This is a genomic window from Paracoccaceae bacterium (assembly GCA_012103375.1).
Classification (GTDB): Bacteria; Pseudomonadota; Alphaproteobacteria; order Rhodobacterales; family Rhodobacteraceae; genus WLWX01.
The window spans coordinates 2,502,186-2,617,528 of sequence record WLWX01000001.1 but is presented as its reverse complement, the minus strand read 5'-3'; the positions used below and the strand labels follow the sequence as shown (position 1 = coordinate 2,617,528).

The window sequence follows — 115,343 nt, the reverse complement described above, 5'->3', positions numbered from 1 at the left end:
AATACTGGTGATCAAACGCGGTCGTGCAGCCATGTTTGATCAACTCGGCCATGGCCACAACCGAGCTGTGGTAAAAGCAATCCTCGGTCAGCCGTGCAAAGATCAGATAAATCCGGTCAAGCCATTCGATAACCGAAAATCGGGTCCAATCAAGCTCGGCCCGGTTGCGCACGAAGCATTGAAAAAAGTGATGATGCGTGTTGACGAGGCCGGGATAGATGAACATCCCATCCCCATCGATAACCTCGACCCCCGCAGGCGCGGTCCTGCGCAGGTCCGGGCCAACGGCCGTTATCGCGCCGTCTTCGGCCAGGATATCCTGGCCCCAAAGAACCGGATCATGGGCGGACGTCACGATCGCCGTGCAGTTTTCAAACAAAACAGCGGTCAAGTGGCAAACTCAAGCTCGTGCAGGCGGTGGATGCCCGGCATTTCAATAAATCCCGGCAATGACCGGATCGCCCGCATCCACAGCCGGATTGAGGGGTATGTGTCAAGGCTGACCCCACCGTCAGGTGCAAGCGCTGTGTTCGGGAAACAGGCGATATCCGCAATTGTCGGGCGATCACCTGTCAGGAAAATGTGACCATCAAAGCGCTGATCGGTCAGATGCGCCTCTAGCACGCGCAATTGTTTGATGCCTGCGGCACGCGCGGCGTCGATATCTACGTCGTATTGCAAAATATCATGCAGGCGCGCCATACCAAGACTGTTGTTCAGGTCTGCGGCAAGCGCAAGCCAGCGATCATCATCCCCCCGCCATGAAGGGTGATCCGCTGTCAGATGCCGCAGCATATCAACACTCTCGGTCAGAATGTCGTCCCCGTCTTGCAGCACTGGCAGCGTGCCATTTGGGTTGAGCTTCAGCATGTCCGGCGATTTGTGTTCACGTGCGGGGTGAAAATTCACCGCCCTCGGCGTCAAAGGCTGACCAAGAAGTGCCGCCATCAGGCGCACTTTATAGCAGCTCGCGCTCAGCACGTAATCATACAGGATCATGCCGCCACCAATTGCGCGCCGTAGAAGTATCCGATTTTCTTAAGCCACCTGCGATACACAACCGACGTCAAATCCGCCTGGGTCGGTGCCTCCATCCCCGGATCCAAGGGCAGTTTCGCTGGGATCTGATTTTCAAGGATTGAGCGGTCCTGCATAAAGATCAACTGCTGGAAACTCACCATCTCAGCCATTGTAGAATCATCGTCGTAGAGTGCCATCCACGGCCAAACCTCGCACCATTCCTCGTTCAGAGGTTGCACGAACAGCGTGATGACATCCCATTCACCCGGACGCGGCGGGCATGTTTTATAAAGCACCGCACAGGTTGGTGAGGCCACGCGGTACATGTATTCTGTCGTGATCCCGCCTTCCGCAGATTTCGCGGCTTGCGGCTGGAAAAACTTCACTTTCGTTGCCCAAACCTCGTTCGCGTCTTCGCGGATATTGACATTGTAGCGTTCGACTTCGGTATGCGGCTCTGCCCCCAGGATATCCGTGTGCACAAAGGGGAAATGCGCAATATCAAGAAAGTTTTCCACCGCCCGCAAAGGCGAGCATTTGACGCGCACAGAGCCGACATCAACCAGCTGCCGGCCTGGGTTACCGGCCTCGGGGATTGTAAACAGATCCCCGTTTGGCGTGCCCGGGCATGTCCACAGATGGCCGAACCGTTCAATCGTCGGTAGTGCGTTGTCAGCGGCGTCTTTGATCCAAAACGACCCGCCCTTGCGGCCGACCGTAATATCTGCGCCCAGCAACAGGGTTTGGTGCGGCGCATCGATGGCAGACAAAAGCCCGACAGGATACCAGTAATCCTTGATGGATTGGCTCATGCCGCAGCCTCCAGTTCGTTGCGCATATGCTCCAAAGCGTGCGACACCGTTTTGCGGTCCTGGTCCGGGGCCGCAAACGCGTGCAGCAGGCAATCGGCATCGGTACTGGGCTGCAGTGCAAGTGATAAATCATGCACCCCACCCAGTGCGATCACAGGCGCGAACGGCTGATTGAGTTTCGCAGCTACGGTTTGAGCGGGCAGTGCGACATCTATGGACCGGATCGCACGACGCGCACCAAGGTCAGGGACGGGGGCTTGGGTTGGTTGCAATGCAACCCAAATCAACTCGTCCGCGACCTGACAGTCATATTGGGCCGCACAGATGCTTTTCGGTGGCACCAGATCGGGGTGTGCGGGGATCGATACGCAGGCCCCGTCGCCGTCATAGGTCCATCCGTGATAGATACATGACAAGGTTTCGCCACGTACAAACCCATGTGACAACCGCATCCCGCGGTGCGGACAGCGATCCCCCCATGCGTGGAAAACACCAGCCGTGCTGCACCAGATCGCAAGATCAGTGTTCAGAACACGTCGGGGCACAACCGTGCGCGCGGGCACATCGGCGCACAATCCAACAGCAATCCAGTCCATGACCCCCCGCAGCCAGTTCCGACGCCCATTAAAAACTGTCGCGCCCATATTTCAAGCGATATCCCGGAGCCTGACCGGGATTCGCTTCTGGAATGTGCAAGACGAAGCGAAATGCGCGAAAATTCATCGTCTTACAAATTCTCGCCACCATCAAGAATCCGTAGATGGTCGACACGAACGCTTTTGGGCCGATTGTGTTGAAAAACTCCGTTTTAGGGCCTGAACGATGATTTTTCTTTCCATGCAGCCCGATCCTAAATTTTTGGCGCGGGGGTCGGCCCAAATCGCCTACATGCGCTCACGCGCAGCCATGCGCTGTCTCGTGGTCAAAGCTTTCCGACTATTTCGCTTCATAGGTTTTCGCAAGAAATCCGCGACGCTCTGATTTCGGAGTTTTTCAACACAATCGGCCCCTTGCGACATTAGCCAAGAGTGGTTGATCTTACCATGTTATCCTATTCGGCTGCCGGACAAAGCACCCGCTTTGCCGACGCCTGCGAAGCCGCGTGTCATCCATGCGCAAACTCTCGATAACGGTTAGAAATATAGTAATATTAAAAATGCTGACAGCCGCCAATATTGCGGCCATCTTTTTAGTCGTGCAAAAATAAGAGCGAAAATTCTGAAGGCAATGTTTCCAGCGAATTGGGCGCTGTTGCCGAAGTGTTGCAAACGCCGCTCGGCGCGTTATTGCAGCAACTAAAACAAATGAATTCTGCAACCCACAAATCAAGCCGGGCTGCGTATTCTGTTGCCGGTGCGAAAATATCTTACGAGCGTCTTTCAACCACATTCGCAGTCTCACAACGCCATTCGGTCAATGTGCATGAGCCGCCGGGTTTTCGCGGTGAACCGATCAGATACCGGGGCGAAGAGTTCCTGTCGGGCACATCGGCCGGTTCTGGGGCCTATTCCGTTAAGTCGCACAACCCGCAAGAAGAGACGGTGATGTCGAAATGGGGCGACTATTTCCTTGGTGTCGCAGACAGCGCGCCAGATACTGTACGCCTGCGCTATGGCCTTGAAGCCGCCACCGTGCGCACGCTGATCGCGCAGGGAGAGCATGATATTGCAAGCCAGTGGTTGCCGCCCGAGGTGATCAAGGCCTTGGCCGAAGACGGCGCGCAGCTGCTGACCGAAAGCGGATCTGGTGGCTTCTACCTCAAGATGAACACAACCAAAGCGCCGCTTGATGATGTGAATTGCCGGTTGGCGATGCGCCATGCATTCGACTATGGAACAGCGATTCAAATGATCGCTGTGACGGATGACGTGCCCACAGGCAGCCCGGCAACCGGTGCGATTCCGGTCGGCATGTTCGGTTCAAACGGGCTTGACAGCGCGCTGGTGCAGGACATGGACAAAGCCAAGCAATATCTGGCTGATTGCAAATATGATGCGGCAGATATGAATATCGAAGTCAGCTGGATCGCCGAGGTGCCGATCGAAGAACGCTTTGCGCTGTTGTTCCAATCCAATCTTTCGCAGTTGGGCGTGAAGTCCGAGATCAAGAAGCTTCCCTGGGCGCTGTTCGCCGATCAGGTCAACAAGCCGGAAAACACGCCGCACATCAGCCAGTTGTTCGTGAACGCGGTGACAGGTGATCCTGATACGCTGCTTTATGGCATGTATCATTCCTCGACGCCCGGCACATGGCAGTCGCCGGACTATCTGAGCGATGCAAAAGTGGACGAATATCTGGACGCGGGGCGTTCTGCCAGCACCGAGGCTGAAAGTGAGGCCGCGTATTCAGCACTGAACGCCCGCTTGATGGAGATTGCGCCAACAGTATACGGCTATGGCTGCCAGTCTGTTTTCGCGGCATCAAACCGGGTCAAGGTGCCGGCCCTCAGCGACCCTGCAAAGGCCTTTGGTCTGGATGGTATGGGCTTTACCTTCCGTCTGATGGAAATGACCGAATAATCGGCATCCGCTGATATTGGGGGCCGGATGATCCTGGCCCCCGGTTTTCTCCTCCATTTGAAAGCGGTGTGATGACGGCCATCTTTCGCCTTCTGTTGCGGCGGCTCACCATCATCGGGCTGGATTTTGCAGCGATGCTCGGCAATGCGTTTCTGGTCGAGGCGGTGTTTGCGTGGCCCGGCCTCAGCCGTTATGGCGGCGCTGTGATCCTGCGCAAGGACTTGAGCGCGATCATGGGTGCGGTCGTGATCATCGCGATCACCTTTTTGATAGTGAACATCATCGTTGATTTGCTGATTGTGCTGCTTAACCCGCGCATCCGCTATTCAACGCGGGGCAGCGGCGCATGATCCGGGCTTTGCGCATTCTGGCGGGCGATCCGCTGTTGCTGCTGGGCCTGATCCTTGTGGTATTGATCGACTTCGCGGCGATCTTTGCGCGCGGATCAGCGGTGAGGTGATTTTCGACGCGCGCGACATAGGTGCCATGAAGCGCAAGGACCGTGCGGCACCGATATGTCGATGATTTACAAAACCCCACATCCTCGCTGAACCCGGTCTTCACCATCGCCCGTCAGGTCACCGAAGTCCTGCGCCGCCGAGATCCTAAGCTGCCCCGCGCTGAGGCAGAGGCCCGCGCCGCACAACTGCTTGCAGATATTGCCATCCCTGATCCTGCGCGGGTGCTTGCCTCTTACGCCTTCCGGCTATCGGGCGGGATGAACCAGCGCGTGATGATCGCGATGGCGCTGGAGCGGTTGGTGAATGACACTGTGGGCGTGACCCTGTTCACGCTGATGGAGATTGATCACGACAAGGGCGTGGCGCGGCGCAATTTCACGAATATGCCTGAGGCCTACCCTGTAAGCGGCGAAAAACCGATGCAGCATGACCGTTGGACCGATCACGTTCAGGGCGCGCATCAGACCATTGTGGCAAATTCCATCGAAGAGATTGCGGAAGTGTTTCCCGACTATCCGCTGATCCAGTCGCTGGGGTGCGAAAGCTGCATGAATGTGCCGATTGTCGTGGCGGGGAAGGTGATGGGCACGCTCAACTGCCTCAACGTGGCGGGGCATTTCACGCCGGAGCGGGTCGCGGCAGCCGAAACTCTGAAACAGGCGGGCGCGATCGCGTTCCTGCTGAATGAAAATCTCAAAAGGAGAGGCTGATCATGGGCAATACGACGCGCATCGCCACCGACGTGGGCGGCACGTTCACCGATCTGGTCGCTATTGAAAGCGGCCCTGACGGGCTGAAGATCACCACAGCAAAAGCCGACACCACGCCGCCGGATTTTGAAAATGGTGTTCTGAACGTGATGAACAAGGGCGGGATTGAACCGGCTGCCGTGGATTTCATGGTGCATGGGACAACCGTGGTCATCAACGCGCTGACCGAACGCAAAGGCGTCAACGTCGGCCTGATCACCACCAAGGGTTTCCGCGACACGCTTGAGATTGCGCGCGGCAACCGCCCTGATTTCTTTAACCTGCATTATGAAAAGCCCGCGCCGTTTGTGCCGCGCTATCTGCGGGCCGAAGTGCCGGGGCGAATGACCTATCAAGGTGCCGAGCGTGAGCCGTTGGACCTGTCCGGCTTGCCTGCGGTGCTGGATGGCTTCAAGTTCGTGGGCGTTCAGGCGGTGGCGATCTGCTTGCTGCATTCTTATGCAAATACCGCCCATGAAGAGGCTGTTCTGGCTGAAATCAATCGCCTGTGGCCCGAGGTTTCGACCGTTGCCAGCCACCAGATCACCCGCGAATGGCGCGAATACGAGCGCACCAATACGGCCGTTCTGAACGCTTATGTGCAGCCAGTTGCGGCACGATATTTGGGCAAGCTGGACGAGGGATTGAAAAATCAGGGCCTTAAGCAAAGCCCCTATATCATGCAAAGCAACTGCGGTGTGGACAGCCTGGCGGCGACATCTGCGGTGCCGATCACGATGGTGGAAAGTGGTGCGCAGGATCAGCCGGGCGGATTGAGCGTGTCTTTGCAGCGGCCGAAGCCAACGCCCGTGCCACGTTTGAAGGCGAAGGTGTCGATACCGGCAGCATCGGTTTCCTGCGCTACGGCAAGTTCCGCTATCAGAATCAGGAGCACACAACCGAAGTGCTGTTGGAAGGCGGCGTAACTGAGGCGGGGCTGACCAAGATCATCGAGGATTTCCACAACGCGTATGAGCAGGAATATACCTACCGCCTGGACGCCCTGGTTGAGATGGTCGGTAACCATCTGGTCGCGCGTGTTGAAGTTGGCAAACTGGAAATGGTGCCTGCTGCTTTGGGTGATGCAGATGCCGGCGCGGCCAAAAAGGGCATGCGACAGGCCGATTACGCTTTGGAAGGCAAACACGACGCCACAATCTATGATGGTGAAAAGCTGATGCCTGGCATGACATTCGACGGGCCTGCGGTTGTCGAAGATCCCGGCACCACCATCGTGATCCATCCGGGCAATCGTGTCACGCTCGATGCATATCGCAACATTTATATTGAATTGGAGGCCAGCAAATGAGCGACGATCCCATCACGCTGGAGATCATCCAGAATTTATTGCAAGCCGCCGCGGATGAGATGTTTGCCGCGATGCGCAACACTGCGATGTCCTCGATCATCTACGAGGTGCTCGAAATGGGCACCTGCATCACGGATTCAGAACGACGCATTGCGTCCTCAGGTGCGGGTATCCCCGCTTTTGTTGGCGTGCTCGAAAAAAGTGCGCAGTTCATCCTTGGGAAATTCGGTGCGGACGTAAAGCCTGGCGACATCTTTATCACCAATGATCCGTGGCACGGTGGGGTGACACATCTGAACGATCTGGTGCTGGCGATGCCTGTGATTGGGTCGGCGCCAAGCGGCTGGAAGGTATGGCCGTCAAATATGGTGTGCCAACCTTCAAGCGCACCATGGTCAGCTTCATGGAGTTTGGCGAAAGAACAGCGCTGGCCGAGCTGGGAAAGCTGTCCAAAGGCACGTTTGAACTGTCCGAGCCGCAGGACGACGGGCGCACCTACAATGTCAAAGTGACGATCACGGATGACGAATTCCTGGTCGATTTGCGCGACAATCCTGATCAGGATGATGGCCCGACCAATATCTGCCGCAACGGCACCATCGTTTGTGCGCAGATGGTGTTCAAATCGCTCACCGATCCTGACACGCCTGCCAATGATGGCTCGTTCCGCCCGCTGAAGGTTTTGACGCGCGAAGGCTTGGTGTTTCATGCCCAAAAACGCGGGGCCATCGGGTTCTATTTCGAAACGGATCAGGGGTTTCTGACAGCGGGCTATACACGATCCCTGGTCAAACCCTGGTCGCTTGAAGGGCGCGCGGATGGTTCTGGTAACTTTGTCGAGATCGACATGGCGGATGGAGAGACACAGCGCACCGCATTCGTATCAGGATTTGACGTCACATCCGATGATGTGATCCGCGTGATCACCTCATGCGGGGCGTGCTATGGTGATCCGAAAAACCGCGCGCCAGAGGCGATGCAGATGGATATCAAAAACGGCTATGTGACGCCGGAACGTGTAGCAAAGGTATATGGCATATGACCCGACTGGAGAGATTGCGAGGGGCGATGCGCGCCCAGGACGTGGATCTGGTGGCCCTTGGCGCTGGCGCGCATCTGGCGTGGCTGACCGGCTTGCGCCCGCATGCGGATGAACGCCCGTTGCTTATGTGTGTCACGCAAGACTACGCGGGCCTTTTGATGCCATCGCTAGAGGCGGAAAGTGCGCGTCAGCATACCGACCTGCCATTCCACCCATGGGCTGATGATCAGGGGCCGGACGCAGCCTTTGCAGCGCTCTTGAAGGAAGCGGATGCGGCGCGTGCCAAAAGCATCGTGCTGGATGAAACCATGCGCGCGGATTTTGCGGCCTTGGTGCAGGACGCTTTGCCGGATGCGAAACGCCAGTTCACCGCCAGCACGATCGGCGCGCTGCGGATGCGCAAGGACACGGATGAATATGACAAGCTCAAGCGCAATGCCCTGATCGCAGATACCGCCATGAAGGCGGCGTGGGCTGCGATGCGCGTTGGTATGAGCGAGAGTGAGGTCGCGGAAGTGGTGCGCGAAACGTTCAAAGATCAGGGTGCGGCACCCTTGTTCTGTATTGTCGGCGCCGGTGGCAACGGCGCGTTCCCGCACCATCAAACGGGCGAAACTATCCTGAAAGCAGGCGATGCCGTCGTGATGGATATCGGCGGCGGGATGCAGGGCTATTCCAGCGATATTACCCGCATGGCGGTGATGGGGGCTGCACCGGACGGCTACAGCGAGGTGCATGAGATTGTGGAGCGCGCCGTGCAGGCAGCGATGGCGGCGGCGAAACCGGGCGTGCGCGCGCATGTCGTCGACGACGCGGCGCGCGGCGTGATTACAGACGCGGGATATGGTGAATACTTCATGCACCGCACCGGTCATGGCATGGGCATCGAAGTGCATGAAACGCCCTATATCACAGCGGCTTCGCAGACGGTGTTGGAGGAAGGTATGGTGTTTTCAATCGAACCCGGCATCTACCTGCCGGGCCGCTTTGGTATCCGGCTGGAAGACATTGTGATCTTGCGCGCGGACGGCCCTGAAATCCTGTCCGGTCTTCCACGCGATCTTAGTACGATCCATGACTGACCAGTTCACTCTCGATGTCATGGCCGAGCCTGTGTTCTTTGAAGGGAATATCGTCGCCTGGGTCGCCTCGATCGCGCATTGGGGCGATATTGGCGGGCACACGCCGGGGTCGATGTCGACCGAGATCATTGCCGAAGGGCTGCGCCTGCCCATCGTGCGCCTGTTTGATGGTGGCGCGCGAAACGAGGCTGTGTTTGACATCATCCGCACCAATTCGCGCCTGCCCGACTTTGTGCAGGGCGACCTTTGGGCGCAAGTCTCTGCCGGGCGGCGTGCGGCATCGATTATTCGCGGTTTGTGTCAGCGCTATGGGTCTGGCGCGCTTGCAGCCGCGATAGCCTCGGCCCGCGAAACCGGAGAGCGGCGCGCCCGAGCAGGGCTAAAAAGCTTGCCGAAAGGCACCTTCTCTATTGAGGAACCACAGGACGATGGCTGCGCCTGGGAGGCATTCATCACCATAACCGATGACCGATCCTGAACGGTTCACCAATGCGGGGTCTTTTGCCCCGTTGGAGGTCCTGACCACACCCGGCACGGTTTTCCATGCAGACCCACTGCGGCCCACGCCTATTACTTTGAGACGCGGATGAAGCTGATCGATATGCTGTGGCACTGTATGGCGCAGGCGATGCCCGGCAAATTGCCCGCCGGGCATTTCGCCAGCATTTTTGGCACCGTCATTGCAGGCAACCACCCGGATACGGGGCGCCGTTATGCGATGGTTGAACCCCAGATGGGCGGTTGGGGTGCGACGTCTGAGCGTGCCGGACAAAGCGCGATGTTTTCGACCAACCATGGCGATACCTTACCGGGCGCCTCAAGACATCAGAGGATATCAAGGGAAACCTTGACGCGGTCCATCACGATTGAAGAGGTGAACTTGCTTACGTTGGATTCGTCGAAGAAATATTCCTGGGTGAAGGCCTCATAGGCTTTGATGTTCTCTACAATCACAACCAATATGAAATCCGCCTCGCCAGTCGTGTAATAGCATTGCTGTACACCGGGCGCGATCTTCATGCGGCGTTTGAAACTGTCCAGATGCAGGCGGCTTTCCCGTTCCAGCATGACTTGCACGATCACAGTCATTTCGCGGCCCACCTTGGCCGGGCAAAGCACCGCAATTTCGCTTTCGATCACACCGGTTTCGCGCAGTCTTTTCAGGCGTTTTTGAACAGCAGGCGGCGACAGGCCAATCTCGTGTCCGATGGCATCTGCGGTCAATCGAGAGTTTGACTGCACAAGGCGAAGTATTTCTTGATCTTTGTCATCCATGACGCGAGTGATAACCGTGTTTCCGCGCATGGCAACGTATTTCGTCAGGATTTCTGGAATAATGACGAAAAAAATCACAATTGCCCGATAGGATGGTTTTCACACTGAGGGGATCGAACCATCAGAATTTGGCGTGTGTATGCAACGCCACACCCCTCCCTCGGCGCTGTGCAGAATTGTGCAGGGAAAATCGGAAAACGACACGGAGGACACCATGCCAACAAAATTCACTAAGACGCTGATTGCTGCGGGTTTCGCACTGGCGACAACGGCAGTATCGGCCACTGCCGGCCCGCTACAGGATCGCATCGACGCGGGAGAGACGATCCGCATCGGATTTGCGAACATTCCGCTTTGGGGTTACCCGGATGAAGACGGCAACGCAGATGGGTTTACCAACGACATTGCCATCGAAACTCTGGCCAAAATGGGTCTGACGAACATTGAACCGGTCGTCACCGACTGGGGCGGGTTGATCCCGGGATTGAAAGCAGAGCGTTTCGACCTGATCACCGGCGGCATGTATGTTCTTGGCTCGCGCTGCGAGAATGTATCCTTCTCGGAACCTGTTGCCAGATCCGGCGATGGCATTCTGGTTGCAACGGGCAACCCGAAGGGCATCAACAGCTACACCGACGTGCTGGACGGTGGCCATACCATGGTGACCGGCGCTGGTTACAACACTGTTGAGGCGGCAAAGAAACTGGGAATTGCAGACGATAACATCATGCAGGTGCCTGGTCCGACCGAAATGGTTGCGGCAATGAAGGCCGGCCGTGCAGATGCAGCAATCCTGACTGATTTCGAAGCCCAGCATCTTGCGGCGGACCATGAAGAAATCGAACTTGGCGATGCGTCGCAGATGGAAGAGTGGAGCAAGAACTTTGCGGCCATCGGCTTCCGTCATGAAGACAAGGACTTCCTTGTGGCCTTCAACGCAGCGCTCAAGGACTACGTCGGCTCGGAAGAGATGATGGCCAAGGTTGAGGATCACGAATACTCAAGCGTTCACCTCCCCGGTGATGTCACAACCGAATGGGCCTGCGCCAACCGCTAGGGCAACATACGACCAAGGACTTGTGGCAGGCCGATTGGCCTGCCACGCTCTTTGAGTATCAGCGAACTGGGGCGGGGACATGAGCTTTCTTGAATTCATTGACGTCTACTGGCCTCGGCTGTTGTCGGGCACCGGCATCACGGTAGCTCAGTTCTTCCTCTCTGCGATCTTCGCCGTCATTTTTGCGTTGGCCTTCGGGTTGATGAAAATGTCACCCAACCGATTGGTGAAAGGCGTCGCCGTCACCTATATCGAGATTTTTCGCGGCACGTCGTTGCTTGTCCAGCTCTACTGGATTTTCTTCGTACTGCCACTGTTCGGCGTTACGCTGGAAAAATTCACCGCAGGCTATGTGGCCATTGCTTTGAACACGGGCGCATATGGCGCTGAACTGGTTCGGGGCGGCATTCTGGCGGTGCCCAAAGGCCAATGGGAAGCGGCGACCGCCATCAACATGAGCCCGGCAAAACGCATGTGGCGGATTATCCTGCCGCAAGCGCTGGTCAATATGCTGCCACCCTGGGGCAATCTGATGATCGAGGTTCTGAAGGGGACTGCGCTGGTATCGCTTATCTCGGTCACGGACCTGATGTTCGAGGCCAAGCAAATCAACGCCAGCACCTATCTTTCGGCCCAGATATTCGGCACCGCACTGCTTATCTATTACATCCTCGCCCGCTTCCTGCTGACACCGTTCATGCGCTGGCTTGAAGCCTTCATGGCGCGCAAACTGGGGAGGGCCTGATCCATGTTTGACTGGCTCTTCGCGGAAAAGTGGTTTCCGAAATTCGACTGGCGATGGGATTTTACCTGGGAAATCCTGCCCCGACTTGTCGAGGCGACGCTCAACACGCTGATCGCCGCTGCTGCGGGTTACGCAATTGCGCTGGTGGTGGGCCTGGTCCTGGCCCTTGCACAGCGCAGTGGCAATCGTTTGTTGACCTTCGTGGTGCGCGAGTTCGTGGAATTCGTGCGTTCGACTCCGCTTCTGTTGCAGATCTTCTTCATCTTCTATGTCGGCCCTCAATTCGGCATCACGCTTAGCCCCTGGGTGTCGGGCATGATCGCGATTGGGTTGCACTATTCCTGCTATCTTTCCGAAGTCTATCGTGGTGGCATCGAAAGTGTGCCCAAAGGACAATGGGAAGCGGCGACCGCACTGAACATGACAACGATGCAGACTTACCGGCGGCTGATCATCCCCCAGGCCGTTCCGCCCGCTATTCCGGGCATGGGCAACTATCTGGTGGGCATCTTCAAGGACACGCCGATGTTGTCCGTGATCGGCGTCGCCGAATTGATCCACACCGCCAACGCAATCGGATCGGAAACATGGCGGTATCTGGAAGCATATACACTGGTGGGCATCATCTTCCTGGCGCTGTCCCTGCCCGCCGCTGGTCTTATCCGCGCCTTCGAAGGTTTCGTCCGCCGCAAACTGGGAATGAATTGAATGGAAGACATGTCCGCCTATCCGCAGGAACTTACCGGCACCGACGTGCCCATGGTCAGCTTCAGGAAGGTCAAGAAGGCCTACGGCGATCTGGTTGTGCTGGACAACCTCGACCTTGACGTTGCTGCGGGCGAGATGGTCACGGTCATCGGGCCATCCGGTTCGGGCAAGACAACCGTGCTCAGGATGCTGATGACGCTGGAACAGATCAACGGTGGCGTCATCTACGTTGACGGCAATCCGCTGACCCATATGCCCAAAGGCAGCACGCTGGTCGAGGCGAACCAACGCCATCTGCGCAAACGGCGCGTGGACATCGGAATGTGTTTCCAGCATTTCAACCTGTTTCCGCATATGACCGCGTTGCAGAATTGCATGGAAGGACCGGTGCAGGTGCTGGGCCTGTCCAAGGCCGAAGCGCGCGACCGCTCGGAAGAGTTGCTGGAACTGGTCGGGATGATCGACAAGAAGGACCAACACCCGTCGCGCCTGTCGGGTGGGCAGCAACAGCGCGTCGCCATCGCCCGCGCTTTGGCCATGCGCCCCAAAGTCATGCTGTTTGACGAAGTCACCTCGGCCCTCGACCCTGAGGTTATTGGCGAGGTTACCAACGTCATCCGTAAGCTGGTGGCCGAGCATAATCTGACCATGCTGATGGTCACCCACCAGATGGGTTTTGCGCGCGATATTTCGGACCGGGTGTGTTTCTTCTACGATGGCAAGATCGAAGAACAGGGCGCGCCCGCAGACCTCTTTGGCAACCCACAGAAAGAGCGCACACAACAATTCCTGAGCGCGGTCAAAGAGGCGGTTTAAGAGGCTTGGCTTGAAAATTCGGATGACGGGATTGAGATCAAAGCAACGCCTAATTCTGCGATGCAACCAATGTCCGCAGCCATCAAAAGAACCAATCAAATGTCAGGCCTATGCCGGCTTCTAGTTGACTAGAGTTTCCGTAAAACGTTTGGTGCCATGGGTATATTCATTACTGGATTGGACAGTCAAATGGCATTGAAAGTTATTGGAACCGGGTTTGGAAGAACTGGCACAGAATCAATGCGCAATGCTCTGAATATTTTGGGTGTTGGGCCAACGCACCACATGTTCGAACTTGGCGAAGACTCCCCGCTGCGCCCTCTTTGGCTCGATCTGGCAAAAGGTGGTAAGCCCGATTGGGAAAAACTGTTCGAAGGTTACAGCGCATGTGTTGATTGGCCCTCCGCGTTCTATTGGCGCACATTGATCAATGTTTATCCCGAGGCAAAGGTCATCCTGACCATGCGCTCAGCGGAGAGTTGGTGGAAGAGTTTTGAAGCAACCCTTTTGAAGTATCTTCAAAGTGGCGACGACCCGCAGGGCCTGTCCCACTTGCTCGTAGCTCAGCAAGTCTTTGATGGGCGGTACGCAGATCGCGAGCATGCGATTGAGGTTTATAATAAAAACGTCGCTGATGTGATTGCGACCGTCTCGCCTGAACGGCTTTTGGTGCATAATCTTGGCGATGGCTGGGGTCCATTGTGTGATTGGTTGGGTTTGCCCTTGCCGGATGTCGATTACCCAAGTGGTAATACTACGTCAGATATGCGTGCACGCTTCGTGGTTCAGGGAATCGATCTGGCGTAAACTTTACCCACGAAAAGAGCTGATGGTGAAGTCGCGCACCCTCCGAAAACGTCGTCCAAAGCTGACATTCAAATAAATTCAGCAATATCCGCAAAGTCCCAGACACCAGTTAATACCCGTCTGCCTTGTGGCCGAAGAAGACTTTGGTCACATCCTCGGATACGTCCCAGGTGACCCGGCTGCCGTCCTGCACGAATAGCGTGTCGCCCGGGCCAAGATCGCGGATCGCGCCGTCATCGTGGCGGATGATACGGCAGCGCCCGGAAAGGACAGTCATCAATTCGTCGCCCTGTTCGGTGCAGTCAACCGCGCCTTCGGTGCAGCGCCAGATGCCAAAGCGGGTGGTGTGCCCCGGCCCGCCCTGATCAATCCGGCCATAGGTCTTGGGCGCGCCCCGCGTCACACGATAGTCGCTGGCGGGGTTGTCGAATGGCCAGAACTCTAACTTGCCGACGTCGTCTCCGGGTTGGTACTTGTGCATGTCACCTCCTCAGATAATCGGTAGTTCGGGCGCGGCGCGCACGGTCAGCAGGCGACCGCCCTGGGGTGTTACGACGATGTCTTCCTCGTGCACCATCATCAGCCCGTCGCCGTAAGATAACGAAGGCTCAAGCGTCAGGACCATATTGTCCTTCAACTCGGTCGTATCGAAAGCAGCATGGGACGGCTGCTCGGTCAGTTGCATGCCCAGCCCGTGACCCAAGCGCCCGATATCGCCGCCGCTGTCGTCCATTTCGGCGATAACGGTGGACATGGCGCGGAACAGATCGCGGCAGGTATTGCCGGGGCGTGCAGCGGCGATACCCGCCTCGGTCGCCCGCCAAAGCACATCATAGGCCCGCCGCGCCAGATCGTCGCCCGCGCCAATCGCCCAGTTGCGGTCGAAGTCGCAGAAATAACCATCCCATGTGCAGCCGGTGTCGATCATCAGAACGTCGCCCCTGACCAACTTTCGACCTGAGGGGGGAGAGATCACATCAGAGTAACCGCCCGGCGCCGCCCCGCCCACAACATAGGGCGCATCGTCAGCACCTTGCGCCAAAGCCTCGCGGCGGAACTGGCGGAATGCCTCGTCCAGCGCCATGCCTTCGGTGACAATCCTGGGCACCCGCGCAAAAGCCGCCGATCCGATGGCGCAGATATGGGACAGTTTTGCGATCTCGGCTTCGGATTTGACCATCCGGAGGCCCTGAACCAGCCCCGTGGCATCGCCAATTTGCAATCCCGGCAGCGCCGTCATCAACCGCTCCCAATCGCCCAGTGGCATGCGCAAGGCGCTTTCGTGCCCTTTCATCAGACCGATGGTGTCGCCCCGCGCGGCGAAGGGCGACAGAAGATCGGTCAACAGGCTGATTCCATCGTCCTGCGGGGCGGGTGCGCTCCAGGTGCGGATGTCGTCCAGCCATGTCTGGCGCATCAGCTCGGCCCCGATTTCGGGGATCACGGCGATGGGCTTGCCGCTGGCCGGGACGAACAGAAACCAGGGCCGAGTCGGGCTTTGCCAGAAAAGCGTATGAAACCCGCTGAAATACCGCACATCCGGTTCGTTCATCAGCAACAGCCCGGCCAATCCGCCTTGCGCCATCAAGGTTTGCGCCTTTGCTGTGCGCGCTTCGAATTCGGCGTTCGAAAATCCACGTTCCAAGTCAGGCATCCTTTCTTTCAGTGTCGGACCACATCAGGGCATCGCGTTGACGATTGCGCGTGCGGAAAATTCGGCCAACTCGCCACGCCACATCTGGCGGCCGACGCAGAACGGATCGCCGTTCACATCGCGGACCACCTGCTCAAGCTCGATGCCCGCGTGGTTCTGCGGCAGGCCAAGTCTTTCCGCCTCTGCCGCATTCATGCCGCGCATACGGATCGTGATGTCACCGTCGCGGGCACGGGTTTGATAGTGCTGCTCTAACAGCTTCGTTGTCGACTGCCGCAGATCGTGCTGCAACAGATCGGGGCAGCGGCTGGCGATCACATATTCGGTTTCGATGAGGATCGCATGCCCGCCGGTTCGGAACAGCCGCGTGTATTCAAAGAGCTCTTCGCCCTCGGGGATGCCGAGCAATTGCGCCAGCCGTTCGGTCGCCTGGCAGGTGCCTGAGGCGATCACCTCGATCTCTAGGTCCACCCCGGATGATTGGGCATCGGCGGCAAAGCTGACCATGCGGCTGATGTCATAGGTCAGGCGTGGCGGCGAAACGAACCGCCCGCGACGCTGCTCGTTATAGGCAAGCCCTTCAAGTTCCAGGGTTTCCAGCGCCCGCCGAGCCGTCATCCGGCTGACGTCGTGCTGTTCGGCAACAACCCGTTCCGAAGGCAGCGGCGCGTGCTGCGGCAAGCTGCCGCCGACGATGTCCTGACGCAATGCGTCGACGATCTGCCTGAAACGGGGCGTGCTGGATTTCGTCAGGGACAATTTTCGCGGCTCTTCGATAAGTTTTGCTTTGTGTATCACGCTTGCTGGTATAGACCAGAAAAAACGTTGGTATATACCAACCCGAAAAGACGAGGGGGACGGCCATGGCGCAACTGACAAAAGATCAGAACGATCAGTTCTGGCGCGATGGTGTTCTTGTGGTTGAAGACGCGGTAACAGCCGATCAGCTTGGCGCGCTGCGTCAGGTGTTCGCCAGTTGGGTCGAAGAAAGCCGCGCCCATGCTGCCGATTATGGCGAAACCCTCGACGGTCGCCCCCGGTTCGACCTGCAACCGGGCCACAGTGCCGAGGTTCCGGGCCTCCGCCGTGTGCAGTCACCCGAAGAAGTGTCCGAGGTCTATGCCGATGCGATGCGCAACGCCCGCACCGTCGATCTGTGTGCCGAGCTGATCGGGCCGGGGCTTCGGTTTCATCACGGCAAGGTCAACTCCAAACTTCCCGGCACCGCGACCAAGGTCAAATGGCATCAGGACTTCCCGTTTGAGCCGATGACAAACGACGACATGATCACCTGCCTTTTGTTCATCGATGACGTCACGCTTGAAAACGGCCCGTTAGAGGTCATCCCCGGTTCTCATAAAGGCCCAATCCATTCCCACTGGCATGGCGGCGTCTTCACCGGTGCGGTGGCCGACGAGGTGATGGAAGGGCGCGAAGATGAGGTCGTCAAATGCACCGGCAAGGCCGGATCGGTCTGCCTGATGCATGCGAACCTGCTGCACGGATCTGCCCCCAACCTTTCGGAGAGCCCGCGCACATTGTACATCACGACCTATTACGCAGAAGATGCGATTGAGCTTAGCCCGAACCATCTGCCCAGCCGCTTCACCCACGAACTGGTGCGCGGCCAAGCGTCGGGGCGGGTGCGGTGTTCGACGTACCAGATGCAATTGCCCGAAGTGCCCAAGGGCACATCGTTTTTTGCACAACAAGAGGCTGGCTGACCGATGCGGGGAGAGAACGAAATGGACGGTGCCCGGATCGAGCGATTGACGTTTTCGGTTGATGATGGCGCCGGCGCGCGGGCCAAGATCGGGCTTCTGGTGCTGGAATCCGATCACACGATGGAATGGGAATTCCGCGCGTTGACCGATCTGCCGGGCGTCGCAGTCTATCACGCGCGACTGGCCAATGATGTGACCGTCACGCCCGACACTCTGGCCAGGATGGCTGATGAGATTCCCATCGCCGCCGGCCTGTTGCCCGACTATCTGGGACTGAATGCCATCGGTTACGGGTGCACCTCGGCCTCGACGATCATTGGCGAAAACCGCGTCGCCGAGATCATAGCCGGTGTGCATCCTGGCATCCCCTCGACTAACCCGCTGACCGCGGCCAAGGCCGCACTGGCCGCGCTGGGCGTGAAACGATTGGGGCTTCTCACGCCCTACACGCCCGAGGTGACGACCGCGATGCAGGCGAAATTCATTGCGGCGGGGTTTCCGGTCACGCTGGTTGGCTCGTTCTATGAAAACAGCGACGCGGTCGTCGGGCGGATCGATCAGGCGTCGATTCTTGAGGCAACAAAGGCGGTTGGCCGTTCCGATGATGTGGACGGTGTCTTCGTTTCCTGCACCAGCCTGCGCGCATCGGGCATCATTGCCGAGGCCGAACAGGCCCTTGGCAAACCGGTAACGGCCAGCAACCACGCGCTGGCCTGGCATCTGTTGCGCCTTGCGGGGATCGAGGATGAGATCGCCAGCGCAGGACGGCTGTTTCAGAAAAAACTGGCGCCCGGCGCTGCCTGAACTCAAAGGAACGACAATGGCAAAGGCTCTTCCTGCCAAGGCGCAGGTCGTCATCATTGGCGGCGGCATCCACGGGTGTTCCGTGGCCTATCACCTTGCGCGCGAAGGCTGGTCGGATGTGGTTTTGTTGGAACGCAAGCAGCTGACCTCGGGCACCACATGGCACGCCGCCGGGCTGGTCGGCCAGTTGCAGGGCAGCCATTCTACCACCGCTTTCGCGAAATACGGCGTGGAGTTGTTGCACGATATCGAGGCCGAAACCGGCCAGAACCCCGGTTTTCGGCAATCCGGATCGATCTCCATCGCGGTGAACGAAGAACGGCTGGCAGAACTGCGGCGCAAGGCCGATTTCGCCGCACTCTTCGATGTTGAGGCGCATTATCTTTCCACGCCCGAGATTGCCGAACGCTGGCCCCTGATGAATGCCGAGGGCGTTCTGGGTGGCATCCACATGCCGTCCGACGGGTCCGCCAATCCGATTGACCTGACCCAGGCGCTTGCGAAGGGCGCGCGGATGCACGGGGCCACAATCCGCGAAAACGTGATTGTCGAGCAGGTACTTACCGAGGGTGGCCGCGTCACCGGCGTGTGCACCGATCAGGGCACCATCACCGCCGATTTTGTCGTAAACTGCGGTGGCATGTGGGCGCGAGAGCTGGGTCAGCGAAACGGCGTCGGCGTGCCCTTGCACGCCTGCGAGCATTACTATCTGGTCACCGAACCGATCCCGGATCTTCCCAGCGATCTGCCCGTCCTGCGGTCCTATTGCGACGGCACCTATTGGAAGGAAGACGCCGGAAAACTGCTGTTCGGATTTGCGCATTTTCAGGCGAAGCCCTGGGCCACGGGCGGCATCCCCGAAGCTTTCGAATTCGACAGCCTGCCCTTTGTCGAGGACGACGTGATGGAGGTGCTGGAACTGGCGATGAACCGCGTACCGCTTGACTGCGGTATTCGCACCTTCTTCAACGGGCCGGAAAGCTATTCCTACGACGGGCGTTTCACCCTTGGGGAAGCTCCTGATCTGAAAGGATATTTCGTTCTGGCCGGGGTGAACTCCACGGGCATTCAATCAGGGTCGGGCGCAGGCAAGGCGCTTGCCGATTGGATCATGAAGGGCCATCCGCCGATGGATCTGTCAGAAATGGACCCGGCCCGCTGCGAAGAGTTTCAGGCCCGCGACCCATACCTGCGTGAACGCTGCCCCGAAACGCTGGTGCTGACCTATGCGATGCACTGGCCAAACCGCCAGCGACATACTGCCCGCAACCTGAGGAAATCACCGTTCTACCACGCGATGAAGGCCCACGGGGCCTGCTTTGGTGAGGTTCAGGGCTGGGAGCGTCCGCTGTTCTTCGCCACCGATGGACTGGAGCCGAAGATCGAATACAGCTTTGGTCGCCAGAACTGGTTCGACGCCGCACTGGCCGAACAGAAAGCCGTGCGCGAAGCCGTCGGCATGATCGACTACACCATGCTGGGCAAGCTGATCGTCGAAGGCGCGGATGCCGAAGCTTTCCTGCAGCGCCTGTGTACCAACGATATGGCGCTGGCGCCGGGCCGCGTCGCCTATACGTTGATGCTGAACGAACGGGGCGGCATCGAAAGCGATGTGACCATCGCGCGCCATGGTGCGGACAGTTTCATGGTGATGAGCTCGATCTCGCACACCCGCCGCGACCGCGACTATCTGCGGGGCCATATCCGGCCAGGCGAGGATGTGCGCCTGCGCGACGTCACAGCGTATTACGGCGTTCTGGCCATTGCTGGCCCGAAGTCGCGCGATCTTCTGGCGGCTGTCACCGATATCGACATGTCCAATTCCGCCTTCCCGTTCAATAGCCTGCAACATTTCCACATCGGACACGCGCCTGTCTTTGCGCAACGGCTGTCCTATACCGGCGAACTTGGTTGGGAGGTTTTCGTCACCCCTGATTTTGCCGAGCATGTCTTTGATACCCTTTGCGACGCGGGCCGCAGGTTCGGCCTGAAGCTGGTCGGCGGCGAGGCGTTGAACGCGCTTCGCATCGAAAAAGGTTTTGTCCACTGGGGCCACGAAATGGCCTATTCCGAGGCGCCGCATCAGATGGGTCTGAATTTCACCTGCAAGCCGAATAAGGCCACGCCCTTCATTGGGCGCGACGCCTATCTGGAGCGAAAGGCCGATGGGCGCGGTCCATTCCTGGCCTCGGTCAGACTTCGTGATCCCGGCCCTTTGCTTCACCATAACGAGCCGGTCATGCTAGGCGGCAAGATCGTGGGCTATGTGACCAGCGGTGCTTATTCGGCGACGGCGGGGTGCGCCATCGGCCTCTGCCTGATATCACCGCCGACCGACGCATCGGGCCGTGAAACAGCGCATTCGGGAACCTGGGCCATCCGGATCGAGGGCAAGGACATCGGCGCCGAAGTCGGCCTTACCCCTTTTTATGACCCCAAGAACGCCGCCATGCTCGGGTGATGTAAAAATTCGGGAAACTACGGAACTTGCGATCTTTTTCATCGCATAGCGACCAGTCTTTGCGATCCGGCCTCTTCAAAAGCCACTATTCTTAGCGCAGAAGTGCACGGCTTAACTGAGGGGGGAGCGCCATGACGCCCGGATTGGAAACCGAGATCGTCGATCAGGACGCCTATGACCGCAATGTAGAGCGGTTGCATACGGCAGGCGTCATTCTGCCCCGCATTGCCGAGCTTTCCGACCCGGTGGCCCGCATCACAGGCAAGATGGACGACGTGGGCAGCGCGGACCCGGATGCCGCCGATCCGCGGAACCTGTTCCGCGTCCACTGGCACAACGCCCAGGACCGGAAGGGCCTTGCAGAGGTGCCCGAACACATCGTGCTGGGCGAAAATATTACCGGGGTGAAGGCAAAGATTGTCGTGGCCCTTGGCGATCGCTTCCCGATGATCGACTGCCACAAGGTACTGGCCGCCTATGGCTGTCTTATCCCGCGCCTGATGTCGGGCGTTTTCGATACCACACGTCACCGGGCCGTCTGGCCTTCGACTGGCAACTATTGCCGGGGCGGCGTGGCAATCTCGAACCTTTTGGGCTGCCGGTCGGTCGCTGTTCTGCCCGAGGGTATGAGCCGTGAACGCTTTGATTGGCTAAACCGCTGGCTGTCGGATCCGAACGACATTTATCGGACGCCGGGGACTGAAAGCAACGTCAAGGAAATCTATGATGCCTGTCACACGCTGGCCAAAAGCCCGGAAAACCTGATCCTCAACCAGTTCGCCGAATACGGCAACTATATCATCCACCGCGCGGTGACCGGCCCGGCGATGGAGCGTATTTTCAACCATATGAATGCAGGCGGTAATCTGACGCCCCGCGTCTTCGTTTCGGCCACCGGTTCGGCCGGCACCATCGCGGCGGGGGATCATCTGAAGGCGACGCTGGGCACCCAAATCGGCGCAATAGAAGCGCTTGAATGCCCGACGCTTCTGTACAATGGCTATGGCGAGCACAACATCCAGGGCATCGGCGACAAGCACGTGCCGCTGATCCATAACGTCATGAACACCGACTTCGTGATCGGTGTGTCGGACCGGGCCTCGGACGGGCTGAACATGGTGGCGAACACGACCGCGGGCCGCGACTACCTTGCGAACTATCGCGGGGTGACACAGGAAGAAATCGCGGGCCTTGCGCATTTTGGCCTGTCGTCGCTTACCAATATCACCGGCGCGATCAAATACGCCAAATACATGAACCTTGGGCCGGACGACGTGGTTATGACCGTCGCAACCGATGGCGCCGCCATGTACGAAACGGAATTGCAGATTGCCGAGAAGAAACTCGGTAGCAATGGCCTCGACACGGTGAAGGCCGCCGAAATCTTCGGCCGTTCGGTCCTTGGTGCTTCGACTGATCACATGATCGAACTTACCCGTCGCGACCGCGACCGCATCTTCAACCTTGGTTACTACACCTGGGTCGAACAACAAGGCACGGCACTGGAAGACTTTGATCCCCGCCGGGATCAGTCGTTCTGGGACGGGCTTTTGGACCACGTGCCCGTGTGGGACGGAATGATCGAACGCTTCAACGCCGCCTGACCTAGGTGCCCGATCGCACCCATCTGCCGCTGACGGCGACCCATTGGGGTGTCTACAGGGCCGAAGTGCAAAACGGCCAGTTGACGGCACTACACCCGTTTGAACGTGATCCTGCGCCTTCACCCATCGGGCGGGGCTATCTGGACGCGTTGGATGGCCCGTTGCGGATCAAAACACCGATGGTGCGCAAAGCCTGGCTGGAAAGCGAACGCGGCGAAGGGCAGCAGCGCAGCGGTCAAGACACATTTGTCAGCGTGACATGGGACGACGCCTCGAAACTGGTGGCTGGAGAGTTGGACAGGGTGCGCCGTGACCACGGCAATCAGGCGATCTATGGCGGTTCTTACGGTTGGGCTTCGGCGGGCCGCTTCCACCATGCGCAAAGCCAGCTTCACCGGTTCCTCAACTGCATCGGCGGCTACACCCGGTCGGTCAATTCCTATTCCCTTGCCGCGGGCGAGGTGATCCTGTCCCATGTCCTTGGCGATGCCGCTGCGTTCATCCATGCGCCGCAATCCTGGCAGTGGATTGTGGAACATACCGAACTCTTGGTGGCTTTCGGCGGCATTCCGACACGCAATAGCCAGATCAGCGCCGGCGGCACGGGATACCACAGGACCGAAGAAGGGCTGAGGCAGGCCAAAGAGGCTGGCGTGTCGTTCGTCAACGTCTCTCCCAACCGAAGCGACATGCCGCCTGCGCTGGGCGCTGCGTGGCTGCCCCTCCGCCCCGGAAGCGATGTGGCGTTGATGCTGGGATTGGCGCACGAGATTCACCGCAACGGCTGGCACGATGTTGATTTCCTGAAGCGTTTTACCAGCGGATTTGACCAGTTTGTTGGCTATCTGACGGGCAAGTCGGATGGCATCGCCAAATCAGCGGCCTGGGCCGCAACCCTTTCGGCGGTCCCCGAAGCGGAGATCCAGGCGCTCGCCAAACGAATGGCCCATGGGCGCACGATGATATCTACCAGTTGGTCCCTGACCCGGCAGGAAAACGGCGAGCAGCCGTTTTGGATGGCAACAACGCTCGCCGCCATGCTGGGCCAGATCGGCCTGCCCGGTGGCGGCGTCGCCTTTGGCTATGGCGCGGCAAATTCCATGGGCAGTGAACGCAAGCGCGCCCGATATGCCGCCCTGCCGCAACTGAAAAACCCGATCGACGAATTCATCCCGGTCGCCCGGATTTCTGACATGTTGCTAAACCCGGGCGCCACGTACCGCTTCAATGGCGAAACCCGTCGATACCCCGATATCCGCCTGGTCTATTGGGCCGGAGGCAATCCCTTTCATCACCACCAGGATCTGACCCGCCTGTCGGATGCCTGGCAAAGGCCGGAAACGGTGATCGTTCAGGATTACTGCTGGAATGCGCTGGCCAAACGGGCCGACATTGTTCTTCCCTGCACGACGCCCCTTGAGCGCGACGATATCATGATCACGCCCCGCGATCGCTTTGTCGTCGCGATGAAGGCGGCGATCCCTCCCATCGGAGAGGCCCGTAACGATCACGACATTCTGCGCGCCGTCGCCGCGCAAATGGGCGTTGAAGACAAGTTCACAGGCAAAAAAACCAGTGCCGAGTGGTTGCGATGGCTCTTTGAGGAAAGCCGCGCCCTGGCCAGCGACGCTGGAATTGATTTGCCGGAATATGATCATTTTCTTGAGGCTGGATGGCACGAGACAGAGCTGCCGACCGAGCCAATGGATGCGTTCACCGACTTTCGAAATGATCCGGTCGCGCGCCCGCTCAGGACGCCAAGTGGCAAGATCGAAATCACGTCGACAGTGATTGCCGCCTTTGGCGAAGCAACTGTTTTGCCGCACCCGGCCTGGTACGAACCGACCGAATGGCTAGGGAAAAAGGGGGCAAAACATCCGTTTCATCTGATCTCTTCCCAGCCGGCCGACAAACTTCATTCGCAACTGGATCACGGGCGAACCAGTCGGTCCGCAAAGGCGAATAATCGTGCACCCTTGATGGTAAACCCGGAAGATGCCCGGCGCATGGGCATATCAGATTGGTCCTGTGTCAGGGTATTCAATTCCAGAGGTGCCTGCCTTGCAACCGCAAGATTGTGCCCCGATTTGATGATGGGCGTTGTGCAAATGAGCACCGGCGCCTGGTTGGATTCCATTCTCCAAAGCGATGGCACGCTATTTTGCCGCCACGGGAACCCAAACCTTGTTACGCGTGACGGTGGCACTTCCTCATTGGCGCAGGGGCCGATCGCGCATAGCTGCCTGGTCGCCATTGAGCGATTTGAAGCAAATGACCAAATCGCCGCGTTCGTGCCGCCAGACATCCAATACGGTGATGGCTGAGTGGCACGGGAATCTGAAGACTGAAGCGGGGTAGCATAGATGGACCCGCGGGACACTTATGCTGTTACTGTAGCTTGTCTCTGAGAGCTTCGTAAGGGGTCTGGCCGTTGTGTGCGCCGTGCGGTCTGGCGAAGTTGTAGAACCGTTCCCATTCGTCGAGTTTGACCTCTAAATCGACGTCGCCTTTGTAACTGAGCAGCTGGTAGAACTCCTGCTGATCGGATCGGTGTGAGCGTTCCACTTTTCCATTGAGTTGGGGCGTGCCGCGCTTGATATGGGCGTGCCTGATCCCAAGATCTTCAACATGCCAATGGAATTTGGCCTGGAACTCGTGACCATTATCTGTACGCACTTCCCGAATGCGGAATGGAAACCTTTCAATGATGTGGTCAATGAAGCTGATCGCGTTTGCCTGCGTGTGTTTCTCATAGACCTTGAGGGCTCGAACTCTGGTCGCGTCGTCGATCGCCGTATATTGAAACCGGCGGATCTTTTCGCCGCCTTTTCCTTTGAATGTCAGAAACTTAACATCCACTTGGATATGATGGCCCGGAACCTGTTTCTGATAGCGTTTGGTGTGCAATTTCCGCATCCGCGTGCCTCTGGGAAGTCGGTTGAGACCGTTGCGTTTGAGAATGCGATAAACCCCAGCATCCGAGATTTTGATGCCGTGATAGCGCGCCAAATACCAAACGATCCTAATTGGCCCGAGGTGATACTTGCGGCGTAGATACAGAACTTTCTCGACGATCTCAGCAGGCGTTTGATTGGCGGGGTTTTTCGGAATTGACTTGGCGTTCTTCAAACCGGCCTCACCATGCTTTTGATAGGCAACCCTACATCTATAAAAGCTAGACCTGCCGATCCCAAAATACCGACAGGCTTTACGGGCATGGCCGATCTTCTCGGCGTGTTGGAGCACTCTAAGCTTACGCTGAATGTCGCGTTCTTCGTTCGTCATGAATACTTCCTCCATCCCAAATCAGGGAATTTACAGGAAGTGTCCCGAGAGTCCGTTCATATCTACATCCGAACCGCGAAAATCACATCGCCGATTCCACCGGCGCCAGCCGGAATTTGTTAGTGCATCGTCGGCCTGTGGTCCACTGGAACGATGCTTTCCGGCGCGGGTGGCCGATATGTCCAGTGTCAGAGTTTCCGGAGATCCGAGGTACATATCATCGGCGGCTCTGGATCAAATTCTATCAAAAATAGGCGGTGTCTGGCGTCAGCGTTTGTGGGACCAATAAGTGCAGGAATCGCCGTCTGGATCAGCCGGCTGTATTACGGAACCTCGGCCACGCAACTGACCAGAGGGTTCGCGCGCTTCGCCACCCGAATGGGCGATTGCCCAAAAACGCGGTTGGCGCCATTGTCATCACACTCGTCAGCGGCCCGTACCGAAATAGAGGACACGTCATGAACAAGACCGCAATCTACAAACTATCCGAGCTGGAGGACCGCAAACCTCAATACGCCATTGTTGGTGAGGTCGACCTGGTGGTCGTGCACTTTGATGAAGACATTTCGGTCTTCTATGGGCGTTGCCTGCACCGTGGTGCCTTGATGGCCGATGGATTTGTGCGCGGTCGCAACCTGATCTGTGGCGTCCATTTCTGGGACTATCGCCTCGACAGCGGTGTGTCGGCCTATGCCAATGATGAGGCGTTGCCGAAGTTCAAATCCTGGGTCGACGGAGATGATATTTGCGTGGATGCGGATGAGATCAACGCCTGGGGGCATGACAACCCGCAACCCTATAGCCGCAATGCCTATTTGGGGCTTTATGCTGATCCCAGCCACGGCGCGACCGAAGAACCCTACAATGATCTGATACAGCGCTATGCCAAAAGCGGGCTCAGCAAAACCGGCCATCACGGGGCGGTCGACTCGATGGGCGTGCCGCGCGCTGAGTTGCCCGATTGGGACGACATCCAGCTTTTGACGGCCCAGTTGGCGACGCCGCCGCTGTTGGACGATGATGACGTCGGGACCGACGTTGTAATTGGCCCCAATGCACAGAAACCCTTGCGCCTGAAGATCCCGCTGTTCGTATCCGACATGAGTTTCGGGGCCTTGTCCGAATCCGCCAAAGTCGCGCTGGCCCGGGGGGCTGAATTGGCCGATTGTGTTGAAAAACTCCGAAATCAGAGCGTCGCGGATTTCTTGCGAAAACCTATGAAGCGAAATAGTCGGAAAGCTTTGACCACGAGACAGCGCATGGCTGCGCGTGAGCGCATGTAGGCGATTTGGGCCGACCCCCGCGCCAAAAATTTAGGATCGGGCTGCATGGAAAGAAAAATCATCGTTCAGGCCCTAAAACGGAGTTTTTCAACACAATCGGCCGGAACCGGCATTTGTTCTGGCGAGGGAGGCATGTTGCCCGAAGAGCAGGCCGAGAATAGCCGCTATTTCTACGAACTGGCCTCGGGCCGGTTTGGGTTTAGCTGGGACAAGATGGACAAAGTTCAGGCGTTCCATTTCAAAGGCGGGCAAGGCGCGAAAACCGGAACCGGCGGCCATCTGCCGGGTGCCAAGGTGCAAGGCAAAATCGCCGCCGTTCGTGGATTGGAGCCCGGAACGGCGGCTGTGTCGCCTCCGCGTTTTCCGGACTGGACCGAGGTCAGCCAGATCAAGGAATTCGCCGATGAAGTGCGTGACCGTACTGGTGGTATCCCCGTCGGGTACAAGCTTTCGGCCCAACATATCGAGAAGGACATCGACGCGGCGCTTGCGGTTGGCGTCGACTATATCATCCTTGATGGCCGGGGCGGTGGCACGGGGGCCGCGCCGATCATTTTCCGCGACAATATCTCGGTCCCGACTATTCCAGCATTGGCCCGCGCGCGGCGCCATCTGGACAAGTTGGGGCGCAGAGACGTGACACTCGTCATCACTGGCGGTCTGCGCAAACCGGCGGATTTCATCAAGGCGCTGGCCCTCGGTGCGGATGCAATCGCAGTCTCTAACGCGGCTATGCAGGCGATTGGCTGCCTGGCGATGCGCGCGTGCCACACCAACAATTGCCCGGTTGGAATTGCCACCCAGAAGCCCCATTTGGTAAGCCGTCTGGTTGCAGATAAATCTGCGAAACAGCTTGCCAATTTCTTCGAGGCCTCTGTTGGCTTGATGCAGGTCATGGCGCGGGCGTGCGGGCACGACCACCTGTCAAAGTTCAATCCGGATGATCTGACGACCTGGAAAAAGGATATGTCATCCCTTTCAGGCGTGGCATATGGCGGCTTGTAACCTGATGACGATCACAGATGCAGCAGTTCCGACCCTGAGGTCCCGCGCTGCAGCTGTTGAATCTGCTATCCCTTCACAGCGCCAGCGGTGAGGCCACTTACGATCTGTTTTTGGAAGAACATCACCAGCACAAAAAAGTGGGGCCGTGATTGAGACCGCTGCGGCGACAGCGACGACCTGATCGGTGGTCGTTGTCTCGCGGTTGAACATATTTGCGATGGCCGGAACCATGGGCTGGTTCTGCGAGTCCAGCAAAAGCGACGTGACCAGAAAGTCATTGTATCCCGGTGGTCGCGCCAAGTGCGCTTGAGCAATGGAATCAGCAGCACGACGATCCCCATCATGGTGAGCATGGCACTGGCCGAGGCGCGCCTGATGGAGCGGTTTCCGGCGTCATCTGGCTGCAGGAAATCATAGGTCAGCCATTGCAGTGAAATCACATGCGCCTGGCTGGAAAATCCGACGATCTCTTCGAAGACGCGGTGGGTATCCATCAGGTTTATCAGTGACACAAAAATGATCAGTGGCATCAGGTGCGGAATGACGATGAACTGCACGCGCTGACGGCGGCTGGCGCCGCCAATCAGGGCGGCGGACAGACGGTCCAGTTCCAGAACATTGCGATTGGATTGCAGCCCGACATATTCGGTCCGCGTTACGGGTGAGCCATTGGCGCTGCGCAAAGGTTGGGTTTTCGTTTCCGTGGTGCATTGCTTGGCCCCGAACGGGGCCGGCGTGCAGCTTCCGACCTTGACCGACTCATAGACGGTTTGGGTGACGTGAAATCTTTGCTCGATTACCGAGATCAGCGGAAAGGCGATGAATATCAGCATCATGAAGATCGAAGGCGCTACGAAGGCCGCAAATAGCTTGAACTTCATGGCTTTCTATCCCTTTTGATGTGCCCGGAAGTTACGCATGCGGGCAGTCAGAACCGGTTAGTTTACCAGTCCCTTTTTCTTGGCCGAAACCAGATAGGCAGCCTCGATATCGGCAAGTGCCTCTTCGGCCGTTTTCTCGCCTTTAAGGAAGGCGGGAATGCCGTTGCCAAGTTCCGAGTGCATGATGCCCATGGCCTGGCTGGCCGGATAGAAGACGGCACCACCCTCCATAGTCTCGACCACGCCCTGGGCCGCGTCGCCAGGCACATAGCCATCGACAAGGCAGACTGCCATGTCGTTGTTGGCCTGCACCATCTCGGTGTCGGTCCCTTCCATGGCGATCTTGAACGCGGCCTCGGCGGCTTCGTCGCTGATGTTCTTGGCGATGGCCCAGCCACCCCACCAGTTGGAAGACGCGGGAATGCCGCCATCGACAGGCACCGACGCGCCCGCCATCCCGACCTTGCCGACGACCTGGCTTTCAGCGTCGTCATCCATTGCCGCAGCCCGCGTCGCACAGAGGTTCGCCATAGCGATCTTGCCCTGCTGGAACTGTTGCTGAACATAGGTGGAGTCCGAGATCAGGTATTCGGGATCCACATACGCCGCCAGCGCCTTCATGGTCTCCAACGCTGCCACACCGGTTTCATTGTTGATCGTCGGCATATAGGCGTCGTCGATGAAGTCACCTTTGAAGCCAAGGTACATATTCACGAATTCCTCGGCAACGTTCCAACCCGACTTGAAGGTGCCACCCAAGGGATAGTCGACCACGCCAGCAGCCTTGATCTTTTCAGCCGCGGCCAGAACCTCGTCATAGGGCTTGGGTACGTCAATGCCCAGATCGGCCAGAATGTCTTTTCTGTACATCAAGTGCTGGTTGTTCACCCGCGTGGCGATCGCCATGATCTGGCCGTCATTGGCGACGAACTGATTGCCCCCCAGGGATCCGCCGAATTATTCGACCAGATCGTTCAAGGGGCGCAGCGTGCCGTCGTTCAACAGCGAAACGATGCCGCCATTGGTGACCATCACGATCTGATAAAACGCCGGATCTGCCTTCAGGGCTTCGTTGATCTTGTCTTGGAAGTCCGAATTCAGTTCAGCGGTCACATTGCCGCATTCCTCCATCGCCGCTGCTTCGGCTTTGACGGCGGCAAATGAGTTGCCCAGATAGGACGTCGGGATCGTGTTTTCGAAGGCGCAGCCTGCATGGGCTGCTCCTGCACTCAGCAAAAATGCGGTAAGTGTTCCAGTGATGTGTTTCATGTCTTTCTCCCTTATTGATCAAGCTCCGAACGCGCGGGTCAGTCTTTCCGCGCGCCGGGGCGGCATGTTGTCATCCAGTGTTTTCAGCAAACGGTCGCGCACCAACAGGTAGACGTCGTTGTCCCAGAGGTTGCGCATTTGCAAAGGGTCATCGGCATAGCTGTAAAGCTCACCGGTGCCATCGGGGTATTTGTTGGTGATGTCGCAGCAGGTGCAAATGAAGTCCCTGGTCACGATCGAGGTCAGCGCAATGGTCTTGCCGTTATGTTCTTGTTCCCATTCGCAAATAATGAACTCTCACGCTTCACTTTCGCGAACCGGCAAAACGTTGCCGATGGCTTCATCGACGATCTCGTTCATCACATGGACCATGGCGTTGATCTCGCGCACCTGGTCATTGGTCATGTCCTTTGGGGGCGAAATTATTCGGCATCTCGCTGTTGGGATAAGACGTGCCCTCTCAATCCTCGGACCAATGGGCAGGCTTCGTGTCCCTTGGGGAGTTTTTCAATACCTCGTTTGCCTCTAAGCCCCATGTCGCCTAAATGCTGAATTCTGCTGGCATGAACGCGACCAATCTTTCGCTAAAGCGTTTCGACATTAACCTGAGACATATCCGGCGGCCTTAAAGTAGTTCCAGCATTCTACTGGGTCGTAGAGATCGCAGATTGCTCCGATTGCTTCGAAGACCTGGGTAAAGGACCTGGCCCCGATCCGTCGCAAATGGGCTTTCAGTTTAGAGAAGGCCTGCTCGATGGGATTCAGGTCGGGCGAGTACGGTGGCAGGTAAAGGAACCAGCAGCCGTGATTGCGTAAAGCCTGCGTCGCCTCCTTATTCCGGTGGGTTGCCAGGTTGTCGAGAATGACGACAGTGCCGGGGTTGATCTCGGGGACCAGCACTTCGCGGATGTAGGCCGCGAAGGCGGGGCCATCTATCGCTCCCTTGATGACCCAAGGTGCGATCAGCGCGCCTTGGGTCAGGCCCGCGATCAAGGTTTGGGTTCCCCAGCTTCCGAAGAGCGCATCCATCGTCAGGCGCTTACCGCGCTTGGCTCTGCCGCGTAGGCGCGTGAGGTTTGTCTTCACTGCGGTTTCGTCAATAAAGACAACGCGCTCAGGAAAGGTCGCAATGGCTGGCGAGCGGTATCTGAACCAGTCGGCCCGTTGCTGCCTTACCTTGGCGCGGCGGCGCTCGGTTGCGACCAGCGACTTTTTTTGTACGTGAAGCCGAGCCGGGACAGAAGGTTGGCGATGGAGGAGTGATGCACCCGCACACCCTCTGCATCGGCCAGCGCATTACGCAACTCAAAGAGCGTGATGTCAGGGTCTTGTGCGATCAACTCCTCAAAGAATTCCCGATGCGGAGCCAGCTTTCCCTTGCCGCGCGGCGGTCCCTGCCGGGCAGGTTCCGCATGACCCTTCATCCTCACCTGACGCGCCCACCGCGCGCCTGTGGCAGGCGACAGCTTCAACCGCAACGCCGCCGCGCGCCCGCTCAACCCTTCTTCAATGTATCTCTGAAACCGTATCCGAAGCGCAGATGGCAAAGGTGCTGACATGATCCATCCTCCCAAACAGGATGAATCACAGATCAGGTCTCAAGGGAATCCCTCGCGATTCAGGTTCAAGCCGAAACGCTTTAGGCATCCGGAAAGCAGCCGCGCGGACAGACAAAGACCTGTGGCGCGCCGCTGGAACGCCTGCGATGTTTTCGCATCCACCGGCTGCGAAAACGAATTTGCCGCGGCGGGATAGGCGCAAGCTTTGATACGACGCGTCTGCCCGCTTCTACTTGGTATACTCATCATCCGCCGCGCGACTTTCCCAGTTGCCATGTGGAAAAAACCGTGCAACCATGAAATTCGACGCAAGAATTTCACGAACCGCCTGACATGCACCACGACCCAGCAACCACACGTACCCTTGGCGCAGATATCCGCGCCTTGCGCCGCGCACGTGGTTTGACGCTGACGGATGTGGCCGCCCGGCTTGGCCGTTCGGTTGGTTGGGCCAGTCAGGTTGAACGCGACCTTTCGGCCCCCGGTATCGACGACTTGCGCCAGATTGCAGCGCTGTTCGACGTTCCGCTGTCGACGCTGTTCGGGCAGCCCGAAGCCCCGGCGCATGAGGATGGCTTTATCGTTCGCGCCGGTGCGCGCCGGGCCATCGGCTCGGGCGAGGCGGGTCTGGTCGAAGAGCTGCTTTCCCCCGACCTGACAGATGATTTTGAGGTGGTGCATTCCACCTTCGCACCCGGATCCGCGATCGGCCAACCGGTCGTCCGCGCCACGCAGGAGGTCGGCTATGTCGTCAGCGGCAAGCTGGACCTGACCATCGCCGGGACGTGTCACAATCTTGGCGCCGGAGACAGTTTCCGCATCCGGGGAGAGGCGCATGCCTGGGCAAACCCCTATGACGATCCGGCCGTGGTGATCTGGGTCATCGCCCCGCCGGTGTATTAGCGCGATGTCCTTACAAGCCTGGCTGATATTCGCCGCCTTCTGGGCACTGTTTGTCACCACGCCGGGGCCGAATGCGGTGAACTGCATTGCCAACGGGATGACCTATGGGTTTCGCCGCTCGCTTTGGGGGGTGTAGGGTATTCTGACCCAGGCGCTGCTGTTCCTGGGCTGTTTTTCTGGGTGAAACTGGCCGGGGCCGGGTTTCTGATCTGGCTGGGCATTCGCGGCTGGATGAACGCACGTCGCCCAGTGAACCCGTCGCCGGTGGGCGGGGGCAGGATCTACATGCGGGCGTTTCTGATCGCGGTGTTCAACGCCAAGACCGTTGCCGGTTACCTGGCCGCATTTTCGCAATTCGTGCAGCCGGGTGTGCCGATCTGGACCCAGATGCAGGTGATCGTGCCAACCGCGCTGACCCTGACCGGGCTGAGTTACGTGACCTATACGGCGCTGGGTGCCGGGCTTGGGCGCAGCGCCCTTGGGGTGGTGTTCAACGTCTGGCTGCGCCGGTGCATGGCCGTGTGCTTCATTCTTTACGGTCTGGCGCTGGGCCTGTCGCAACCGAATATGGAGGCTCGCTGATGTTGACCGGGTCATGTTTGTGCGGGGCGACGACTTTTGCCGCTTCTGGCGCGCCCAAAGGGGCGTCGGTCTGCCATTGCACGCAATGCCGCAAGCAATCCGGACATATCTGGGCTTCGGCCCAGGTGGATGCGCAGGCGCTGACGATCGAGGGGCCGGTGAAATGGTTCGCCGCCAGTGCCGAGGCGGTGCGTGGGTTCTGCCCGAATTGCGGGTCATTCCTGTTCTGGAAGGCCCACAGCGAAAGCACCATAAGTTTCGCGCTTGGGGCGATTGACGGGCCAACCGGGTTGCAGTTGGAGCGCCATATCTTCGTTGCCGACAAGGGCGATTACTATGACATCGCTGACGGGCTACCCCAGGTGAGGCGTTCCTGATGCTGTGGGAGGTTCTGACCGGATTCGACCCTGCCGTACTGGCGGCGTTTGTCGTCGCGGGGCTGTTGCTGAACTTCACCCCCGGTGCGGATTTCGTCTTTATCACCGCCAGCGGCATTGCCGGTGGCCCCCGCATTGGCATGGCGGCGGGGATTGGCGTGCTGTGTGGTGTCGTCGTTCATGTCGTTGCCGCCGCCGTCGGGGTGTCGGCCTTTCTGCTTGCGGCGCCTGCGGCCTATGACGTGATCCGCTTCGCAGGCGCTGCCTATCTGCTGTGGCTGGCGGTCCAGATGTGGCGCGCCAGCGGTGATCTGGCCGAAGGGCGCGCTGCGCCCGGCGTGCGCGCGGCGATCCGGCGGGGCTTCATCACCAACGTCCTGAACCCGAAAACCGCCCTGTTCATCTTTGCCTTCATCCCGCAATTCACCGATCCGGCCATCGGCCCGGTCTGGGTACAGATCCTGATCCTTGGCGCGATCTTCACGTTCAACGGCTTCATCTTCGCGATGTGCCTGGGCGCGGCGGCGGGCCTGTTCGCCGACCTTCTGCGAAGCCGCGTGCGCATCCTCAACAAACTCACAGCAATCCTTTTCGGCGGCCTTGCGGCGCGCCTGATCCTTGACTGACGGAGCATTCAAATGGCTGACTTCCCAACAACGGCCCGCGTGGTCATCATCGGTGGCGGCGCGGTTGGGGCCTCGTGCCTCTATCATCTGGCCAAGGCGGGCTGGACTGATTGCGTTCTGCTGGAAAAGAACGAGCTGACGGCCGGATCCACCTGGCACGCCGCCGGGAACTGCCCGTCATTCTCGACCAGCTGGGCGGTGATGAACATGCAGCGTTACTCACTGGAGCTGTATCGCGGCCTGGCCGAAGAGGTCGACTATCCGATGAACTACCACGTTACCGGGTCGGTCCGGCTGGCGCATTCGAAACAGCGCATGCAGGAGTTTGAGCGTGCCCGCGGCATGGGCCGGTATCAGGGCCTTGATCTGGAAATGATGGCTGTCGATGACATCAAGGCGCGCTATCCGTTCATCGAAACCCATGATCTGGCAGGCGCGCTTTATGATCCCGATGACGGCGACATTGACCCGGCGCAGCTGACCCAGGCGCTGGCCAAGGGCGCACGGCAAATGGGTGCGCGGATCGAAAGGTTCTGCCCGGCGACCGGAGTGTCGCGCGAGGGCGACGAATGGATCGTCAACACCGACAAAGGCGATATCCGGTGTGAGAAAGTGGTGAACGCCGCCGGATACTACGCGCAGCGTGTCGGCGAATGGTTCAAGCCCTACGGCGGGCGCACCGTGCCGATGGCGGTGATGAGCCACCAGTATTTCCTGACCGATGAAATTCCAGAGCTGAAGCAATGGTCGGATGAGAACGACGCCAAGCTGCCGCTGCTGCGTGACGTGGACTCGTCCTATTACCTGCGGCAGGAAAAATACGGCCTGAACCTTGGCCCGTATGAGCGGAACTGTAAGGCGCATTGGATCACGCCCGACGATCAGATGCCTGAGGATTTTTCCTTTCAGCTCTACCCCGACGATCTGGAGCGGTTGGAGTGGTACATGGAAGACGCCATGGCACGTGTGCCGATCCTTGGCACCGCCGGAGTTGGCAAGGTCATCAATGGCCCGATCCCCTATGCGCCCGATGGTCTGCCTCTGATCGGGCCGATGCCGGGGGTGAAAAACGCCTATGAGGCTTGCGTGTTCACGTTTGGGATCACCCAGGGCGGCGGGGCTGGCAAGGTGCTGGCCGAATGGGTCACCGAAGGCCAGACGGAATGGGACATGTGGGCGGTCGATCCGCAGCGTTATACCGATTACACTGACCAGCAGTATTGCATCGACAAGGCGGTCGAGGTCTACGGCCACGAATACGCCATGCATTTCCCGCACCACGAATGGCCCGCCGGGCGCGACCGCAAGCTGTCGCCGCTGCACAGCCGCCTGAAGGATGCCGGTGCCGTGTTCGGTGCCTACAACGGCTGGGAGCGGGCAAACTGGTTCGCCAAACCGGGTGACGACACCGGGCATGAAGCGACCCAGACATGGGACCGCGTTGGCCCGTGGGAGGCGCGGATCCGCGAAGAATGCGAAGCTGTGCGCGACCATTGCGGTGTGCTGGCGATCACCGGGTTCACCCGGCTGAAGGTCGAAGGGCCGGGCGCGCGGGATTTCGTTGACGGGCTCAGCGCGTCGCGCCTTCCCGGCGAGGGCCGGATCGGCCTCGTCTATTTCGCAGATGACCGGGGCCGGATCGTGACCGAAATGTCTTGCATGGTGCATGGCCCCGACGAGGTCGGGTTGATCACCGCCGCCACGGCGCAATGGCACGACGCCGAGCATCTGTGGCGCAACGCACCCGAAGGGATCACCGTCACCGATCACACCAGGGACGCGGAATGCCTGCTGGTCACCGGCCCCAAGGCGCGCGACATCCTGGCGCCGCTGACCGATGGCGATCTGTCCAAAGGCTGGCTGACGACGCAGCTTGATACCAAGGTCGCCGGGAAGGACTGCGCGTTGCTGCGGGTGTCGTTTGCAGGCGAACTGGGGTGGGAACTCCATTGCGGCATCGATGATGCGCCGGCGATCTGGGACGCAGTGTCCGGCGCGGGGGCCACGCCGTTCGGGATGTACGCGCTGAACAGTCTTCGGATCGAAAAGGGCTATCGCGCGTGGAAGGGTGATCTGTCCACCGACTACACGTTGCTGCAAGGCGGGTTGGACCGGTTCGTCAAGCTCGACAAGCCGCAGGATTTCCCCGGCAAGGCCGCCACATTGGCTGAAAAACAGCAGGGCGTGACGAAGCGCTTCGCCACGCTGATCGTCGAGGCAGGCGATCAGGACGCGCCCTATATGGCGACGATCTGGCACGATGGGCAGGTTGTGGGCGAGACGACATCGGGCGCTTATGGCCACCGGGTCGGTGCCTCCATCGCGCTGGGCATGATCCGGGCTGATCTGGCGGTTGAAGGCACCGAGGTTGAGGTTGATATCTTCGGCCAGCGGTGCCGCGCCGTCGTGCAGGCCGATCAGCCGTTGTGGGATCCGGCGAACGAACGGATACGGGCGTGACAGCTGCGCGCAATCTGAACCGGTCGCCTGGCTTGGCGGGCTCTGCCGGGGCCGGGGTGGGTGCCGATTTGGGACCGATATTATCGCGCGGAGGTCAGCGTGGTCCCCGTGCGTGTCTTGAACAGAGCTCAAAGGGGCCGACATGATCCCTGAAAGCACGAAAACCCTGATCGCCAATTTCCCGCTTGGGATCGTGGCCACCGTCACGCCAGAGGGTGCGCCGGCAGCCTCACCCAAGGGGACGTTTCTGGTGATTGATGACAGGACAATCGGGTTCGGCGACATCCGCTCGCCCGGCACACTGGCCAACTTGGCCGCGAACCCGGCGGTCGAGGTTAATTTCGTCGATCCGTTCACCCGCAAGGGCGCGCGGCTGGCTGGCAGCGCGCGTATCCTGGCGCGCGACAGCACCGAATTCGATGCCCTCTGGCCGCGTTGGCACACCACCTGGGGCGGCCTTGCCGACCGGATCAAGGCGCTTGTTCAAATCGACGTGACCCGCTGTCTGCCCCTGTCCACGCCGCCCTATGACGACGGCGCGACCGAGGCTGAAATGATCGCCATTTACCAACAGAAATATACTGGGATCTATCCATGACTCTGCCCACCCACGCCCGCGTCGTCATCATCGGCGGCGGTATCATCGGCTGTTCCACCGCCTATCATCTGGCCAAACAGGGCTGGAAAGATATCGTCCTGCTGGAACGCAAACGCCTGACCAGCGGCACCACCTGGCACGCCGCCGGGCTGATCGCGCAGCTGCGCCCCTCGTCCAACATGACCCGGCTCGCGAAATACTCGCAGGAGCTTTACTACGGGCTTGAGGCGGAAACCGGGGTGGCGACGGGGATGCGCCGCAACGGGTCGATGACCGTCGCCCTGACCGAGGCGCGCCATGAAGAGCTGCGCCGGCAGGCGGCAATGGCCAGCGCGTTTGACGTTGAGGTTGAAGAAATCAGCCCGGACGAGATCAAGGCCAAATACGACCACCTGAATACCGAGGATGTTCTGGGTGGGGTCTACCTTGCCAAGGACGGGCAAGGTGATCCGGCGAACATCGCGCTGGCGCTGGCCAAGGGCGCGCGGATGAATGGCGCGACGATCCGTGAAGGCGTGGCGGTGACCGGCATCGCGCGGGACGGGCGGCGCGTCACCGGGGTGGATTGGCAGGCCGAGGATGGCGCAACCGGCCATATCGCCGCCGACCATGTGGTCAACTGCGGTGGCATGTGGGCGCGTGATATTGGCCGGATGGCGGGTGTCACTGTGCCGCTGCACGCCTGCGAACACTTCTATATCGTGACCGAGGCGATCCCCGATCTGACCGCCCTGCCGGTGCTGCGCGTGCCCGATGAATGCGCCTATTACAAGGAAGATGCCGGGAAAATCCTGCTGGGTGCGTTCGAACCGAACTCGAAACCCTGGGCCATGGATGGCATTCCGGCGGATTTTGAATTCGACCAGCTTCCGGCCGATTTCGACCATTTCGAACCGATTCTGGAACGCGCCATTGAACGCATGCCGATGCTGGCCGAGGCGGGGATTCACACATTCTTCAACGGCCCTGAAAGCTTCACGCCTGACAACGCCTATTACCTCGGGCCCCAGCCGGAGTGCGATAACCTGTGGGTCGCCGCCGGGTTCAACTCCATCGGCATTCAATCGGCGGGTGGTGCCGGGATGGCGCTGGCGCAGTGGATGAAAGAGGGGCTGATGCCCTTCGATCTGGGCGATGTCGACATCGCGCGGGTCGAGCCGTTTCAGCGCAATCGCCACTATCTGCAAACCCGCGTGTCTGAAAGTCTTGGCCTACTTTATGCAGACCACTTTCCGTTCCGCCAGAAGGCGACCGCGCGCGGTGTACGCCGCAGCCCGGTGCATCACGTGCTGGAAGCGCATGGCGCGGTCTTTGGCGAAGCGGGCGGGTGGGAACGGGCGAACTGGTTCGCGGAGACGGGGGCCAGCCGCGACTATCCCGTTGGCTGGCCGCGCCAGCCTTGGTTCGACAATGTCGCACGCGAACATACCGCCATGCGCACCGGGGTGGGCATGTACGACATGTCCAGCTTCGGGAAAATTCGCGTCGAAGGCCCGGATGCCTGCGCCTTCCTGAACCGGGTCGCGGCCAACCAGATCGACGTACCTCCGGGGCGGATCATCTATACGCAGTTCCTGAACGCGCGCGGCGGGATCGAGGCGGACGTGACCGTGATCCGTCATTCGGAAACCGCATTCCTGGTGACCACCGGCGGCGCGGCCCGCGTCATGGTCGAAGCGCATCTGCGCCGTCATCTGGGCGATGACCGCGCGGTGATCACCGATGTCACCGCCGGAGAGGCGATCCTGGCCGTGATGGGACCTAAGGCGCGCGATCTGATGCAGGCAGTCTCACCCGATGATTTCTCGAACGCGGCGATGCCCTTCGGGTCGGCGCGTGAGGTTGAGGTTGGCATGGGCCTGGCCTGGGTTCACCGCATTTCCTATGTCGGCGAATTGGGGTGGGAGGTTTGCATCCCCTCGGACATGGCCGCCCATGTGGCCGAAGTTCTGATCGAGGCGGGGGCGGATCACGGATTGCAGCTTTGCGGGCTGCATGCGATGGATACGTGCCGGACCGAAAAGGCCTTCCGCCATTTCGGCCATGACATCACGCCCGAGGATCACGTGATTGAGGCCGGGCTGGGTTTCGCGGCTCCGAAGGACAAGACGGGATATATCGGTGCTGACGCCGTGGCCGCCAAACGCGCATCGGGGATGGAGCAACGTTTGGTGCAGTTCCTGCTGAACGACCCCGAACCGCTGCTTTATCATAACGAACCGATTCTGCGGGACGGACAGACGGTCGGGTATCTTTGCACCGGCAGCTACGGCCATACGTTGGGTGCGGCGGTCGGCCTGGGCTGGGTGCCGTGCAAGGGCGAGGACGCGGCGGCGATTCTGGCGTCGCGCTATGAGATCGACGTGGCCGGAACGCGGGTCGCGGCGACAGCGTCGTTGAAGCCGATGTATGATCCGAAAAGTGAGCGGGTGAAGGTCTGACCCAATCCGCCTATGATCCCCCAGACGACCCGCTGGACATCCTGCATGATGACCACGAGTTGCTGTTCGTGGCCAAACCCGCAGGACTGCTGAGTGTTCCCGGCAAGACCCCGGATCTGGCTGATTGTCTGATCGCGCGGGTGCAGGCGGTATTTCCGCAGGCGCTGCTGGTGCATCGCCTGGACCGCGACACTTCGGGCGTGATAGTCTTCGGGCTGACGCCCCATGCGCAGCGGCACTTGGGGCTTCAGTTCGAGAAGCGGCAGACCAAGAAAACATATGTCGCACGGGTGGCGGGGCGGTTGGAACCGGCCAGCGGGACAGTTGATCTGCCGCTGGCCGTCGATTGGCCGAACAGGCCCCGCCAGCATGTCGATGCTGAGAATGGGCGCGAGGCGTTGACCGATTGGCGGGTATTGCGCGCGTCGGAGGTGGAAAGCCGCGTGCGTTTGATGCCGAAAACCGGGCGCAGCCATCAGCTTCGCGTGCATATGCTGGAATTGGGCCATCCGATCCTTGGCGATCCGCTTTACGCGCCCGAGACCTGTGCCACGCATTCCCGGATGATGCTGCACGCGCAGAACCTGCGGGTGCGGCACCCCGATGGCGGGCAGGGGGTGTCAATTACCGCGCCATGTCCGTTCTGAACGTGTTATGTTGGACAGGTCGCGCCACCCGCGTCGGTTCTGGCCGGGAGTGGAAGTTGGCGGCCTTCCTTGCGCCCGATGCGCGCCGCAAGGCGCAGGGCGCGCGCCAGACCGGTCCGGCCGGTCAGGCGCTGGTCAGAGCCACGCGCCTTCAACCGAGTTGACGGCCAAACCTGAAGAATAAATCATGCCAATGCACTGGTGCAGCGCCAGCCCACCGGTCCGGCGCGCGCCCTGCTTGGGTTAGGAGCGCAAACGTCCTCGTCAGACCAACTACGGGTTGAAAAAAAACTGCATGCGCTAGCCGATTGGCTCCAACGTCGCCTCTAACCGGTCGCGCAGATGCGCGTGCTGCTTGGGCAGCTTCAGGGCCTCGCCCAGATGGGCGGTATCCTCATCCACGTCGAATCCCGGCTCATTCGTGGCAACTTCGAACAACACACCACCCGGAGTGCGGAAATAGATGGCCCAGAAATAATCGCGGTTGATCACCGGGGTAACCTGATGGCCGGTCTCTAGCAATGTCTTGCGAACTTCCAGTTGCGCCTCTCGGTTTTCGACCGCGAAGGCAATATGGTGGACCGAGCCAGCCCCTTGCGTGGCGGCATCTGCACCGGGGATCGTTTCGACATCAATCGCGTCGGCCCCATTGCCGCCGGGCAAGATGAAACGCTGGGTGTCGCCATCGCGGTCAGACGCCTCATAGCCCATGAAGCGCAGCACCTCGGCCGTTGCGCCACCGTCGGCCAGGCGCATCGCTGCGGAATGGAATCCCCGCACGGCCATGCCTTCGTCGACATCACCATCGGCCCAGGGCGCGCGCGTGTCCTCACCCTCGATCAGGGCGAATTCATCGCCGTCCGGCCCCGCAAAACGCAGCCGTGGCGCCCCGAAATAGCTGTCTTTGGCAAGCTGCGTTGCTGCACGTGCGTCCAGTCGTGCCGCCCAGTGATCAAGGCTACCTTGGGGCACCGCAAAGGCGGTGCGCGACACCTCGCCCACACCACGCTTGCCGCGTGCCGCGTTGGGAAACGGGAAATAGGTCATCACCGACCCCGGCGTGCCCGCACCGTCGCCATAATACAGGTGATACACATCCGGCGCATCGAAGTTCACGGTCTTCTTGACCCGCCGCAGCCCCATCGCGCCGGTGAAGAATGCATTGTTCGCCTGCGCACTGCTCGCAAGCGAGGTGACGTGGTGCAGGCCTTTGATCTGGGTCAACATGGGTGTCTCCGTTTTTGTACACGAGTGTTACCTAGACCTGTTGATCCACAGGGTAATCCCGCAAAAACGCACAGATGGCATAGAAATTTGCGAAACCGCACCAATCGGACAGCACCTGGCCTGGATCAACAGAACCTAAAGCCACCTCTTCCTGTCTGACGACATCCGCTTATACTGGCGCTTCGCAGGAAAATGGAGATACCGCATGTCCCTACGCATTAATGACACAGCCCCTGATTTCACCGCTGACACGACCGATGGCCCGATCAGCTTCCACGATTGGGTTGGCGATGGCTATGCCGTTTTGTTCAGCCACCCCAAGGATTTCACGCCGGTCTGCACGACCGAACTGGGGATGATGGCCGGGATGGCCGACGAATTCGCCGCGCGCGATGCCAAGATCATCGGCATCTCGGTTGATCCGGTCGAAGATCACCATCGCTGGAAGGATGACATCAAGGCCTATACGGGCAACGCCGTCGGCTATCCGATGATTGGCGATCCCGAGATGAAAGTCGCCAAGCTTTACGGAATGATGCCCGCAGAAGAGACCCGTACCGAAGGCCGCACGCCGGCGGACAATCAGACCGTGCGCACGGTCTTCATTGTCGGGCCCGACAAGAAGGTGAAGCTGAACCTGACCTATCCAATGACCACGGGTCGGAATTTTGATGAAATTCTGCGCGCGCTGGACTCGATCCGGCTGACCGCGCAGCATCAGGTTGCGACCCCGGCGGGCTGGCAACAGGGCGAGGATGTGATCGTCACCGCCGCCGTCAGCGATGAAGACGCCAAGGCGCGCTTTGGCGGGTTTGACAAGAAGCTGCCCTACCTCAGAACGACGAAGCAGCCGGGATAAACCGGCGGCGAAACCGCAGCTGACCTTCGATCCGCCAGCGCCTGAATTCGGGCGCTGGCAGCCGAGTATTGTAACGATTTGAACAGGGGCAACCCGTGCCGGAAAAAATCCTGATCAGCGGTGCCGCCGGCTTTATCGCGATGCATACGATCAAGCGTCTGCTGGCCGCCGGTCACATTGTTGTCGGCACGGTGCGCGACCCCGACGATGCGGCCAAGACCGCCCCCTTGCGGGCAATGCCAGGGGCCGGGGCGCGATTGTCGCTGGTCGCGGCGGACCTTGACGCGCCCGACCCGTTCACTACGCATGCGGATGTCGACGTCATTTTCCACATGGCCACTCCGTTTGCCGTAGATGTAGATGACCCGCAGCGCGATCTGGTTGATCCGGCGGTTGACGGCACCCTTGCCATGATGCGCGCTGCTGCTGGCAACCCGCGTGTGCGCAGGGTTGTGCTGACATCCTCCATGGCGGCGATCATGGACGAACCCGGCGATCAGGTGATCTCGGAAGATACCTGGAACACCAGTTCGTCGCTGACCCGAAATCCGTATTACTATGCGAAAACGCTTGCTGAGCGGGCAGCATGGGACTTCATGTCAGCCGGGGCGCGGAACTTCGATCTGGTGGTGTTGAATCCGTTCATCGTGATCGGACCATCGCATACGGCGACGCTCAACCCGTCGAACGCCATTCTGGCGCGGATCGTGAATGGTGGTTTTCCCGGCATACTGGATCTGGCCTGGGGGTTCGTCGATGTGCGCAGTGTTGCCGACGCCCATGTCGAGGCGATGCGGCGTCCCGAGGCCGAGGGCCGCCACATCCTCGCCGCCCAACCGATCCCGATGTCCGAAGTATGCGAGATCATTGCGGACCTTGGGTACGGCGCAAACATGCGCCGCCTGAACCTGTCAGGCGGGCTGGCCACGTCGTTGATCAAACTGGTCAGCCATACCCAGCCCAAGGGGTCGGGCAGTTATCTGCGCACGCATCTGGGGCGGATGCCGAAGCTGGACAACACGAAAAGTCAGCGCGCGCTTGGTATCGACTATGGCGATCCGCGTGTCATGATCCGGGATGCGATTGCGGATATGGCGCGCTGGGGCCATATCGACCCGGCGAAAGCATCATCCATTTAGTCTGCAACGGCGCCCGAAAACAAGCGCCCGCCTTTAGCGGGGCGCGCGCCGGACCGGCGGGCTGGCGCAGCAACGGTTGAGGGGCATGATTTATGGTGAGGTGTTAGCCGTCACCTATCCCGGATGTGCCCACCTCAAACCGATGCCAGACCGGTGGGGCCGGTCCGGCGTGCGCCCTGCGCCTGCGGCGCGCACCGGGCGCAGGTAACTCCGATGCGGTTCAGATAATTGGGACGGCGCAATGGGTGACACGTCACCCGGTCGCGCGACGATTCTGCCGGGCCGCCAGCCAGTAATTCACAAATCTGCGCCGGGTCGAGATGACGTGGAACCGGCTGATTTTGCTGCGCCGCCCTTTGCGCGCGCGTGGATCGCCATCGTTGATCAGGCTGCCCTGATTCAAGGGCCGCACCAGCGCCTTGTCAAAGCCGATCCCGCCGCCGACCCGGCAGATATGCGATTTCAGCGTGTTGTCCACCGGCATGATGATGCAGGAGCGTTTGTCCAGAAACCGCTGTGCGCCCTGACGTGACCAGACAATCGCATGGGTGGTCACCGGCAGATAGCTTGCGCGAAGCGGTGCGGGAAACCCCTCGGGCAACCCGGTGATCTGCAACGGTGTGAAAAACTTCGTCGTCGGGCGGCCAATCTGCATGACATCCCAGTTTTCCAGCCCGATCTGCCCCGCCAGTCGTTGCAGGGTTTCGATCATACCTGCAAAGCCATCGGGGACGTTCACGTCGTCTTCCAGCACCAGCCCGATGTCGTGCGAACCGTCAAGAAACGCCCGCGCCGCGTTGAGGTGGCTTTGAAAGCAGCCAACCTCGCCCGTCAGCAATTCGCGGCCGAATAACTTGCGTGAGCGTTCGGGATCATAGTCGCCCAGTGCCTCGGGCGGGCGGTCTTTTCCGTCGACCGCAGGCAAGCGGCTGAAGGCGATGCCCTGTTGCCCCAGGGCGGTCGTCATCCAGTCCAGCCGGTCCGGGCTGCGATCCAGGTTGATAACCTGCAAGATTACGCTTGGGTCTGTCACGGTGTCAGCAGTCTGTTAGGCGATGAAATCGCAGGCGCGCCGGTGTCGAGTGTAACCAGAGCGGCGCGTGATGAAAACCAAGCCGAGGCCGAAATATGAAAGGCCCCGGCGTTTCCACCGGGGCCCATGGTTGGTGATCGATCAGAAGCGCTTATTCAGCGGCTTCTTCTTTCTTGAGCTCTTCACCGGTGGCCTGATCGACCATCTTCATGGCCAGGCGCACCTTGCCGCGATCGTCAAAGCCAAGCAGCTTGACCCAAACCTCCTGACCTTCCTTCAGAACGTCCGAAGGATGGTTCAGGCGGCGGTTTTCGATCTGGCTGACATGGACCAGACCGTCGCGCTTGCCAAAGAAGTTCACGAAGGCGCCGAAGTCGACGATCTTCACGACCGTGCCTTTATAGATCACGCCCTCTTCCGGCTCGGCGACGATCGAGTGGATCATCTCGTAAGCCTTCTTGATCGCGTCACCGTTGGGGCTGGCGATCTTGATGATGCCGTCGTCATTGATGTCGACCTTGGCGCCCGAGACTTCCACGATCTCGCGGATGACCTTGCCGCCGGTGCCGATGACTTCGCGGATTTTATCGGTCGGCACCTGCATCGTTTCGATGCGCGGCGCGTGGACCGAGAATTCGGAGGTCGAGGACAGCGCCTTGTTCATCTCACCCAGGATGTGCAGACGACCCTCTTTGGCTTGCGCCAGTGCTTTCTCCATGATCTCGGGCGTGATGCCGGCGATCTTGATGTCCATCTGCAACGACGTGATGCCGTTTTCGGTGCCAGCGACCTTGAAGTCCATGTCGCCCAGGTGGTCTTCGTCACCCAGAATGTCCGACAGGATGGCGTAATCGCCGCTGTCTTCCAGGATCAGACCCATGGCCACACCGGCCACCGGGGCCTTCAGCGGAACGCCCGCGTCCATCATCGACAAGGAACCACCACAGACCGACGCCATCGAGGATGAGCCGTTGGATTCAGTGATCTCGGACACAACCCGAACCGTGTAGGGGAAGTCCGTCGCCGCAGGCAGAACCGCCTGAAGCGCGCGCCATGCCAGTTTGCCGTGGCCGATTTCACGGCGTCCGGTGAAGCCAAAGCGGCCAACTTCGCCGACCGAATAGGGCGGGAAGTTGTAGTGCAGCATAAAGTTGGATTTGTAGGTGCCGTGCAGCGCGTCGACCATCTGTTCGTCGTCGCCGGTGCCCAGCGTGGTCACGACCAGACCCTGCGTCTCACCGCGTGTAAACAGCGCCGAACCGTGGGTCCGTGGCAGCAGACCGGTTTCTGCAACAATCGGGCGGATGGTGTCGGTTGCGCGACCGTCGATCCGCTTGCCGGTCTTGACCACATCGCCGCGCAGAATGCTGGCTTCCAGCTTCTTCATGGCGGACCCAAGGTTCGCATCCTCAAGCTGCTCATCGCTGAGCGCGGCCTTCACCGTTTCACGCGCGGCGGCAACGGCGCCGGTGCGTTCCTGCTTGTCAGTGATCGCGAAGGCTTTGCGCATGTCCTTCTCACCAGCCTTTTTCACAGCTTTATAAAGGTCGCTGTAATCCGGTGCGGCAAAGTCGAACGGCTCCTTGGCGCAGTCTTCGGCCAGGTCGATGATCATGTCGATGACGGGCTGAATCTGCTCGTGCGCGAAGTTCACGGCGCCCAGCATTTCGGCCTCGGACAGCTCATAAGCTTCCGATTCAACCATCATCACGGCGTCTTTTGTGCCCGCGACCACCAGGTCAAGCCGCTGTTCGGGCTTGTTTTTCAAGTCGTGCATGTCGTCGAGTTCGGGGTTCAGCACATAATCGCCGCCCTCGAATCCGACACGGCAGGCCGCGATCGGCCCCATGAACGGCGCGCCGGAAATGGTCAGCGCGGCAGAGGCTGCGATCAGTGCGACGATGTCGGGGTCGTTGACCAGATCGTGGGACAGCACGGTGCAGATCACCAGAACTTCGTTCTTGAATCCCTCGACGAACAGCGGGCGGATCGGACGGTCGATCAGGCGGCTGGTCAGGGTTTCTTTTTCGGTCGGGCGCGCCTCGCGCTTGAAGAAGCCGCCGGGAACCTTGCCCGCGGCATAGTATTTTTCATTGTAGTGAACCGTCAGCGGGAAGAAGTCCTGCCCCGGTTTCTGGCTTTTCGCGAAGGTCACGTTGGCCATGACGCTGGTTTCGCCGTAGGTGGCGATAACGCTGCCGTCAGCCTGACGGGCGACTTTGCCGGTTTCCAGAGTCAGGGTTTCTTCACCCCACTGGATGGATTTTTTCGTTTCTTTGAACATGTATCGTTTCCTATGTGGAAGCTCTCCCGGGCGAACCCCGGGTCTTCCGTTGATTGCGGCCCCATTGCCGCCAACCCCTGTCCTTATCCGGGCGCCGGGGTCAGGGCGCCACGTCTCAGATTTGCCGCGTTTAGAGGGTTTTGCGGCGTTTGGGAAGGGGGGTCGTGGAGCGTGCGAATCGCGCAAAACCCATGCCATCAGGGCTTTGGGCGGCGCGGCCAGGATGCTGTGAATTGATTCCGATCAATTTTGCGATTGCAAGCCTCCCCCACACTGATGCCAAAGGGCCGGTTTCGTGAAGGCGCGGACAATTTCGCGTGCTTCAAGCTGGGTGCCAGATTGCGGAGTGAGTATGAAAGTTCTGATCCTATACGCGACGATCGAAGGCCAGACCGGGAAGGTTGCCGCGTTCCTTCGTGATCAGGCGACGGCGGCGGGCCATGAACCCGAACTTGTTGACGTCGGAAACAAGATGGCAATTGTGGATTTCGATGGCTTTGAAAAGATCGTGCTGGCCGCGCCGGTGCATGAACGGCGCCACCCCGAACCGTTTGAGGTGTTCCTTACCGGCCACCGGGACATTCTTGGCGACCGTCAGACGCTGCTGCTGTCGATCAGCCTGAGTGCCGCATTCGCGGACGGGCTTGAAGAAGCGCGCGATTACCTGACCGAGATGGAAATGCGCACGGGATTCACGCCAACCGGCGACGCGCTGGTCGCTGGTGCGGTCAAGACCGGCAGCTATGACTATTTTGCCTCTCAGGTGGTGCGCCATGTGGTGTTGGGGGACCGCGACTATGACCCGACCAAAGGTGATCATGAATTCACCGACTGGGGCGCGCTTGCGATGACCCTGACTGATTTCCTGACCGCCCCGACCGATTGACCGCCCTGTGGCAATCCGCCCGCCTAATGCCAAAACCACCGGGTGAAATCCGCCGTCTGCGCCTTGGCGGCGCGCGCGCCGTGGCATAGCCTGCGCCTTGTGTCGGAACCGGATCATAACCTTGCGCAATCTCCGCTGCTGGCGGGGGCGTCGCCGCGCCTGCTGGCATTGCTTGGCGATGTGTTCACCCCGCTCAAACTGGCCCGTGGTCAGGCGCTGTTCGATCAGGGGGATGAGGATGATCGCCTCTATGTCCTTGATCAGGGTCTGCTTGAAGTCAGCGTTCTGGCCGCGCAGGGGCGCAAATTGTCGCTGAACCTGCTGCGCCCCGGCGATATTTTCGGAGAGATCGCGCTGTTTGATCCCGGCCCGCGTACCGCGCGGGTTGAGGCGTTGGAGCATTGCCAGCTGCGCTCGATCCGGTGTCCGGCTTTGATGGGCGCGATCAACGCGGCACCCGACCTGGCGTTTGAATTGGTGCAGATCGCCGGGCGGCGTCTGCGCTGGATGAGCCTGCAACTGGAACAGCAGGTGTTTCTGTCACAACCCACGAGGCTGGCCGCGCGGCTTCTCTATCTGGTCGGCGACAGCAACGAGGTCCGCATGTCGCAGGCGCAGCTTGCCGATTATGTCGGTGTCACCCGCGAAGCCGTGTCCAAGACGCTGTCGGATTGGCGCAATGCCGGAATTGTGGAACTTGGGCGCGGTCGGATCACGGTCAAAGACCGTGTCGCACTGCGCGATCTGACGAATTCGGACATTATCTGACGCCTGTGTGACCAAGTTCACAGACCGGCGCGGCACCCGGTGGCATTCCTGTGTTCAAGGCTGACGTCGGATCGGCCGCCAACACCGGGAAGGATACCACCATGACAGCCGCAGTAATCTCAATCAGCACCCAAGTCTTCAAGAACGCATTCACCGCGCCGTTTCGACTGGGCGAATATTTCAGAGCCTATGAGCGGTTCCGCAAGTTCAAGCAACTCGACCCCTATCTGATGCAGGATGTCGGTGTTACGCAGGCCGAAATCGACAACGTCGAATTCGAAGATTTCTTGAATTAAGGTTCCGGCCCCGGACCCAATGCCCGACGATTATGTCGTTGCCTGCGGACTTGTCGCGTCAATCGGTGCGTCCGCGCCGAGGGATCGTGACGAATGGGCCGGGCAAGAAAAAACGCCCACCGGGTGGCGGGCGTTTCGAATTCTCTCTTTGGCGGAGCGCAGGTTAGCGGCGCAGACCCAGCCGCTTGATCAGGTCCTGATAGCGGGCCTCGTCCTTGGCGCGGGTGTAATCCAGCAGCTTGCGGCGCAGGGCGACCATTTTCAGCAGGCCACGGCGACCGTGATTGTCTTTTTTGTGGGTCTTGAAGTGCTCGGTCAGCGTGGCAATCCGGCTGGACAGGATCGCAACCTGCACTTCGGGCGAACCGGTGTCGCCGTCTTTGGTGCCGAAATCTTTGATAATCTGGGCTTTCGCCTCGGGTGTGATCGACATCGGGGTCTCCTTGGTTAAGGGTTATGGCGCAGGCCGGGATGTCGTCCAGCAAGGCCCTTGGAGGGTATCCGCGAGATGCGGATGCGGGCGTATAGGGGATATGTTCGGGCTTGGGAAGGGCCAATCTCCTGACTCGTCTTTTCGCAGAAAATACTCCCGCCGGAGGCATCAACCTATTCCGCCCACTCCACCGGCTGCATGGAATAACTTATATAGAGCGGGTGTTTCGGGTGCCCAGCCTTGCTCAGCCCCAGGTGCCACAGCGGCTTGTCAGTCGCGTGCAGCAGCGATGCAACTGCCGGGCCGCGATCCAGATGCGCCCCGTGGGTGCCCCAGGCACAGATGATGCGGTCGGCCCAGTCGCACCCCTCAAGGATCGCGGCATCATTGCCGGGCCCGACGGGATCTTCGGCGGCCCGCATTGCCCGCGGATCCGTGTCGCGCCAGGCGAAAATGTTGCAGACCCGGAACGCCCCAAAGCCCAGCGCGCGGGCGCGGCGCTCGCAGCGCTCCACGGTCGGGTCGTTCTGCACCTCGGTCGCGGTTGAGGGGTTGAGCATGATGAACAGTGCCCGCTGGCCGCCCGCGTCCCAGATCCGCGTCAGGGCATAGCGGTAGCGCTCGCACTCAGAATAAAGCGCCACGCTGGCGGCATCGCCTTTTTGGTGGCTGCGTTCGATCATCGCTCAGTCCCCCACAAAGACCCGGTTCGGGTGCAGCTCTCCGCCGCGATAGATCCCCACCGCCACGGCGCGCCCCTGATCCGAGGCCCAGACCGTATCGCCATAGCCGACACCCGCAGGCGCGAAGACCGATCCGGGGTTGCCATTGCGCAGCCGCGACGCACTTTCGGCAACAACGCGGACCTCTGGCAGATCGTCGAGGCCGATCTCAAGCGGCAAAAGATGAGAGTCCAGCGCCTCGGTCCGCGCCAGGTCTTCGACCTGTTCCAGCGTGATCGCGCCCTCGGCTTCAAAGGGGCCGGACCTGGTGCGACGCAGCCATGTAACGTGCCCGAAACACCCCAGGGCCGCGCCCAGATCGCGGGCGATCGCGCGGACATAGCCGCCTTTGCCGCAGACCATTTCCAGCACCGCATGATCCGCATCCGTGCGCGCGACCAGGTCGAGGCTGTCAACCCACAATGGCCGCGCCGCCAGGTCAAGGTCTTCGCCCGCACGGGCCAGGGCATAGGCGCGCTCGCCGTCGACTTTCACGGCCGAAAACTGGGGTGGGACCTGTTCGATCTGGCCTTTGAATGCGGTTAGCGCCTCGGTAATCTGATCATCCGTTGGGCGCGTTTCCGAGGTGTCGATCACCGCGCCTTCCGCGTCATCCGTGTTCGTTGCCTGCCCGAACCGCACCTGAAATCGATAGCATTTCAGCGCCTCGGTGATGAACGGAACGGTTTTCGTCGCCTCACCCAGGGCCACCGCAAGAACGCCGGTTGCGGCAGGGTCCAGCGTGCCCGCATGACCCGCTTTCTTGGCGTCCAGCGCCCAGCGCACCTTGTTGACAACAGCGGTCGAGGTTGGGCCGGCGGGTTTGTCTACCACCAGCCAGCCGGAAATATCCCGCCCCTTTTTGCGTCTTGCCATGATTTGTCCGCCTGTTTTCGCGGCCCGGCCCTAGCCCGCGACCCGGCAGAGGTCAATCGGCCGATGACACCGTCGCGATGATTGGCCCAAGGCGCGATCCGAAGTCCGACCGCCCAGTGGCCCGGTCGAACAGCCGCGATACGCTGCCATCCAGGAACAACGCATCAGGCGTGTTCATCCGGTCGCGAAAGAACCGCGCGAAGGAATGGAAGTTGATCGTTCGATCCGAGATTGCGAAAACCACGATCCCATCGGCGCGGACCCCGACGCCATTGCGAATTTTCTGCGACTGCGAATCCGCCAAAAATTTCGGATGCAACGCGCCGTCGATAACCAGCATTGGCCCGGATTGAGTGGCGAAACGGCACTCCGGGCGGTTCGCCGCAAATGCGCGGCTTTCGGTGATCGAAGCCTGCCCGTCTGCCAGGCAAAAAACGCCGTTCGGAAGAAGCCCGAAATTGCCCGGCCCTTCCGACGTGATGACCGGCACAACCTCGACCCGGTCTTCGACATAGTGGCCCACCGGCGCGCGGTCGGCGTGAAACATGCCGCCATTCATCGCGATATCCAGTTGCAGCCCCTGCGCGTCAAGCGCGTCATTCAGCGCATCGAAGCTGCCGAAGGGGGTGCCACCTGCATCGTTCAGAAACAGGCGCAGATCGTCGGCGACGGGGTCAACGATGCAGGCGGTGATTGGCGTGCCTTCGAAGTCATGGCTTTCGCATCCAGCATCGGCGGCCCCGGCGCTCAGGGCCAAGGCAACGCCAGCCAGGATGCCGTTACGCATCCTCGTCGCCCGTCAGATCGCGTTTGACGTTGTCCTGGCCGAACAGGCGCCGGGTGGCGTCCATGCGGTCGAATGTCTCGTCAATCTCGAATCGGACCTCGGGTGCGAATTTCAGGTTCAGCCCTTTGCTGACAGCGCGACGGATCTCGACCCGGTTGCGGCGCAGGATGCTGAGCGCTTCGTCCCTGTTGTCGCCGCCAAGCGGCAGGACATGCGCGGTGGCGACCTTCAGGTCAGGCGTGGTGCGCACCTCGCCCACGGTGATCGGGATCGCGTTCAGCTCGGGATCATGCACCTCACCCCGGCTGAGCACTTCGGCGAGGCGACGGCGCACCAGCTCTCCCACGCGCAGCTGGCGCTGGGTCGGGCCGGATTGGTCGGAGTATCGGTTCTTTGCCATCCTCGCGATCTAAGCCCGCGCGCGCGCCACTGCAACCTTTGCCATTCGCGTAAGCCAAGGGTAGGGGAAGGACAGCGGAGGATGTGAAGATGAGTGATTTGCCAGGCATCGTGATAACAGGCGTCAGTGGCCGGATGGGCCAGATGCTGGTCCAGACTGTTTTGGCCAGCGACAGGGCGCGTCTGGTCGGCGCGCTGGAACGGCCCGGTCACGACTGGATCGGGCGCGATCTTGGGGCCGCGATGGGTGGGGCCGAAAACGGGATCATCGTCAGTGACGACCCGGTCGAGGCTTTCGCGAAGGCCCAGGCCGTCATCGACTTCACCGCACCTGCGGCCAGTGTTGAATTTGCCGCACTCGCCGCTCAGGCCCGCGCGGTTCATGTGATCGGCACAACCGGGTTGCAGCCCGAAGATATTGCCAAGCTAAAGCCCGCCGCGCGTCACGCGGTGATCATTCGTGCCGGCAACATGAGCCTTGGCGTCAACCTGCTGGTCGGCTTGACCCGCCGGGTTGCGGCCGCGCTGGACACCGATTTCGATATCGAGGTTGTCGAGGCGCATCATCGCCACAAGGTCGACGCGCCGTCCGGCACCGCGCTGATGCTGGGCGAAGCCGCTGCAGAAGGCCGCGGTGTGGCGCTGGAAAACGTCGCCGACCGGGGCCGTGATGGGATTACCGGCCCACGCCGCGATGGTGCCATCGGGTTCACCGCGATCCGGGGCGGCGATGTGGTGGGCGAGCATGACGTGATATTTGCCGCCGACGGAGAGCGCATCGTTCTGCGCCATCTGGCAACCGACCGCGCCATCTTTGCGCGCGGCGCGTTGAAGGCCGCGCTGTGGGGGCAGGACCAGAAGCCCGGCGAGTACGACATGATGGACGTGCTTGCGCTTGGCTGAGCGGGGCCTCCGGATATAAAATCCGTCGGATCGTGGCCGCGGGCGGTGGCTGGGGGGCCTGCCCCCCAGACCCCCCGGGATATTTGTGGGTCAATGATGGTGTCTTGAGTCGCGATCAGAAATCGACAGCGATGCCTTTCTTTTCCCAATCGCCATAGCGCGTGGGTTCGGGGACGTTGCGGCCGCCGAATTCGGGGGCGGTTTCGGGTGCGGCGGCTGATTTGCGGCGCGCGTCCGCCTCGGCCAGGGCGCGTTTGGCGGCTTCTGGCAGGTCGGATGAAGGATCGTGTTGCGGGTCGGGTTGCTTGTCTTGGGTCATGGCCTTGATATAGGCGGCTGCGACGCCACTGACAATTGACGGGAAGTGCCATGCCCTCTGCCGGTTTGCCTGCGCGCGCTGCGGCGCTGAGCCTGATTTCGGGTGTGACCGATCATGGGCGCCTGTTGCCCGAGATGCTGCCCAAGGCGGTGGAGCATCTGCCCGATGCGGATCGCGCCCGCGCCCAGCGGCTGGCGAGCGACACTTTGCGCTGGATGGACCGCGCGGATCGTGCGTTGGGACCTTACCTGCGCAGCCGCCCGACGGATCGGGCGCTGAACATCCTGCGCCTTGGAGCGGTGGAACTTGCCCATGATCCGGGCGGGGCGCACGGCATCGTCTCGGACGCGGTCGATCTGGCCAATGCTTCGGCCGAGACAAAGCGGCAATCCGGGCTTGTGAACGCGGTTCTGCGCAAGATCGCCCAGGCCGGGCCGGCGGGCTGGGCCGGGCTTCCGGTGCCGCGCCTGCCCAAGTGGCTGAGGAAACCTTTGCTGGCCGATTATGGCCGCGCCGTGGTTGAGGGGTTCGAGGCAGCGCATGCGGCGGGCGCCCCGCTGGATCTGACGCCGAAAGATGGGGATGCGGCAGGCCTGGCGGCGCGGCTGGACGGCGCGGCGCTTCCAGGTGGGTCGGTGCGGGTGTCGGCGCGGTCGCAGGTGTCGGCGCTGGTTGGTTACGACGCGGGCGAATGGTGGGTTCAGGATGCGGCAGCGGCGTTTCCGGCGCGGGTGCTGGCGGCGCAACCGGGCGAGGCGGTGCTGGACCTCTGCGCCGCCCCGGGTGGCAAGACGATGCAATTGGCCGCGACGAGCGCGGCGGTGACGGCGGTTGATTCGTCAGAAAAACGCTTGGCGCGGGTGCGTGAGAACCTGGCGCGCACCGGGCTGGTGGCCGATATGGTCGTCGCAGACGCGCTGGATTGGCAGACCGAGGCGCGGTTTGATGCAATCCTGCTGGACGCGCCCTGTTCGGCAACCGGCACCATCCGCCGCCACCCCGATCTGCCCTGTGCCAAGACGGGCGAGGACTTTCCTGAGTTGTTCAAGCTGCAACTGGCGTTGATCGACCGGGCGCTGGCTTGGCTGAAGCCCGGTGGGCGGCTGGTTTATTGCACCTGCTCGCTGCTATTCGACGAAGGCGAGGAACAGCTGAAAGACGCATTGGAGCGGCATCCTGATCTGCGGGTCGACCGCGCGGCACTGGCGATCCCGGGGCTGGACCCGGCGTGGATCGACGCCGCTGGTGGTGCGCGTCTGCGCCCTGATTTCATGGCAGAGTCCGGCGGTATGGACGGGTTTTACATGGTCTGCCTCAGGCGTGGCGCTGCCGAGTGATGCGGTGCAGGATCACGGGCACCTGACAGGCGCGCCAAACTGGATTATTCCTTGGCTGACAATGTGATCGCCTGGCGGTCACGCAAAGAAGGCACATCGGCGTGGACGGACCGGCAACCTGGCGCGCGCGCAAGGCGCATTATCTGAACCGGCTGCATGCCCGGACCAGCGGGCTGTCGCGTGCAGCAACCGGATTCACGACCACGCCCGAGCCCCGGACCATCGGACGGGTCGCGCGGGGCCGTCAGATCGTTGCCGGGAATTTCCAGTTCGCCGGGCATCTGGTCGAAGCGCCCGGCCTTGACCTGTGGGACCTGCCGGCCCCGGATGCGGCATTTACCGGAGAGCTTCATGGCTTCGGTTGGATCGACGATCTGGCCGCACTGGGCGATTATTCGGCCTTCGAACGCGCGCGCAGCTGGACGTTTGAGTGGATCGAGCGTTTCGGGCGCGGCACCGGGCAGGGCTGGACACCGGACCTGACGGGGCGGCGTGTGTTGCGCTGGATCAGCAACTCGGTCGCGCTTCTGAACGCGCAGGACGCGACGCAGCAGGCGGCTTTCTTCGCCTCACTGTCACGTCAGACCGCGTTTCTGGCACGCCGCTGGTCCGCCGCCGATCCCGGTCTGCCACGGTTCGAAGCGCTGGTCGGGTTGTTGTGCGCGACCCTGTCTATCGAGGGGATGGAGCGCCGCATCGCCCCCGCCGCCCGTGCGTTGGGGCGCGAATGCGCGCAGCGGATCGGCGGCGAAGGCGGTATCCCGTCGCGAAACCCGGAAGAGCTGCTTGAGGTGTTCACCTTGCTGACCTGGGCCTCGGAAACCCTGCGTGAGCATGGGCACGAGATTGCGCCCGATCACCGCAAGGCGCTGGCCCGGATTGCGCCGACACTCCGCGCGTTGCGCCATGCAGACGGCGCTCTGGCGCGGTTTCACGGCGGCGGGCGCGGGCAGGCGGGACGGCTGGACGCGGCTTTGGCCGTCGCCGGGGTGCGCAAGATGCCCGACGCCAGCCTGGCCATGGGGTTTGCGCGGATGTCGCATGGGCGCACCTCGATCCTGATCGACGCCGCGCCACCACCTGCGACCGAGTTGTCCGGGCGCGCCCATGCCTCGACCCTGGCGTTCGAAGTCACATCGGGGCGCCGCCCGATGATCGTCAACTGTGGGTCTGGTGCCAGCTTTGGTGAGAAATGGCGTCGGGCCGGTCGCGCGACCCCCAGTCATTCGACCCTGGGGATCGAGGGGTTTTCCTCGGCCAGGTTGGGCGTTGTCGGCATGATCGGCGGGCGCAAGAACGAGTTGCTGGTCGATGCGCCCCGCGATGTCAGGGTTCAGCGGCGCAGTGATGAGGATTTTGACACGCTGATCGCGGGTCATGACGGGTACACGAAAACCCACGGTTTGACCCATGTGCGCACCCTAAAGCTGGGCGTAGATGGTCGCACGATCAAAGGCGAAGATACGCTGGCCGCGTTGTCGGACGCGGGCGAGGCGCAGTTCAACCACGTTTTTGATCATTCGCGCATGCAGGGTGTGCCATTTTCGATCCGCTTCCACCTGCACCCGGATGTCGAGGCCGAGTTGAACATGGGTGGCAAAGCCGTCTCACTCGCGCTGCGCAGTGGCGAAATCTGGGTGTTCCGCGCGGCCGGGCGCGCGTCGATTTCGCTGGAACCCAGCGTCTATCTTGAAAAGGGCCGTCTGGCGCCGCGTGGTACGCGGCAGATCGTGCTCAAGGATTGTGCCGTCGATTTTGCCACCCGGATCGACTGGACCTTGGCGAAGCCACAGGATACCCCCAGCGGCATTCGCGATCTTGTCATGGATGAGGTCGTGTCAGACGACTGAAACCAGCCGGGGATCCACCAGATGAGCCAGACAATCAAGGTGCGGCGCGCATTGCTGAGCGTTTCGGACAAGACCGGAATTGTGGACTTTGCAACCGCGTTGGCGGGGCTTGGGGTCGATCTGGTCTCGACCGGCGGCACCGCCAGCACACTTCGCGACGCTGGGCTGACAGTCACGGATGTGGCCGATCTGACTGGATACCCTGAAATGATGGACGGGCGGGTCAAGACCCTGCACCCGGCGGTGCACGGCGGCCTGCTGGCGCTGCGCGATGACGCCGATCATCTGGCCGCAATGGAGGCGCATGAGATCGCGCCAATCGACCTGCTGGTGGTCAACCTCTACCCGTTCGAGGCGACCGTGGCGCGCGGCGCAGGTTATGACGAGGCGGTGGAGAACATCGATATCGGCGGTCCGGCGATGATCCGAGCGGCGGCCAAGAACCACGCACATGTGGCGGTGGTCGTGGACCCCGAGGATTACGCCCCGGTGCTGGACGCGCTGGTCAAAGACGGGCTGCCATACGGCTTGCGCCAGTCGCTGGCGGCAACGGCCTATGCGCGCACGGCGGCCTATGACGCGGCGGTGTCCGGCTGGATGGCCGGGCAAATTGGCGATGTGACACCGCGCCGCAAAACCGTGGCGGGCAAGCTGGCGCAGAATTTGCGCTACGGTGAAAACCCGCATCAGCGCGCGGCGTTCTATCTGGATGGCTCAGCCCGGCCCGGCGTGGCCACGGCGACCCAGCATCAGGGCAAGGAGCTGAGCTATAACAACATCAACGACACGGATGCGGCATTTGAATTGATGGCCGAATTCGCACCCGAGGATGGACCCGCCTGCGTTATCGTCAAACACGCCAACCCCTGCGGGGTTGCCACGGGGGACACCCTGGCCGAGGCCTACGCCCGCGCCTTCGATTGTGACCGCACCAGCGCGTTTGGCGGCATCATCGCCCTGAATCAGCCATTGGATGAGGCGACGGCGCGCGCCATCCTCGAAATTTTCACCGAGGTTGTAATCGCCCCTGGCGCCAGCAAGGCCGCCAAGGCCGTTTTTGCCGAAAAGAAGAATCTGCGGCTGCTGACGACAGACGGTCTGCCGGATGCGCGCACGCCTGTAACGGCTTACAAACAGGTCGCGGGCGGGATGCTTGTGCAGGACAAGGACGTCGGCATGATCGCCCGCGATGATCTGAAGATTGTCACCAAACGCGCGCCAACAGATGCCGAGCTTTCCGACATGCTGTTCGCCTGGCGCGTTGCCAAACACGTCAAATCCAACGCCATCGTTTTTGCGCGCGACGGCGCGACCGTCGGCGTCGGCGCGGGTCAGATGAGTCGCGTGGATTCGACCCGCATCGCGGCGCGCAAATCCGCCGACATGGCCGAGGTTATGGGCCTGCCCGCCCCGCTGACGCAGGGGGCCGCTGTTGCCTCGGACGCGTTCTTCCCCTTCGCTGACGGGGTTGAAGCGCTGGCCGAAGCTGGCGCAAAAGCGGTGATCCAGCCCGGAGGGTCGATGCGTGACGACACGGTCATTGCGGCGGCAGATGCACTTGGGCTGGCGATGGTGTTTACCGGCCAGCGGCATTTCCGGCACTGATCATGCGCACAACGTTCCTTACCGCCGTTGCGGCCTTTCTGGCCGATCAGCTGACCAAGTTTTACGTGGTGGTCTGGCTGGATCTGATGACGGTGCGCGCAATCGACGTGCTGCCGCCCTATCTGAATTTCCGCATGGCCTGGAACCGGGGCGTCAATTTCGGCCTGTTTGCCAATGATGCCGCCGTGATGCGCTGGGTGCTGATTGCCGTGGCCCTGGCCGTCAGTGGCTGGGTATTGCGCTGGATGGCGCGGGACAAACCGGGGCGGAACCTGCAGATCGCCGCCGGATTGCTCGTCGGCGGCGCGCTGGGCAATGTGATTGACCGGCTGGTTTACGGCGCGGTTGCCGATTTCCTCAACATGTCCTGCTGCGGCATCAGCAACCCTTATGCCTTTAACGTCGCCGATATCGCGATCTTTGCCGGGGCGATCGGGCTGCTGCTTTTGCCGCATGGAAAGCCCGAGGGGCGAAAGACCCCGTGACGTGCCCGCGCGAACGCGATATATGAAATCCGCACGTTTGCTGGAGCTGTTGATGTCTTATCGGATGACCTGTTGCGCGTTGGCCGCTGTTGTGGCGCTTGGGGCTTGTTCTTCAGGCACTCCGGACCTGTTGACCAGTGGCAAAGCCGGCAGCGGACCGGACGAATTCGGGGTTTTGCCCAATCGGCCGCTGGTTCAGCCCGAAAGCTATGCGGGCCTGCCGGAGCCGACTCCGGGTGGATCGAACCTGACCGATCAGAACCCGCGCGCGCAGGCGATCATTGCGCTCGGCGGAAATCCGCAGGCAGGCGTGAACGATCCGTCGTTGACCGCCTATGTCACCCGGCTGGGTGTCGATCCCAGCATTCGCCCGACGCTGGCGCGCGACGACTTGGCCTGGCGCAAGCGGAATGGCGGGCGCTTGCTGGAAAAAGCCTTCGACGTGAATGTCTATTTCAAGGCCTATCGCAAGATGGAACTGGACCAGCACCGCGAATTGGAGCGTTTCCGCCGCGCCGGTGTCGCAACCCCGGCGGCCCCGCCCGAACAGTTCAACTAGGGCCCAGCCCCATCAATCCGACACCGCCGGTTTGACAGATTTTCTTTCTGGCAAGGATTCGGGCTGTAGGAACAGTGGTGCAAAAGCGCCATCTGGAACATCTGAAACGCTTTCGGACTTCCCTGCGCCCGGTGTGCGCCAAAGGCGCAGGGCGCACGCCGGACCGGCCCCACCGGTCTGGCGTCGGTTCGAGGTGGCACTCCGGATCGAGTTGACGGCTAACACGGCACCATAAATCATGCCCATCAGCGTTGCCACGCCAGCCCGCCGGTCCGGCGCGCGCCCTGCTTGGTAAGGGCGTTCGTCTTCAGGCATCATCGCTGATCAGGTAAATGACGTTTTGGTTCAGCGACCGCTTGCGATTACAGGCAAGATCCGTCTCATCCGAAGTGCGCCAGAAATACCTGGTTAATCGACCATGCCCCCAAGACCACCTGTCAGAGCAGCGCCGCCCGGCCTGACAAGCGCCGATAAACCGCAGCATACCACCACACGCCCCGCTCACATCTGCGAGGGCGTCCTTGAAGCGCGCCGCGAACAGCGTAGGTTCCCCCCAAGGTTTTTCGTGTTCCGCAAAAAGGTTTGCCCATGCTGCGCCCCCTTGCTTTTGTTCTGCCCCTGGCAACAGCCGTTCCCGCATTCGCGGCTGAGATCACTGATTTCACGCTCGACAACGGGCTTCAGGTCGTCGTGCTGGAAGATCACCGCGCCCCGGTCGTGGTGCAGACACTTTGGTATAAGGTCGGATCAGCCGATGAACCGCGCGGCAAGTCAGGCATCGCGCATTACCTGGAACATCTGATGTTCAAGGGCACCGCGAAATACGGGCCGGGGGAGTTTTCCGACGTGGTGGCGGCCAATGGCGGCACCGACAACGCCTTCACCAGCCAGGATTACACTGGTTATATCCAGCGGGTCGCCTCGGACCGTCTGGATCTGATCATGGAGATGGAGGCCGACCGGATGACCGGCCTGATCCTGACCGAGGAACTGGCCGCGCCGGAACTGGACGTGGTGCTGGAGGAACGCAATCAACGCACCGAAAACAACCCCGGCGCGCTGTTCGGTGAACAACGCACGGCGGCACAGTACCTGAACCACCCCTATTCAATCCCGATCATCGGCTGGAAGCACGAAGTTTCCGCGCTGACGCTGGAAGACGCGCTTGATTTCTATCCGCTGCATTATGCACCCAATAACGCGGTGCTGGTAATCTCTGGCGATGTGGACCCGGAGGAGGTGCGCGCGCTGGCCGAGGAACATTACGCCCCAATCCCGGCCAATCCGCAGGTCGGGGAACGCGACCGCGTGGATGAACCACCCCAGACTGCCGCGCGTCGGCTGACCTTCGAAGACCCGCGCGTCGCGCAGCCCTATGTGGTGCGCACCTACCTGGCACCGGAACGCGATGCCGGCGCGCAGGAAAATGCCGCCGCCCTGACGATGCTGGCCGAAGTGCTGGGTGGATCGGCTGCAACATCGGTTTTAGGTCAGAAGCTGCAGTTTGAAACGCAAACTGCTGTCTATGCCTCGGCGTTTTATTCCGGCCAATCGCTGGACGACACGACATTCGGCCTGATCATCGTGCCGTCCGAAGGCGTGTCACTTGCCGAAGCCGAAGACGCGCTGGATGCCACCGTCGCCGCGTTCATTGAGGACGGCGTTGACCCCGAACAGCTGGATCGCATCAAGTTCCAGCTGCGTGCCAGCCAGATCTATGGCGAAGACAACATCGACGGGCTGGCGCGGCGCTATGGCGCGGGCCTGACGCAGGGCCTGACCATCGCGGATATCGAGGCCTGGCCCGACATCTTGCAGGCGGTCACCGGCGACCAGATCATCGAAGCCGCACGAGAGGTGTTCGACCTCAAGCAATCCGTCACCGGCTGGCTGAAGGCGCCCGATGCGACACCGGCCAGCGCAACCGGGGAGGTTTCCCAATGATCCGCTTTGCCCTGACACTCGCCGTTCTGCTGGCGGCCTCGGTCCCGGCGCGCGCTGCCGTGGATATTGTCGAGGTGACCTCTCCCGGGGGGCTCAAGGCCTGGCTGGTCGAGGAACATTCGATCCCCTTCACCGCGCTGGAGCTGCGCTTCAAAGGTGGGGCCTCGCTTGAAGCACCCGGAAAACGTGGTGCGATCAACCTGATGACCGGCCTGCTGGAAGAAGGCGCTGCCAACATGGACGCGCAGGCCTTCGCCAAAGCGCGCGAATCGCTGGCCGCCAGTTACGGTTTCGACGTTTATGATGACTCGATGGCAATCTCGGCCCGTTTCCTGACCGAGAATCGCGATGAGGCTATCGCCCTGCTGCGTGCGGCTTTGGTCGCGCCAAGATTTGACCCCGATGCCATCGAACGGGTGCGTGCCCAGGTGCTGTCGGGCATTGCATCTGACAGCACTGATCCCGGTCACATTGCGTCCAGCACGTTCGACGCGCTGGCCTTTGGCGATCACCCCTATGGTGCGGATCGTTCCGGCACTGCCGAGTCGGTCGCCGCGTTGACCCGCGATGATCTGACCGAAGCCCACGCGCGCCTTTTGACGCGCGATCGTCTGGTGATCGGCGCGGTCGGGGACATCACGCCCGAGGCCCTTGGCAGCCTGCTTGATGACCTGCTGGGCGATCTGCCCGCGACCAGCGACGCCGCAGTTCCCGAAGCGAATTTCGCCCTATCCGAAGGTGTCACCGTCATCGACTTCGACACCCCCCAATCCATCGCCTATTTCGGCCACAGCGGCATCAAACGCGACGACCCCGACTTCTTCGCCGCTTTCGTTGCGAACGAGATTTTCGGCGGCTCGGGCTTTGGATCGCGCCTGACCGAGGAGGTCCGCGAGAAACGCGGCCTGACCTATGGCATCGGCAGCTTCATGGTCGGCCTCGACCAAGCGCAGATGGTGCTGGGCCAGGCGGCCACCGCGAATGAGCGGATGGCCGAGACAATCGAGGTTGTGCGCGACGAATGGCGGCGGATTTCCGAGGCTGGCGTGACGCAGGAAGAGCTTGACGCCGCCGTGAAATTCCTGACCGGTGCCTACCCGCTGCGCTTTGACGGCAATGCCACCATCGCGCGCATTCTGGCGGGCATGCAGATGGACGATCTGGGCATCGACTATATCGCGACCCGCAATGACAAGGTCAGCGCCGTAACGCTGGAAGATATCGCGCGGGTGGTAAAGCGGATTTACCGCCCCGAGGATCTGCATTTCGTTGTGGTAGGTAAGCCGGTCGGTCTGGATGAGGTGAACTAGGAAAGCGCTCCGATTCGTTATCGGAACTGCCTGCGCGGGGCGCGCGTCCCGGCTAAGCGTGGGTGTTCGTCTGTGCGCATCGTTGCAGATTTGACGGATAATGTTCTTAGCCGCTGGATCGGTCGCAGAACGGGTGAAACCCCATTACGAATCACCCTGAACCCATGCTACCTGTTGTGGCATGGCCCTTGCAGACCCCAACATAAGCGCTGATCCGCGCCCGGCGATCCGGCAACTGGACGAAGCCGCCGTCAACCGCATCGCGGCGGGCGAGGTTGTGGAGCGTCCCGCCTCGGCGGTGAAAGAGCTGGTGGAAAACGCGCTGGATGCAGGCGCAGGTCGCATTGATGTGACCATCGCCGACGGCGGCAAGACGCTGATCCGGGTCGCCGATGACGGTTGCGGCATAACGGCGGAAGAGCTGCCGCTGGCGCTGGCGCGGCATGCGACATCGAAGATCGACGGCAGCGATCTGCTGAACATCCACACCTTCGGTTTCCGGGGTGAGGCGCTGCCCAGCCTTGGCGCGGTTGGCCGCCTGACCATAACCTCGCGCACCCCGACAGAAGCGGCGCACCAGATCAGCGTTGAAGGCGGCCGCATGGGCGCGGTTCGCCCCGCCGCCCTGGGGCAGGGCACCATCGTCAACCTGCGCGATCTGTTTTACGCTACCCCCGCGCGCCTGAAGTTCCTGCGCACCGACCGGGCCGAAGCGCAGGCCGTCGCGGACGTTGTCAAACGCCTTGCCATGGCCGACCCCTTCGTTGCCTTCACCCTGCGCGACGCCAGTGATCCGACCAAACACGGTGGCGAGGGGCGGTTGATCTTCCGCGCCGATGCGCAATCCGGCGATCCGGTTGCGGCGCTGAAGGGGCGTTTGTCACAGGTCATGGGCCGCGAATTTGCTGACAATGCCATCGCGCTCGACACGGTCAGGGACGGGCTGCATCTGACGGGTTTCGCGGCACTTCCGACCTTCTCCAAAGGATCGGCCACGGCGCAATACCTGTTCGTCAATGGCCGTCCGGTGCGTGACCGCCTGCTGCTGGGTGCGCTGCGTGCCGGTTACATGGACGTCCTTGCGCGGGATCGTCATCCCGTCGCCGCCCTGTTCATCGACTGCGATCCCACGCTGGTGGACGTCAACGTCCATCCCGCGAAATCCGAGGTCCGGTTTCGCGACCCCGGCATTGCGCGCGGCCTGATCGTTTCGGGCCTGCGTCACGCACTAGCTGAGGCGGGTCATCGCAGCGCCACCACAGTATCCGGCGACGCCCTTGGCGCCTTCCGCGCCGAACCGGACAGCCCGCGCATCTATCAGATGGATCGCCCGGCCCGCGCGCCGATGCCCGCGCAATCTGGTTTCGCCGAAGCCGCCCAGCCCACCGCGCGCGTCGAAGCGGCTGCACCGGTTCCCGAGGCCGCCGCGCAAGGACCATTGGGCGCGGCCCGTGCGCAGCTGCACGAAAACTGGATCGTCGCGCAAACGTCCGACGGGATTGTCATCGTTGACCAGCACGCCGCCCATGAGCGGTTGGTCTATGAACGCCTGAAAGCCCAGGCCGCCCGCAACGGTATTGCCGCACAGGCGCTTCTGATCCCCGATGTTGTCGAGGTGGGAGAGGCCGAGGCCGCGCAGCTGCTTGACGTGGCCGAAGACCTCGCCTCCCTGGGTGTTGAGATTGACCCCTTCGGCCCGGGCGCAATCGCGGTGCGTGCGTCACCGGCAATCCTGGGGCTGGTCGATTCGAAGGCGTTGATCGCAGATATCCTCGACGAATTGGCCGAGGCCGAAACAACCGACACGCTGAAATCCCGCATCGACGCCGTGTTGTCCCGCATGGCCTGCCATGGGTCGATCCGGTCGGGCCGTCGCATGACGGGTGAAGAAATGAACGCCCTTCTGCGCGAGATGGAGGTCACGCCTCGTTCCGGCCAGTGCAACCACGGGCGCCCCACCTACGTCGAATTGAAGCTGGCAGACATTGAACGGCTGTTCGGGCGGCGATGATCCGGATTGGCGACCAGGACTACGGGTTGAGCGATCCGGGCGTTATCGCCGCACTGATCGGCGCCATTGTTGTGTTGCTGGTTCTGGTGCTGTTGATCACCGCCGTGCGCCGGGCCGGGCGTTCGGCCGAAATGGTGCAACAGGTCGCCAGTCAGGTCGGAATGCTGGGGCAAAGCGTTCAAACCCTGGGTCAGGGGCAGGAACAGTTGTTCGGCGGGCTGCGCTCAGTCTCGGACGCTCAGACCACCGGTCAGACCCAGGTGATGCAGCAGATGGAAACCCGCCTGGCCGAGATGCGCCAACAGGTCAGCGACCGCCTGGCCGACAATGCGGTGAAGGCCGCGCGCGCGCTGTCGGATATGCAGGTGGGGATGAAGGAAACGCTGCACGGGTCGTCCGAGAAGACCACCAAATCCCTGACCGAGTTGCAGGAACGGCTGGCCACCATTGATCGGGCGCAGACCAATATTGAGAAGCTGTCGGGCGATGTCCTCAGCCTTCAGGACATTCTGTCGAACAAACAGACACGCGGCGCGTTCGGGGAAATCCAGCTGAATGACATCGTTTCCAAGGCGCTGCCTTCGGACAGCTATTCTTTCCAGACGACGCTATCGAACGGCACCCGCGCCGACTGTCTGATTGATCTGCCGAACCCGCCGGGGCCAATTGTCATTGACGCGAAATTCCCGCTGGAATCCTATGAGTTGCTTGTGAAATCTGAAACCCGAGAGGATCAGGCCCGCGCCTTGAAGGCGCTTGGCGCCGCGGTACGGGTGCACATCAAGAAGATCTCGGAAAGTTACTTGATTGAAGGTGAAACCGCCGACGGCGCCCTGATGTTCCTGCCCTCTGAAGCGGTCTATGCAGAACTCCATGCGCGCCTGCCCGAGGTTGTGCACGACGGCTTTGCCGCGCGGGTCTGGATCGTCTCGCCCACCACCTGCATGGCGACGCTGAACACCATGCGCGCGATCCTGAAAGATGCCCGGATGCGCGAACAGGCGGGCGCAATTCGAAAGGCGCTGAAGCAGCTGCACCGCGATGTTGAGATTATCGGAGAGCGTGCCGGAAAACTGGAAACCCACCTGCGCCAGGCTGGCGACGACGTGTCCGGCGTGTTGACAGCGGCGACCCGCGCCGGAAAACGCGCTGACCGTTTGGACAACTTCGATTTCGAAGAATTAGCCCCGGACGACGAAGCGCCACTGCCATTGGGCCGGTCTGACCCGGATTAGACCGTGGTGCGCGCATGCGCCCGATCTGGCGCGTTCAGATGCGGTATCTCGTTGAATCCCAACAGAATATTCCCACCAGGCCGGACCATCACCCGATGCACCGAGGTGTTCCGTATCGGCAGCAGCACGGCCGAGAACCCGTCGGTATCCAACCTTAGCAGTAACCGGATTGCCATCGCGATCACCCCGCCCGAGGTGACGCACAGCACCCGCTTTCCTTCTTGCGAGACGGCGTTCAGGATCGCCCCGATCCGCGCTTCGAATTCGGCGAAATGTTCGTTGCCACGAATCTCGGCCCGGTGCCAGGCGGCCATCACTTGAGGCAGATGCGCTGCGAAATCTTCCGAAGTTTCCGGCATGGGGACGGCGTGGTCATCTTCTAACGCGCGGGCAAGATTGAAGTAATCCAGCTCGTTCAGGCGCGCGTCAACGTCGGCGTCGACGCCAAGATCGCCCATCCCGGCCAGTGTTTCGCGGTGCCGGTTCAGACTGCCGCACAGGACACTGTCAAACACCTCGCCATGGTCGCGGAAATGCTGGCCCAGCCAAACGGCCTGCTGATGGCCAAGCGTGCTGAGTTGGTCGTAGGAGGCTTCATCCCGCGCCTCGGTATTCGCCTGGCCGTGCCGGATAAGGATCAGTTCGCCCATCTCAGCCTTTCAGAAATATCTACACGTCAGCGACGTTGGTGCCGGTGGCCCCGGTGATCAGCAGATCATCGGCTCGCGCCAGTGCGGCGTTGCTGTCATTGTTGGCCAACAGACCGGCGGCGGCGGGGCCGATCCGCGCGGCGGTTCCGGGATCAACCAGGCCGCCCGCCGCCTGGGTCGGGCCATCGCGTCCGTCGGTGCCGCCGGACAGAAACGCCCAGGGCGACGCGCAACGCCAGTTCCTGATTGCGCCCGCCCGCGCCGGTTCCGGTCAGCGAAACGGTCGTCTCGCCTCCAAAAATCAGGGCGCAGGGGGCGGGGTTTTGCGATACAGTGGTCAGGATTTTCTGCGCGGCGTCGGCCACATCGCCGGTCAGGTGGTCATCGACAATCCGCGCGGGCAGCGCGCTGGCGGCAAGGGCGGCATCTAGGCTTTGCCGGTTCGAGGCGATCAACCTGTTGGTTGCGTTAACGCCGTCTGCGCCACCGCGTTCAGGCGCGCCTAGAATACGGCGGACCGACGCTGGCATCTGCGCCAGCAGTCCGCGCGCTTTAAGGAGTGCGCGTACCTCGGCCCTGGGCATGATCGGACCGACCGTTGGTCCAGAGGCGATGGCGCGCAGGTCATCGCCAATGACGTCCGACAGAATATAGGCGCTGACCGGTGCGGGATGCGCCAGCTGCGCAAAGCCGCCGCCTTTCAGGTGCGACAGATGCTGGCGCACCGCATTCATCTGCACGATGTCGACGCCAGCGCCCAGCAGGATCCGACTGACCTCGGCCTTTTCAGCAAGCGTGACGCCATCGGTTGGGGCAGGCAGCAGCGCCGGCCCGCCGCCCGAAATCAGCGCAATGACCCGGTCGTCCGCTGTCGCCGCGCTGAGCATTGCGATGACGGCCTTCCCAGCTGCCGCGCCATTGTCGTCCGGCACCGGGTGACCGGCCGCCATAACGGTGCAGCCGGGAATGTCCTGCGCGTTTTCATAATTGGTAACGACAAGCGCTGAGTGCGCAGCACCGGGCGGCAGATGGCTCAGCGCCTCGGCCATCATTGCGCCTGCGGCTTTGCCCACGGCGACCAGCAGATAGCGCCCGCTGGCAAGCGGCGGCAGCGGATCCGCGATCAGATGGCGCCGCAAAGCCGGTGCCGGATCGGCAGCATTCACCGCCGCTTCGAACATCGTCCGGGCCGTGGCGCGCAGGGAATGAATCGCGTCCGTCATGCAGCGCATCTGGGGCCGTGCGGCCCTAGATGTCCAGCGTGTTCGCTTTTTCCCAATCGCTGAAATGCGCGGTGAAGTCATTCCACTCGGCATGCTTCAGCTTCAGGTAGGCAGCCGAGAACTCGTCCCCCATCGCCGTCATCAGCCCCTTGTCCTTCTCATAAAGGCGCAGGGCGTCCAGCATGTTGAGCGGCAGGCGCGGGGCGCCCTTCACCTTGTGGCCTTCGGCATACATGTCGATGTCGTGCCGTTTGCCCGGATCGGCCTTGGTCCGTACCCCGTCCAGGCCCGCCGCGATGATCACGGCCTGCAACAGATAGGGGTTCACCGCCCCGTCCGGCAGGCGCAATTCAAACCGCCCCGGCCCGGGTACGCGCACCATATGCGTGCGGTTGTTGCCGGTCCATGTCACCGTATTGGGCGCCCATGTCGCGCCCGAGGTCGTCCTTGGTGCGTTGATCCGCTTGTAGGAGTTCACCGTCGGGTTGGTGATCGCCGCCAGCGCGCTGGCGTGTTTCATGATGCCGCCAAGGAAGTTTGCGCCTTTTTCGGACAGACCCAGCTCTCCGGTTTGGCCTTTGCCCTTCTTCGTGGCAAAGACGTTTTTCTTGCCCGTCTTGTCCCAGACCGAGATATGGGCATGGCAACCATTGCCCGTCAGGCCTTCGACCGGTTTGGGCATGAAGGTCGCGCGCAGCCCGTGCTTTTCGGCAATCGACTTGGTCATGAACTTGAAGAATGAATGCTTGTCGGCGGTCGCCAGCGCGTCGTCGAATTCGAAGTTCATCTCGAACTGGCCATTCGCGTCTTCATGGTCGTTCTGGTACGGGCCCCAGCCCAGGGCGAGCATATGGTCGCAGATCTCGGCGATCACGTCATAGCGGCGCATCACCGCCTGCTGGTCATAGCAGGGCTTGGCGGCGGTATCGTATTCATCCGAAATCGCGCTGCCATCCGGGGTCAGAAGGAAGAATTCCGCCTCGATCCCGGTCTTGACGCGCATGCCCTCGGCGGCGGCCTCGTCGATCAGGCGACGCAGAACGTTGCGGGGGGCCTGGGCGACATCTTCGCCTTCCATCACGCAATTGGCGGCAACCCAGGCAACATCGGGTTTCCATGGCAGTTGGATTACCGAGTCCGGGTCGGGCACGGCCAGCATATCGGGGTGCGCAGGTGTCATATCCAGCCATGTGGCGAAACCTGCAAAGCCTGCGCCGTCTTCCTGCATGTCCTTGATGGCTTGCGTTGGCACCAGCTTGGCGCGCTGCCCACCGAACAGATCGGTGAAAGACATCATGAAGTATTTAACCCCGTTCTTCTTGCCCCATGCGGCCAGGTCTTTTGGCATCAGTCTCTCTCCCTCATTATCGTTCAGAACCCACCTTGGCCGGGCACCCAGTTGGTGCCGGTCAAAGGTACGCCCGTCATCGCCGACGCCTCCAGCGTCAGCGCACACAGGTCTTCGGGTTCCAGGTTATGCAAATGGTTCTTGCCACAGGCGCGTGCGATTGTCTGCGCTTCCAATGTCATCACCTTCAGGTAATTCGCCAGCCGCCGTCCGCCCGCGATGGGATCAAAGCGAGCGGCAAGCTCCGGGTCTTGCGTGGTGATGCCCGCCGGGTCGCGCCCTTCGTGCCAGTCGTCATAGGCCCCGGTTGTGGTGCCAAGCTTTTGGTACTCATCTTCCCACCGGGGATCATTGTCGCCAAGGGCCACCAGTGCGGCGGTGCCGATGGCCACAGCATCCGCGCCCAATGCCAGCGCCTTGGCCACATCGGCCCCGTGGCGGATCCCGCCCGAGACGACCAGTTGTACCTGCCGGTGCATGCCCAGATCTTGCAGCGCCTGTACGGCGGGGCGGATACAGGCGAGGGTTGGCTGACCGACATGTTCGATGAAGACATCCTGTGTCGCCGCCGTGCCGCCCTGCATCCCGTCCAGCACCACAACATCAGCCCCGGCCTTGATCGCCAGCGTGGTATCGAAATAGGGCCGCGCACCGCCGATCTTGATATAGATCGGCTTTTCCCAATTTGTGATCTCTCGCAGTTCCAGGATCTTGATTTCCAGATCGTCCGGCCCGGTCCAGTCCGGGTGACGACAGGCCGAGCGTTGGTCGATACCCTTGGGGAGGTTGCGCATTTCGGCAACCCGGTCGGATATCTTCTGACCCAGCAGCATGCCGCCGCCGCCGGGCTTTGCACCCTGGCCGACGACGATTTCAATCGCATCGGCGCGGCGCAGATCGTCCGGGTTCATGCCATAGCGGCTGGGCAGATACTGATAGACCAGGATCTTGGAATGGCCGCGTTCTTCTTCCGTCATGCCACCGTCGCCCGTGGTGGTCGAAGTTCCCGACAGCGTCGCGCCGCGCCCCAGCGCCTCTTTCGCGGGGCCGGACAGGGCGCCAAAGCTCATCCCCGCGATGGTCACCGGAATATCCAGCTTGATCGGCTTGCTGGCGAAGCGCGTGCCCAACGTGACGCTGGTGTCGCAGGTCTCGCGATACCCCTCTAGCGGATAGCGGCTGATCGAGGCGCCGAGGAACAGCAGATCGTCGAAATGCGGTACTCGGCGTTTTGCGCCGCCGCCGCGAATGTCATAGATGCCGGTCGCCGCCGCGCGGCGGATCTCGGAATTGATCTCGTTTGTGAAGGTGGCCGACTGGCGGGGCAGGGTGTTTGGTGTTTCGTCCATCGTTCCGCCCTCAGTAAGCCGACGCATTGTCGATGTTGAAATTATATAGCTGCCGGGCCGAGCCATAGCGCGTGAACTCTTCCGGTTTCGCATCCGCGCCAGAGCGTTCCAGCAGGTCGGCCAGAATCTCCAGATGTTCGGCCCGCATCTCTTTCTTCACGCAATCGGCGCCCAGCGATTTGACCGAACCACGCACGAACAATCGCGCTTCGTACAGCGAATCCCCCAGCGCATCGCTGGCATCGCCCAGCACCACCAGGTTGCCCGATTGCGCCATGAACGCGCTCATATGGCCGATGGAGCCATGCACAACGATATCGATCCCCTTCATCGAAATCCCGCAACGGGACGAGGCATTGCCCTTGATCACCAGCAGCCCGCCACGCCCGGTGGCCCCGGCATATTGGCTGGCGTCGCCTTCAACGATGATCGTGCCCGACATCATGTTTTCGCCCACGCCCGGCCCGGCCGAGCCGTGGATATGCACCGTCGCCTGCTTGTTCATGCCGCCGCAGTAATACCCGGTGGAGCCCTTCACACGCACCTCGATCGGTGCGTCCAGGCCGACGGCGATCGCGTGGCTGCCTTTGGCGTTCACCACCTCCCACACCGTCTGGTTGGTGTCGCCTGTTTGCGCATGGAGCGTTTGGTTCAGGGCGCGCAGGCCCTGTTCGGCCAGATCGAATGTCTGCATCTCAGTGGGTCCAGAAATAAACGGTGGCGGGTTCGGGTTCCCAGACGCGCGCGTCCTCGATCCCCGGCAGATTGACCAGCGCGCGGTATTCGCTGCCGAAGGCGACGTATTGATCCGTCTCGGCCATCACGGCGGGTTTGCAGGCGATGGGGTCGCGGACGACGCCGAAACCATCCTTGGTGCCGACCAGAAACGTGAAGAACCCGTCGAGGTCTTCCAGACTGCTTTCCAAGGCTTCACCCAGCGTGCTGCCGGTCTGCATTTTCCAGGTCAGATAGGCGGCCCCGACCTCGGTGTCGTTGTCGGTCTCGAACGTCAGCCCCTCGCGGCGCAGGTGGCGGCGCAGCGAGTTGTGGTTCGACAGGCTGCCGTTGTGGACCAGGCATTGATCCGCGCCGGTCGAAAAAGGGTGCGCGCCAAGCGTCGTGACCGCGCTTTCGGTGGCCATGCGGGTGTGGCCGATGCCGTGGGTGCCGGTCATCGCCGATACCGCGAAACGGTTGGCCACGTCCTTGGGCAGGCCGACCTCTTTGTAAATCTCGATGGTGTCCCCGGCGCTCATCACGCGCAGAGCCGGGTTCAGTTCGCCCAGGGCTTGCCGTGCGGCGCTGATCTTGTCGGCGGGCATTTCCAGGACCGCATGGGTATCCTTGCGGCGCAGCGTGATCGTGGCGTCGATGGCGGTTCCCAGATCAGCGGCCAGGGTCGCGAAATCCGCGTCGGGCGATTCAGATTGAACGGTCAACTTCCCATTCGCGCCGTCAGGCCCGTAGATCGCGATGCCTGCGCTGTCGGGCCCGCGGTCCGACATGGTGACCAGCATATCGGTCAGCATTTCACCCAGCCGCGGTTGCAGCGCTGCGTCTTTCAGGAACAATCCGACGATGCCACACATGGCCGCCCCTTTCAGCTGTCGGGCGGGGGTGCCGCCACGGGAATCAAATCATCCGCACGAAAACGCAGATGAAACAATTATTCACAACAGAAATCATTTCGCAAGCCCGGTTTCGCAGTCTGCGTCAGCGAAACATCCGGAGTCCTTCCAGCGGGTCTGCGGTGAGCCGCGCTGTTGACACAAAAACGGGCGCCCGTTTGACCGGACGCCCGCCTGTTGGTTTTCGCCCGGTCAGTACCGGTCGAGCGCTTTGTGAACGCTTTCATCCACGCCCATGGCTTCGGCTTTGGCCAGATGCTCTTTCTCGCGCTTCATCTGGATCACATGCCAGCCCAGCCAGAAGGCGACGCCGATGATGACCATCGGAAATTCCCAGCCTTGCAGGGGGTAAACCGCCCCCACTTCGGCCAGATCAACGGCCCAGCTGTCGAGTCCTATTGTAGACATATCAGGCCCTCCTCAGGCTTTTTCTGCAAGATGCGCTTTGTGGGCTTCGGTGATCGCAGCCTTGGCATCTTCATAGGATTGATGATCGGCGTAGTCCAAACCCTGGATTTCCACCACTTCCGGGATGCGCAGAATGCCCAAGCTCGCCTGGATCTTGCTGACGATATACGCCGGCAAAAACCCGAGGACGAAGAACATGATGACCGCACCGATAGTCTGGCCCCAGGGGCTGATGGTCGCATAGCCTTCGTAGGGTGACGACGGCGCGCCCCACAGAACGAAGCCAGCGATGATCAGACCCACGACGCCTGCGTAACCGTGGACCGCCACGGCGCCGACCGCGTCGTCGATCTTGAACTTGCGTTCGACCCAGTAGTGCAGCTTGTAGACGATCACGACACCGACGGCCCCGATGATCATCGCCTGGATCGGATGGTAGAGGTCATTGCCGGCCGAGGCCGTGATGATCCCGGCAAGACCGCCCGAGAAGGTCCAGAACGCGTCCCCTTTCGAAACGACATAGGCCGCCATCAGACCGCCCGACAGTGACATCAGGAAGTTGAAAGTGATCGCCGACAGCGTCGTCGGAGCCAGGTAAATGTTTGTCGTGACCCAGGTTGTCCCGACGATCTGACCGTCGATAACCTCGGGCGCGATGATCGGCACGTTACAGGCCGCATAGAAGCCCCAGAAGCCGGTGTAGATCAGGAACAGCCCGATCGTCAGCAGCCAGGGGTTATGCGGCGGGATATCGCGCGGCGTACCATCGGGCGCGAACTTGCCGATGCGTGGTCCCAGAACCAGGATCACACCCAACGCATAGCCCCCTGCAATCGCGTGGATAACGCCGGAGGCATAAGCATCGTGATAGCCCAGCAGCTTGACCATCCAGCCATCCCAGTGCCAGCCCCAGGCCGCGTCGATGATCCAGAAGACCGAGCCGATCAGCACCGCATGAACCCAAAGCGCAGAGGAACGGATACGCTCGATTACAGCACCCGAAACGATCGAGGCCGCCGTCCAGGAAAACAGCAGGAATGCTGCCCAGAACACGCCGGTGATCCGGTCACCCAGATGGGTACCCATGTTTTCCGACCATGGGGTGTAGGGCGCGCCGGATTCGAAGCTGATGCCGCCAAGTATCGGGAAATTGGGGAATGCCCAATAAATCCACCAGCCAAAGAAGAAGAATGTCACGGTGACCAGCGGGATGATCATTACGTTCTTCATCAGCGTGTGCATGTGGTTTCGATTTCGGCTGGCCGCGACTTCATACATGCAGAACCCGACGTGAATCAGGAACATGAAAACCACGGTGACCCAATAATAGAACTCAGTAAACACTGTCGTCAGAGCGTTAAGATTGCCTTCCAACTGTCCGTCTCCCTCTTGTTTGGGGGCCAGTTTGCCCCTCAGCGGAATATTCGTTTCCTTGAACGGAAAAATGCCCGGTGAAGTTGCCGCCTGTCAATTTCCAAGTTGAGTCGATAAGCTGCTGTAATTAAACAGAATTACAAAAAGTCGGTTTTTTGGATTACTATTGGTTCAGTTTGCGAGCAGCGCGAAATCGCCGAGTTTGCGACGAAAATCGATTAGTTTTTGATATATTGGTACAATTTTGGTCTGCTCGCCACAAAGGATCGCGGCCAGCGTGGCCTGACCTCGCCCTAACGGGATCGCGGGTAGGAAATGATCGACAGATACCTGGCTGGCAGAGAGATCAGACGCTCGGGGCCGTGCGGTGCATCGGCGTCGAAAAACAGCGTGTCGCCGGGGCGCAGGGTGAAGACCTGTTCGCCATGGCGATAGTCGACTTGCCCTTCCAGCATATAGAGGAGCTCGATCCCGTCATGCTGGAACGTCGGAAACACGTCGGACTCGGCAGTCAGGGTGATCAGATAGGGTTCCACCACAACGCCGCTGGAGTTTTCGCCGATATGACCCAACAGGTCGTACTGATGGCCCGCGCGTGTGCCTGCACGCTCGGTCTCGACGGCTTCACCGGCCTTTGTGTGGACAACGTCGCGGTGTTCTTCAAACCCATGGAAGAACGCCGATAGCGGCACACTGAGAGAGTTTGCCAGCGTCCGCAACGTCGTGAGCGAGGGCGAGGTATTGCCGTTTTCGATCTTCGACACCATGCCGATGGAAAGCCCGGTGTTGCGCGCCAGATCCGCGACCGTCAGCCCCTGACTGCGTCGAAACGCGCGCAATTCGCGACCAATCGCCACTTCCAGCACATTTTCGCGCGGGTCGCTCAGGCGATGGGGGTCCTGCGACAATTGGGACGGGTGTGCGGTATTGGCGGGCATTGGGTGAGTATCCTGCGCTGAATTGGGTTTCCTGTGGTGATATGAATCTTTCGGATCAGGAAATTCAAGGTGCGCCGCGTATCCGCCCGCCAGCAGGGGGCTGCAAGCCGCCGCCCGGTCAGCCAAAGGTATTGCGGGCCTGCGGCCCAAGGGCGCAGGTGCTTGCATCTGCGAAAGAATCCTCCATTTGTGCTGCACGACATGACACAGGAATCTGACAGAATGTTTCGCCCGCAAATATCGCGCATCGTGAACCACCCCGTGTTCGAGCGGGTCATCATTGCACTGATTCTGATCAATGCGGTGATTCTGGCGATGGAGACATCGCCGCGCGTCATGGCGGCGATCGGCCCGGTGCTGGAAGTTCTGGACAGGCTGATCCTGGGGATTTTTGTGGCCGAGATTGCCGCCCGTCTGATCGCCGATTTTCGCGGGTTCTGGCGCGATCCCTGGCGGTTGTTTGATTTCGGCGTCGTGGCGATTGCCCTGATCCCCGCCACCGGGCCGCTTGCGGTGTTGCGGGCGTTCAGAATCCTGCGGGTTCTGCGGCTGGTCTCGGCTGTGCCGGCAATGCGTCGGGTGGTGGCCGGGTTGCTGGCGGCCCTGCCGGGGATGGGGGCGATCATTATGCTGCTGGGGATGATCTTCTTCGTCTTCTCGGTGATCTCGACCAAGCTGTTTGCCGCGGCATTCCCGGACTGGTTCGGCACCCTTGGTGCATCGGCCTACACATTGTTTCAGGTCATGACCCTGGAAAGCTGGTCCATGGGCATTGTCCGCCCGGTCATGGAGGCTTTCCCCTGGGCCTGGATGCTGTTCGTGCCGTTTATCATCGTCACGGCCTTCGCAGTTCTGAACCTGTTTATCGGTGTGATCGTCGATGCGATGCAGACCCAGCACAATGCCGAAGCCCATGATGAGCGTGAGGCGATGGCCGCCGAAACCTCGGCCATACTGGCCGAAGTGCGTGCCCTGCGGGCCGAGGTCGCGGATCTGCGACAGGCGAACCGCAGCGTCTGAAACTTTTTATTAGAGATTCTTTCGGTTGTGTGAACTGCTTCACAGAACAGGCGCGCCAATTGGTTCAAACCTGTGTTCAAGGCCGACACATCGTCGGTTGGGACAACAGACAGGGGACACCACAGACAGGGGACACCAATGACCACGATCATCAACATCGCCAACCGCAATTTCCAGACCGCAAACCGCCCTGCCAAGAAGCTGCGCAACGTCTTTCACGCCTACGCCAGCTTCCGCCGGTTCAAATCGCTGGAACCGCATATGCTGCGCGACATGGGACTGACCCAGGCCGATGTCGATGCCACCAGCTTCGCAGAATTCCTGGCCCAGCCGCGCCGCTGAGCCAACCGCGAGGTCCCTTCAGTGGTGCCATCCGGTTCGTGCGAGGCAATCTCCCCGCGACGCTCAATGGGCCGGCCCATACGTGGCATCACTGACCGGGTCGGTGGCAATTACGCCACCGGCCCACTTTTTTTCCTGACCATATCAGGCGATTAGAAGCGCCACGGGTTACCGCCAGACGCAGATTGCCAGACGCCTGCTGCCCCATGCCGAAGCGATCGAAGCTGCCGCTGGTGCCATCGCCGTTGAAGCGGATGTCGCAATCAGGATCGCAGAACAGATCGACGATGACCGGTTGTTCTGCCGCAGGCTGACATCGGCTCAGACAGTTATCCTGTCGGACTGATGGTCGAACACTCCACGCCGCGCGCGGTCAGGCGGCGGCAGGCAAGCTGCGCGTCAAATTCGCTCATCCCGACGAAGTTCGCCTCGTGCCCCGCTTTTCGGGCCACGACCTTGCGCAGCGCCTCATCAAGCGTCTCAATCTCAAGCAAGGCGGTTTTCAGCAGCACACGCTCGGCCTGATAGCGTGAGCCATAGCGCCCGACATTGATGCCCCAGCCGCGCCCGCCTGACGTGGAAAGCCGGGTGACGACCTCCAGTGCGATATCTTCGGCAGCAGCGTCTTTGGTCGCTGGCAAGGCGGGCGCCGGTTTGGTCGGGGCAATGCTGGTCAGGACAACCGGGGCAGGCGCGGCGGGCTGAACTGCCTGGGCTGCACGTGCGGCGGGTTTGGTGACGGGTACAGTGACGGGTTCGGTGGCGGGCTGGGCAACAGCGGCAACCACCGGCGGTTCCGGTTCGGCGGCGGGCCGCAGGACGCGGGCCTTGGGACGTATCTTTGGCAGAACCGCGGCAGCGACAAGTGCGGGTGCTTCCACCGCTTCGTCCTCTGCCGCCGGATTTGCAGTCTTTTCAATTGCGCCATCGGTCAGCGCGGCGGTCACGGCGGCGTCGGTCTGTGCGCTGTCGGGGGCCTGTGCTTCGGCGCCAACCTCGGCCACGGCGCCCTCGATGCCTTCGGCCATGGCGACCAGCACCTCTTCGTCCGGGGCTTGCGTCGGGCGGGCCATGGGGCGGATACTTTTCTTGGGCGCGCGGATCAGGCGAATGGTCTTGCCGGCGGTGCCCGGCACATGCCCCGGCGCCGCTTTGGAGGCGATGACCTCGGGCGCCTGATAGGTCAGGGGTTTGGGTTTGCGGGTTTTGGCGCGCGACGGCGCGCGGCGGAAACCCAGATCCATCAACTCGCCCATCTTGGTATTGCGCCAGGCAGAAGATCGCCCGCCAAAGACTGTCGCGATGATGCGTTCCTGCCCGTGCTGCGCACTGGCCACCAGATTGAAACCCGCAGCGCGGGTATATCCGGTCTTGATTCCGTCCGCGCCGCGATAGGCGTTCAGAAAGCGCCGGTTGGTATTGGCCACCTGGCGCACGCCCGCGTCGGCCGTCTTGCGCGAGAAGAGGTTGTAGTATTTCGGGTGATCATAGAACAGGCGCCGCCCCAGAAGGGTCATGTCGCGCGCCGTCGACATATGTCCGCTTTCGGTCAGACCGTGGGCGTTCTTAAAGGTTGTCCGGCTCATCCCGATTGCCTTGGCGGTGCGGTTCATCCGGCGGGCGAAGGCCGCCTCGGAGCCCGAAATCGCCTCGGCAATGGCGGTGGCAGCGTCATTGGCGGATTTCACGGCCGCCGCACGGATCAGATAGCGGAACTGGATTTTCTGCCCCGATTTCAGGCCCAGCTTCGAAGGCGGTTCGTTCGCGGCCTTCTTGGAGATCTTCACCCGGGTATCAAGGCTGATTTCACAACGCCGAATCGCTTCGAACGCGATGTAGAGGGTCATCATCTTGGTCAGGGATGCCGGGTGCAGACGCGTATCCGCATTGCGCGAATGCAGCACCTCGCCGGTGCGCGCATCCATCACCATCGCGGCATAGGGGGCCGCACGGGCCGGTCCGCCAATGGAAATTGCAACGCACAAAAGTACGATAATGGAAAGCCCCCGAAGGGCCCACTGTCCAGAGCGTGAAAGCACGACGCCCGCCTATTCTGCCTCTATCACCGGGTCTTAGAGCCCAGCCTCAGCTTTGAAAGCTAACACAAGGATTTCCATTAGGAAACCGCTAAAGCGTTTCGACATTAACCTGAGACATATCCGGCGGCCTTAAAGTAGTTCCAGCATTCTACTGGGTCGTAGAGATCGCAGATTGCTCCGATTGCTTCGAAGACCTGGGTAAAGGACCTGACCCCGATCCGTCGCAAATGGGCTTTCAGTTTAGAGAAGGCCTGCTCGATGGGATTCAGGTCGGGCGAGTACGGTGGCAGGTAAAGGAACCAGCAGCCGTGATTGCGTAAAGCCTGCGTCGCCTCCTTATTCCGGTGGGTTGCCAGGTTGTCGAGAATGACGACAGTGCCGGGGTTGATCTCGGGGACCAGCACTTCGCGGATGTAGGCCGCGAAGGCGGGGCCATCTATCGCTCCCTTGATGACCCAAGGTGCGATCAGCGCGCCTTGGGTCAGGCCCGCGATCAAGGTTTGGGTTCCCCAGCTTCCGAAGGGCGCATCCATCGTCAGGCGCTTACCGCGCTTGGCTCTGCCGCGTAGGCGCGTGAGGTTTGTCTTCACTGCGGTTTCGTCAATAAAGACAACGCGCTCAGGAAAGGTCGCAATGGCTGGCGAGCGGTATCTGAACCAGTCGGCCCGTTGCTGCCTTACCTTGGCGCGGCGGCGCTCGGTTGCGACCAGCGACTTTTTTTGTACGTGAAGCCGAGCCGGGACAGAAGGTTGGCGATGGAGGAGTGATGCACCCGCACACCCTCTGCATCGGCCAGCGCATTACGCAACTCAAAGAGCGTGATGTCAGGGTCTTGTGCGATCAACTCCTCAAAGAATTCCCGATGCGGAGCCAGCTTTCCCTTGCCGCGCGGCGGTCCCTGCCGGGCAGGTTCCGCATGACCCTTCATCCTCACCTGACGCGCCCACCGCGCGCCTGTGGCAGGCGACAGCTTCAACCGCAACGCCGCCGCGCGCCCGCTCAACCCTTCTTCAATGTATCTCTGAAACCGTATCCGAAGCGCAGATGGCAAAGGTGCTGACATGATCCATCCTCCCAAACAGGATGAATCACAGATCAGGTCTCAAGGGAATCCCTCGCGATTCAGGTTCAAGCCGAAACGCTTTAAAGTTTCGCGATTGTCACCAGGCAGGATTGCGCCGCCGACCCCTGTGACAGGGTTGAGGTTGGCATGTCCGAGGTCAGCGCGTTTGGGTTCCCGGCGGCGTCCATGCCTGCGCCGCCCTGAAACCACGGGCCGGTTGCCATGCAGACCACGCCGCTGCGACAGCCCTGCGTCAATCGCACGACGGCCTTGCAGCCCCCCCCGGGGTGAGGAGACCTGGACCTGATCACCGTCCTGCAACCCTGCGGCGCTTGCATCGTCGGCGTTCATCACCACCTCGGCCGGGCGGGCCAGACCTGTCTGTGCCAATTGGCTGTGCAGGTATTCCTGGGGTTGAGGCGTCAGAAGCGCGTAAGTTCCCGCCGCCGCATCACCGGTCCATTCGCCGCGCGCGGACCACGCCGGGTGGGGCGGGACATCCGGCAGCCCATAGGACGCGATGCGTTCGCAATAAAGCTCGATCCTGCCGGAGGCCGTGTTCAGCGGGTGGCGCGACGGGGCCTCGCGATATTGCGCCAGCAGGATTTCAGGGTGATCCGGGCGCGGAACAGACCAGACGTTCATGGCGCGTAGGGTATCAAAATCAGGCGCATCAATGCCCAATCGCGCGGCGGCATCGCTGCTTTGGGCCGATTGTGTTGAAAAACTCCGAAATCAGAGCGTCGCGGATTTCTTGCGAAAACCTATGAAGCGAAATAGTCGGAAAGCTTTGACCACGAGACAGCGCATGGCTGCGCGTGAGCGCATGTAGGCGATTTGGGCCGACCCCCGCGCCAAAAATTTAGGATCGGGCTGCATGGAAAGAAAAATCATCGTTCAGGCCCTAAAACGGAGTTTTTCAACACAATCGGCCCACAGGGTTTGCAACCAAGCGTCTTCGTCCAGCCCTTGCGTATAGGCGTCATCGTGGCCCAGCCGCTGGGCGAGACCCGTGAAGATCGCGTAATCCGACTTTGCCTGGCCAACGGGGGCGATCAGTTGGGGCATGAAAAAGACATGCGGATCGCGCGAGGTACCGCCGATGTCGTTACGCTCAACACTGGTGGTTGCGGGCAGAACGATATCGGCGCGCCGGGCGGTTGCGGTCCAGAATTGCTCATTAACGATAATGGTTTCGGGGCGCTGCCAGAGCTTTTCAAGACGGAACAGATCCTGCGCATGGTGAAACGGGTTGCCGCCCGCCCAATGGATCAGCTTCACTTCGGGCAGCTGCACCATTTCCCCATTGAACGGAATCTGGGTGTTGGGATGCTCCAGCATATCGGCCAGCCGCGCGACCGGGATCGCGGTGCCGTTTGCATTGCCCAGCCCCGGCAATTGCGGCACCAGCCCTTTGGTTGCCCCATGCCCCACTGCATTCAAAGAGCCATAGCCGAAGCCGAAGCCACCGCCGGGCAGGCCGATCTGTCCCAACACGCAGGCGAGTGCGATCAGCGACCAATACGTCATCTCGCCATGTTGCGCGCGTTGCAGCGACCATGTCGCGGTCAGCATCACCCGGCCCTTGGCAATCCGGTCCGCCAGCGCCTGAAGCTGCTTTAGCGGTACATCGGCCAGCGCGGCGGCCCATTCGAGTGTCTTTGGCTGCCCGTCATTGCGCCCATCGAGATAGTCCAGCAACTGGTCCGCGCCGGTGCAATAACGCCCCAGAAACCCCAGATCGGCGCGTCCGCGTGCGACCATCGCCTGGGTCAGCGCCAGAATGATGGCTGTGTCCGCGCCGGGGCGTGTTGCGATCCAGTCTGCCTCACTACCATCGGGGATGTCATCCCTGCTGGGGCTGACCACCACGAAATGGGTGACATTCCGGGCCGCGCGGCGCACGTGATCGGGCATGTGATGGTGCCCGGCCCCGCCCGAGGTGACATGCCAGTTCTTCGGGTTCAGCCCGCCGAATGCGACGAAGGTATCCGTGTTTTCGCAGATCGACTCCCAACTGGTGGCCGCGCCGCTGACAGCCTCGGCACTGCCCAGAACATGTTGCAGAATGATCTGTGCGGCCCCCCAGCTGTAATTGCCGGTCTGGTCGGTGAACCCGCCCACGGCCCCATAGAACCGTCGGATCTGTGACCTTGCGTGGTGAAAGCGGCCTGCGCTTGACCAGCCGTAAGACCCTGCGAACAGTGCGGTGTGACCATAAGTGTCGCGCACGCGCGCGATGTCCGCAGCAACCAGATCGAGCGCGGTATCCCAGGACACGGGCACCATCGGTTCAGTCCCGCGGCCCGATCCGCCCGCCCGGTGGCCGTGCTTCAGCCAGCTTTCGCGCACATGGGGATGCCGGACCCGGGTGTCGGAATACACCAGCTCGGGGATCGCACCGATCATGCAGGCGTCTGCGTCACTGTCGGCCCAGGGCAGAGCCCGAAGCAGAACGCCGTCTTTAACCTCGGCCTCGAACGCGCCCCAGTGGGTCAGACTGACGGGGCGTTTGGGCATTGGTTCAGCTTTCCCCGCGCTTGCGCTTGCGCTCGGTTATGGTTTCACCGCCGACCAGCCATTCATCGGGAGGCACGTCATCGAACAGAACATAGACATGTTCGGCATGGGCACCGCAATGACGCACAAGGCTGTCCGTCACCTCGCGCGCAAATGCGGCCTTCTGGCTGGCAGAGCGGCCTTCGGCCATGGTGACACGAACGATAGGCATGGAGATTTCCTTTCAGATGAGAGAGAGGCCACCGTCAACCCGAAGCGTCTGGCCGGTGATATGCGCAGCCTCGTCGCCAAGGAAGAATGCAATCGCAGCGGCGATGTCCTGGGGTTTGGCAAGGCGGCGGTTGGGGGTCATTGCGGCGGCGGCCTCCCACGCGGAACCGGACAGGGCCGAGTGTCCGGCGCTTTCTTTTTCGGTAAACCCGGGTGCCACGCAATTGACTGTGATGCCCTTGGGGGCCAGGTCGACGGCCATCGTGCGCGACAGTGCTTCCATCGCACCCTTGGCGGCGGCGGTGCTTGGGAACAGGCGCCCGCCCGGTGCCTGATCGGTGACGAAAGAGCTGACCGCGACAATACGTCCGCTGGGCGAGGTGCTTAGGCTTGGCAACGCCTCGGTCGTCAAGTCGACGAAGGCATTGAAGATCACCTGATGCGCGTGGGCATAATCTGCGGGCGTTGTGTCCGCGGTCGTGCCTGCCAGCGCAAAACCTGCGTTGGAAACGAAGCGATCCAGCGCGCCAAAATGCGCGATGGCCTGCCGCGCCAGATCGCGCGCCGCGCCGGGTTCTGACAGATCGGCGCGCAACACCAGAACCTCGGCCCCGGCGGCGCGGCAGTCATCGGCGACACCCTCAAGCGCTGCCACCTTCTCACCCGCTTTGCCGCCACGGGCCGAGATAACGAGGCTTTCGCCCGGCGCCGAAATGCGGCGCGCGGTTGCGGCCCCGATGCCGCTGGACGCGCCGGTGATCAGCGTGACACGGGCCACGATCAGGCCGTCATATCGGTGTTCAGCTTATAGCCATAGCTTTGGTCCAGATCCAGCCTTGCCACGATATCCAGCCCCCGGCGCAGCCCCGCTTCGTCTAGGGGTTTCAGGGGTTTGCGCATCGGCCCGGATGGCAGACCCACGGCGCGCATCAGCGTCTTGATGGCGACGGGATTGACCGCTGAATAGGCGAAATGCAGCATGTCCAGATTGCGCAGATAGGCATTGCTGAAATTTCTGGCATCGCCGTCGTCCTCCCATGGTTTCGAGATGACGGCGAATTCGCGCGGGATGATGTTGCCGGTCATATTGGCCGTGCCATGCCCGCCCAGCGACATGGTCGGCACCACCAGCCCAAGGTTGGGCGAACAGCAGCACATGATCGACAGGTCCGGTTTGGCGGCGCACATCTGGGCGACTTGTCCGACGCGCGTGGTGCTTTCCTTCAACACGACCATATTGGGATGTTTGGCCAGCCGCAGCATATGATCCCAGTGCAGATCGGTGCTGACGCGGGGCGGATTGTTGTAAAAACCGATGCCCATGTCGGTGGAATCGCAGATCTCTTCGACATACTCCACAATATCGTCGCCGGGCGCACAGATATAGGATGGGGCGGCGACAATCGCGCCATCTGCGCCTTCGCCTTCGGCATATTGCACCAGCTCAATCGCGCTTTGGGTGTTGTTGCCCGAACAGCCGTAATACATCTGAATGCCATCCGGGCGCATTTTCACCGTTTCCGAGATGATCTTGCGCTTTTCATCAGGGGCCAGCATCGAAACCTCGCCGGTTGAGCCCATGATCAGAACTGCGCGGGTGCCGTTTTCCTTGTGAAACCCCAGCAGGTCGCGGAACCCTTCATAGTCGATGCTGCCATCGTCGTTCATCGGCGTGACCAGTGCCACGAAACTGCCGGTCGGTTTGATATGAGCCATTTTTCTCGCTCTCCTGCTTCACGGAATGATGTTTGGGAAGGCCAGCCGGGGCAGACCAAGGATGATATCGGGGATAAAGATCGACAGAATCGCGATGGAGATGGTCAGCCCGACGATCGGGGTAACCGCGATCATCGCGCGCCCCAGTGGCACATCGCCGATCTGCGCGGCGATCAGCAGGCAAATCCCGTAGGGCGGCGTGATCAGTCCGACGGACAGGACAATCGTTGACAGAACGCCCATATGCACCGGGTCCATGCCCGCCATATCGCCCAGTGCCTGAATGATCGGCAGGAAAATCAGAACCGCCGATATGGGGTTGAGCACGGTGCCGACCAGCAACAGGAACCCGATCAGCAGCAGCATGATCCCCACCGGGCTGCTGGTCTGGGCGGTGATGAAGTTCACCACGATCTCGGCCGCGCCAAGATAGGCGATCAGCCAGCCGAAAATGCCGGCCCCCGCCACGGTGAACAGGGGGACGGAAAAATCCAGAACCGCCTGGATCAGCAGGTTCGGCAACTGCCTCAGCGGCACATCGCGATAGATGATGAAGGTCAGGCAAAGGGCCCAGATCACGGCGCTGATGGCGGCCTCGGTCGGGGTCATCAGGCCCGCCACGACGCCGCCTAGCACAAAGACCGGGATCAGCATCGCCGCGCCGCCGCGCCAGAACGCCCTGCCCAGGGCGTGCAGGCCGGGGAAGGGATTGGCCGGATAGCCCTCGCGCAGCGCCATCACATAGGTATAGCCCATCATCGCCAGCCCAATGAACAACCCCGGCACAACGCCGCCCATAAACAGCGCCCCGATGGAAACACCGCCAAACGCCCCATAGACGATCAGTATGATCGAGGGCGGAATGATCACACCCAGGGTCGAGGATGCCGCCGTCAGCGCCACCGCAAACGCCGGGGAATACCCCGCCTTTTTCATCGCAGGGATCAGGATCGAACCGACAGACGCCGTATCCGCCGCCGCCGATCCTGAAAGTGAGGCAAACACCATCGAGACGAAGACGTTCACATGCCCAAGGCCGCCCCGCACATGCCCGACCGAGGCGTTCGACAGCGTCAGAAGGCGCGCGGTGATCGAGCCTGCATTCAGGATGCGGCCCAGCAACATGAAAAACGGCACCGCCAGCAGGGTGAAACTGTCGATGTTGGAATACATCTGGTTGATGACCGAGGTTAGGGGCAAATCCTCACTCAGCAACACAACAACCGATGACAGGATCAGCGGATTGTGTTGAAAAACTCCGTTTTAGGGCCTGAACGATGATTTTTCTTTCCATGCAGCCCGATCCTAAATTTTTGGCGCGGGGGTCGGCCCAAATCGCCTACATGCGCTCACGCGCAGCCATGCGCTGTCTCGTGGTCAAAGCTTTCCGACTATTTCGCTTCATAGGTTTTCGCAAGAAATCCGCGACGCTCTGATTTCGGAGTTTTTCAACACAATCAGCGCAAAACCGATATTCACACGAAACGCGACCAGTACGAAAAAGCCCCCGATCAGAAGGACCAGCGGATTCATTGTTTGTCGCCCTTGCCAAGTGCAGTCATCACCTGTTCCAGCACAGCAAAACCGATTTGCGCACCACCCAGCGGGATGGGCAGAAAGAACCACATCCCGGATATTCCCAGCGACTGGTTCTCACGCGTCCAGCTGATCACACTCATCAAATAGCCGTGCCAGACCAGGACATAGACCACACAGGCCGCCGCCAGGATTGCCGCCAGCCGGGGGATGAACGCCGCCGGGCCAGAGCGGGGCCACAGGTTAACCTCGTAATGGCCGCCCTTGCGATAGGCGATGCCCGCACCAAGGAAGATGCACCATGAAAACAGCAACTGTGCCAGATCCAGGCTCCAGATAAGTGGCGTCTGAAACACGTTCCGCGCAAGCACCTGGCCAAGCACGACCGCGATCAGGGCCGCAAAGAGCACGGCCAACAGCCAGGACGCCCCTTTTTCAAAGGTGTTGTTCAGTCGTGTCAGCATGTGAAGCATTCCGGCCTGTCCCCACCTTCGGACCCCATGGCCCGAAGGTGGAAGGGCAGTTCCTTATCAGTTCGCCAATGCCGCAAGGGCCGGTTCCAGCGACATTTCAACGGCCAGTTCATCCTGAAGCGATCCAAGCTTGTCCTGAAATTCCGAGACATCCGGGTAGGTGACCGTCACGCCGTGATCGCTTTCCAGCGTTTTCACAAGCTCAGCCTCGTAAAATTGCGCGCGTTCGACGCCCAGCTTGCTGGCCTCGGCCGCGACATCGCGGAAGGTCTGTTGTTGACCGTCATCCAGTTTGTTCCACGCCCGATCACTGATCGAGACATGGTTGACCTGAATCGTGTGCGCGGTCATCGCCAGATAGGGCGCAACCTCGTACAATTTGGAGCCGGAATTGCCTGGGATCGAGCTTTCCAGACCCTGTGCCACGCCGGTCTGAACGCCTGCGTAAAGCTCTCCCCAGGCGACGGTGACGGGTAGGGTGCCCAAAGCCTCCCATGTTTTTGAAATCATGGGCGAGGGGGGCGTGCGCATCTTAATCCCCTGAATGTCGGCCAATTCGTTCACAGGACCGATGGAGTTCGACATGTTGCGCGACCCAGATCCGCCAAGCGCCAGAAGGTGAATGTTCAGCCCCCGATCCGCGACGACACCCTGATAATAAGCCTCACCCGTGGTTCCGGGGCCAACCCGCGCCAGCAGGTCGTCGAAGCCGGTGAACAGATAGGGGATCGAGAATGCCTGGAACTCCGGCACCAGCGATGCGGCGTTGTTGGTGGACGAGATCATCATATCAATCGTCCCCAGCCCCATTTCACCGATCACGGCATCGTCCTTGCCCAGCTGACCGGCATCAAACAGCTTGATGGCAACCGCGCCATTGGTACGGGCCGAAATCTCATCCGCCATGAAGGCGGCCATGTCGTTGTAGGGGTGCGGATCCTGCACCAGCGTGTGCAGGCGCATGGTGATATCCTGCGCGCTTGCACTGCCTGCGATAAGAAGACTTGCCAGAATCCCGCCGGTTACTGCTTTGGTATAGTGCATTTGAAAACCCCTTCCGTTGATCTGATTCCCCGAAAGCATAGGCCTGCGGAAGCTTAATCAAAAATGCCTATTACTGCGTGTTTCATGCCGTTTTGTTATGAAACTCTTGAGTCAGCATCTCTCGGGCAATCTCGGCCGAGTGCGCGGCGAGCATGGCGGGGCGCTGACCCGTGGGGCGGATCAGTTTGATGTCAAACGATATTTCGGGATGCAGTGGTAAGATCGCAACCGCGTCCGAGGCCAGCGTGCAGGCGGTCGATTTGTCGATGATCGCAATGCCAAGCCCGCGCGCGGCAAGTGCAAACGCGGCATAAGACGGCTGCGCCTCGACCCGGATTTGCGGGCGCACGTTGGCGGCAACAAACATCTGCTCGATCTTTTGCGCGGTGCTGGTCTGATAGGACAGCAAAACAACGGGCTGGCCCGCAAAATCCTTGGGCGTCAGCCGCGCCTTGCCTGCAAGGGGATGGTCACGCGCCATGACGCAGACGCATTCCATGAACCAATGGCCCAGTTCCTCGATATCCGCGCGTGGCCGGTCGTGGTGCGAGATGCCCAGATCATACTGCCCCGCACCGACGAGGTCGGCGATCCTTGGCGCGGTATGCACATCAAGGGCGATTTCAGCGGTTGGATAGCGTGACAGGATCGCCTCGACGATCTGCGGGCCGACAGACAGGGCCACGGCGGGCATGACGGTCATCCGCAATTGCGCGCGCCGGGATTCCCGGATCGCCACCGCCGCGGTGCGAACGCGGTCGATCCCCATGAAGAATGTGTCAATCTCTCGCTTGAACAACTCTGCCTCGGGTGTCGGTGCAAGGCCGCGTCCGGCACGCTCGAACAAGGCAAACCCGACGTCCTGTTCCAGGCTTGAGATCAGTCGGCTGACGGCAGGTTGCGTGATATTCAAAACTTCGGCGGCACGTCCAACGCCGCCGTATGTCATCACCGCGCGAAAGGCTTCAAGCTGGCGTTCTTTCATTCTGCCACCCTAGGGCGTCGGGGCGCCAGTACAAGGCAGACGCCGGATCCGGGCCAGGCAAGCAAGGCCGGGAAAAAGATCAACGTCGGCTTTGGAGTTTTCCCGAATCCTCGTTAATCTGAAACGGCAAGACAGGAGGCATCGAACATGAACGGATATTCCGTTGAGGATTACGTCAAGGACATCCGCGCAATCGTCGCGACGGAATCCGAAGTCGAAGCGATCACCGATCGGATCAAACCGCTGGCGTTGAAGCTTGCCTCGGACCCGGGTTGGTTTGAAGACAAATACCGCTACACCGACCCCGATCAGGGTGTTGGCCTGCATCTGTTGCACGAAGAAGAAAACCACGACCTTGCGGTCTTTGCCATCGCCTGGGCACCCGGACGGGGGGTTGACGCCCACAACCATAAAACATGGGCCGTGGTTTCCGGTATCGAAGGGCAAGAGCATGAGACGAATTATCAGCGCCTCGACGATGGGTCCGAGCCGGGCTTTGCTGATCTGAAAGCGACCCGCGAAGAAACGCTTTATCCGGGAACCGCCGTCTGCTGCCACCCTGAGGATATTCACAGCGTCACCAACAACGGTGACCGCGTGGCGGTTTCGCTGCACACCTATGGCCGTCATCTGAATTACACCGGACGCTCGACATTCGACGTGGCCGCAAAGACCGAAACTCCGCTGATCCTGAAAATCGAGGAGTGACCTTCAACAAGGATCGCTTTTCAAGACGGGCAGGGGTTTGGCGCTGGACGTCAGGCCGCTGACACCTAAGTTGCCGGGGATGACAAAACCGATCCTGTTTATCCTGCGCCGCGACGTGCGCCTAAGCGACCATCCGGGTCTGGCGGCGGCGTCCCAAACGGGTCGCCCGGTGATCCCGGTGTTCATCGACGATGAGGTTTTGCGCGCACAAGGGGCGGCACCGCGCTGGCGGTTGGGACAAGCTGTCAGCGCCTTTTCCGAGGCGTTGAGTGTAATCGGGTCGCAGCTGATCCTGCGGCGCGGTGACGCGCTGGACGAACTTCGCAAGCTGATCACCGAAACAGGCGCCGACACAGTCTGGTGGAGCCGCGCCTATGACCCGCCCTCGGTCGCGCGCGACAAGCGCGTGAAAGCCGCGCTGGAGCGTGACGGGATCGACGCGCGCAGCCACCCCGGCCACCTGCTGTTTGAACCCTGGAGCGTGAAGACAGGGCAGGGAGGGCCGTACCGGGTTTACTCGCCCTATTGGAAGGCAGTGCGGGGCCGCGATGTGGGACCACCCGCGCCGCGCGTTGAGGCACTGGCTGCACCCGATGATTGGCCCGATAGTCTGGCACCCGATGACCTGAAGATGGGGGCCGCAATGCGGTGCGGCGCGTCCATCGTGGCGCGTTTTGCCTGCGTGGGCGAGCGCGCCGCCCTGGACCGTCTGCATGGTTTCGCAGCCGACAAAATGGCGCGCTACAAGGATTTGCGCGATTTTCCCGGCGCGGATGTCACCTCGGGCCTGTCCGAAAACCTGACCTGTGGCGAGGTTTCGCCGCGCACGTGCTGGCTGGTCGGGCAAGGGGCATTGGATGAGGGTAATCCGGGTGCGGGCAAGTTCCTGTCAGAATTGGTCTGGCGCGAATTTGCCTATCACCTGATGTGGCATTTTCCGGCACTTGCGGCCCAGAACTGGCGCGATCAGTGGGATCGGTTCCCCTGGCGCGACGCCTCTGAGGAGTCAGCGCGCTGGCAGCAGGGGCGCACCGGCGTCCCCGTCGTCGATGCCGCGATGCGACAGATGTATGTGACCGGAACGATGCACAATCGGGCGCGGATGATCGTCGCCTCTTATCTGACCAAGCATCTGATGACGCACTGGAAAATCGGACTAGACTGGTTCGCGGATTGCCTGACCGATTGGGATCCGGCGGCTAATGCGATGGGCTGGCAATGGGTGGCCGGTTCCGGCCCGGATGCGGCACCTTTCTTTCGGATTTTCAATCCTGAGACTCAGGCAGGCAAGTTTGATCGCGAAAACCTCTATCAGGATCGCTGGATCGCCGAAACGCGGGGCACACCGCACGCCGACGCCCTCGCCTATTTCAAGGCGATCCCAAAGCGGTGGAACTGGTCGCCTGACGACGCCTATCCAGAACCCGCAATAACGCTGGCCGAGGGGCGCACGCGCGCGCTTGAGGCTTATCAGGTGTTGCGCGGGTGACCCAATGGGGCGGAAAATCGCCGCGGCGACGCAAAGGCAACAGGTGACGCGCGCCCGCCAAGCCGTTAACCTGTCGAGATAATTGACGTTTGACCAAGGGGATGGGGTCGCGCCATGACGATATTGACGACAACGCAAGGGCAGTCGGGACTGCTGCGGTACTTCAGCCAGGTTTTCGATATGGCCAGCCGGATGGCCGTGGGCAGATTGGACTTTCACCTGCCCGATGGCCGGGTGTTTCGCGCCGAAGGGGCCGCGCCCGGCCCGGTGGCCGAGCTGCACGTCAGCGACCCGGATATCTTTGCCCGCCTGATCCGAGAGGGTGATCTGGGATTCTCGGAAAGTTATCTGACGGGGGGCTGGTCGACGCCTGACCTTCAGGCCTTCATGGATCTGATGCACGCCGGGAATGACGAGATCTACGACGGGTTTCCCGGCATAAAACTTGTCCGCGCGTATGAGATGTTTCGCTTCTGGCTGCACTCGAACACCAAAAAGCAGGCGCGCAAAAATATCTCGGCGCATTACGATCTGGGCAACAAGTTCTACAGTCTGTGGCTGGATGACACGATGACCTATTCATCGGCAAAATTCGACAGTGGGCAGGAAAGCCTTGAAAATGCGCAGACCGCAAAATACGCCAGCATGGTTGACCAGATGGGCGTCGAACCGGGCGACCATGTGCTGGAAATCGGCTGTGGCTGGGGTGGATTTGCCGAATATGCGGCGGCCGAGCGTGGGCTGAAGGTCACCGGCCTGACGATCAGCTGGGAACAGCACGACTATGCGGTGGCGCGGATAAAGCGCGCCGGTCTGTCCGACAGGGTCGAGATCAAGATGCAGGACTATCGCGACGAACGTGGCACCTATGACGGCATTGCCAGCATCGAGATGTTCGAGGCCGTAGGCCAGAAATACTGGCCCACCTATTTCAACGCGGTCCGCCAGTGTTTGCGGCCGGGCAAGGCGGCGACACTTCAGATCATCACCATTCAGGACAAACGCTGGGATGTGTACCGCAAGGGTGTGGACTTCATCCAGAAGTACATATTCCCCGGCGGCATGCTGCCCGCCCCCAGCATTCTGAAGGCCGAAGTCGAGAAGGCCGGGCTGATGGTTGCACGCTCGATCGAGTTTGGCGAAAGCTATTCGCAGACCTTGCGTCGCTGGCACGGAACCTTCAATGACCGCTGGGATGAGGTTGCGGCCCTTGGATTCGATGACCAATTCCGGCGGATGTGGAATTTCTATCTGACCAGTTGCGCGGCGGCGTTTCAGACCGGGATTTGCGATGTCACGCAGATCACCGTGCGCCGTCCGGGTTGATGGGGCAGGGACCGGGAACAACGCCTCTGTCAGGGGTGTTTTGGATAAAAAGATATAGGCGATATGGCTGAACCATTGTGGCTGGGGCTGGATGTCGGAACCTCGGCCGTCAAGGCGTTGGTGGCCGACAGCGATGGCTGTGTTGTGGCGGATGGGTCGGCCCCGCTGACGACCGCATCACCGCAACCCGGCTGGTCCGAGCAGGATCCCGAAGATTGGTGGGCGGCGCTGTTGCTGGCCGTGGCGCGCGCGCGCGACGTTGCCGGTGACCGTTGGCGCGACATCGCGGGCATCGGGCTGTCGGGGCAGATGCATGGTGCCGTGCTGCTGGATGCGGACAGGGCGGTTCTGGCCCCCGTCATGCTGTGGAACGACACCCGCGCCGTGGCCGAAAGTGACGCGCTGAATGCAGCCGTGCCAGCGATTGCCGACATTGCCGGGGTTGCCGCATTGCCGGGGTTTGCCGCCCCGAAACTGCTGTGGATTGCGCGCGAGCGCCCCGCGCTTCATGCACGCATCCGCCATGCGCTGATGCCAAAAGACTGGATCGGAATGCGGCTGCATGGGCAGATGCTGTGCGATCCGTCAGATGCCGCCGGAACGCATCTGTTTGATCAGGGCGCGCGGGGCTGGCACGCTGGGCTTTGCAAGGCGGCGCAGGTCGATCCTGGCTGGCTGCCTGTGGTCCGCGCGGGCGATGCGGTCGCTGGGGGATTGCTTGAAGACGCGGCCCGGCACTTGGGTCTGCGCGTCGGACTGCCGGTTGCCGTGGGGGCGGGGGATACCGTTGCCGGTGCGGTTGGTGTCGGCGTGGTGCAGGCCGGGCGGGCGGTCATGTCGCTTGGAACCTCAGGCCAGGTGTTTCTGTGCGATGACCGGCACGCGCCGCGTGCCAAGGGACATGTTCATGCCTATGCGCATACGCTTGACGGGGTCTGGTTTCGCATGGCCGCGATGCTGAACGGGGCGCGGCCATTGGCGTGGTATGCCGGGGCGACGGCGCAATCTGTCCCTGATTTGTTAACCGCCGCCGGGCGTGCCGAGCTGACCCGAGTGCCGCTGTTTCTGCCTTATCTGACTGGAGAACGGACACCCCACGGCGACAGCGCTATTCGGGCCGGATTCCTGGGGCTTGCCGATGGTGCCAGCGGGGCAGAGATGGCCCGCGCGGTGGTTGATGGCATCGCCTACAGCTTTGCCGACGGGGCCCAGGCGCTTGGCGGGTTGGATGGATTGTCCCCGCTGGTGACAGGCGGCGGCGCGCAGAGCGATCTGGTCTTGCAGACATTGGCCGATGTGCTGGGCGTGCCGATCCGCAGACCCGAAGGCGCCGCATTGGGACCAGCGGCGGGGGCCGCGCGTCTGGCGTCGGTGGCGGCCGGGGCCGTTGCGCCCACGCGGCTGGCAGATGAACCGCCTGTGGCACGGGTGTTCACGCCGGATGCTTCGCAGGCGACGCGTCACCAGGCGCGGTTGGGCAGTTTTCGGGAACTGTATCGCGCCATCGCTCCGCTGGGTGGGTTCTGAGGGGGTGGGAGCCTCCGGCGGGGATATTTGGGGGTCAATGATGGGCGGGTCAGCGCGAAAAATCCGCTGTCTGCCAGCCCGGCAAATGCTGGTTCAGCAGGGCACGGATATCGGTAAGGCCCGCGGTGGTTAAGGCGGTGTCGAGGTGGCGAAGGACGCGGGGCAGGTGGCGCAGGTAGGCCGGTTTTCCGTCACGTTCCGCCAGCCGGATGAACAGGCCCGCGATTTTGGTGTGGCGCTGTGCCGCCAGAAGCGCATAGCGCGTGCGGAACGCGGTATCGTCCTGGGGGATCGCGCTGAGGTAGCGCTTTAGTATCGCTTCCTCCAGGCCCGGGGCCAGATCCCGCCGCGCGTCCTGTAGCAGCGAGGCCAGATCATATTCCGGCGCCCCGATCCGCGCGCCCTGAACGTCGATCAGACCACAGCTTTGCAGGCCATCGCGCGCGGGCAGGTGGATCAAGTTGTCGAGGTGGAAATCGCGCAGCACCAGGGCGCTGCGGTCATCGGCGACCTCGTGCAGGGCCTCGGCCCAGAGGCGTGCGAATGCGTCGCGAAAACTGTCGGTGTCGGGTGCTGGGTTGACGCGGGGAGCGAACCAGTCGGCGAAGATCAGTGTTTCGGACAACAGGAACGCGCCATCATAGTCGGGCAGGGCGATATCGGTCGCATCCGCCGCTTTGTGCAGGTGGATGATAGTGTCGATGGCGGCGGTGTAAAGCTCTGCTTCGGACCGGCCAGCCAGCAGTTCTGTGCTGTAGGTGCGGTGGCCGAAATCTTCGGCCAGATAGAATCCGGCATCGGGATCGGACTGGTGGGTGTGCGGGGCCGACAGGCAAAGGCGGTTCAGGTGGTCTGCAACGCGGGTGAAGACGGGTTGATCGGGATCGCCGGGGGGCACTTGAACCAGCAACTGGCCGGACCCTTTCAGGCGGAAATATCGCCGTGGTGAGGCATCGGCGGGCAGCGGGTCGGCGACTGCGGTGATGCCATGGGCCGCAAGCCAGTCCTGGCGATCGGCGGTGCGTGGATCGTTCTGGTGGGATAACTCGGACATCGGGTGCCTTTTTCGCGTCGTGGCGCAGGGGACCACCGTGTCGCCCGGCTTGCAAGGGCGGCGCGGTCAGATCCGCACGATCTTCAGCCGCGTCTTCAGGTCGGTGCGGCAGAATGCGTGCAAAAAGCAGGTCTGTTCCGAGATATCCAGCATTTCCTGCGCGGTTTCTTCGCTTTCGCTGGTCTGCAAGAACACATGGGTTTCGATTGGGTCGGCGCTTCCGGCGACGCCGGTGTGGCCCGACGCCCCGCCAAGGCTGAAGTGGGTGTCCTGGACGATGCGGTATTCCGGCAGGTCCAGGTTCAGCATCGACACAAAGCGACCGAACTGGGTCATAAAGCAGAACCCGATGCCTGCGCTGATCAAAGAGACCGCATCGGGTGCGCGGCCATCTTCCGAGCTGAGGAACTGAAAGGCGGTGCCATGGGGCGAATACTGCATGTGGCGGATCGCCTTGATGCCGTCGTCGCGCATTTCAGCAATCGCACCGATGTTCAGTCGCCGGTTCTGATCATCGCTTAGGGATGAACCACCAGCGGCTGTTCCTTGCGCGACTTCTTTTTTCGGGGTCAGGCCGTCTGGCGCGACCAGCGGCAAGGTGCCTTCAACCGGACGCGCCGCCGCAAATCCAGCACCCGGATCGCCCTGCGCGGTCGAGGTCATTGGTTTCGCCTTCGCGGTGGCCAGCGCCGCCCCGTTCCGGTTCAGCCGAAACAGGCTGTCGGTTTGCCCGCGCATCAACCCGTTCAGCGGCGAGGCATAGGTGGCATCACGCAGAAAGTCGTGCAGCGCAGCATCGGATAGGTCGCAGTCAACCTCGACCCGCAGGTCGATATTCTCGGCGCCGCCGACCATGGTGCGGCGCTGCATTGACCCCTTCATGGTGTAGTAATTGTCCTGAACCAGGCGCAGCTTGCGAATGACCACGCCGCGTTGTTCGGCAAGTGATGTAATCTCGTTCATGAAGCTGGCGACCATGCCACAGGACAGGAAGGACAGCGGGCAGGGCGCGGCATCATACCCGTTAAGGTACGCCCCCTCGTCCGAGACCAGCCGCCACGTGCGCCCGCTGCGCGCCGAGGTGACCAGCGCCTCTTTCTGGAACCCAGACAGGGCGCGCACCCAGGTTCGCAGGGCGTCGCCCTTGCGGATTTCCGGGGCGGACAGGCCCATCGCTTCGGCGTTGGAAACCGCGAAGAACGGCGCGAGGCTGCTTGCGCCGATGATGTCGTCACCCAATTTGGCCATCTGGCGCATCCTCATGCGGTTTGTCGGCGGTGTGTCGGCGGTTGGCACCCGCGACCAAGGTTTATGATGGCGCAAAACTGCGCGGACTGCCCCTAATCATCGGTATAGCGTTTGGGGGCGGGGCCGCGGTATTTCTGGGTCAGCTCTTCGGGCACTTCGGACCCGTCGAACAGGAATGGCATGACGCCCCGGCGCAGCGATCTGCCGCGCATTGCGAGAATCTCGGCCTCAGACCGGGTGACACGCTGGCTCATCCGGCGGCCCCATTCGGCGAGGTGTCCGTAAAGCCTGTCAACCACGGCCCCATGCGTATCGTCTTTGGCAAGGTCGTGGAATTCCTCGGGGTCGGTTTCAAGATCAAACAGCATCGGGCGGAACCCGCCTTCGGCATGCATCAGCTTGAAGCGGCCATCAAAGACCATGAACAGGCGCGCATCACGCGGCGCGATGCCCAGTTTCGCGGCCTGCGGCGTCGCGGAATAGTCATATTCGCTGATCACGTAGTCCCGCCACTGCGGATCCTCACCACGCAGCCAGGGCACAAGTGAGCGCCCTTCGATAATGTGATCCGGGACGTCGCTGCCGGCGGCCTCGACAAAAGTGGCGGCCAGATCAATGGATTCAACCAGCGCCCGGCAGATGGTGCCGCGTGTCGCGTCGGCCTCGGGGCGGGGGTCATAGACGATCATCGGAATTCGGACCGATGGATCGTGGAACAGATCCTTCTCTCCCAGCCAGTGATCGCCCAGATAGTCGCCGTGGTCCGAGGTCAGTACGATCATCGTGTCGTCCAACCGTCCGGTGGTCTTCAGATGGTCCAGCAGCACGCCCAACTGGTCGTCGCATTGCTTGATCAGGCCCATATAGGCCGGGATTACTTTCTGGCGCACCTCGTCGCGCTGAAAGGCTTGCGCAATGCTGTTGTCCATATAGGCGCCAAAGACCGGATGCGGGTTGTCACGTTCGACATCGTGGCGGTTGGGGGCCGGGACGTGGTTGGCCCCGAACATGTTGTGATAAGGGGCCGGGACGATATAGGGCCAATGCGGTTTGATATAGCTGACGTGCGCGCACCACGGGGCATCGGCCTGGACAATAAATTCGATGGTCTTGCGCGTCAGCCAGGGTGTTTCGCTGTCCTCTTCGCGGATGTTGGCCGGTTTGTCAGCGTTCTTGAACATCCAGCCGCTGGCAACATCGCCATCCTCCGCGATCCCGGCATTTGCAAAATCCGCCCAGGGGTTTTCGGATGGATAGCCCTTCTGCTTGAGGTATTCGTTGTACGGGGATCGGCGTTCGTCATAAAACCCATCCGGCCCTTCGGCCCAAAGACCATCGTCGCGAACCCATGTGTCAAAGCCACATTCGGACTGGCGCGCGCCGATCTGGCTGTCGGGCGACAGGCCCAGGCGCGCCATGCCTTCTGCATCGGCTTTCATGTGGGTCTTGCCGATCAGCCAGCACTCCATCCCAGCGCGGCGCAGATGGTCGCCCAGCGTCTGTTCACCCACGCGCAAGGGAAACCCGTTCCACTGCGCCCCATGGCTGGAGGCATAGCGTCCGGTATAGAAACACATCCGCGATGCGCCACAGATCGGCGACTGCACATAGGCATTGGAAAACCGCACGCCCATTGCTGCCACGCGGTCGAAGTTCGGCGTATCCAGATGCGGATGCCCTGCGCAGGACAGATAGTCAAAGCGCAGCTGGTCGTACATGATGAACAGAATATTCAAGCGGTGTTCCCTGATGCTAAAATCCCCGTCGGCATTGGGCCGTTTTTGTGCCGAGGATCTACGGTTTCACCAGTCCCGGTCATGCCATCACAGCGGTACTTTTGCCGCCGTTTTTGATCCGTCGGCAACGATCGTCACACAGCCCCGTTCCAATAGCCATTGGCGGCCGCGACGGTGGCAAAATGAGTCGCCACGACCTGGCTGACCTGGATCAGCGCATCTGCGTCCTCGGAATAGATCGGTCGCATCCGGTCGCGTGCCTCGGCATCGGGCTGGGTAAGCTTGACACCCATCCGGGACAGTTTGACCGCCAGGTCATAGCCGTCCTGCGGCGTTTCGGTAATCAGCGATGGAAGCCAGGTCGACATGATATGTCCTTTGATGGTTTGGGATGTCCGATATGTTCGGATTGTGTTGAAAAACTCCGAAATCAGAGCGTCGCGGATTTCTTGCGAAAACCTATGAAGCGAAATAGTCGGAAAGCTTTGACCACGAGACAGCGCATGGCTGCGCGTGAGCGCATGTAGGCGATTTGGGCCGACCCCCGCGCCAAAAATTTAGGATCGGGCTGCATGGAAAGAAAAATCATCGTTCAGGCCCTAAAACGGAGTTTTTCAACACAATCTTCGCACAAGTGTCGGCCATTGGTTCGGGCAGCGCAATATCTGCCCGTCCGGGAATATCCGGTATGGCCAGAACATCACATGGCGCGGGCGCGATTTCAGGCGAAGGCGCCCGCGAAGCGAACAGGCCCTAGAGCATGGTCCATTTAATCTGCAACATATCCGGCAGCCTTGAAGAGGTTTCTGCATTCTTCTGGTGGAAAGAGGTCGCAGGTTTGTGCGACGGATTGGAACAGCGCGTCGAAGGTACGTGCTTTCAGCCGTCGCAGATGTGCTTTGAGCTTGGCGTATGCCATTTCGATAGGGTTCAGGTCGGGGCTGTAGGGCGGCAGGAAGAGGAGCCAGCTTCCCTGCGCTTTCAGGATGGCCTGTGCCTTTGCGGATTTGTGGGACGACAGGTTGTCAGCGATCACGACGTCACCTGGCTGCAAGGTCGGAACCAATTGGGTTTCAATGTATATGTCGAAGGCGGCGCGGTTCATGGGGCCGTCCAGAACCCAGGGTGCGCTGAGTTCATCCATCCGCAGCCCGGCGATGAAGGTTTGCGTGCGCCAGTGGCCGAAGGGCGCGTCCGCCTCAAGCCGAGTCCCCCGGAGGGATCGGCCCCGCAGGCGTGTCATCTTGGTGGTGACGGCGGTTTCGTCGATAAACACCAGCCTATGCGGCTCACGGCGCATCCTCGGCATCCGACGCCGCCACTCGTATCGCGCGGCGCGAACCCGTTTGCGCAGCCTTTCCGTTGCGATCAGCTATTTTTTTATATGTGAACCCAAGGCGATGAAGCAAGTGACGCGAGAGCATCGCCGGTGTGGCGATTAGGTCATGCTCCTGCTTCAACGCTTCGGCCAGCTCCGGCATGGTGATGTCCGGTTCAGCTTGCACGCGTAATTTCAACCACTCGGACGCCGCGTCCAACTTGCTGCGTCGAGGCCGTCCTTGAGGCGCAGCTTTCACGCCGCCGGTTCGCCTTTTGCGCTGCATGATCCGCACCGCGCTCGCGACCGATATCCGCAAACGCCGGGCCGCCTCATGGCAGGAAAGTCCTTCATCTACCAGCGCGACGACGCGCTCTCGAATGTCCAAAGACAGTGATTTCCCCATGATCCACCTCCACATTCGGTGAATCACAAAATCAGACCTCTGGGAATCCCATCGATTCAGATTTCAAGGACGGCGCTCTAGAACCCTCGGTCGTCAATCAGCGCCGTTGGTTTGGCAAAGCGGATCAGATCTTCGGGGTTCCGAATCTCGATCAAAGTGCCAACAACCTTGATCCCATGCGGCTCCAACCCCTTGAACGCGCGGCTCAAGTTTTCCGGGGTCATACCCAGGACCGAGGCCAGGCGGCGCTTTTCCATGGTCAGTTCGAAGGCGTCCGATCCGGCGGCTTTCCATTGCCGCAGAAGATAGTTTGCCAGCCGCTCACGCGAGGTGCGCAGTTTCAGATCCTTCGTGTTCTTGACGACGGAGCGATAGCATTGCGACAGCTCCGCCACGATGGACCGGGCGAATTGGGTGTCCTGGTCAAAGACGTGGCGTACGTCTTCGGAAGGCAGCAGGACAATGCGGCTTTTTTCCAGCGTGCGCGCAGACATCAGATAGGGCGCGTTTCTGATCGTGGCGGCAAGAATGAACGTAGATACGGCGCGCACCGTCGCAAGGCTGGTTTCCCGCCCGTTCCAGGATGAAAACAGATCGACCGAACCTGACACGACGATATGCAGGAAATCGGGGGTTTCGGCTTCGCTGATCAGGTCAATGCGCGGCGGAAAATTCTGCACATAGGACCCGCGCATCAGCGCCTCGAAGTTCGCGGGTTCCATGCCGCGAAACAGGTCGAGGTCGCGCAGGTCGTGTCTGTACGACTCGGTCATCTGTCGGGCCGCACCTTCCCCTTGGTTGGGAAAAACCATCACGGGCGGCTTGATAATTGTCAAGTGGCTGATTGACCGATGGGGTCATCGGATTTGACGTCCGCCAACGCGCCGCCTGACATATGTTTGTAACCCGTTTATTTTGCTGCATTTTTTCCGATCAATTGATTCAGATCAACCGGCCCTTCGGTCGCCGGACGCACATCCATTCCAACACGAAAGCAGCCGCCCCAAGGCTGCAAACTGTCGGAGGGACCGCGATGGAGCATCAGAACAAGGCCACAGTGCTGTGGTCAAATTTCCTGAACGTGAAGATGGTGCAGATCAGAACCTTCCACATGACGTGGTTTGCGTTCTTTTCGTGCTTTTTTGCCTGGTTCGGCATCGCCCCCCTGATGAGTGTTGTGCGAAACGAACTGAACCTGACGCCCGATCAGATCGGCTGGGCCATCATCGGATCGGTTTCGATGACGATTTTCGCGCGGCTGTTCATTGGCTGGCTGTGTGACCGGATCGGACCCCGCAAATCCTATACCTGGCTGCTGATCCTCGGGTCGCTGCCGGTGATGGGCATTGGTCTGGCTCAGACGTTCGAAACCTTCCTGCTGTTCCGGGTTCTGATCGGCTGTATCGGCGCGTCTTTCGTCATCACTCAATACCATACGTCGGTGATGTTCGCGCCCAACGTGGTCGGGCAGGCCAACGCCACCTCGGCCGGTTGGGGCAATCTGGGTGGTGGTGTTACGCAATTCGTCATGCCGCTGCTGTTTTCGGTCATGGTCGTGGGCTTCGGCTTTTCCGAGGCGATCGGCTGGCGCCTGTCGATGGTCGTGGTCGGGGTGATCATCTTCCTGACCGGCATCGGATACTACTTCCTGACGCAGGATGCGCCCGACGGCAATTTTGACGACCTGCGCGCGCAGGGGCGCATGGAGGAAAAGAAGAACGTCACCGGAAACTACATGCACGCCTTGAAGGACCCAAGGGTTTGGGTTCTGTTCGTGATCTACGGCGCGTGTTTCGGGATCGAACTGACGGTCAACAACGTCGCGGCCCTCTATTTCATGGACTACTTCGACCTGACGCTGGTGACGGCGGGGTTCGTTGCGGCCTCTTTCGGGCTGATGAACCTGTTTGCGCGCACATTGGGCGGCATCTTTGGCGACAACTTCGGTTCGCTCTGGGGTTTGAAGGGGCGGGCATTCTGGTTGTTTATCTGCCTGTTCTTTGAAGGCTGCGCGCTGATGCTGTTCAGCCAGATGCAGGTGCTGTTCCTGGCGCTGCCATCGCTGATCGTCTTTTCACTGTTCACCCAGATGGCCGAGGGGGCGACCTATTCCGTCGTGCCGTTCATCAACAAGAAGGCCCTGGGCGCCGTTGCGGGCGTGGTCGGGGCGGGCGGAAACGCTGGCGCGGTTCTGGCCGGTTTCCTGTTCAAGAACGTCATCGACTGGTCCGACGCGTTCCTGATCCTTGGCGTCGTCGTCACCTGCGCGTCGTTCCTGGCCTTCTTCGTCCGGTTCTCGACCCGTCAGGAAGACGAGGAGCGCGCGAATTTCGCCGCCGCCAATATCGAGACTTTGCGCGCGCGCAGCCAAGGCCAATGCCGCGCTGGAAGAAGGGCTGTCGGCGATCTCGGCAAGGGACGGCAGCGCAAAACCGGCTGAATGACATATCGGCGGGCCAGCCCGGCCCGCCACAACCCTCATCCAGGAGAATGCGTGTGGGACAAGATCTGAGGAACTGGAACATCGAGGATGACGCCTATTGGTCATCGACCGGGCGGGCGATTGCAACGCGCAACCTGTGGATTTCGATCCCGTCGCTGCTGTGCGGATTTGCGGTCTGGCTGTACTGGGGGATCATCACCGTCCAGATGCTGAACCTCGGCTTCGCGTTCGAGAAATCCGATCTGTTCACGCTGGGCGCCATCGCGGGTTTGACCGGGGCAACTTTGCGCATCCCCTCGACCTTCTTCATCCGCATCGCGGGCGGGCGCAATACCATCGTCTTCACCACCGCCCTGCTGATCATTCCAGCGGCTGGCGCGGGGCTTGCGTTGCAGGACCCGGATACGCCGCTGTGGTATTTCCAGATCCTGGCGTTCCTGTCGGGGATCGGCGGGGGCAATTTCTCATCCTCGATGTCGAACATCAGTTTCTTCTACCCGAAGAAAATCCAGGGCTATGCGCTGGGGATGAACGCGGGTCTGGGCAACTTCGGCGTGACCACCATGCAGATCCTGATCCCGCTGGTGATGACATTCGGCCTGTTTGGCGGCGAAAGCCGTACGCTGGTCAACACCTCTGGCACATTGATCGGGAAAATCCCCGCGGGAACCGAGACCTATATTCAGAACGCGGGCCTGATCTGGCTGGTGTTCCTGATCCCGCTGGCCATCATCGGCTGGTTCGGCATGAACAATATCCGGGATGAACATGTCTCGCCCAATATCCCGAACCCGATCGGAGCGTTCGCAACGATCACCGGGATGCTGCTAATCGGCTTTGTCACGGCGGCGATTGGCTTGTGGTTGCTTTTGCCGACAACGGCTTCCGGGCTCCCAACCTCGGGCATCGGTCTGTCGAAATGGATCGTGTTGCCCATCGTCATCGCGCTGACCGTGCTGGGCCTGAAGATGATCCCCGGCGCCGTCGGGCAGAACCTGGGCCGTCAGTACCGGATCTTCGGCAACAAACACACCTGGGCGATGACGGTGATCTATACCATGACCTTCGGGTCGTTCATCGGCTATTCGGCGGCACTGGCGCTGACCATCAAGGTCGTATTCGGCTTCAGCCATGTCCCGGTTGAGGGCGTCATGACCCACGATATGGTCAATCCGAACGGGCCATCGGCCCTGATGTTCGCTTGGATGGGGCCATTCATCGGCGCCCTGATCCGCCCGATTGGCGGCATGATGGCGGACAAGCTGGGCGGAGCAAGGGTCACGCAATGGATCTCTATCGTGATGGTCGCCTCGGCCCTTGGCGTCGCCTACTTCATCCAGGCGGCCTATGCCTCGGCCACGCCCGAGCAGTATTTCTATCCATTCCTCGGGCTGTTCCTGATCCTGTTCGCCGCCACCGGAATCGGCAACGGATCGACCTTCCGCACCATCGCCGTGGTGTTTGACAAGGAACAGGCGGGCCCCGCCCTGGGCTGGACTGCGGCGGTTGCGGCTTATGGCGCGTTCATCATCCCGAAGGTGTTCGGCGAACAGCTGAAGGCAGGCCACCCCGAATACGCGCTTTACGGGTTTGCGATCTTCTATGCGGTCTGCATCGCCATCAACTGGTGGTTCTACCTGCGGCCCAATGCCTACGTGAAAAACCCCTGATCCAGACGCCAGCCTGTCCCGGCCAATCGGCGCCGGGGCAGGGCATTTTCACCCGGAGACACTGACATGAGCCACCTCCTCGACAGATTGAACTTCCTCCAGTCAAACGAACTGGAAACATTCTCGGACGGGCATGGGCACGTGACCCGTGAAAACCGCGATTGGGAAGACACTTATCGCAATCGCTGGCGGCACGATAAAGTTGTCCGTTCGACCCATGGGGTAAACTGCACAGGCTCTTGCAGTTGGAAGATCTACGTCAAATCCGGGATCGTGACCTGGGAAACCCAGCAAACGGATTACCCGCGCACCCGCGCCGACCTGCCGAACCATGAACCGCGCGGCTGTGCGCGAGGCGCGAGCTACAGTTGGTACCTTTACAGTGCGAACCGGGTGAAGAACCCGCTGGTACGGGGGCGGCTGATGAAAGTCTGGCGCAAACTGCGCGAGACGTTGGAGCCGATCGAGGCCTGGACCAAGCTGCAATCTGACCCGATCCTGCGCGCGTCCTATGTTGAAACCCGCGGCAAAGGCGGCTTCGTGCGCGCAACCTGGGACGAAGCGACCGAGATCACCGCCGCCGCCAATGCCTATACCGCAAAAACCTATGGTCCTGACCGGGTGTTCGGCTTTTCGCCGATCCCGGCCATGTCGATGGTCAGCTATGCCGCCGGGTCGCGCTACCTAAGCCTGATGGGCGGTGTCTGCATGTCATTCTATGATTGGTACTGCGATCTGCCGCCAGCGTCCCCGATGACATGGGGCGAGCAAACGGATGTTCCCGAAAGCGCCGACTGGTACAACTCGGGCTATCTGTTGTTGTGGGGGTCAAACGTGCCGCAGACACGGACCCCCGACGCGCATTTCTATACCGAGGCACGCTATAAAGGCACAAGATCCGCCGTCATCTGCCCGGATTATTCCGAGGCCGCGAAATTCGGCGATGTCTGGCTGAATGCAAAACAGGGCACGGATGCAGCGCTGGCGATGGCCTTCGGCCACGTGATCCTGCGCGAATTTCATCTGGATCGGCAGGCCGAGTATTTTGAGGATTACACCCGCAAGTACTCAGATTTTCCGATGCTGGTGCGACTGGACGAAAAGGACGGGCGCTTTGTGCCGGGCCGGTTCCTGCGCGCCGATGATCTGGACGACAAACTGGGCGAGGCGAATAACCCGGAATGGAAGACCGTCGCCTATGATGAGCTTTCGGACAGCCTGGTCGCGCCGAACGGATCAATCGGCTACCGCTGGGGCGAAGACGGAGAGTGGAACCTGGAGGAACGCGCCTGCGATTCCACGACCCGGCTGAAGATGTCGCTGGTTCTGGAAGAAGATCAGGACTCGGTCATCGGCGTCGATTTCCCCTATTTCGGTGGCGAGGCGGTCGGGCAGTTCAAGACCGACGCCACGCACCCCGACATTCTGACCCGCAGCGTCCCGGTCAAGAAAATCAAAACCGCCGGGGGTGAGATTGCAGTCGCGACGGTATTTGACCTGTTCTGCGCCAACTATGGGCTGGACCGGGGATTGGGCGGCGACTGGGTGACCAGCGATTATTCCGACGACATGCCCGGAACGCCCGCCTGGGCGGAAAAGATCACCGGGGTTCCTGCGGACAAGATCATCCACGTCGCGCGCGGATTTGCCGACAACGCCGAAAAGACCAAAGGCAAGTCGATGATCATCATCGGTGCGGCGATGAACCACTGGTTCCACATGGATATGAACTATCGCGGTGTCATCAACATGCTGGTGATGTGCGGCTGCGTCGGGCAATCGGGCGGCGGCTGGGCGCATTACGTGGGGCAGGAAAAGCTGCGCCCGCAAACCGGCTGGCAACCGCTGGCCTTCGCGCTGGACTGGAACCGCCCGCCACGGCACATGAACTCAACCTCCGCCTGGTATGCACATACGGATCAGTGGCGTTACGAGACGCTGAAGGCAGACGAGATTCTGTCACCAACTGCGCCCGAGGGCGATTGGGACATCAGCCTGATAGACTATAACATCCGGGCCGAACGCATGGGCTGGCTGCCCTCGGCGCCGCAGCTGAAAACCAACCCGTTGGACGTCGCAAAGGCCGCCGCAGATGCGGGCAAAGAGGTTCCGGCCTATGTGGCCGAAAATCTGAAATCAGGTGATCTGGAAATGGCCTGCGAAGACCCGGACAACCCGGCCAACTGGCCGCGCAACCTGTTTGTGTGGCGCTCGAACCTGCTGGGATCATCGGGCAAGGGGCATGAATACTTCCTCAAGCATCTGCTGGGCACCGATCATGGCGTCATGGGCAAGGATCTGGGCGAAGACGGCGGACAATTGCCCAAAGAGGCCAGGTGGCATGATGAGGCGCCACGCGGAAAGCTTGATCTGCTGGTGACCATCGACTTTCGCATGTCCACCACAGCGGTTTATTCGGACATCGTTCTGCCAACGGCCAGTTGGTACGAAAAGGACGACATGAACACGTCCGACATGCACCCGTTCATCCACCCGTTACAGGCGGCGGTTGATCCGGCTTATGAAAGCAAATCGGACTGGGAAATCTTCAAGGCGATCGCGAAGAAGTTTCAAGAGATCGCTCCGGGGTATCTGGGCAAGGAAACCGACATTGTCGCGCTTCCGATCCTGCATGACACCCCTGCCGAGATTGCTCAGGATCAGGTCAAGGACTGGAAGAAGGGTGAATGCGATCTGATCCCCGGCAAGACCGCCCCGGCCTTTGTGGCGGTCGAACGGGACTATTCCGCGATCTATGACCGGTTCACGGCCCTTGGGCCGATGCTGGACAAGCTGGGCAATGGCGGCAAGGGGATCACCTGGAACACCCAGGACGAGATTGACAATCTTGCAGCACTGAATGGCGTTCAACTGGACGGGGCGGCGGCGGGCAGGCCGAAGATCGAAACCGCGATTGATGCCTGCGAAGTGATCCTGATGCTGGCGCCCGAAACCAACGGCAACGTGGCCGTGAAAGCCTGGGAAGCGCTGGAGAAAGCCACCGGACGCGATCACGCGCATCTGGCCGAGGGTGAGCATGGTAACAAGATCCGCTTCCACGACATCGCCGCCCAGCCGCGCAAAATCATCTCGTCGCCGACATGGTCGGGCATCGAAAGTGACAAGGTCAGCTATAACGCCGGCTATACCAACGTGCACGAGCTGATCCCTTGGCGCACGCTGACGGGGCGGCAACAGCTTTATCAGGATCACCTTTGGATGCGTGCGTTTGGCGAAGGCCTCATGTCGTATCGCCCGCCGGTCGACCTCAAGACGATCACGGCGGATGTGCAGGATGCGGGCGATACCCTGGTCCTGAACTTCATAACCCCGCACCAGAAATGGGGCATCCATTCGACCTATACCGACAACCTGCTGATGCTGACGCTGAACCGGGGCGGCCCTGTGGTCTGGTTGAGTGAGAATGACGCCAAATCCGTCGGCATCGCCGACAATGACTGGGTCGAAGCCTATAACATCAACGGTGCGCTGACTGCGCGGGCTGTGGTCAGCCAGCGGATCAAGGATGGCACCGTCTTCATGTATCACGCGCAGGAAAAGATCGTGAATACGCCGGGGTCCGAAAAGACCGGAAACCGGGGCGGCATCCACAACTCGGTCACCCGCGCAACGCTGAAGCCGACGCATATGATCGGCGGCTATGCGCAGCAATCTTACGGCTTCAACTATTACGGAACCGTCGGGTCGAACCGGGACGAATTCGTCGTCGTTCGAAAAATGAACAAGGTCGATTGGCTTGATGCCGAAAAGGCCTGGCAACCCACCAAAGAGGAGGCAGCGACATGAGAATCCGCGCGCAAATCGGCATGGTGCTGAACCTCGACAAATGTATCGGCTGCCACACCTGTTCTGTCACCTGCAAGAACGTCTGGACCAGCCGGGACGGCGTCGAATACGCATGGTTCAACAACGTCGAAACCAAACCCGGCACCGGGTATCCGACCGATTGGGAAAACCAGGCGCGCTGGAAAGGCGGGTGGGAGCGGACGAAATCCGGCAAGCTCCAACCCCGGCAGGGCGCAAAATGGCGCATCCTGTCCAACATCTTCGCCAACCCCAACATGCCCGAGATCGACGATTATTATGAACCCTTCGATTTCGACTATGACCATCTGAAATCCGCGCCCGAACTGGAGGCGTTCCCGACGGCGCGCCCACGCTCAAAAATCACCGGAGAGCGGATTCAGAAGATCGAAAAGGGCCCCAACTGGGAGGAGATTCTGGGCGGCGAATTCTCCAAACGTTCAGAGGACTACAATTTTGAGGGGATCGAAAAGCAGATCTACGGGGAATACGAAAACACCTTCATGATGTATCTGCCCCGGCTGTGCGAACACTGCCTCAATCCAACATGCGTCTCGTCCTGCCCGTCCGGCGCGATTTATAAGCGCGAAGAAGACGGCATCGTGCTGATCGACCAGGAAAAATGCCGCGGCTGGCGGATGTGCGTCAGCGGCTGCCCTTACAAGAAGGTCTATTACAACTGGTCGACCGGTAAATCCGAGAAATGCACCCTGTGTTACCCCCGGATCGAAAGCGGCAATCCCACCGTCTGTTCGGAAACCTGCGTCGGGCGCATCCGCTATCTGGGCGTCATGCTCTACGATGCCGACAAGATCGAAGAAGCCGCCAATATGGAGGACACGCAAGACCTCTATGACGCGCAGCTGGGCGTGTTCCTTGATCCCAATGATCCGGTGGTGATCGAAACCGCGCGAGCCGATGGCATTCCCGAAGACTGGATTAAGGGCGCGCAGGAAAGCCCGATCTGGAAGATGGCGATGGAATGGAAAGTCGCCTTCCCGCTGCACCCGGAATACCGCACCCTACCGATGGTCTGGTACATCCCGCCGCTGTCACCGATCCAGAACGCCGCCGAGGCGGGCGCGATCGGGACCGAGGCCGGGATGCCCGACGTCAGGAACCTGCGCATACCGGTTCGTTACCTTGCCAATATGCTGACGGCGGGGGACGAAGCGCCGGTGATCAGCGCGCTGGAACGAATGCTGGCGATGCGATCCTACATGCGCTCCAAAACGGTCGAAGGCGTGATCGACGAAGGCATTGCGGCCCGCGTCGGGCTGTCGGGCCGGGTGATCGAGGACATGTACAAAATCATGGCCCTTGCGGATTACGAAGACCGTTTCGTGATCCCGACGACGCACCGCGAACAGGTGGAAGACGCCTATGACCTGCGGGGCGGCTGCGGCTTCACCGATAGTAACGGTTGTTCCACCGGCACCTCCAAAGGGTCGCTGTTCGGTGGCTCCAGCAAACCGCTCAAGATGCCGACGGAGGTACAATAGCATGGACCGCACCCTCAAATCGCTATCGCTGATCCTCAGCTATCCGACTCGCGAGTTGCAGCACGCGATGCCCGAGATCGGCGCCGTTCTGGTGTCAGACAGCCGGTTGACGGCAGCGGCCCGGCGGGCGCTGCGCCCGCTGGTCGATGATCTGGCGCAGCGCGACATTTATGCGTTGCAGGAAACCTATGTCATGCTGTTTGATCGGTCGCGCACCCTGTCGCTGAACCTGTTCGAACATGTGCATGGCGAAAGCCGGGACCGCGGCGGCGCGATGGTGTCGCTGGTGGAAACCTACAGGGCAGGTGGGTTTGATCCGGCCACCTCGGAACTGCCGGATCATCTGCCGGTGCTGCTGGAATTTCTGGCAACCCGGCCATTTGGCGAGGCACAGGAAACTCTGGCAGATGCGGCCCATATCTTTGATGCGCTGAAAACGCGGTTGACCCGCCGCGAAAGCAGCTATGGGGCCGTGTTTGCCAGCCTTTTACAACTCGCCGGGGCCAGACCCGACAAGGAGGCTGTCGCCGAGATGCTGGCGTAGCCCGACGACGATCCAACCGACCTGGAGGCACTGGATGAGGTCTGGGAGGATTGCGAAGTGCTGTTCGGTCCTGATCCAAACGCCGGATGCCCGCAGGTGCGTGAGATGCTGTCGCAGATGGATATCCCCGTCACCCCCGCACCCCAACACGCCGCAGAATAAGAGAAGGAAAAGACATGTTCTGGAACTTCGACATTGACTATTTCATCTTCGGGATCATGCCCTACATCGCGCTGACCGTGCTGATTGTCGGCAGCATTGCGCGGTATGAGCGTGATCCGTTCACCTGGAAATCCTCGTCCAGTCAGCTGTTGCGCCGCAAGCAACTGGTCTGGGGCTCGATCCTGTTTCATGTCGGGATTATCACGGTGTTCGGGGGCCATCTGATCGGCCTGTTCACACCGATTGCCGTGCTTGACGCGCTTGGCATCCCCCATACCCTGAAACAATGGATGGCCGTGGTTCTGGGCGGCACGGCGGGGATCATCGCACTGATCGGGGCCACGATGCTGATCCACCGCCGCGTGTTCGATCCACGCATCTGGCGGCACACCAGCTTTGCGGACATCGGCATTCTGGTGCTGATCTGGCTGCAACTTCTGATTGGCCTAGGGACGATCTTCCTGACGTTGCAGCATATGGACGGCGCGGAAATGGTCCGCTTCATGACCTGGTCGCAAAGCGTGATCGTGCTGAACCTGAATGCCTGGGCGATGGTCGTGGATGTGCACTGGCTTTACAAAACGCACATCTTTCTGGGCCTGCTGATCACCATGCTGTTCCCGTTCACGCGGCTGGTACACATGATCTCGGGCTTTGCAGCACCGTTCCGGTTCCTGCTGCGCCCGGGCTATCAGGTGGTCCGCTCGCGCCGGCAAACGGCGCTGCCCAAGCGGCGCGATCCCAAAACCACACCAGCGGAGTGATCGCCATGCACGCAGGTTTGTTCCCCGACCTCATCATCAACGGAGAGGTGGTGCCCCATGACCAGGTCGCCGCCGAAACGCAGAACCACGAAGCGCCCAAAGGCAAACCCGGCATTGCCTGGCGCAAGGCCGCGAACGCGGTCGCGATCCGCACGCTTCTGTTGCAGGAATCCCGTTCGCGCGGATTGGTCCCCCAGTGTCAGGAGGTTGCCCCGGGCCGCTTTGAAACAGAAGAAGAGGCGCTGATCCGGGGCCTGCTGGAACAGGAGGTCGCGGTCGCGCAACCGCCCGACTCTGATATCCGGGCTGAGTGGGCGCGCGATCCAACACGCTTTCGCACGCCACCCTTGTGGGAGGTTTCGCATATCCTGTGCGCCTGCGATCCGCGCGATGACGCCGGGCGTGACAAAGCGCTGATCCGGGCCAAAACCATTGCTGGCATGGCCGCGAATGATCCCAAGGGATTCGCGACATTGGCAGCACGCGAAAGCGATTGCGGTTCCAAGTCGTCGGGCGGCGCGCTTGGGCAGCTTGGCCCCGGTGATACAGTGCCCGAGTTCGAAGCCGCATTGCGCAGCCTGACAGAGGGCGACATCACGGCCGAGCCGGTTTTGACCCGCCATGGCTATCACGTCATCCGGCTGGATGCGCTTGCGCAAGGCAGGGTCCTGACGTTCGAGGCTGTTCGCCCCAGGATTGCTGAAGCCATGGAAAAGGCCACATGGGCCGATTGTGTTGAAAAACTCCGTTTTAGGGCCTGAACGATGATTTTTCTTTCCATGCAGCCCGATCCTAAATTTTTGGCGCGGGGGTCGGCCCAAATCGCCTACATGCGCTCACGCGCAGCCATGCGCTGTCTCGTGGTCAAAGCTTTCCGACTATTTCGCTTCATAGGTTTTCGCAAGAAATCCGCGACGCTCTGATTTCGGAGTTTTTCAACACAATCGGCCAAAACCGCGCGCGCCTTTGTCGACCGATTGATCGGGGCGGCGGATATTCAAGGCGCCGATTTCAACATCGCCTGAGCATGGGGGGACCTTGACCATGGCACAGGAAATAAAGCGATTGGCGCTGACCGGGCCGGTTGGTTCATCTGAAGGCGTTATTCTGGAAAACGCGCTTGCCCCGCGGATTGCGAACACCCGCCCAAATGGCGCGGGTCATGCAGCCGTTCGGTTTCAATTGCCGACCCGCCACCCCCTCGATCCAATGCGTGCGGCATCCCGGTGTTAGCCGACATTCTGGCCCGAAACGCGCAGTGGTCCGCAAACAGGAACGCGCAGGAACCGGGGTATTTCGCCCGGCTGGCAACCCGCCAATCGCCCGAGTTCTTCTGGATCGGCTGTTCGGACAGCCGCGTTCCGGCCAATGTCGTCGCGGGCCTCGACCCCGGTGAGGTCTTCGTACATCGCAACGTCGCCAACGTGATCCATTCAAGCGACATGAACATGCTGTCGGCGCTGGAATTTGCCGTCGATGCGCTGAGTATCCGTGAAATCATCGTATGCGGACACTATGGCTGTGGCGGAGTTGCCGCAGCAACGCAGGACCTGCCGCATGGGCTGGCGGATCATTGGCTGGAGCCGATCCGACGGCTTGCGCGGGCCTATGCACTCGACCTTGCGCGGACGGATACGGAAGAGGCGCTGCGCGACCGGCTTGCCGAACTCAACGTCGCCGAAGGGGTGCGCCGCGTTGCCGAAACACCGATTATTCAGCGTGCCTGGCAAAACGGCGTCGGCATTCGGGTTCACGGGTTGATCTATGGGCTGATTGTGTTGAAAAACTCCGAAATCAGAGCGTCGCGGATTTCTTGCGAAAACCTATGAAGCGAAATAGTCGGAAAGCTTTGACCACGAGACAGCGCATGGCTGCGCGTGAGCGCATGTAGGCGATTTGGGCCGACCCCCGCGCCAAAAATTTAGGATCGGGCTGCATGGAAAGAAAAATCATCGTTCAGGCCCTAAAACGGAGTTTTTCAACACAATCGGCTGAAAGACGGGCTGCTGCGCGATCTGGATTGCACGCTGGGTCCGGGCCATTTCCTGCAAGGGTCCGACTGAGGCCGGGGCGGGCAATGGCAGACCCCACCAACAGCTTGCGTGATGCCAAAGGGGCCGCGTCCGGGCCTGATCTGGATCAACTGCCCTATGGCATCTCTGGGTCACAAGTGGCCTATGAACGGGGCCTCCTGCTGCACACGCGGGATCGCGGTGCGGGTAGGGGGCTTGCGATAAACAACTAACACGCCGTTGATCAGATCGACGGCGGACAGATTTTGGGACGGCAATGACCGACAGATACCATTCCTACCTGGGCCGCAACGTTCCCCGCTATACCAGCTATCCGACCGCACCGCATTTTTCCCAATCGGTCGGCGACCGGGATTACGCGGCGTGGCTGGCGGATCTGGACGTGGACGCGGCGATATCCCTCTACCTCCATGTTCCGTTTTGTCGACAGCTTTGCTGGTACTGTGGCTGCAATATGAAGCTGGCAAAACGCGACGCCCCGGTTGCGCAATACGCCCGCACGCTTGTGCAGGAGGTTGACCTGCTGGCGTGGCACTTGCCCGGACGGATGACCATCTCGCACCTGCATTGGGGCGGTGGCACGCCCACGGCGCTGGTGCCCGAGGATCTGGCGCGGGCCATGGACGCGGTGCACCGCCGGTTCCGGGTTCTGCCCGATGCGGAGCTTGCCATCGAAAGTGACCCGCGCACCCTGACCAGCGCCATGATCAGCCGGATTGGGCAGTTGGGCTTCACTCGCGCAAGCTTTGGCGTGCAGGAATTCGATCCACGGGTACAGAAGGCGATCAACCGGATCCAACCGCCCGCGATGGTGCAGAAATCCGTCGACGGTCTGCGCGCCGCCGGGGTCGGGGGCATCAACTTCGACCTGATCTATGGCTTGCCGTATCAGAGCGTTGAAACCCTGCTGGGAACAATCAACATCTGCGCTGGCATGCGGCCTGACCGGATTGCCCTGTTCGGCTATGCGCATGTGCCCTGGATGGCCAAGAAACAACGGCTGATTGACGAAGCCGCCTTGCCCGGCCCAAGCGCACGCCTTGCCCAGGCCAATGCCGCCGCCGAGGCGCTGAAACAGGCCGGATATGTCGCCATCGGGCTGGATCACTTTGCCCTTCCATCGGACGCAATGGCCAAGGCCGCCAAGGCCGGTCATCTGAGGCGCAATTTCCAGGGCTATACCACCGACCGGGCCGAAACCATGCTGGGTGTCGGGGCAACGTCAATCGGGCAGACGCCGTCGGGCTATGTCCAGAACCTGTCGGAAACCGGTGCCTGGGCGCGCGCCGTTACGATGGGCCGATTGCCGGTCGGAAAGGGCATCGCCCTGACAGGGCAGGATCGTCTGCGCGGTTATGTCATCGAACAACTGATGTGTTCGGGCGCGGTGGACCTGGCCCAGGCCGCCCGTCGGTTCGAGGCACCCGGCAACTGGTATCGCATCCATGAAGCAAAGCTGGCCGAATTTGAGCGTGACGGCCTGATCACCCGACGCAACGACCAGATCACCGTTACCCCGCTGGGATTGCCGGTCGTGCGTGTCGTCGCGGCAACATTCGATGCTTATCTGGCCGAAGGCGCGGCACGCCACGCCGTCGCCGTCTGAAACACAACCGCAGGCCGCGCGTAGCCAGTGAGGGGACCGTGCCAGCGCTGAAATTGATGCACGAGATTGTCCCGTATCCGCATGGTCGCTCAGACATGACCTGCAATGCTATTTCTCTACGACCGCCAACCCCAGCTTTGACGCGACATCGGGCAGATGCGCCAAAAGAAAACCCTGGAATTCCCTGACGATTGGGCTGTGTGTCCGGCCCCCATGCATCAGCAGGCTGATTTCCCTGTCACAGGTCCTGTGCTCCATCGGAATCGCCACCAGAGGTTCCGCCAATTGGCGCGTCGCCAGCCCGGGCAAGACTGTGTACCCCAACCCTGACTGAACCATGGCAAACAAAGACGAGACATTTCGCGCAGAAAGCTTGCTGTCAGCATGCAACGCCTGAGCCATCGGAGAGTCTATGTCTTTGAGCGTTTCATTGGCGATCAGTTCTGATCCGTCCAGATCTTTCCAGCGCAATGGCCCGTCACTTGACGCCAGACGCGAACTTGAAAGACACACGACATGCAATCGATCCTTAAAAAGCGCCGTTTTTTGCAGCGCTTGTTCCGAAGGCGCCGGTCCGGCGATTCCCAGATCAGAATGCCCGCGTTCGATCATTTTATGGACACTCACGCTGTCGCTGTCTGTCACCTCAACCTCAGCACTGTGATGTCGCGCCATGAAATCGCGCAACAGATTTGGTAAAATCAACGCTGCGACAGATGGGACCGACGCAATCCGCAACCGCCCGGAATAGCCCTTGGCGTAGTCAGAGATAAGCTCCTGAAGCCGATCGTTTTCCCGCAACAACTCCTCGGCCCGGTCGCGCACATATCGACCCAGATTTGTAAGTTCCTTCTTTCGATCCGTCTCAAACAGGGCACCGCCCAACTGGCCTTCAAGCTGCGCAAGTTTCATCGACAGCGCGGATTGAGTGCGCCCAAGTTCTTCGGCGGCATCTTTCAGACCGCCATGGCGGCTGATCACAACGAATGCGCGAAGAAGGTCCAGTTTTATCATACGGCCATCACTTCAGAAAACCTGAAATTTCTTTCAATAGTATTCGATTGCTTGATGTACGGTCGCTTGAATAGATAATCAACAGCGGATTCTGACTCACATTCAAACTCGATGACATCAAGCAACTCCGTAGGGCATCGACATCGAAGGATTCAGAGTGCTGTAGCCGAACATCCAACCAAAAAAGGGCAGCTGCTGCCCCACGTTTACCAACAGGAGAATACCATGAAGAACGCACTATTAGCAGGCGCGCTTTGCACAATGCTCGCCCCAGGCGTCGCGATGGCAGACGAATGTGGTGACGTTTCCGTCGCCGATATGAACTGGGCATCCGGGGCAATCATCACCCGGATTACCGAATTTCTGATGGTTCAGGGCTATGGTTGTGACGTGACACTTGTGCCTTCGGCCACGACAACCTCGGTCGCATCGCTTGCGGAAAAAAATGAACCTGACGTCGTGCCGGAATTGTGGGTCAACTCTGCACCTCTGTTCCTGAAACTGGAAGCCGAAGGAAAGGCCCAGGTCGCCGCCAACGTCTTTTCAGACGGCGGCGTAGAAAATTGGTGGGTGCCGGATTACCTGGTCGAAGCGCACCCGGAGCTTGCGACGATCGAGGGCATTCTGGCCAACCCAGAACTGGTCGGCGGACGTTTCCACAATTGCCCGGACGGCTGGGGATGTCGGACTGCGAATGATAACCTGGTGCAGGCCTTTGATTTCGAAGGCAAGGGCATGGAGGTTTTCAACCACGGCTCTGGCGAAACGCTCGCCGCTGCGATGGCGTCAGCCTATGAAGCGAAAGAACCGTTCTTTGGGTATCAATATGGTCCGTCCGCTGTTCTGGGACGCTATAACATGGTTGCCGTCGATATGGGTCCGTACAACGCCGACATCCACGCCTGCAACCAGACGGCTGACTGCGCGACGCCCGGCATCTCGGCCTACCCATCAGCGCCGGTTCTGACCGTTGTGACAACTGACTTTGCGACCAATAAGCCCGACGTTTATGAGCTGGTCAAAAACATCAGCTTCACGTCAAATGACGTCAGCCGCCTGTTGGCCTGGCAGGAAGAAAACAGCGCGTCATATGAAGAGGCCGCCGTGTATTTCCTGACCCAGAACAAGGACACATGGATGGGTTGGGTGAATGAAAGTGCGGCTGAAAAGCTTGGCACCCTGTTCAACTAAACCAAAACAAGGCGGGGCGATCCCAAGCGGATCGCCCCTCTTACCCAGGGCGGGCAAAATCAACCTATGGCGACCTACG

101 protein-coding genes and 12 pseudogenes (2 of these 113 cut by a window edge) are annotated in these 115,343 nt (G+C 60.7%); 62 read left to right on the top strand and 51 right to left on the bottom strand.

Annotated elements, in window-relative coordinates:
• The 4 genes in view from GKR99_13355 to GKR99_13340 are tightly spaced (each overlapping or abutting the next) and all read right to left on the bottom strand, a layout consistent with a single transcriptional unit that may run on beyond the window.
• A protein-coding gene (locus GKR99_13355; GenBank protein ID NKB28477.1) for an amidohydrolase family protein crosses the window boundary here: on the bottom strand, positions 1–391 show its 5' end (the start). It extends 998 nt beyond the left edge of the window; only the first 391 of its 1,389 coding nucleotides appear in the window; its start codon is at positions 389–391; its stop codon lies beyond the left edge, outside the window.
• Positions 388–999 (bottom strand): glutathione S-transferase family protein, encoded by a 612-nt coding sequence (locus tag GKR99_13350; protein NKB28476.1) that lies wholly within the window; start codon positions 997–999, stop codon positions 388–390. Before GKR99_13350 ends, GKR99_13355 begins: the two co-directional genes overlap by 4 nt.
• A complete protein-coding gene (locus GKR99_13345; protein NKB28475.1) occupies positions 996–1,832 on the bottom strand; it encodes an aromatic ring-hydroxylating dioxygenase subunit alpha in 837 nt (278 codons plus the stop codon). Before GKR99_13345 ends, GKR99_13350 begins: the two co-directional genes overlap by 4 nt.
• Positions 1,829–2,428, bottom strand: a complete 600-nt coding sequence (locus GKR99_13340; GenBank protein ID NKB28474.1) for a Rieske 2Fe-2S domain-containing protein — start codon at positions 2,426–2,428, stop codon at positions 1,829–1,831. The genes GKR99_13345 and GKR99_13340 overlap by 4 nt, the downstream gene beginning before the upstream one ends.
• A gap of 708 nt (positions 2,429–3,136) precedes the next feature.
• On the opposite strand from GKR99_13340, the gene GKR99_13335 reads away from it, so the two are divergent.
• The 8 genes and pseudogenes from GKR99_13335 to GKR99_13300 all read left to right on the top strand — a co-directional run bounded on the left by GKR99_13335 (position 3,137) and on the right by GKR99_13300 (position 9,925).
• Positions 3,137–4,351, top strand: coding sequence for a hypothetical protein (locus tag GKR99_13335; GenBank protein ID NKB28473.1), 1,215 nt, complete (start codon positions 3,137–3,139; stop codon positions 4,349–4,351).
• Between the two features lie 104 nt (positions 4,352–4,455).
• A pseudogene (locus GKR99_13330) lies at positions 4,456–4,701 on the top strand (ABC transporter permease subunit).
• Positions 4,698–4,790, top strand: a pseudogene (locus GKR99_13325) (D,D-dipeptide ABC transporter permease). Before GKR99_13330 ends, GKR99_13325 begins: the two co-directional pseudogenes overlap by 4 nt.
• A 294-nt stretch (positions 4,791–5,084) precedes the next feature.
• Positions 5,085–5,522 carry a GAF domain-containing protein gene (locus GKR99_13320; GenBank protein NKB28472.1) on the top strand — a complete coding sequence of 146 codons (438 nt, stop codon included), beginning with the start codon at positions 5,085–5,087 and terminating at the stop codon, positions 5,520–5,522.
• A gap of 2 nt (positions 5,523–5,524) precedes the next feature.
• A pseudogene (locus GKR99_13315) lies at positions 5,525–6,870 on the top strand (hypothetical protein).
• Positions 6,867–7,912 (top strand): annotated as a pseudogene (locus tag GKR99_13310) (hypothetical protein). The pseudogenes GKR99_13315 and GKR99_13310 overlap by 4 nt, the downstream one beginning before the upstream one ends.
• Positions 7,909–8,994, top strand: a complete 1,086-nt coding sequence (locus GKR99_13305; GenBank protein NKB28471.1) for a M24 family metallopeptidase — start codon at positions 7,909–7,911, stop codon at positions 8,992–8,994. Before GKR99_13310 ends, GKR99_13305 begins: the two are co-directional and overlap by 4 nt.
• A pseudogene (locus GKR99_13300) lies at positions 8,987–9,925 on the top strand (hypothetical protein). The gene GKR99_13305 and the pseudogene GKR99_13300 overlap by 8 nt, the downstream one beginning before the upstream one ends.
• On the opposite strand, the gene GKR99_13295 reads toward GKR99_13300, so the two are convergent.
• Entirely contained in the window at positions 9,820–10,269 is a 450-nt protein-coding gene (locus GKR99_13295; protein ID NKB28470.1) for a winged helix-turn-helix transcriptional regulator, read from the bottom strand. The pseudogene GKR99_13300 and the gene GKR99_13295 sit on opposite strands and share 106 nt — an antisense overlap.
• A 214-nt stretch (positions 10,270–10,483) precedes the next feature.
• Here GKR99_13295 and GKR99_13290 point away from each other — a divergent pair, with 214 nt between their 5' ends.
• The 5 genes from GKR99_13290 to GKR99_13270 all read left to right on the top strand — a co-directional run bounded on the left by GKR99_13290 (position 10,484) and on the right by GKR99_13270 (position 14,402).
• Positions 10,484–11,326 (top strand): transporter substrate-binding domain-containing protein, encoded by an 843-nt coding sequence (locus GKR99_13290; GenBank protein NKB28469.1) that lies wholly within the window; start codon positions 10,484–10,486, stop codon positions 11,324–11,326.
• A 79-nt stretch (positions 11,327–11,405) separates the two neighbouring features.
• Positions 11,406–12,071 (top strand): ectoine/hydroxyectoine ABC transporter permease subunit EhuC, encoded by a 666-nt coding sequence (ehuC, locus tag GKR99_13285; GenBank protein NKB28468.1) that lies wholly within the window; start codon positions 11,406–11,408, stop codon positions 12,069–12,071.
• Positions 12,072–12,074: 3 nt separating this feature from the next.
• Positions 12,075–12,779, top strand: coding sequence for an ectoine/hydroxyectoine ABC transporter permease subunit EhuD (ehuD, locus tag GKR99_13280; protein NKB28467.1), 705 nt, complete (start codon positions 12,075–12,077; stop codon positions 12,777–12,779).
• Positions 12,780–13,595: an ectoine/hydroxyectoine ABC transporter ATP-binding protein EhuA gene (ehuA, locus tag GKR99_13275; protein NKB28466.1), complete on the top strand. Its 816-nt coding sequence runs from the start codon at positions 12,780–12,782 to the stop codon at positions 13,593–13,595.
• A 189-nt stretch (positions 13,596–13,784) separates the two neighbouring features.
• A complete protein-coding gene (locus GKR99_13270) occupies positions 13,785–14,402 on the top strand; it encodes a sulfotransferase family protein (GenBank protein ID NKB28465.1) in 618 nt (205 codons plus the stop codon).
• Positions 14,403–14,511: 109 nt separating this feature from the next.
• Here the strand turns inward: GKR99_13270 and GKR99_13265 are convergent, their stop codons facing one another.
• From GKR99_13265 to GKR99_13255, 3 genes are read right to left on the bottom strand one after another with little or no spacing between them, the layout of a single operon-like run.
• Positions 14,512–14,883, bottom strand: a complete 372-nt coding sequence (locus tag GKR99_13265) for a DUF861 domain-containing protein (GenBank protein ID NKB28464.1) — start codon at positions 14,881–14,883, stop codon at positions 14,512–14,514.
• 9 nt (positions 14,884–14,892) lie between these two features.
• Positions 14,893–16,056 (bottom strand): M24 family metallopeptidase, encoded by a 1,164-nt coding sequence (locus tag GKR99_13260; protein NKB28463.1) that lies wholly within the window; start codon positions 16,054–16,056, stop codon positions 14,893–14,895.
• Between the two features lie 24 nt (positions 16,057–16,080).
• Positions 16,081–16,833, bottom strand: coding sequence for a UTRA domain-containing protein (locus tag GKR99_13255; GenBank protein ID NKB28462.1), 753 nt, complete (start codon positions 16,831–16,833; stop codon positions 16,081–16,083).
• An 86-nt stretch (positions 16,834–16,919) separates the two neighbouring features.
• On the opposite strand from GKR99_13255, the gene GKR99_13250 reads away from it, so the two are divergent.
• From GKR99_13250 to GKR99_13230, 5 genes are all read left to right on the top strand, one after another.
• A complete protein-coding gene (locus GKR99_13250; GenBank protein NKB28461.1) occupies positions 16,920–17,780 on the top strand; it encodes a phytanoyl-CoA dioxygenase family protein in 861 nt (286 codons plus the stop codon).
• Positions 17,781–17,783: 3 nt separating this feature from the next.
• The gene (locus tag GKR99_13245; GenBank protein ID NKB28460.1) at positions 17,784–18,584 is read left to right on the top strand and encodes an Asp/Glu racemase; all 801 of its coding nucleotides are present in this window, start codon (positions 17,784–17,786) and stop codon (positions 18,582–18,584) included.
• Positions 18,585–18,600: 16 nt separating this feature from the next.
• Positions 18,601–21,045, top strand: a complete 2,445-nt coding sequence (locus GKR99_13240) for an FAD-dependent oxidoreductase (protein NKB28459.1) — start codon at positions 18,601–18,603, stop codon at positions 21,043–21,045.
• Positions 21,046–21,176: 131 nt separating this feature from the next.
• Positions 21,177–22,649 (top strand): pyridoxal-phosphate dependent enzyme, encoded by a 1,473-nt coding sequence (locus GKR99_13235; GenBank protein NKB28458.1) that lies wholly within the window; start codon positions 21,177–21,179, stop codon positions 22,647–22,649.
• Between the two features lie 23 nt (positions 22,650–22,672).
• Positions 22,673–24,973: a molybdopterin-dependent oxidoreductase gene (locus GKR99_13230; protein ID NKB28457.1), complete on the top strand. Its 2,301-nt coding sequence runs from the start codon at positions 22,673–22,675 to the stop codon at positions 24,971–24,973.
• Positions 24,974–25,037: 64 nt separating this feature from the next.
• Here the strand turns inward: GKR99_13230 and GKR99_13225 are convergent, their stop codons facing one another.
• On the bottom strand, positions 25,038–25,949 hold the full coding sequence (locus GKR99_13225) for an IS481 family transposase (GenBank protein ID NKB28456.1): 912 nt from the start codon (positions 25,947–25,949) through the stop codon (positions 25,038–25,040).
• A gap of 443 nt (positions 25,950–26,392) precedes the next feature.
• Here GKR99_13225 and GKR99_13220 point away from each other — a divergent pair, with 443 nt between their 5' ends.
• Together GKR99_13220 and GKR99_13215 are read left to right on the top strand one after the other, a co-directional pair.
• On the top strand, positions 26,393–27,217 hold the full coding sequence (locus GKR99_13220; protein NKB28455.1) for a Rieske 2Fe-2S domain-containing protein: 825 nt from the start codon (positions 26,393–26,395) through the stop codon (positions 27,215–27,217).
• Positions 27,218–27,310: 93 nt separating this feature from the next.
• Positions 27,311–28,222, top strand: a pseudogene (locus GKR99_13215) (glutamate synthase).
• A gap of 65 nt (positions 28,223–28,287) precedes the next feature.
• On the opposite strand, the pseudogene GKR99_13210 reads toward GKR99_13215, so the two are convergent.
• The 5 genes and pseudogenes from GKR99_13210 to GKR99_13190 all read right to left on the bottom strand — a co-directional run bounded on the left by GKR99_13210 (position 28,288) and on the right by GKR99_13190 (position 31,931).
• A pseudogene (locus tag GKR99_13210) lies at positions 28,288–28,507 on the bottom strand (carbohydrate ABC transporter permease).
• A pseudogene (locus GKR99_13205) lies at positions 28,507–29,103 on the bottom strand (sugar ABC transporter permease). The pseudogenes GKR99_13210 and GKR99_13205 overlap by 1 nt, the downstream one beginning before the upstream one ends.
• A gap of 57 nt (positions 29,104–29,160) precedes the next feature.
• Positions 29,161–30,372, bottom strand: a pseudogene (locus tag GKR99_13200) (extracellular solute-binding protein).
• An 18-nt stretch (positions 30,373–30,390) separates the two neighbouring features.
• Positions 30,391–30,606, bottom strand: a complete 216-nt coding sequence (locus GKR99_13195; protein ID NKB28454.1) for a hypothetical protein — start codon at positions 30,604–30,606, stop codon at positions 30,391–30,393.
• Between the two features lie 366 nt (positions 30,607–30,972).
• A protein-coding gene (locus GKR99_13190; GenBank protein ID NKB28453.1) for an IS630 family transposase occupies positions 30,973–31,931 on the bottom strand; the annotation gives its coding sequence in 2 pieces (ribosomal slippage) (positions 30,973–31,587 and positions 31,590–31,931; 957 coding nt in all).
• Positions 31,932–32,264: 333 nt separating this feature from the next.
• Between GKR99_13190 and GKR99_13185 the strand changes: the two genes are divergently transcribed.
• The 8 genes and pseudogenes from GKR99_13185 (at position 32,265) to GKR99_13150 (ending at position 40,565) form a co-directional block, all read left to right on the top strand.
• On the top strand, positions 32,265–32,834 hold the full coding sequence (locus GKR99_13185) for a cupin domain-containing protein (GenBank protein ID NKB28452.1): 570 nt from the start codon (positions 32,265–32,267) through the stop codon (positions 32,832–32,834).
• A gap of 4 nt (positions 32,835–32,838) precedes the next feature.
• A pseudogene (locus GKR99_13180) lies at positions 32,839–33,416 on the top strand (LysE family translocator).
• Entirely contained in the window at positions 33,413–33,793 is a 381-nt protein-coding gene (locus GKR99_13175; protein NKB28451.1) for a GFA family protein, read from the top strand. The pseudogene GKR99_13180 and the gene GKR99_13175 overlap by 4 nt, the downstream one beginning before the upstream one ends.
• Positions 33,793–34,419 carry a LysE family translocator gene (locus tag GKR99_13170; protein NKB28450.1) on the top strand — a complete coding sequence of 209 codons (627 nt, stop codon included), beginning with the start codon at positions 33,793–33,795 and terminating at the stop codon, positions 34,417–34,419. The genes GKR99_13175 and GKR99_13170 overlap by 1 nt, the downstream gene beginning before the upstream one ends.
• Positions 34,420–34,431: 12 nt before the next feature.
• Positions 34,432–36,879, top strand: a complete 2,448-nt coding sequence (locus tag GKR99_13165) for an FAD-dependent oxidoreductase (GenBank protein ID NKB28449.1) — start codon at positions 34,432–34,434, stop codon at positions 36,877–36,879.
• A gap of 142 nt (positions 36,880–37,021) precedes the next feature.
• Positions 37,022–37,477: a pyridoxamine 5'-phosphate oxidase family protein gene (locus GKR99_13160; protein NKB28448.1), complete on the top strand. Its 456-nt coding sequence runs from the start codon at positions 37,022–37,024 to the stop codon at positions 37,475–37,477.
• Positions 37,474–39,918: an FAD-dependent oxidoreductase gene (locus GKR99_13155; GenBank protein ID NKB28447.1), complete on the top strand. Its 2,445-nt coding sequence runs from the start codon at positions 37,474–37,476 to the stop codon at positions 39,916–39,918. The genes GKR99_13160 and GKR99_13155 overlap by 4 nt, the downstream gene beginning before the upstream one ends.
• Positions 39,915–40,565: an RNA pseudouridine synthase gene (locus GKR99_13150; GenBank protein NKB28446.1), complete on the top strand. Its 651-nt coding sequence runs from the start codon at positions 39,915–39,917 to the stop codon at positions 40,563–40,565. The genes GKR99_13155 and GKR99_13150 overlap by 4 nt, the downstream gene beginning before the upstream one ends.
• 300 nt (positions 40,566–40,865) lie before the next feature.
• On the opposite strand, the gene GKR99_13145 is transcribed toward GKR99_13150, so the two are convergent.
• Positions 40,866–41,792, bottom strand: coding sequence for a ring-cleaving dioxygenase (locus tag GKR99_13145; protein NKB28445.1), 927 nt, complete (start codon positions 41,790–41,792; stop codon positions 40,866–40,868).
• 205 nt (positions 41,793–41,997) lie between these two features.
• Here GKR99_13145 and GKR99_13140 point away from each other — a divergent pair, with 205 nt between their 5' ends.
• Both GKR99_13140 and GKR99_13135 read left to right on the top strand, forming a co-directional pair.
• Positions 41,998–42,651 (top strand): redoxin domain-containing protein, encoded by a 654-nt coding sequence (locus GKR99_13140; GenBank protein NKB28444.1) that lies wholly within the window; start codon positions 41,998–42,000, stop codon positions 42,649–42,651.
• Positions 42,652–42,746: 95 nt separating this feature from the next.
• Positions 42,747–43,790 (top strand): NAD-dependent epimerase/dehydratase family protein, encoded by a 1,044-nt coding sequence (locus GKR99_13135; protein NKB28443.1) that lies wholly within the window; start codon positions 42,747–42,749, stop codon positions 43,788–43,790.
• Positions 43,791–44,043: 253 nt separating this feature from the next.
• On the opposite strand, the gene GKR99_13130 is transcribed toward GKR99_13135, so the two are convergent.
• Together GKR99_13130 and pnp are read right to left on the bottom strand one after the other, a co-directional pair.
• Positions 44,044–44,802, bottom strand: a complete 759-nt coding sequence (locus GKR99_13130; protein NKB28442.1) for a hypothetical protein — start codon at positions 44,800–44,802, stop codon at positions 44,044–44,046.
• A gap of 172 nt (positions 44,803–44,974) precedes the next feature.
• The gene (gene pnp, locus GKR99_13125; protein ID NKB28441.1) at positions 44,975–47,107 is read right to left on the bottom strand and encodes a polyribonucleotide nucleotidyltransferase; all 2,133 of its coding nucleotides are present in this window, start codon (positions 47,105–47,107) and stop codon (positions 44,975–44,977) included.
• 352 nt (positions 47,108–47,459) lie between these two features.
• Between pnp and GKR99_13120 the strand changes: the two genes are divergently transcribed.
• The 3 genes from GKR99_13120 (at position 47,460) to GKR99_13110 (ending at position 49,057) form a co-directional block, all read left to right on the top strand.
• Complete coding sequence (locus GKR99_13120; protein ID NKB28440.1) at positions 47,460–47,993, top strand: protoporphyrinogen oxidase; 534 nt, start codon at positions 47,460–47,462, stop codon at positions 47,991–47,993.
• Between the two features lie 135 nt (positions 47,994–48,128).
• Complete coding sequence (locus tag GKR99_13115; GenBank protein ID NKB28439.1) at positions 48,129–48,761, top strand: cyclic nucleotide-binding domain-containing protein; 633 nt, start codon at positions 48,129–48,131, stop codon at positions 48,759–48,761.
• Between the two features lie 101 nt (positions 48,762–48,862).
• On the top strand, positions 48,863–49,057 hold the full coding sequence (locus GKR99_13110; GenBank protein ID NKB28438.1) for a hypothetical protein: 195 nt from the start codon (positions 48,863–48,865) through the stop codon (positions 49,055–49,057).
• Between the two features lie 163 nt (positions 49,058–49,220).
• On the opposite strand, the gene rpsO is transcribed toward GKR99_13110, so the two are convergent.
• From rpsO to rbfA, 5 genes are all read right to left on the bottom strand, one after another.
• Positions 49,221–49,490: a 30S ribosomal protein S15 gene (gene rpsO / locus GKR99_13105; protein ID NKB28437.1), complete on the bottom strand. Its 270-nt coding sequence runs from the start codon at positions 49,488–49,490 to the stop codon at positions 49,221–49,223.
• A 173-nt stretch (positions 49,491–49,663) separates the two neighbouring features.
• Positions 49,664–50,173: a DUF1643 domain-containing protein gene (locus GKR99_13100; protein NKB28436.1), complete on the bottom strand. Its 510-nt coding sequence runs from the start codon at positions 50,171–50,173 to the stop codon at positions 49,664–49,666.
• Between the two features lie 3 nt (positions 50,174–50,176).
• Positions 50,177–51,088, bottom strand: a complete 912-nt coding sequence (gene truB, locus GKR99_13095) for a tRNA pseudouridine(55) synthase TruB (protein NKB28435.1) — start codon at positions 51,086–51,088, stop codon at positions 50,177–50,179.
• Positions 51,089–51,140: 52 nt separating this feature from the next.
• The gene (locus GKR99_13090) at positions 51,141–51,875 is read right to left on the bottom strand and encodes a hypothetical protein (GenBank protein NKB28434.1); all 735 of its coding nucleotides are present in this window, start codon (positions 51,873–51,875) and stop codon (positions 51,141–51,143) included.
• Positions 51,868–52,275 carry a 30S ribosome-binding factor RbfA gene (gene rbfA, locus GKR99_13085; GenBank protein NKB28433.1) on the bottom strand — a complete coding sequence of 136 codons (408 nt, stop codon included), beginning with the start codon at positions 52,273–52,275 and terminating at the stop codon, positions 51,868–51,870. The genes GKR99_13090 and rbfA overlap by 8 nt, the downstream gene beginning before the upstream one ends.
• A gap of 89 nt (positions 52,276–52,364) precedes the next feature.
• Between rbfA and GKR99_13080 the strand changes: the two genes are divergently transcribed.
• Complete coding sequence (locus tag GKR99_13080) at positions 52,365–53,177, top strand: 4-hydroxy-tetrahydrodipicolinate reductase (GenBank protein NKB28432.1); 813 nt, start codon at positions 52,365–52,367, stop codon at positions 53,175–53,177.
• 115 nt (positions 53,178–53,292) lie between these two features.
• Here GKR99_13080 and GKR99_13075 read toward each other — a convergent pair whose 3' ends face one another.
• Positions 53,293–53,496 (bottom strand): DUF1674 domain-containing protein, encoded by a 204-nt coding sequence (locus tag GKR99_13075; GenBank protein ID NKB28431.1) that lies wholly within the window; start codon positions 53,494–53,496, stop codon positions 53,293–53,295.
• 50 nt (positions 53,497–53,546) lie between these two features.
• Here GKR99_13075 and GKR99_13070 point away from each other — a divergent pair, with 50 nt between their 5' ends.
• The 9 genes from GKR99_13070 to rmuC all read left to right on the top strand — a co-directional run bounded on the left by GKR99_13070 (position 53,547) and on the right by rmuC (position 65,832).
• Positions 53,547–54,833, top strand: coding sequence for a methyltransferase domain-containing protein (locus tag GKR99_13070; protein ID NKB28430.1), 1,287 nt, complete (start codon positions 53,547–53,549; stop codon positions 54,831–54,833).
• 143 nt (positions 54,834–54,976) lie between these two features.
• Positions 54,977–56,683, top strand: coding sequence for a heparinase (locus tag GKR99_13065; GenBank protein NKB28429.1), 1,707 nt, complete (start codon positions 54,977–54,979; stop codon positions 56,681–56,683).
• Between the two features lie 21 nt (positions 56,684–56,704).
• Positions 56,705–58,288, top strand: a complete 1,584-nt coding sequence (purH, locus tag GKR99_13060; protein ID NKB28428.1) for a bifunctional phosphoribosylaminoimidazolecarboxamide formyltransferase/IMP cyclohydrolase — start codon at positions 56,705–56,707, stop codon at positions 58,286–58,288.
• 2 nt (positions 58,289–58,290) lie between these two features.
• On the top strand, positions 58,291–58,773 hold the full coding sequence (locus GKR99_13055; GenBank protein ID NKB28427.1) for a signal peptidase II: 483 nt from the start codon (positions 58,291–58,293) through the stop codon (positions 58,771–58,773).
• Positions 58,774–58,825: 52 nt separating this feature from the next.
• A complete protein-coding gene (locus tag GKR99_13050; GenBank protein NKB28426.1) occupies positions 58,826–59,332 on the top strand; it encodes a DUF3035 domain-containing protein in 507 nt (168 codons plus the stop codon).
• A 588-nt stretch (positions 59,333–59,920) separates the two neighbouring features.
• Positions 59,921–61,276 (top strand): insulinase family protein, encoded by a 1,356-nt coding sequence (locus tag GKR99_13045; protein ID NKB28425.1) that lies wholly within the window; start codon positions 59,921–59,923, stop codon positions 61,274–61,276.
• Entirely contained in the window at positions 61,273–62,586 is a 1,314-nt protein-coding gene (locus GKR99_13040; protein ID NKB28424.1) for an insulinase family protein, read from the top strand. Before GKR99_13045 ends, GKR99_13040 begins: the two co-directional genes overlap by 4 nt.
• Positions 62,587–62,767: 181 nt before the next feature.
• Entirely contained in the window at positions 62,768–64,597 is a 1,830-nt protein-coding gene (gene mutL, locus GKR99_13035) for a DNA mismatch repair endonuclease MutL (protein ID NKB28423.1), read from the top strand.
• Positions 64,594–65,832 (top strand): DNA recombination protein RmuC, encoded by a 1,239-nt coding sequence (gene rmuC, locus GKR99_13030; protein NKB28422.1) that lies wholly within the window; start codon positions 64,594–64,596, stop codon positions 65,830–65,832. Before mutL ends, rmuC begins: the two co-directional genes overlap by 4 nt.
• Here the strand turns inward: rmuC and GKR99_13025 are convergent.
• The 9 genes and pseudogenes from GKR99_13025 to GKR99_12985 all read right to left on the bottom strand — a co-directional run bounded on the left by GKR99_13025 (position 65,829) and on the right by GKR99_12985 (position 74,750).
• Positions 65,829–66,482: a histidine phosphatase family protein gene (locus GKR99_13025; GenBank protein NKB28421.1), complete on the bottom strand. Its 654-nt coding sequence runs from the start codon at positions 66,480–66,482 to the stop codon at positions 65,829–65,831. The two genes, rmuC and GKR99_13025, sit on opposite strands and share 4 nt — an antisense overlap.
• 19 nt (positions 66,483–66,501) lie before the next feature.
• Positions 66,502–67,705 (bottom strand): annotated as a pseudogene (locus GKR99_13020) (DUF4147 domain-containing protein).
• 25 nt (positions 67,706–67,730) lie between these two features.
• Positions 67,731–69,053, bottom strand: coding sequence for a type III glutamate--ammonia ligase (gene glnT, locus GKR99_13015; GenBank protein ID NKB28420.1), 1,323 nt, complete (start codon positions 69,051–69,053; stop codon positions 67,731–67,733).
• A 23-nt stretch (positions 69,054–69,076) separates the two neighbouring features.
• Positions 69,077–70,402 carry an FMN-binding glutamate synthase family protein gene (locus GKR99_13010; GenBank protein ID NKB28419.1) on the bottom strand — a complete coding sequence of 442 codons (1,326 nt, stop codon included), beginning with the start codon at positions 70,400–70,402 and terminating at the stop codon, positions 69,077–69,079.
• A 10-nt stretch (positions 70,403–70,412) separates the two neighbouring features.
• Positions 70,413–71,096 carry a protein GlxC gene (locus GKR99_13005; GenBank protein NKB28418.1) on the bottom strand — a complete coding sequence of 228 codons (684 nt, stop codon included), beginning with the start codon at positions 71,094–71,096 and terminating at the stop codon, positions 70,413–70,415.
• 1 nt (position 71,097) lies between these two features.
• Entirely contained in the window at positions 71,098–71,991 is an 894-nt protein-coding gene (locus GKR99_13000; protein ID NKB28417.1) for a glutamine amidotransferase, read from the bottom strand.
• Between the two features lie 231 nt (positions 71,992–72,222).
• A complete protein-coding gene (locus tag GKR99_12995) occupies positions 72,223–72,438 on the bottom strand; it encodes a hypothetical protein (protein NKB28416.1) in 216 nt (71 codons plus the stop codon).
• A 12-nt stretch (positions 72,439–72,450) separates the two neighbouring features.
• Positions 72,451–73,812, bottom strand: a complete 1,362-nt coding sequence (locus tag GKR99_12990) for an ammonium transporter (GenBank protein NKB28415.1) — start codon at positions 73,810–73,812, stop codon at positions 72,451–72,453.
• A 293-nt stretch (positions 73,813–74,105) separates the two neighbouring features.
• Positions 74,106–74,750 carry a helix-turn-helix domain-containing protein gene (locus GKR99_12985; GenBank protein ID NKB28414.1) on the bottom strand — a complete coding sequence of 215 codons (645 nt, stop codon included), beginning with the start codon at positions 74,748–74,750 and terminating at the stop codon, positions 74,106–74,108.
• A 222-nt stretch (positions 74,751–74,972) separates the two neighbouring features.
• On the opposite strand from GKR99_12985, the gene GKR99_12980 reads away from it, so the two are divergent.
• Together GKR99_12980 and GKR99_12975 are read left to right on the top strand one after the other, a co-directional pair.
• The gene (locus tag GKR99_12980; protein ID NKB28413.1) at positions 74,973–75,770 is read left to right on the top strand and encodes an ion transporter; all 798 of its coding nucleotides are present in this window, start codon (positions 74,973–74,975) and stop codon (positions 75,768–75,770) included.
• A gap of 138 nt (positions 75,771–75,908) precedes the next feature.
• Positions 75,909–76,112, top strand: coding sequence for a hypothetical protein (locus GKR99_12975; GenBank protein ID NKB28412.1), 204 nt, complete (start codon positions 75,909–75,911; stop codon positions 76,110–76,112).
• 329 nt (positions 76,113–76,441) lie between these two features.
• Here GKR99_12975 and GKR99_12970 read toward each other — a convergent pair whose 3' ends face one another.
• The 3 genes from GKR99_12970 to GKR99_12960 all read right to left on the bottom strand — a co-directional run bounded on the left by GKR99_12970 (position 76,442) and on the right by GKR99_12960 (position 79,859).
• Complete coding sequence (locus tag GKR99_12970) at positions 76,442–78,151, bottom strand: D-alanyl-D-alanine carboxypeptidase (protein NKB28411.1); 1,710 nt, start codon at positions 78,149–78,151, stop codon at positions 76,442–76,444.
• 104 nt (positions 78,152–78,255) lie between these two features.
• Positions 78,256–79,214, bottom strand: a protein-coding gene (locus tag GKR99_12965) for an IS630 family transposase (GenBank protein NKB28410.1) whose coding sequence is annotated in 2 segments (ribosomal slippage) — positions 78,256–78,870 and positions 78,873–79,214 — 957 coding nt in all. Because the reading frame shifts where the segments join, the coding sequence is not laid out codon by codon here.
• Between the two features lie 39 nt (positions 79,215–79,253).
• Entirely contained in the window at positions 79,254–79,859 is a 606-nt protein-coding gene (locus GKR99_12960) for a hypothetical protein (protein NKB28409.1), read from the bottom strand.
• Between the two features lie 31 nt (positions 79,860–79,890).
• Here GKR99_12960 and GKR99_12955 point away from each other — a divergent pair, with 31 nt between their 5' ends.
• On the top strand, positions 79,891–80,046 hold the full coding sequence (locus GKR99_12955; protein ID NKB28408.1) for a hypothetical protein: 156 nt from the start codon (positions 79,891–79,893) through the stop codon (positions 80,044–80,046).
• A 65-nt stretch (positions 80,047–80,111) separates the two neighbouring features.
• Here the strand turns inward: GKR99_12955 and GKR99_12950 are convergent, their stop codons facing one another.
• The 9 genes from GKR99_12950 to GKR99_12910 all read right to left on the bottom strand — a co-directional run bounded on the left by GKR99_12950 (position 80,112) and on the right by GKR99_12910 (position 87,698).
• Complete coding sequence (locus GKR99_12950) at positions 80,112–81,734, bottom strand: molybdopterin-dependent oxidoreductase (GenBank protein ID NKB28407.1); 1,623 nt, start codon at positions 81,732–81,734, stop codon at positions 80,112–80,114.
• Positions 81,735–81,738: 4 nt separating this feature from the next.
• The gene (locus GKR99_12945; protein ID NKB28406.1) at positions 81,739–81,945 is read right to left on the bottom strand and encodes a hypothetical protein; all 207 of its coding nucleotides are present in this window, start codon (positions 81,943–81,945) and stop codon (positions 81,739–81,741) included.
• Between the two features lie 12 nt (positions 81,946–81,957).
• Positions 81,958–82,728 carry an SDR family oxidoreductase gene (locus GKR99_12940; protein NKB28405.1) on the bottom strand — a complete coding sequence of 257 codons (771 nt, stop codon included), beginning with the start codon at positions 82,726–82,728 and terminating at the stop codon, positions 81,958–81,960.
• Complete coding sequence (locus GKR99_12935; protein ID NKB28404.1) at positions 82,725–83,660, bottom strand: 4-hydroxy-tetrahydrodipicolinate synthase; 936 nt, start codon at positions 83,658–83,660, stop codon at positions 82,725–82,727. The genes GKR99_12940 and GKR99_12935 overlap by 4 nt, the downstream gene beginning before the upstream one ends.
• An 18-nt stretch (positions 83,661–83,678) precedes the next feature.
• Positions 83,679–84,899, bottom strand: a complete 1,221-nt coding sequence (locus GKR99_12930) for a TRAP transporter large permease subunit (GenBank protein NKB28403.1) — start codon at positions 84,897–84,899, stop codon at positions 83,679–83,681.
• 100 nt (positions 84,900–84,999) lie between these two features.
• On the bottom strand, positions 85,000–85,212 hold the full coding sequence (locus GKR99_12925; GenBank protein ID NKB28402.1) for a hypothetical protein: 213 nt from the start codon (positions 85,210–85,212) through the stop codon (positions 85,000–85,002).
• Positions 85,190–85,669 (bottom strand): TRAP transporter small permease subunit, encoded by a 480-nt coding sequence (locus GKR99_12920; protein NKB28401.1) that lies wholly within the window; start codon positions 85,667–85,669, stop codon positions 85,190–85,192. The genes GKR99_12925 and GKR99_12920 overlap by 23 nt, the downstream gene beginning before the upstream one ends.
• Before the next feature lie 57 nt (positions 85,670–85,726).
• Positions 85,727–86,752 carry a hypothetical protein gene (locus tag GKR99_12915; protein ID NKB28400.1) on the bottom strand — a complete coding sequence of 342 codons (1,026 nt, stop codon included), beginning with the start codon at positions 86,750–86,752 and terminating at the stop codon, positions 85,727–85,729.
• Positions 86,753–86,795: 43 nt separating this feature from the next.
• Positions 86,796–87,698: a LysR family transcriptional regulator gene (locus GKR99_12910; GenBank protein ID NKB28399.1), complete on the bottom strand. Its 903-nt coding sequence runs from the start codon at positions 87,696–87,698 to the stop codon at positions 86,796–86,798.
• Between the two features lie 147 nt (positions 87,699–87,845).
• On the opposite strand from GKR99_12910, the gene GKR99_12905 reads away from it, so the two are divergent.
• The 4 genes from GKR99_12905 (at position 87,846) to xylB (ending at position 92,748) form a co-directional block, all read left to right on the top strand.
• Positions 87,846–88,406, top strand: a complete 561-nt coding sequence (locus GKR99_12905) for a hypothetical protein (protein ID NKB28398.1) — start codon at positions 87,846–87,848, stop codon at positions 88,404–88,406.
• A 79-nt stretch (positions 88,407–88,485) separates the two neighbouring features.
• On the top strand, positions 88,486–89,895 hold the full coding sequence (locus GKR99_12900) for a deoxyribodipyrimidine photo-lyase (GenBank protein NKB28397.1): 1,410 nt from the start codon (positions 88,486–88,488) through the stop codon (positions 89,893–89,895).
• Between the two features lie 114 nt (positions 89,896–90,009).
• Complete coding sequence (locus tag GKR99_12895) at positions 90,010–91,221, top strand: methyltransferase domain-containing protein (protein ID NKB28396.1); 1,212 nt, start codon at positions 90,010–90,012, stop codon at positions 91,219–91,221.
• A 63-nt stretch (positions 91,222–91,284) separates the two neighbouring features.
• A complete protein-coding gene (gene xylB, locus GKR99_12890; GenBank protein ID NKB28395.1) occupies positions 91,285–92,748 on the top strand; it encodes a xylulokinase in 1,464 nt (487 codons plus the stop codon).
• Between the two features lie 49 nt (positions 92,749–92,797).
• On the opposite strand, the gene GKR99_12885 is transcribed toward xylB, so the two are convergent.
• From GKR99_12885 to GKR99_12870, 4 genes are all read right to left on the bottom strand, one after another.
• Entirely contained in the window at positions 92,798–93,802 is a 1,005-nt protein-coding gene (locus GKR99_12885; GenBank protein NKB28394.1) for a phosphotransferase, read from the bottom strand.
• Between the two features lie 66 nt (positions 93,803–93,868).
• Complete coding sequence (locus GKR99_12880; protein ID NKB28393.1) at positions 93,869–95,050, bottom strand: OsmC family peroxiredoxin; 1,182 nt, start codon at positions 95,048–95,050, stop codon at positions 93,869–93,871.
• A 92-nt stretch (positions 95,051–95,142) separates the two neighbouring features.
• Positions 95,143–96,786, bottom strand: a complete 1,644-nt coding sequence (locus tag GKR99_12875) for a sulfatase-like hydrolase/transferase (GenBank protein ID NKB28392.1) — start codon at positions 96,784–96,786, stop codon at positions 95,143–95,145.
• Positions 96,787–96,920: 134 nt separating this feature from the next.
• Entirely contained in the window at positions 96,921–97,157 is a 237-nt protein-coding gene (locus GKR99_12870) for a peroxidase (protein ID NKB28391.1), read from the bottom strand.
• Here GKR99_12870 and GKR99_12865 point away from each other — a divergent pair, their 5' ends adjacent.
• Entirely contained in the window at positions 97,158–97,313 is a 156-nt protein-coding gene (locus GKR99_12865; protein ID NKB28390.1) for a hypothetical protein, read from the top strand. It abuts the gene before it with no gap.
• A 242-nt stretch (positions 97,314–97,555) separates the two neighbouring features.
• Here GKR99_12865 and GKR99_12860 read toward each other — a convergent pair.
• A protein-coding gene (locus GKR99_12860) for an IS630 family transposase (GenBank protein ID NKB28389.1) occupies positions 97,556–98,510 on the bottom strand; the annotation gives its coding sequence in 2 pieces (ribosomal slippage) (positions 97,556–98,158 and positions 98,160–98,510; 954 coding nt in all).
• A gap of 77 nt (positions 98,511–98,587) precedes the next feature.
• The gene (locus GKR99_12855; protein ID NKB28388.1) at positions 98,588–99,283 is read right to left on the bottom strand and encodes a helix-turn-helix domain-containing protein; all 696 of its coding nucleotides are present in this window, start codon (positions 99,281–99,283) and stop codon (positions 98,588–98,590) included.
• A 260-nt stretch (positions 99,284–99,543) separates the two neighbouring features.
• Here GKR99_12855 and GKR99_12850 point away from each other — a divergent pair, with 260 nt between their 5' ends.
• The 9 genes and pseudogenes from GKR99_12850 to hemN all read left to right on the top strand — a co-directional run bounded on the left by GKR99_12850 (position 99,544) and on the right by hemN (position 113,059).
• Positions 99,544–100,950, top strand: a complete 1,407-nt coding sequence (locus tag GKR99_12850) for an MFS transporter (protein NKB28387.1) — start codon at positions 99,544–99,546, stop codon at positions 100,948–100,950.
• 50 nt (positions 100,951–101,000) lie between these two features.
• Positions 101,001–102,623, top strand: a complete 1,623-nt coding sequence (locus GKR99_12845; GenBank protein NKB28386.1) for an antiporter — start codon at positions 101,001–101,003, stop codon at positions 102,621–102,623.
• A 66-nt stretch (positions 102,624–102,689) separates the two neighbouring features.
• On the top strand, positions 102,690–106,430 hold the full coding sequence (locus tag GKR99_12840; GenBank protein NKB28385.1) for a nitrate reductase subunit alpha: 3,741 nt from the start codon (positions 102,690–102,692) through the stop codon (positions 106,428–106,430).
• Positions 106,427–107,950: a nitrate reductase subunit beta gene (gene narH, locus GKR99_12835; GenBank protein NKB28384.1), complete on the top strand. Its 1,524-nt coding sequence runs from the start codon at positions 106,427–106,429 to the stop codon at positions 107,948–107,950. The genes GKR99_12840 and narH overlap by 4 nt, the downstream gene beginning before the upstream one ends.
• A 1-nt stretch (position 107,951) precedes the next feature.
• Positions 107,952–108,656 (top strand): annotated as a pseudogene (gene narJ, locus GKR99_12830) (nitrate reductase molybdenum cofactor assembly chaperone).
• 14 nt (positions 108,657–108,670) lie between these two features.
• Positions 108,671–109,420: a respiratory nitrate reductase subunit gamma gene (gene narI / locus GKR99_12825; protein NKB28383.1), complete on the top strand. Its 750-nt coding sequence runs from the start codon at positions 108,671–108,673 to the stop codon at positions 109,418–109,420.
• 5 nt (positions 109,421–109,425) lie between these two features.
• Positions 109,426–110,181, top strand: a complete 756-nt coding sequence (locus tag GKR99_12820) for a peptidase (protein NKB28382.1) — start codon at positions 109,426–109,428, stop codon at positions 110,179–110,181.
• Positions 110,182–110,646: 465 nt separating this feature from the next.
• Positions 110,647–111,249, top strand: coding sequence for a carbonic anhydrase (locus GKR99_12815; GenBank protein ID NKB28381.1), 603 nt, complete (start codon positions 110,647–110,649; stop codon positions 111,247–111,249).
• A 460-nt stretch (positions 111,250–111,709) separates the two neighbouring features.
• Entirely contained in the window at positions 111,710–113,059 is a 1,350-nt protein-coding gene (gene hemN, locus GKR99_12810) for an oxygen-independent coproporphyrinogen III oxidase (GenBank protein NKB28380.1), read from the top strand.
• A 108-nt stretch (positions 113,060–113,167) separates the two neighbouring features.
• Here hemN and GKR99_12805 read toward each other — a convergent pair whose 3' ends face one another.
• Positions 113,168–114,073, bottom strand: a complete 906-nt coding sequence (locus tag GKR99_12805) for a LysR family transcriptional regulator (protein ID NKB28379.1) — start codon at positions 114,071–114,073, stop codon at positions 113,168–113,170.
• A 225-nt stretch (positions 114,074–114,298) separates the two neighbouring features.
• Between GKR99_12805 and GKR99_12800 the strand changes: the two genes are divergently transcribed.
• Positions 114,299–115,264, top strand: coding sequence for a glycine/betaine ABC transporter substrate-binding protein (locus GKR99_12800; GenBank protein NKB28378.1), 966 nt, complete (start codon positions 114,299–114,301; stop codon positions 115,262–115,264).
• A 66-nt stretch (positions 115,265–115,330) separates the two neighbouring features.
• A protein-coding gene (locus GKR99_12795; protein NKB28377.1) for an ABC transporter permease subunit crosses the window boundary here: on the top strand, positions 115,331–115,343 show its beginning. 1,052 nt of this gene lie beyond the right edge of the window; only the first 13 of its 1,065 coding nucleotides appear in the window; it begins with the start codon at positions 115,331–115,333; its stop codon lies beyond the right edge, outside the window.

Coding starts and splice junctions, on each gene's coding strand:
- GKR99_13350 (NKB28476.1), bottom strand. CDS start 999: ATGATCCTGTATGATTACGTGCTGAGCGCGAGCTGCTATAAAGTGCGC.
- GKR99_13345 (NKB28475.1), bottom strand. CDS start 1,832: ATGAGCCAATCCATCAAGGATTACTGGTATCCTGTCGGGCTTTTGTCT.
- GKR99_13340 (NKB28474.1), bottom strand. CDS start 2,428: ATGGACTGGATTGCTGTTGGATTGTGCGCCGATGTGCCCGCGCGCACG.
- GKR99_13335 (NKB28473.1), top strand. CDS start 3,137: ATGAATTCTGCAACCCACAAATCAAGCCGGGCTGCGTATTCTGTTGCC.
- GKR99_13320 (NKB28472.1), top strand. CDS start 5,085: ATGATCGCGATGGCGCTGGAGCGGTTGGTGAATGACACTGTGGGCGTG.
- GKR99_13305 (NKB28471.1), top strand. CDS start 7,909: ATGACCCGACTGGAGAGATTGCGAGGGGCGATGCGCGCCCAGGACGTG.
- GKR99_13295 (NKB28470.1), bottom strand. CDS start 10,269: ATGGATGACAAAGATCAAGAAATACTTCGCCTTGTGCAGTCAAACTCT.
- GKR99_13290 (NKB28469.1), top strand. CDS start 10,484: ATGCCAACAAAATTCACTAAGACGCTGATTGCTGCGGGTTTCGCACTG.
- ehuC (NKB28468.1), top strand. CDS start 11,406: ATGAGCTTTCTTGAATTCATTGACGTCTACTGGCCTCGGCTGTTGTCG.
- ehuD (NKB28467.1), top strand. CDS start 12,075: ATGTTTGACTGGCTCTTCGCGGAAAAGTGGTTTCCGAAATTCGACTGG.
- ehuA (NKB28466.1), top strand. CDS start 12,780: ATGGAAGACATGTCCGCCTATCCGCAGGAACTTACCGGCACCGACGTG.
- GKR99_13270 (NKB28465.1), top strand. CDS start 13,785: ATGGCATTGAAAGTTATTGGAACCGGGTTTGGAAGAACTGGCACAGAA.
- GKR99_13265 (NKB28464.1), bottom strand. CDS start 14,883: ATGCACAAGTACCAACCCGGAGACGACGTCGGCAAGTTAGAGTTCTGG.
- GKR99_13260 (NKB28463.1), bottom strand. CDS start 16,056: ATGCCTGACTTGGAACGTGGATTTTCGAACGCCGAATTCGAAGCGCGC.
- GKR99_13250 (NKB28461.1), top strand. CDS start 16,920: ATGGCGCAACTGACAAAAGATCAGAACGATCAGTTCTGGCGCGATGGT.
- GKR99_13245 (NKB28460.1), top strand. CDS start 17,784: ATGCGGGGAGAGAACGAAATGGACGGTGCCCGGATCGAGCGATTGACG.
- GKR99_13240 (NKB28459.1), top strand. CDS start 18,601: ATGGCAAAGGCTCTTCCTGCCAAGGCGCAGGTCGTCATCATTGGCGGC.
- GKR99_13235 (NKB28458.1), top strand. CDS start 21,177: ATGACGCCCGGATTGGAAACCGAGATCGTCGATCAGGACGCCTATGAC.
- GKR99_13225 (NKB28456.1), bottom strand. CDS start 25,949: ATGGAGGAAGTATTCATGACGAACGAAGAACGCGACATTCAGCGTAAG.
- GKR99_13220 (NKB28455.1), top strand. CDS start 26,393: ATGAACAAGACCGCAATCTACAAACTATCCGAGCTGGAGGACCGCAAA.
- GKR99_13185 (NKB28452.1), top strand. CDS start 32,265: ATGCACCACGACCCAGCAACCACACGTACCCTTGGCGCAGATATCCGC.
- GKR99_13170 (NKB28450.1), top strand. CDS start 33,793: ATGCTGTGGGAGGTTCTGACCGGATTCGACCCTGCCGTACTGGCGGCG.
- GKR99_13165 (NKB28449.1), top strand. CDS start 34,432: ATGGCTGACTTCCCAACAACGGCCCGCGTGGTCATCATCGGTGGCGGC.
- GKR99_13160 (NKB28448.1), top strand. CDS start 37,022: ATGATCCCTGAAAGCACGAAAACCCTGATCGCCAATTTCCCGCTTGGG.
- GKR99_13155 (NKB28447.1), top strand. CDS start 37,474: ATGACTCTGCCCACCCACGCCCGCGTCGTCATCATCGGCGGCGGTATC.
- GKR99_13145 (NKB28445.1), bottom strand. CDS start 41,792: ATGTTGACCCAGATCAAAGGCCTGCACCACGTCACCTCGCTTGCGAGC.
- GKR99_13140 (NKB28444.1), top strand. CDS start 41,998: ATGTCCCTACGCATTAATGACACAGCCCCTGATTTCACCGCTGACACG.
- pnp (NKB28441.1), bottom strand. CDS start 47,107: ATGTTCAAAGAAACGAAAAAATCCATCCAGTGGGGTGAAGAAACCCTG.
- GKR99_13120 (NKB28440.1), top strand. CDS start 47,460: ATGAAAGTTCTGATCCTATACGCGACGATCGAAGGCCAGACCGGGAAG.
- GKR99_13110 (NKB28438.1), top strand. CDS start 48,863: ATGACAGCCGCAGTAATCTCAATCAGCACCCAAGTCTTCAAGAACGCA.
- rpsO (NKB28437.1), bottom strand. CDS start 49,490: ATGTCGATCACACCCGAGGCGAAAGCCCAGATTATCAAAGATTTCGGC.
- GKR99_13100 (NKB28436.1), bottom strand. CDS start 50,173: ATGATCGAACGCAGCCACCAAAAAGGCGATGCCGCCAGCGTGGCGCTT.
- truB (NKB28435.1), bottom strand. CDS start 51,088: ATGGCAAGACGCAAAAAGGGGCGGGATATTTCCGGCTGGCTGGTGGTA.
- GKR99_13090 (NKB28434.1), bottom strand. CDS start 51,875: ATGCGTAACGGCATCCTGGCTGGCGTTGCCTTGGCCCTGAGCGCCGGG.
- rbfA (NKB28433.1), bottom strand. CDS start 52,275: ATGGCAAAGAACCGATACTCCGACCAATCCGGCCCGACCCAGCGCCAG.
- GKR99_13080 (NKB28432.1), top strand. CDS start 52,365: ATGAGTGATTTGCCAGGCATCGTGATAACAGGCGTCAGTGGCCGGATG.
- GKR99_13075 (NKB28431.1), bottom strand. CDS start 53,496: ATGACCCAAGACAAGCAACCCGACCCGCAACACGATCCTTCATCCGAC.
- GKR99_13070 (NKB28430.1), top strand. CDS start 53,547: ATGCCCTCTGCCGGTTTGCCTGCGCGCGCTGCGGCGCTGAGCCTGATT.
- purH (NKB28428.1), top strand. CDS start 56,705: ATGAGCCAGACAATCAAGGTGCGGCGCGCATTGCTGAGCGTTTCGGAC.
- GKR99_13055 (NKB28427.1), top strand. CDS start 58,291: ATGCGCACAACGTTCCTTACCGCCGTTGCGGCCTTTCTGGCCGATCAG.
- GKR99_13050 (NKB28426.1), top strand. CDS start 58,826: ATGTCTTATCGGATGACCTGTTGCGCGTTGGCCGCTGTTGTGGCGCTT.
- GKR99_13045 (NKB28425.1), top strand. CDS start 59,921: ATGCTGCGCCCCCTTGCTTTTGTTCTGCCCCTGGCAACAGCCGTTCCC.
- GKR99_13040 (NKB28424.1), top strand. CDS start 61,273: ATGATCCGCTTTGCCCTGACACTCGCCGTTCTGCTGGCGGCCTCGGTC.
- mutL (NKB28423.1), top strand. CDS start 62,768: ATGGCCCTTGCAGACCCCAACATAAGCGCTGATCCGCGCCCGGCGATC.
- rmuC (NKB28422.1), top strand. CDS start 64,594: ATGATCCGGATTGGCGACCAGGACTACGGGTTGAGCGATCCGGGCGTT.
- GKR99_13025 (NKB28421.1), bottom strand. CDS start 66,482: ATGGGCGAACTGATCCTTATCCGGCACGGCCAGGCGAATACCGAGGCG.
- glnT (NKB28420.1), bottom strand. CDS start 69,053: ATGCCAAAAGACCTGGCCGCATGGGGCAAGAAGAACGGGGTTAAATAC.
- GKR99_13010 (NKB28419.1), bottom strand. CDS start 70,402: ATGGACGAAACACCAAACACCCTGCCCCGCCAGTCGGCCACCTTCACA.
- GKR99_13005 (NKB28418.1), bottom strand. CDS start 71,096: ATGCAGACATTCGATCTGGCCGAACAGGGCCTGCGCGCCCTGAACCAA.
- GKR99_13000 (NKB28417.1), bottom strand. CDS start 71,991: ATGTGTGGCATCGTCGGATTGTTCCTGAAAGACGCAGCGCTGCAACCG.
- GKR99_12995 (NKB28416.1), bottom strand. CDS start 72,438: ATGTCTACAATAGGACTCGACAGCTGGGCCGTTGATCTGGCCGAAGTG.
- GKR99_12985 (NKB28414.1), bottom strand. CDS start 74,750: ATGCCCGCCAATACCGCACACCCGTCCCAATTGTCGCAGGACCCCCAT.
- GKR99_12980 (NKB28413.1), top strand. CDS start 74,973: ATGTTTCGCCCGCAAATATCGCGCATCGTGAACCACCCCGTGTTCGAG.
- GKR99_12975 (NKB28412.1), top strand. CDS start 75,909: ATGACCACGATCATCAACATCGCCAACCGCAATTTCCAGACCGCAAAC.
- GKR99_12960 (NKB28409.1), bottom strand. CDS start 79,859: ATGAACGTCTGGTCTGTTCCGCGCCCGGATCACCCTGAAATCCTGCTG.
- GKR99_12955 (NKB28408.1), top strand. CDS start 79,891: ATGCCCAATCGCGCGGCGGCATCGCTGCTTTGGGCCGATTGTGTTGAA.
- GKR99_12950 (NKB28407.1), bottom strand. CDS start 81,734: ATGCCCAAACGCCCCGTCAGTCTGACCCACTGGGGCGCGTTCGAGGCC.
- GKR99_12945 (NKB28406.1), bottom strand. CDS start 81,945: ATGCCTATCGTTCGTGTCACCATGGCCGAAGGCCGCTCTGCCAGCCAG.
- GKR99_12935 (NKB28404.1), bottom strand. CDS start 83,660: ATGGCTCATATCAAACCGACCGGCAGTTTCGTGGCACTGGTCACGCCG.
- GKR99_12920 (NKB28401.1), bottom strand. CDS start 85,669: ATGCTTCACATGCTGACACGACTGAACAACACCTTTGAAAAAGGGGCG.
- GKR99_12915 (NKB28400.1), bottom strand. CDS start 86,752: ATGCTTTCGGGGAATCAGATCAACGGAAGGGGTTTTCAAATGCACTAT.
- GKR99_12910 (NKB28399.1), bottom strand. CDS start 87,698: ATGAAAGAACGCCAGCTTGAAGCCTTTCGCGCGGTGATGACATACGGC.
- GKR99_12905 (NKB28398.1), top strand. CDS start 87,846: ATGAACGGATATTCCGTTGAGGATTACGTCAAGGACATCCGCGCAATC.
- GKR99_12900 (NKB28397.1), top strand. CDS start 88,486: ATGACAAAACCGATCCTGTTTATCCTGCGCCGCGACGTGCGCCTAAGC.
- GKR99_12895 (NKB28396.1), top strand. CDS start 90,010: ATGACGATATTGACGACAACGCAAGGGCAGTCGGGACTGCTGCGGTAC.
- xylB (NKB28395.1), top strand. CDS start 91,285: ATGGCTGAACCATTGTGGCTGGGGCTGGATGTCGGAACCTCGGCCGTC.
- GKR99_12885 (NKB28394.1), bottom strand. CDS start 93,802: ATGTCCGAGTTATCCCACCAGAACGATCCACGCACCGCCGATCGCCAG.
- GKR99_12880 (NKB28393.1), bottom strand. CDS start 95,050: ATGGCCAAATTGGGTGACGACATCATCGGCGCAAGCAGCCTCGCGCCG.
- GKR99_12865 (NKB28390.1), top strand. CDS start 97,158: ATGTCCTTTGATGGTTTGGGATGTCCGATATGTTCGGATTGTGTTGAA.
- GKR99_12855 (NKB28388.1), bottom strand. CDS start 99,283: ATGACCGAGTCGTACAGACACGACCTGCGCGACCTCGACCTGTTTCGC.
- GKR99_12850 (NKB28387.1), top strand. CDS start 99,544: ATGGAGCATCAGAACAAGGCCACAGTGCTGTGGTCAAATTTCCTGAAC.
- GKR99_12845 (NKB28386.1), top strand. CDS start 101,001: ATGCGTGTGGGACAAGATCTGAGGAACTGGAACATCGAGGATGACGCC.
- GKR99_12840 (NKB28385.1), top strand. CDS start 102,690: ATGAGCCACCTCCTCGACAGATTGAACTTCCTCCAGTCAAACGAACTG.
- narH (NKB28384.1), top strand. CDS start 106,427: ATGAGAATCCGCGCGCAAATCGGCATGGTGCTGAACCTCGACAAATGT.
- narI (NKB28383.1), top strand. CDS start 108,671: ATGTTCTGGAACTTCGACATTGACTATTTCATCTTCGGGATCATGCCC.
- GKR99_12820 (NKB28382.1), top strand. CDS start 109,426: ATGCACGCAGGTTTGTTCCCCGACCTCATCATCAACGGAGAGGTGGTG.
- hemN (NKB28380.1), top strand. CDS start 111,710: ATGACCGACAGATACCATTCCTACCTGGGCCGCAACGTTCCCCGCTAT.
- GKR99_12805 (NKB28379.1), bottom strand. CDS start 114,073: ATGATAAAACTGGACCTTCTTCGCGCATTCGTTGTGATCAGCCGCCAT.
- GKR99_12800 (NKB28378.1), top strand. CDS start 114,299: ATGAAGAACGCACTATTAGCAGGCGCGCTTTGCACAATGCTCGCCCCA.